The following is a 114,481-nucleotide window of genomic DNA, read 5'->3' on the forward strand; positions in this document are numbered from 1 at the left end:
CTGACCGGCCACACGCTGGGCGCGGCCGGCGCCCTGGAAGCCGCGCTGGCCTGGATCACGCTGTCCGCCGCCAACACGCAGGGCGCGCTGATGCCCCATGTGTGGGATGGCCAACCGGATCCGGCGCTGCCCGCGCTGGACTTCAGCACGTCCGCGCACCGCTACCCGGCGGGCCGGCGGCGGCTCGCCATGAGCAACTCGTTCGCCTTCGGCGGCAACAATGCCAGCCTGGTGCTGGGAGGCCAGCCATGACGACGTGGCCCATTGCCAGCCTGCTGCCGCACGCGGGCGACATGATCCTGCTCGACGCGGTCACCCACCATGACGCGGACAGCCTTACCGCCCAGGCCGTCGTGCGGCCGGGCCCCTACTCGCTGCCCGACGGCTCCCTGCCGCCCTGGCTCGGCATGGAACTGATGGCGCAGGCCGTCGGCGCCTGGGCAGGTTGCCAGGCCCGCCAGGCCAACGAAGCCGTCAAGCTCGGCTTCCTGCTTGGCACGCGGCGCTATGAATGCCACGACGCATCGTTGCCCGCCGGCGCCACCCTCACCATCCACGTCGAACGCGGCCTGATCGACGCCAGCGGCATGAGCGTCTTCGAATGCGAACTGCGCGAGGGCACGCGCGTGCTGGCCCAAGCCCGGCTCAACGTCTATCAGCCCAGCGACCCCAACACCCTTATGCAGGAACAAGCCCCCCAATGAGCGCCGCCCCCATTCTCGTCACCGGCTCGAGCCGCGGCATCGGCCGCGCCATCGCGCTGGCCCTGGCCGACGCGGGCCACGATCTGGTGCTGCATTGCCGCCAACAGCGCGCGCAGGCCGAAGCCGTCCAGGCCGAGGTGCAGGCCCGTGGCCGCCAGGCCCGCATCCTTCAATTCGACGTGGCCGACCGCGCGCAGTGCGCCGCGGTGCTGCAGGCAGACGTCGACGCGCACGGCGCGTATTACGGCGTGGTGCTCAATGCCGGCCTGACGCGCGATGGCGCGTTCCCCGCCCTGACGGGCGACGACTGGGACCAGGTGCTGCGGACCAACCTGGACGGTTTCTACAACGTGATGAGCCCGCTGGCGATGCCCATGATCCGCCGCCGCGCGGCGGGCCGCGTGGTGTGCATGACCTCGGTCTCCGGATTGGTCGGCAACCGCGGACAGGTCAACTACAGCGCCTCGAAGGCCGGGCTCATCGGCGCCGCCAAGGCGCTGGCCGTGGAACTGGCCAAACGCCACATCACCGTCAACTGCGTGGCGCCCGGTCTGATCGATACGGACATGATCGACGAGCAGGTGCCGGTCGAGGAAATCCTGAAGGCCATCCCGGCGCAGCGCATGGGCCGGCCCGAAGAGGTGGCCGCGACCGTGGCATTCCTGATGTCGCCCGGCGCCGCGTACATCACGCGCCAGGTCATCGCTGTAAACGGAGGACTTTGCTGATGAAACGCGTCGTTGTCACCGGCATGGCCGGCATCAGCGCCCTGGGATCGGAATGGCAGGCCATCCAGCAGGCTTTCCAGGAGGGCCGCAGCGCCATTCGCGTCATGCCCGACTGGTCGCGCTACACGGAACTGAACACCCGTCTGGGGGGCCCGGTCGAAAACTTCCAGCCGCCCTCGCACTGGACGCGCAAGCAGTTGCGCAGCATGGGCCGGGTGTCGCAGCTGGCGGTGCGCGCCGCCGAAAACGCCCTGGCCGACGCCGGCCTGCTGGGCGAGCGCAGCATCACCGACGGGCGCATGGGCGTGGCCTGCGGATCGTCGGTCGGCAGCACCGCCGAAATCCGCGCCTTCGGCAACATGCTGCTCAACGGCGTGACGGATGACCTGAACGCCAATTCCTACGTGCGCATGATGCCGCACACCACCGCGGCCAACATCGGCATCTTCTTCGAACTGAAGGGCCGGATCATCCCGACCTCCAGCGCCTGCACGTCCGGCAGCCAGGGCATCGGCTACGCCTACGAGGCCATCCGCTACGGCCGCCAGGACCTGATGCTGGCGGGCGGCGCCGAAGAACTGTGCCCCAGCGAGGCGCTGGTGTTCGACGCGCTGTACGCAACCAGCCAGAAGAACGACACGCCGGAACTGACGCCCCGCCCCTACGACCGCGACCGCGACGGACTGGTCATTGGCGAAGGCAGCGGCATGCTGGTCCTCGAATCGCTGGAACACGCCCAGGCCCGCGGCGCGCGCATCCACGCCGAGATCGTGGGCTTTGGCAGCAATTCGGACGGCACGCACATCACCCGGCCCGAAGCGGCCACCATGCGCATCGCGATGGAAATGGCGCTGGCCGACGCCGGCCTGCCGCCCGAGGCAATCGGCTACGTGAACGGGCACGGCACCGCGACCGAACAGGGCGACGTGGCCGAAACGCAGGCGACTTCCGGCCTCTTTGGCAGCCGCATGCCGATCAGCTCGCAGAAAAGCTACCTGGGCCACACGCTGGGCGCCTGCGGCGCGCTGGAATCGTGGTTCAGCATCGAGATGCTCAGGCACGACTGGTACGCGCCCACGCTGAATCTGCAGAATGTCGATCCGTTATGCGGCGAGCTCGATTATCTGGACGGAGACGGCCGGCGCATGAGCAACGAATACGTGATGAACAACAACTTCGCGTTCGGTGGCATCAACACGTCCCTGATCTTCAGGCGCTGGCCCTGACGCGGGCCAGCGCCGCTGGTACCGCTTTCCCGCTTTTCCAACGTCTCATCAAGGAATGCAAGTCATGACCCTCCATTGCAAGCTCGCTGGCGCGCTGGCCGTGTCCTTTGCCCTGACCGCCCCGGTCCTGGCCGCGGATCGCACCGTCCACCTGCCCCTCGCGGCCGCCGTCAAGGCCGCGCAGGACGCCGGCAAGATCGACGGCAGCGTAAAGTTCTACCTGGCGGGCACGGGGCCCAAGGGCAAGGTGCTGGAGGCCGGCGTGGTCACCAACCGCAAGACGAACGCCTTTGCCAAGAAGGACGAAGAGGCTTGCGTGTGGGTGGCCCAGTCCGCCGTGATCGCGCTGCATGAAGCCGCGAAGAAGGCCGGCGCCAATGCCGTCACCAATATCGTCAGCTACTACCGCAAGAACGAATACCGCAGCACCACCGATTACGAGTGCCACGCCGGCGCCATGGTGGCAGGCGTCGCGCTGCGCGGCGACCTCGCCACGGTGAAGTAAGCGCAACGGGCCGGGGCCGCCCGGTGCGCCCCGGCCCGGTTTACACTTCCCGATTACCGCAACACCACAAAGGTTTACCGATGAGCACTGCTACGCTCAAGACCCGCCTGTCTGACGCCGTCAAGGGCGCGATGCGCGCCAAGGCCACCGAGCGCCTGACCACGCTGCGATTCCTGCTGGCTGCCGTCAAGCAGAAGGAAGTGGACGAACGCCGCGATCTGTCCGACGCCGAAATCACCGCCATCATCGAAAAGCAGGTCAAGCAGCGCCGCGAGTCCATCGCCGCCTTCGAGCAGGCTGGCCGCACGGAAACCGCCGAGCAGGAAAAGGGCGAACTCGCCGTGCTGCAGGAATTCCTGCCCCAGGCCGCGACGCCCGAGGAAGTGGCTGCCGCCATCGACGCCGCGCTGGCGGAAGTAGCCGCGCAAGGCGTGACGGGCGCGCCCGCGATGGGCAAGGTAATGGCGATCCTCAAGCAGAACCTGGCCGGCCGCGCCGACATGACGGCGCTGTCGCAGCAAGTGAAAGCCCGCCTCGCAAGCTAAAACGCCCCCCCAAACAGATCCGGCTGGCGCGACTGCTCCGCCGGGTCTGCGAAGTTGCTCATCCCCACCCCCGCCAGCCGGTACAGCGTGTCCGGCGGCAGGTCGACCCGTTCGCATAGCAGCCGAGCCAACGCGGCCAGTTCCAGGGCGGATGCGGGCGGCTGCGCGCAGGTCTGGCTGCGCGTCAGGATCCGGAAGCGGTCGGTCTTCAGCTTGAGCACCACCGTGCGTCCCAAGGCGCCCTTCTTCAGCGCCTGATCCCACACTTTTTCCGCCATGCGGTCCAGCGCGTCTCCCACGGCGTCCAGCCGGACATCGTTGGAAAACGTGGTTTCCGCGGACACCTGTTGCAGCGGCTGGTCCGTCTGCACCTCGCGTTCGTCGATGCCGCGCGCCAGTTCATACAGGCGCCGGCCGTAGCGGCCGAAATAGTGCTCAAGTTCCTGCGCGCTGTGCGTCGCCAGGTCGCCCACCGTCTGGATTCCAAGCTGCTCCAGCCGCGCCTGCGTGACCTTGCCCACGCCCGGCACCTTGCGCACCGGCAAGGCCTCCAGAAACGCCAGCACCTTGTTGGGCCGCACCACGAACAGCCCATCGGGCTTGTTCCAGTCAGACGCGATCTTGGCCAGGAACTTGTTTGGCGCCACGCCCGCCGACGCGGTCAGGCCGGTTTCCTCGCGGATCTGCTGGCGGATCACCTGCGCCACCTCGGTGGCCGATGGCAGCCCGCATTTGTTGACCGTGACGTCCAGGTAGGCTTCGTCCAGCGACAAGGGTTCGATCAGGTCGGTATGGCGGGCGAAGATCTGCCGCACCTGGCGCGACACGTCGCGGTAGCGGTTGAAATCGGGCGGCACGTAGATCGCGTGCGGGCAAAGGCGTTCGGCCTTGATGGCCGACATCGCGGAATGGATGCCGTAGCGCCGCGCCTCGTACGAGGCCGCGCACACGACCGAGCGCGGGCCCGTCCAGGCCACGACCACCGGCTTGCCACGCAGGTCGGGGTTGTCGCGCTGCTCCACGGATGCATAGAAAGCATCCATATCCACATGCACGATCTTGCGCGCGGACTGCGCGGGCGCCTGCCCCGTCATGGCCTCAATCCCGTGGCAAAAACATATATTATGACCGGCGACAATTCGCTATCCCTTCTTGCCCCCGACGGATCCATGACTGCACCCGCCCGCGCCAACACCGACTACTTCGGCCTGACCATTCCTTTCATGAGTTTCATCGGCCTGGTGCCGGAAAGCATCGCGCCCGCTTACGCCCGCACGACGCTGCCGTGGCGCGAAGACTTGACCAACAGCCGCGGCGATGTGCACGGCGGCACGCTGATGAGCGTGCTGGACTTCACCCTGAGCGCCGCCGCCCGCGGCTCCGCCGACGCCACCGAAGGCATGGCCACCATCGACATGAACACCACGTTCCTGTCGCCCGCCACCGGCGATCTGGTCATCGAGGCGCGGTGCCTGCGCCGCGGCGCTTCCATCGCCTTCTGCGAGGGCGATATCCGCCGCACTGACGGCGAACTGGTGGCGCGCGCCACCGCCACCTTCAAGATCATCCGCCGCCGTCCGGGCGGCGACTGACCTAGCCGGGCAGCCTGTCCTACCTGGGCAGGTCGCGCGACGGCTTGACGGGCGGACGCGGATCCAGCGGCATGTACGTGCTGCACGACACCAGCCCGTAGTACACCGCGTCCTGCATGGCGCGCATCGCGGCGGCATCCCACGTGCCCTTGCCCCACATCACGACGCGCACGTCCGTGGACTTCGGGCCCAGCGACTTCAGGTCCACGCGCGACATTTCGCGATCAGAGTACGGCGCCAGCACGCGCACCACACCGGTTTGCGCGCTTTCGTTCAGGTCGGACACGACACGGTAGGCGTTGTCGGTGCTGCGCAGGCAGGCGTTGGACTGGCGGATGACCGCATCGTAGGCGTCCTTGAACGCCACCGGCGCCTTGAATTCGCTGTGCGGCGACGCGCTGTCCGGCGAAATGCCGAGCGAGCAGCCGGCCAGCCCCAGGGCCAGCGCCGAGGCCGCGACCAGATTCCTGTACATGTAAATCTCCAGAAGAATTGCCGCGATTATCCCGCAAACCGCCTGGCGGCATAAGTGGGGCCGGTTCGACACCCCTTGCGCGGCTATGGCATTATCGACCGGCCATTGCAACGCGGATCGACATCACGGAGGTTTCCCTTGTTCTCATTCCTGCGCACCGTCCTGGCGGCCGGCATTGTCGGCGCCTCATTGGGTGCCTGCGCCACGCAGCCGCCTCCTCGCGCCTATCCCCTGAAAGATTTCTTCCGCAACCCGGATCGCGGCTTTTTCCGGCTCTCGGACGACGGCCAGACGCTCTCGTTCATGCAGCCGACCAGCGTGGACGGCAATCCGGCCCGCATGAACATCTATGTGCAGCCCCTGCAAGGCAGCGAGCTCGTCGGCGAGCCGCGCCAACTGACGCGCGAGACCGCGCGCGACATCAGCGCCTACTTCTGGAAAGGCGCGGACGTGGTGCTGTACCAGAAGGATTTTGGCGGTGACGAGAACTTCCACGTCCTGGCCGTCAATGCCAAGACCGGCACGATCACCGACCTGACGCCCTACGAGGGCGTGCGCGCCGGCATCGAAGACGACCTGGAAGACGATCCCGACCACGTGCTGATCAGTCACAACCAGCGCGACCCCGAAGTCTTCGACGTCTACCGCATCAACGTCCACACCGGCGCGGCCGTGCTGGTGGCGCAGAACCCGGGCAACATTGTCGGCTGGCAGACCGACCACGCCGGCAAGGTGCGCGCCGCCGTCGCCAGCGACGGGCTGAACACCACCCTGCTCTACCGCGACGACGAAGCCTCCGACTTCCGCCCCCTCATCACCACCGATTACCGCACCAGCGTCAGCCCCGCGTTCTTCACGTTCGACGACAAGAAGTTCTACGCGCTCAGCAACCGCGGCCGCGACAAGCTTTCGCTCGTCGTCATTGACCCGGCCACGCCGGACGTTGAAGACGTCATCTTCACGCCCGATGCGGTCGACCTGGACGGCGCGGCATTCTCGCGCAAGCGCCGCGTGCTGACCGTCGCGTCCTACCAGACCGACAAGCCGCAATACAAATTCTTCGACGCCGAAACCGAAGCGCTGTACAAGACCCTCGCCGAGCGCCTGCCCGGCTACGACGTCGTCCTGCAGGGCGGCAACCGCGACGAAAACAAGTTCATCGTCGCCGCCTACAACGACCGCACGCCCGGTTCGCGCTACATCTATGACGCGGTGGCCGGCACGCTGACCAAGCTGGCGGACCTGAATCCGGCGATCCCCGAGGCCGACATGTCGCGGGTGCAGCCCATCAGCTACCAAAGCCGCGACGGCCGCACCATCCACGGCTACCTGACGCTGCCTGCGGGCCGCACGCCCAAGAACCTGGCTTGCGTGGTCAACCCGCACGGCGGCCCCTGGGCCCGCGACGGCTGGGGCTACAACCCCGAAGTGCAATTCCTGGCCAACCGCGGATTCTGCGTCCTGCAGATGAACTTCCGCGGCTCCACCGGCTACGGCCGCGACTTCTGGGAAGCGGGCTTCGGACAATGGGGCCTGGCGATGCAGGACGACATCACCGATGGCGTCGAATGGCTGGTCAAGCAAGGCATCGCCGATCCCAAGCGCATCGGCATCTATGGCGCCAGCTACGGCGGCTACGCCACGCTGGCCGGCGTGGCCTTCACGCCGGACCTGTACGCCGCGGCGGTCGACTACGTGGGCGTGTCCAACCTCTTTACGTTCATGAAGTCGATTCCGCCCTACTGGAAGCCGATGCTGGACAAGATGCAGGACATGGTGGGCGACCCGGTGCGGGACCGCGACCGCCTGACCGCCACGTCGCCGGCGCTGCATGCGGACAAGATCCGCACGCCGCTATTCGTGGCGCAAGGCGCCAAGGATCCGCGCGTGAACAAGGACGAGAGCGATCAGATGGTGTCGGCGCTCAAGGCTCGCGGCGTCGATGTGGAATACATGGTCAAGGACAACGAAGGCCACGGCTTTCACAACGACGAGAACAAGTTCGAGTTCTACGAGGCCATGGAGAAGTTCTTGACGGAACACCTCAAGCCGTAGTGCCCGCGGCTTCGGCCTCCAGGGCATTCGTGGCGGCGGCCGGCTGGCCGCCGCCTGCCCGAACCATCCCCCGGCCGCTCCAGGCCATTTCCACCCGGTCGCGCCCCTGTTCCTTGGCCCGATACAACGCCACGTCGGCCCGCGCCAGGATCACGTCGGCGCTATCGCCGGGCTGATAGGACGCCAGCCCCCCGCTCGTGGTCATCTGCACTTCCAACCCCTGCAGGTAAAGCGGCATGTCGCGCAAGGCGTCGCAAACGCGCTGCGCTTGCACCAGCGCGCTCGCCGGATCACAGTCGTACATCAGCAGCACGAATTCCTCGCCGCCCATGCGTCCGAAGCGGTCGCTCGACCGGACCGCGTTCTGCACCACGCGCGCGAAGTGCCGCAGCGCAGTGTCGCCGCCCGCGTGCCCATAGCGGTCGTTGATGGATTTGAAATGGTCGATGTCCAGCACCAGCACCGCCAGCTTCCCGCCGCTGCGCTCGCAACGTTGAAGCTCGCGTTCCAGCTCGTCCAGGATGCTGCGCCGCGAGTAGGCCTGCGTCAGGCTGTCGAACGTCAGCGCGGCCTGCATCTTTTCCGCCTGGCTGGACTGAATCATGAAAAGCAGCGCCAGAAACAGCCCCGGCACCGTGACGGAGCCGCACACGATAAAGAACAGGCCCCACGCCGACGGCTGCAACAACGACACCGGCGCTTCCACGCCCGCGCCGTAGACATACACGCGCAGCGCGTGCAATCCCACCAGCCCGAAGAAGGCCAGCAGCAGGTAGAGCACGACGCCTTTGGTCTGGATGCGCCGCCGCTGCCGGAAGATGACCCAGCCCGTTGCCGCCATCAGCACGCAGGTGTAGCCGGAATACAGCATCATTCGCGACAGCAGGCTGTCGTTGCGATACAGCAGCAGTGCAAAGCCAAACGTGCACAGCGAGCACAACACGGTCGTGCGCAGGATGTGCGGATGCAAGCCGAAGAACTGTCGCACGCCGATGTACACCAGCGCGGCGGACACAGCCCAGGCCGCGTTGGACACCATCACATAGGCCGCGGGCGGCATCATCTCGGCGCACGCGTAGGCCAGCATCGACAGCACGGCCAGCGCATTGGCCGCCATGAACGCGGGCACGCCTTCGACGCCGCGGCCATGAAATGGCAGCAGCAGCGGCAACGCCAGCGCCGTGGCGAGTCCCCACATCAGGAAAAACAAGCTAGTCGTCATGGTTGTTCCGGCTCAGGCCTTCTGGGCCTGCCCCGCCGTTGGGAATTGCAGTTGCACTGGGTTCGCAATAGATAACGCGTTACACGTCAGCATTTTTGATGCTTTTTGTTACCAGAACGACAAAATGACCCACTGCGCGTTTGCCCATCGGGCAACGCGCGCCTGTTCGTTCAGAACCTTTACCGCCCGCGCCAAGACGATCGCACGGCCTGCGACGAAAGAATACGCCAAGGCGCCCGCGCCGTGACGTTCCCTTTGCAGTAATTGACAGTTAACTTACGCAAATATCCGTAAAGTTCCGTGCGTCGACGGCCCAGCCATAAGCGCCGCGACCACGCCCCGCGGGCGTGGCGCGCACATTTGGCGCCGGCATCCTTGCGATCCTCGCGGGCGCCCCTACACGCGCCGCATCTTTGGCAACAGGATGGCCACGACGCCCAGCAGCGGCAGATAGGCGCATAGCTGATAGACATGGCCAATGCTGGTGGCGTCAGCCAGCCGGCCCAGCACCGCCGCGCCCAGGCCGCCCATGCCGAACGCAAAGCCGAAGAACAGCCCCGCGATCATCCCCACCTTGCCCGGCACCAGTTCCTGGGCATAGACCACGATCGCCGAGAACGCCGAGGCCAGCACCACGCCGATGATGACCACCAGCACGCCCGTCCAGAACAGGTTCGCGTGCGGCAGCATCAGCGTGAACGGCGCCACGCCCAGGATCGACACCCAGATCACGATCTTGCGGCCGATGCGGTCGCCGACCGGTCCGCCCACCACGGTGCCCACCGCCACGGCGGCCAGGAACAGAAAGAGATACAGCTGCGCTTCGCGCACCGACAGCGCGAACTTGTCGATCAGGTAGAAGGTGAAGTAGCTGTTCAGGCTGGCCAGATAGAAGTACTTCGAGAACACCAGCACGCCCAGCACGGCCAACGCGCCCATCACCTGATGGCGCGTGAGCCCATTGTCCGCGCCCTCGCGCCGCGCGCGCGGCTTGAGCAGCACGCGGTTCGCGCTGTACCAGCGGCCGATCCAGATCAGCACCCCGATGCCGAACAGTGCCGCCACCGAGAACCACGCCACGCTGCCCTGTCCGTGCGGAATGATGACCAGCGCCGCCAGAAGCGGTCCCAGCGCCGATCCCACATTGCCGCCCACCTGGAACAGCGACTGCGCCAGCCCGTGCCGCCCCCCCGACGCCATGCGCGCCACCCGCGACGACTCGGGGTGAAACACCGACGAGCCGGTGCCCACCAGCACCGCCGCCACCAGCAGCCAGCCGAAGGACGGCGCCATCGACAACAGCAACAGGCCCACCAGCGTGAACCCCATGCCCACCGGCAGCGAGTACGGTTTGGGATGCCGGTCGGTGTACAAGCCGATGAAGGGCTGCAGCAACGACGCGGCAAGCTGGTAGACCAGCGTGATCAGGCCGATCTGCGTGAACGTCAGGCTGAACGAATCCTTGAGCATCGGATAGATGGCGAGCAGGATCGACTGGATCATGTCGTTCATCAGATGCGCCACGCTGATGGTGCCCAACACCTTGAAGGCGGTGGAGGGATCGGACGAGGCGGCCGGTGCCGCGGGCGGAGTGGCAGCCAGGCCGGCGGCGGGATTCTGGGCGGAGTTCATGGGGCGCGCAAGAAGTGGAGGGAAAGCCAGAGGAAAGGACAGCCGGCCAGACGCCGGAACCAGGCCTCAAGTGTAGAAATCCGGCGTCCGCGCGATCTGCCAATTTTCGTCGCCAAAGTGACAAAATAGGCGCACTGCGCTTTTGGGCGTGCCCTCATCCTCTTGCCGGAAGTGACACCATGGTCGTGCGCCCCGCCCCCGATCCCGCGCGCAGCATCAATGCCCAGGACTACCAGCATCGCCCGCGCGTCGTGACGGCAATGGCCAAGGAATTTCCCGCGGGCGCGCAGACCGGCTCGCATTCGCACCCCCGCGCGCAGCTCATCTACGCCATCGAAGGCGTGATGCGCGTCACCACGCCCAGCGGCTTCTGGGCCCTGCCGCCGCTGCGCGCGCTCTGGGTGCCGGCCGGCGTGCCGCACGGCGTGGACATGGTGGGCGCGGTCTCCATGCGTTCGCTCTACATCCAGGCCGAAGCGGCCGCGGGCTACTGGCCCCAGTGCCAGGTGATCGAGGTAAGCGGCCTGTTGCGCGAATTGATCCTGGCGCTGACAGCCGAGCCCATCGACTACCCGCTCGGGGGACGGATCGAACAGATCGCCGGATTGATCCTGGCCGAACTGGCCGCGGCCCGTGTCGTGCCGATTCAGATCCCCTGGCCGCGCGACCGGCGCCTGCAAGCCATTTGCGCGGCCATCCTGGACCAGCCCGGGCTGCAGCGCGGCATCGACGGCTGGGGCAGCGAGATCGGCGCCAGCGGCCGCACATTGATCCGATTGTTTCAAAGCGAACTGGGGCTGAACTACCGCCAATGGGTGCAGCAGGTGCGCCTGGCCGACGCCGTGTGCCGCCTGTCGCTGGGCGAGCCCGTCGCGCGGATCGCCGCGGACCTTGGCTACCGTAGCGCCAGCGCGTTCTCGGCCATGTTCCGCCGCGCGCTGGGCGCGCCGCCGCAGCGCTACCTGCAATCCGTCCCCGGCGCCGGAAACCCCTGACATAAAGCTGAATTCCTCCTGGGCGGGCAGATTTCGTTACCGAAACCTTATTGCGCCCTGGGCGGTCTATAGCGTTCTGACCTAGAATCGCCTGCAATGAGCACCCCCCAGCAATCCTCCGCCAACCCGGGCGGCAAATCGGGCCTCCCCTGGAAACCTCTCCTGGTCAAAGCGGGCATCGCAGCCGCCGGCGCAGCCGTGTGCGGCGCCATCCTGCTCGGCCTCGCGCTGGCCCTGGCGTGGCCCAGCCTGCCCGACCTGCACGCAATGACCGACTACCGGCCGCGCGTGCCGCTGCGCGTCTATACCGCGGACAAGGTCTTGATCGGCGAATACGGCGAAGAGCACCGCAACGTGCTGCGTTTCGACGAGATCCCCCCGGTAATGCGCCAAGCCGTGCTGGCGGCCGAGGACGACCGTTTCTACAGCCACGGCGGCGTCGACTGGATGGGCGTTGCGCGCGCCGTGCTGACCAACATCGTCAAGGGCTCCAAGTCCCAGGGCGGCAGCACGATCACGATGCAGGTTGCGCGCAACTTTTATCTGTCGTCGGAGAAGACCTACTCGCGCAAGTTCTATGAATTGCTGCTGACGTTCAAGATCGAATCCGAGCTCACCAAGGACCAGATCCTCGAGCTCTACATGAACCAGATCTACCTGGGCCATCGCGCCTATGGTTTCGCGGCCGCCTCGCGCACGTACTTCGGCAAGCCGCTGTCGGAGGTCACCCCGGCCGAAGCCGCGATGCTGGCCGGCATTCCCAAGGCGCCCTCGCGCTTTAACCCCATCACCAACTTCCCGCGCGCGGAAATCCGCCAGCATTACGTGCTGGGCCGCATGAAGACGCTGGGCTACCTGACGCCGGAGCAGACCGAAGAGGCCCTGAACCAGCGCCTCACGATCCGCGGCTCGGACGGCAGCAGCGCGCGCGGCTTCGCGGTGCATGGCGACTATCCGGCCGAGCTGGCCCGGCAACTGATGTACGGCGTCTTCCAGGAAAACACGTACTCGCAGGGCATCGACGTCTACACCACGATCGATTCCAAGGCCCAGGAAGCCGCCTACCGCGCCGTGCGCGACGGCATCATCGATTACACGCGGCGTGCCGTCTATCCGGGTCCTGAAGACCAGGTCGACCTGCCCGACGGCGTGGAAAAGGATCCGCAGGCGCTCGACGAGGTCCTGGATGGCGTGCAGGAAAAGTCGCCCGACAGCGAAGACCTGCTCGCCGCCGTCGTGCTGGCCGCCAGCCCCACCGAAGTCACCGTGGCGCGCAGCGGACGCGACATCATCACGATCTCGGACAAGAAGGCCCTGGCGGTTGTCGCCCGCGCGCTCAACCCCAAGGCCAGCGACACCCAGCGCATCCGCCGCGGTTCCGTCGTCTACATCCACAAGAACGGCGACAACTGGGAAATCATCAACATGCCGGCGCTGCAGGCCGCGCTGGTGTCGATGGTGCCGCAGGATGGCGCCATCCGCGCCATGATCGGCGGCTTTGACTTCAATCGCGGCCACTTCAACCGCGTGACGCAGGCCTGGCGCCAGCCCGGTTCGAACATCAAGCCGTTCGTCTACGCGGCCGCGCTGGAACGGGGCCTGACGCCCGCCACGCAGATTTCCGACCAGCCCTTCATGCTGACGGCCGAGCAGACGGGCTCGAAGGCCTGGCAGCCCAAGAACGACGGCAACAAGTACGAACCCATGCTAACCCTGCGCCAGGGCCTCATGCGGTCCAAGAACATGGTGTCGATCCGCATCCTGCAGGCGATCTCCCCGCAATATGCCCAGGACTACCTGACGCGCTTCGGCTTCGACAAGTCGCGCTGGCCGGCCGTGCTGCCGCTTGCCCTGGGCGCGGGCGGCGCCACGCCGCTGCAGGTCGTCAATGGCTACAGCGTGTTCGCCAATGGCGGCTATCGCGTGACGCCCTACCTCATCGACCACGTCACGGACCGCTCCGGCAACGTGCTGATGAAGGCCCAACCCGTCGTGGCCGGCGATGCGCAGGCGCGCGCCATCGACCCGCGCACCGCCTGGGTCATGGACGACATCCTGCGCGACGTCACCGTCAACGGCACCGCCGCCCGCGCGCACCAGGTGCTCAAGCGCAACGACATCGGCGGCAAGACCGGCACCACCAACGACGCCGTCGACGTCTGGTTCTCGGGCTTCACGCAGACCCTGGCCACCACCGTGTGGATGGGCTTTGACCAGCCCAAGTCGCTGGGCACCAACGAGTTCGGCAGCGGCCTGGCGCTGTCCACCTGGCTGGACTACATGCAGCCCGTGCTCAAGGACGTTCCGCAGGCCAAGCCGGCGCCCCGTCCCGATGGCCTGCTGGTGGACAACGGCGAGTACTACTTCTCCGAATTCCCGCCCGGCCAGGCCGTGGCCTCGCTGGACCTGTCTTCCGGCGACGCGCTCACCGATTTCCTGAACAACAATCGCTCGACGGATGGCGTCGACACCTCGGTCAAGCCGCTGCCTCCGGGCGGCGCCGCGGCCCCGCAAGACAGTCCGATCCAACCGCCGCTGATGCCGATCCCGGTACCGCGCGCGGACGCCGCGCCCGGCCCGCAGGCGCAGGCCATGCCCGCCGCGGGCGGCGTGCAGCCGCCGGCCCTGCCTGCCGCGGTTGCGCCGACCGACTCGGCCGGCGTAAGCGCCAGCGCCGTCACCAGCCCCGGCACGGTGACCGCCCGGCCGCTGTAAGCGCCGCGCATCACGCAAAACGGGCGCCTCGGCGCCCGTTTTTCTTTTGGGACCCGCCCCCGCTACTCGGCGGCCGCGGCCTCGGTCACGACTTCGCGCGGCCACGCCTGCAGGGATTCCAGATTCAGAAAGGTGAAGTAGCCGCCATTCCAGCCTTCGGTGTCGATGTGATACACATTGCCCAGCGCAAGCGGCGATGCCACCGGGGTATGCCCCGCCACCACCGCCCTGACGCCCAGGATGCCGGTGCGGTCCATCTGGCGCAGGCGGTCGCGCGACCACTGGCACGCCGCGCTGGTGCGTTTGTAGCGGTCCTGCAACGCGGACTCCAGCCTGGGCCAGAACAGCACCGGGCAATCGGCATGCAGAAGTCCGACCGCGCCCGACGACGTTTCGACCTCGATGGCAATGGGCAGCCGGGTGAAGGCCTCGGCAAACACCGCTTGCCGCTCGGCAGGCAAATCCAGAAACCAGCCACCCCCGTAACCGCGCCAGTTCTGCACGTCCACTTGCCCGGTGCGCACGTGGCGAATCGCGTAGTCCTCGTGATTGCCTTGCACCGCGTAAAACCACGGCTTTGCCAGCCAGTCCAGCGCGGCTTCGTTCTCGGGCCCGCGGTCGACCAGGTCGCCCACGGAAAAAAGCCGATCGAAGGCGGGGTCGAACCCCAGTTCATCCAGCGCCTGTTGCAGACGCGAAAAATGGCCGTGCACGTCGCCCACCGCAAAATCGCGGCCGGCTTCATTGCGCGGGACCTTGAGAAAACGCTGCTCCATGATGATTCGGGTATGCCGCAAGGAAAAATCTGACCCTTCTTTTTAACCCGCTTTGCTCTGTCCCCACGGCCAGCCCGGACGCCGAAAGGGTCAAATAGCGTTACGAGAATCGCTCTTGTTCGTGATAATGTTTCCTCCTTTCCCGTTCCGTTCTTGAGGGGGTAGCGCCTGGCCGCTCCCCCGCCGTCGCCATGACCGCCGCGTCCACCATCAAAACCTGGTATCTGGTCCATAAATGGACCAGCCTGGTCTGCACGATCTTCTTGCTGATCATCTGTCTCACCGGCCTGCCGCTCGTGTTCCATCACGAGATCGAGCACTGGCTGGACGATGCCAAGCCGCTATCGGAGGTGCCTGCCGGCACGCCGCCCGCCAACCTCGACAAGCTTGTGGCGAGCGCCCGCGAGATGTACCCGAACGAGGTCGTCGACTACCTGTTCTTCGACCCCGACGAACCGCAGGTCTTCGTCGGCATGGCCAAGACGCCGGGCGACGGGCAGGCTTCGGGCCATGCCATCCGCATGGACGCGCGCACGGGCGACGTGCTGCTCGACGGCCCGCTCTACACCGAAGACAAGTTTTCGTTCATGGGCGTCATGCTGGCGCTGCATGTGGACCTTTTCGCGGGGCTGGCGGGCGAGCTGTTCCTGGGCTTCATGGGCCTCTTGTTCTGCGTGGCCATCGTGTCGGGCGTCGTGCTGTACGGCCCCTTCATGAAGAAACTGGAATTCGGCACCGTGCGCGCTACGCGCTCGACACGCCTGAAGTGGCTGGACCTGCACAACCTGCTGGGCATCGTCACACTGGTCTGGGCGTTCGTGGTGGGTGTCACCGGCGTCGTCAACGAACTGTCCACGCCGCTCTTCCGGCTATGGCAGTCCACCGAACTGCCGCGCGTCCTGGAACCCTACAAGGGCCAGCCCATCCCGACGCAGCTGGCATCGGCGCAACTGGCGGCAGACACCGCGCGCAAGGCCATGCCCGGCAACGAGGTTTCGTTCATTTCATTCCCCGGCAACGCCTTCGGCAGCCCGCAACACTTCATCGCCTGGATGCGCGGCGACACGCCGCTGACGTCCAAGCTGAATACGCCCGTTCTGATCGACGGCCGGACCGGCGAACTGACGATGGTCGCGCGGATGCCGTGGTACCTGACCGCGCTTGAAGTCTCGCGGCCGCTGCATTTCGGCGATTACGGCGGCCTGCCGCTCAAGATCATCTGGGCGCTGCTCGACCTGGTCACCATCGTGGTGCTGGTCAGCGGCCTGTACCTGTGGCTGGCCCGCCGCCGCGCCACCGAGGCGCGCATCAACGACCTCATCAAGAAACACCAGGCAGCCGCCGCCCCGCAAAGGACGCCCGCATGAGCCAGTTCAAAGGCAAAGGCGGCCGCGGCTTCCTGTTCGTGTGGGGCATGCCGATCCTGCTGGGCGCCCTCAGCATCTTCGGCCTGCTGGCCGCCCTACTGGGCACCGGCGCGTGGCACTGGGCGTCATGGACTGCCCTCACCATTCTGCTCGTGGTGATCCTGCGCTACTGGGTTTTCCCGCTCGATCACTAGCCGGCCGCTTGCCGGCGCAATCGGGCGGTCCAGGACGGCCGCGCGGCCCCGCTCGCCGCGCCCGCCGTGCCCGCGCCGCTCGTTACGCGAACTTCTCTGGGTCCGGCCCCAGCCGCGGGCCTTCCTTGATGCCGTCGATGGCCGCCATGTCCTCCGGCGACAGTTCGAAGTCGAACACGTCGATATTTTCGCGGATACGCGCCGGCGTGATGGACTTCGGAATCACGACCAGGTCGTGCTGCAGATGCCAGCGCAGCGTCACCTGGGCCGGCGACTTGCCGTGCTTTTGCGCCAGATCCAGGATCACCTTTTCCTTCGTGATGTTGCCCTGCGCAAGCGGGCTCCAGGATTCGGTCACGATGCCATGCCGGGCATGGAAGGCCCGCAGCGCGGCCTGCGTGAATCCGGGATGCAGCTCGATCTGGTTGACGGCGGGCGTGACGCCCGACGCGTCGATCAGGCGTTCCAGATTCGCTTGCGTGAAGTTCGACACGCCGATCGATCGCGCGCGGCCATCTTCCTTCATCTCGATCATAGCCCGCCAGGCGTCCAGGAACTTCTCGCTGCCGGCCACCGGCCAGTGAATCAGGTACAGGTCCACGTACGCCAGGCCCAGCTTCTCCAGACTTTCGTCCATCGCCTTGTGCGCGTCGTCGTAGCCATGCCTGTCGTTCCACAGCTTGGTCGTGATGAACAGGTCCTTGCGCGCCACGCCGGCCGACCGCAAGCCCGCACCCACGCCCGCCTCGTTGCCATAGATGGCTGCCGTATCCACCGACCGGTAACCTGCCGCCAGCGCTTCCTTCACGCTGGAGGCGGCCTGATCGTCAGGCACCTGCCACACGCCCAGGCCCAACTGCGGAATCTTGCCTCCGTCGTTCAATTTCACTGCGGGTACCTTCGCCATAAGACCCTCCATAGCATGCAACGCCACCGCGGCGCGGCGAAAACGCGCCCGGTCGCGTAACCAGGGGAGCAGCCGGCCGGCCCCCCGGTTGGAAGAGAAAGAAACGGGCCCGACGCGCTGCGCCCGTGTCGCGATACCGCCTTGACGCCCCTGGTCAAGGTGCACCCGTGCCCAGGGGTTAAGCCTCAAATAGTACCGCTGGTGCTCCATAATGCCCTGCAAACGGCTTAACTCCCCTGGTGGAGCCCGCCTCAACCACGGCATCCCGACCCATGAATCCTCCTGAAACGCGGCCCGGCAAGGGCGGCGGTCTTGCCACGCTTCGCACCCTCTTTCCCTACCTGTGGCCGCCCGGCAAGACCGGCCTGAAGCTGCGCGTGGTGGCGGCACTGCTGTGCCTGTTCGCCGCCAAGGCCGCGACCGTCTACGTGCCCCTGCTGTACAAGCAGGCGGTGGACGAGCTGGGCAAGGGCGCGCCCGGCACGGTGACCGTGCCGCTTGGGCTCATCCTGGCCTACGGCACCGCGCGCGTCCTGTCGCTGCTGTTCTCCGAACTGCGCGACGCGATCTTCGCGCGGGTCGGCCAGCATGCGATCCGTTCCGTCGGCCTGCAGATCTTCCGTCACCTGCACAGCCTGGCGCTGCGCTTTCACCTGGCGCGCCAGACCGGCGGGCTGAACCGCGCCATCGAACGCGGCACCAAGGGCATCCAGACGCTGCTGTCGTTCCTGCTGTTCAACATCCTGCCCACGTTCTTCGAAATCAGCCTCGTCTGCGTCGTGCTGTGGAAGATGTTCGATGGCTGGCTGGCGCTGGCCACCGGCGCCACGGTCGTCCTCTACATGGCCTACACCCTGGCTGTGACCGAATGGCGCACCAAGTTCCGGCGCCAGATGAACGAAACCGACTCCGAGGCCAACACCAAGGCCATCGAAAGCCTGCTGAACTACGAAACGGTCAAGTATTTCGGCAACGAAGAACACGAGGCCCGGCGCTACGACGCTTCGCTCACCCGCTACGAACGCGCCGCCGTTCGCAGCCAGGTCAGCCTGTCGATCCTGAACGTGGGCCAGGCCGCCATCATTTCCGTGGGGCTGACTCTGGTGATGTGGATGGCGGCCAACGGCATCGCCGAGGGCCGCTATACGCTGGGGGACTTCGTGCTGGTCAACACCTATCTGTTGCAGCTCTACACGCCGCTCAGCTTCTTCGGGTTCATCTACCGCGAAATCAAGCAGGCGCTGATCGACATGGAGCGCATGTTCGAGCTGCTGGGCCAGGACCGCGAAGTGGCCGACCGCCCGGGCGCCACGCCGCTGCAGGTCTCGGGCGGCGCCGTCGAATTCCGCGACGTGCATTTCGGCTATGACCCGCGCCGCGCCATCCTGAAGGGCGTCAGCTTTTCCATTCCCGCTGGCAAAACGGTGGCCGTGGTCGGCACCTCGGGCGCCGGCAAGTCCACGATCGCGCGCCTGCTGTTCCGCTTCTATGACGCGGACAGCGGCGCCATCCTGATCGACGGCCAGGACGTGCGCGACGTCACGCAGGCCAGCGTGCGCGCGGCGATCGGCGTCGTGCCGCAGGACACCGTGCTGTTCAACGACACCATCCGCTACAACATCGGCTACGGGCGGCCCGGCGCCACGGACGCGGAAATCGAGGCCGCCGCGCGCCTGGCGCACATCCACGACCTCATCCTGACCATGCCGGACGGCTACGATACCCTGGTGGGCGAGCGCGGCCTGAAGCTGTCGGGCGGCGAAAAGCAACGCGTCGCGATTGCCCGCACCATCCTCAAGAATCCGGCCATATTCCTGTTCGACGAGGCCACCAGCGCCCTGGACACCCATACCGAACGCGAGATCCAGGCCAACCTGCGCGAGGTCAGCCAGGGCCGCAGTACGCTGATCATCGCGCACCGCCTGTCCACGGTGGCCGACGCGGACGAGATCATCGTGCTGGCAGACGGCCGCATCGTCGAGCGCGGCCGTCATCCGCAACTGCTCGCCCAGGGCAGCATCTACGCCGGCATGTGGACCCGCCAGCAGGAAAGCGCACGGTCCGCGCCCGCGGATTGACAAGCCGCGCCCCCTGTCCGAACATCGCACCCTTTGATAGCCAGGCCTCCCATGCAGGATTCCCCCACCCTTCCCGAAGTGCTCGTCTGCGCCGCCGGCGACCTGGTCAACGGCGGCCTGGGCGTGAAGGTGCCCGTGACCGATGGCGCGGGCCGCACCACCGCCTTCTTCGTGCGCTACCAGGATCAGGTGCACGGCTACCTGAACCGCTGCGCCCACATCGGCGTGGAGCTCGATTGGGAAGGCAGCTTCTTCACCCGCGCGGGCGACCTCATCATGTGCGCCCGCCACGGCGCCACCTACCAGCCCGACACGGGCGTTTGCGTGGGCGGGCCCTGCAAGAACGGACGCCTGACCACGCTGGCCGTCACCGAGCGCGACGGCAGCGTCTTCTGGCAGCCCGCCGGCAAGATCCAGCCGCTGGACGCAGCCGACTGATCCCATCGCCAGGCGGCCCGCCGCGCGGGGGCCGGGGGCCTTACGCCCGGGCCGGCACCGCCGCCGCCGGTTCCTCGCGCTCGGCATAGCGCCGCGCCAATACCGCGCAAACCATCAGCTGCATCTGATGAAAGATCATCAGAGGCAACACCACCACGCCCATCTGCGACGTGCCAAACAGCACCGTCGCAAGCGGAATGCCCGACGCCAGCGACTTCTTCGATCCGCAAAAGACCAGCGTAATCTCGTTCTCCTTGGTCATCCCCAGCTTGCGGCTGCCCCACGTCGTGATCACCAGCACCGATCCCAGCAGCAAGGCGTTCACCAGCACCATCGTGGCCAGGTCGATGGCCGGAAACGCGTGCCAGATGCCTTGCGCGACGGCTTCGCTGAACGCGGTGTAGACGGCCAGCAGGATCGAGCTGCGGTCGACCTTGGACAGCGTGCGGCTGTTGCGCAGCGCCCACGCCCCGATCCACGGCCGCAGCAGGCTGCCCACCGCGAACGGCAGCAACAGCTGCAACAGGATGCGGCCGGCGTCGGCCAGACCATGCCCGCCGCCCTGGCGATGCAGCAAAACGGCCACCAGCAGCGGCGTCAGCACGGTGCCCAACAGGTTGGAGGCCGTCGCCGCGCAGATTGCACCCGGCACGTTGCCCCGCGCCATCGAGGTAAAGGCAATCGAGGACTGCACGGTGGAAGACAGCGTGCAGACGAACAGCACGCCCAGCCACAGCGACGGCGTCAGCAGTCCGGGAAACAGGGCGCGCAGGCCCAGCCCCAAGGCGGGAAACAGCAGGAAGGTGCAGGCCAGGATCAGCCCGTGCAAGCGCACGTCCTTCACGCCGGACACGATGGCGTCCGTGGACAACCGCGCCCCATGCAGGAAGAACAGCAGCGAAATCGCCACGTTGCTGGCCACCATCATGAACGTCGCGCCCTTGCCCACCGCCGGGAAAAAGCTGGCGAACGCCACGGTGGCGATCAGGATGAGCGTGAATTGGTCGGGCAGAAAGCGGCGCATGGCAGGGACGTGTCGAAGAAAATGCGCCCACTATAGGCGCGCCCCTTGCCATCGTGAAGGCCACTGGGTACTTTAACTGTCATCGGCATTTCCTATGACCAGACCGCGCCCATGCTCAATCCCCTGTGGCTCAAGACCTTCGCAGCCGCCGCCGGCGCGCCAAGCTTCACCGAGGCCGCGCGCCGGCTGGGCCTGACCCAGCCCACCGTCAGCGAACACATCCGGCAACTCGAATCGGCCGTGAATCGCCGGCTGTTCCAGCGCGACACGCATTCGCTCGCCCTGACCAGCGATGGCCGCAGCCTGCTCGTGCATGCCGAAATCATCCTGGCCGCCCACGAAAAAGCCGAACGCCTGTTCGATGCGCCGCGGCTGCGCGGCCGGATACGGCTCGGCACCTCGGACGATCTGGCGATGGGTCCCCTGCCCGACGTCCTGGCGGCGTTCCGGCTTGCGCATCCCGAAGTGGAGCTGGACCTGACCATCGGCGTCACCAGCGAGCTCTACAAGCTGCTGGACGACAACCGCCTGGATGTGATGATCGGCAAGCGCCGGCGTGGCGACCGCCGCGGCCAGACGCTGCACAAAGAGGCGCTGCTGTGGCGCGCCAAGGAAGGCTTGCGGATCGTGCCCGACGAACCGCTTCCGCTGATCCTGCTGCGCGAACCCAGCGTCACACGCACGCTGACGCTGGACGCGCTGGCGCGCGCCGGACGCAGCTGGCAGATCGTCTGCACCAGCACCAGCTACGCAGGCTGCCAGGCGGCCGCGCGCGCGGGATTGGGCATCACCGTCCAACCCTCGCACCTGTCCACCGCCGGCCTGTCGGCGCCCGCGGGCGCGGCCAACCTGCCCGCGCTGCCGCCGGTGGAATTCATCGTGATCTCGGCCCCGGCGCCGGGCAAACCCACCCGCGCGCTGATCGACATCCTCATGCGCAGCACCCTGACCTGACCCGCCTGACGGCAGCCTACTCGGGCAACGGATCCGGCACGCCGTCCGCATCCACGGACTTCACGCGGTCCAGCGCATTGCGCGCCGCCGACATGGCTTCGATCGTGCTGCGAAAGCGCCGCGAAAGGAATATCTCGAAGGCCTGGCTTTCCGGCTCGGGCGCAGCAGCTTCGGCGACGGGCTCGGCGCCATCGGCAGGCGCAGGCGCTCCGGCGGCCTTCACGGGCAGGCGCCGCGTCTCCAGAAACGCGCGTGCGGGGATGCGCCCCTCGGGCTGGGTCGCATAGGCGACCACTGAAAATCCATCGATGATCTTCTCGGACATTGCGGTTTCCTTGGGCGCGATCGAGCGGGCGCGCCGACACGTTCACAACGGCTTGCCCCAAGAAAACTTAAGCCGGGACCGGCGCGGGGTTCCGCCCTGCGCGCCGGTTATTCAAACGACTCTATTTTGTCGACGTGACCGCTTGCGCGCGCACGCGCACATAGGCCGCCACCTGTTCCAGCACATGCGACAGATCCGCGCGCAACGCATCAAAACCCGCGTTGCGTTCACGCGTGGCTTCGTCCATGTAGAGCGGACGGCGGATCTCAACCTGCAGGCTGTGGCGGTTCAGCGCGGGCTGGCCAATCTGCGCGATCAGCTGCACGCCCTTGTACGGGTCGTTGCGCGCCACCGTGTAGCCCTTGTCGCGCAGCGCCGTCTCGATCAGCGCAATGAACTCCGGCTCGCACGTCGTGCCGTCGCGGTCGCCCAGCACGAAGTCGGCAAGCGGATGTTCGCTCTGGCGTCCCAGCCGCTCATAGGCGTCGTTCGGCATCGAATGCAGATTCAGGTGCCATACCGCGCCGAAGCGCTCGTGGACGTGCCGGATCGCCGTGGCCAAGGCCGCGTGATAAGGCTCGTAGTACGCCTGGATGCGATGCCGCACCTGCGCCAGCGTCAGCTTGCGGTCGTAGATCGGCGTGGCCTTGTCCATGCGGCGCCAGATCAGACCCTTGCCCAGGCGCGTCTTTTCGCCGGGGTCCAGCGGCTCGGGCCAGGGCTCGGCCAGCAGCTCCGGATCCAGATCCTGCAAGGTGCGGTTCGGGTCGATGTAGACGCGCGGAAAATTGGCCGCGACCAGCGTCGCGCCCAGCGCGGGCGCCGCCGACCACAACGCGTCCACGTGCGTGTCCTCGCCCTGGCGCAATTGCGCCAGCGTGGCCGAGGCGCCGAAGTCATCGGGATAGCGCTCGCCGCTATGCGGCGAATCACAGACCAGCGGCAACGCGGGCCCGGTGGGTTCATGCACGGAAACAGCGGGGAAGTCGGCGGTCGTCATCGTTCAATCAGCCTGGATGTTGGCGGTCTTGGCCACTTTTGCATAGCGGGCCAGGGCCTGGTCGATCTGCACCTGGAATTCTTGCGGCGTCGTGGGCATCAGCGTACCACCCACGTCTTCGGCCTTCTTGCGGAATTCCGGATCTTCCATCGCGGCGCGGACGGCCTTGTTCAGACGCTCCACCACGGCCTGCGGCGTGCCGGCCGGCGCGACCAGGCCGAACCAGCCGCCGGTGCCCATGTCGGGATAGCCCAGCTCGATGTAGGTGGGCACGTCGGGCAGCAGCGGCGAGCGCTCGGCGCCCAGCACTGCCAGCGGACGCAGCTTGCCGCCCAGCACCTGCGGCAGCGTCGACGACAGGTTGTCCGTGATCGCGTCCACCTGCCCGCCCATCACATCGTTCAACGCCGGCCCCGCACCCCGGTACGGCACGTGCAGCAGCTTGATGCCGGACAGCATCATGAAATTCTCGATGTTCACGTGCCCCAGCGAACCCACGCCCGGCGACGCGAAGCTGTAGCGCTCGGGCGCGCCCTTGGCCAGCGCGACGAATTCGGCCATGTTCTTGGCCGGGACATTGGGGTTGATCGCGAAGATGCTGGGCACGGCCAGCACGTTGGCCACCGGCACGAAATCCTTGACCGGGTCGTAGTTCATCTTGCGGAACACCGCCGGATTCGACCCGTGCGTGCTCATGGTCGCCATGCCGATCGTGTAGCCGTCCGGCGTGGACCGGGCCACCTGTTCCATGCCCAGCGATCCGCCGGCGCCCGCCTTGTTCTCAACGACGATGGTCTGCTTCAGGTCGTGGCCCGCGTACTCGGCCACAAGCCGCGCCACGATGTCGGTCGACCCGCCCGCGGCAAACGGCACCACCAGCTTGATCGGACGCGCGGGATAGTCGGCGGCATGCGACATGCCGGCAAAGGACAACGTGGCAAACATGCCGGCGAGCGCAAAGCGCGCGGACCGGCCAAAAAGACGGCGGGACATGAGGCGACTCCTGGGTTGTCGTGCTGAAGGCCGCCAGTGTCCAAACTTTACGATCCCCTTTCAAACGACTATATTGCACTCCTTCATTACCAAAGGTCATGCTAGATGCGCCTGCATTCGCCCTCGATGTCCGAGCTGCATGCCTTCGTGACCGCGGCCCGGCTGGGCAGCTTCACCCAGGCTGCAGAGGTGCTGTGCGTGACCCAGGGCGCCATCAGCCGCGCCATCTCGCGCCTGGAGGCGCACTTCGGCCAGCCGCTCATGCACCGCAACGCTCACGGCCTGACGCTGACCGAGACCGGCCGCAAGCTGTACGACGGCGCACAGGCGCCCCTGCATGCGATCGAAGCGCTCAGCACGGAATTGCGCGCTGACGACCGCCGGCTTCGCCTGACCCTATCCTCGGTGCCCACGCTGGCCAGCGCGTGGCTCGTGCCGCGTCTGCCGGACTTCCACCAGCGCCACCCGGACATCCAGCTCGGTTTCTCGGCCTACCGCCGCAACGAAGACTTCTCCGGCGCCACGCCGGATGCGAGCATCCTGTCGGGCACGCCCGACCAGTGGCCGGGCTGGCACGCGGACTACGTCATCGGCCGCGAAATGGTCGTGATCTGCCACCCCGGGCGTCTGGCGGCACGCCAGGCCAAGGGCCTGTGGAGCACGCCGCAGGGCTTGTTGGGCGAGCCCCTGCTGTATCACACCAATGGCCGGGAAAACTGGGCCCAATGGTTCGCCGCGGCCGGCGTGCCTCGCGCCAGCGTCACGTTGTCGAACGGGTTCGATCAGGTATCGATCCTGATCCGTGCGGTCATGGCCGACATGGGCATCGCTGTGTTGCAACGCTGCCTGGTCCGAGACGAACTGCAGGCTGGCCGCGTCGCCGCCCCCTTCCCGGAACTGGCCATCCGTATCGACCGCGGCTACCACCTCTGCGCGCCCGCACAGCGGCGCGACCACTACGCCCTGGGGTGTTTCCGCCAATGGCTGCTGGAAACCGCCAGCCTGGATCCTGATGTCATGGCGGCCGACGCTCCCGCCTGAGACTCAAGCGCCATCGTGCGGGGAATGCCGCGTATGCAACCAAAAGCAACGGGCCCCATAAAGGGGCCCGTGTCGTACGAGTTGCCGGCGGATCCGGTCAGGGCGCGAGCTTGAAGCCCAGGTCCACGCCCCACTTGTCGGTCTCGCGCAGCCATTTCGCGCCGCAATTCAGGCAGCGGAAGTGGTCTTCGCGGCTTTCCTCCCGGCCCTTCTGCGTTGGGTTGGTAAATCCTTGATGTCCCAAGTGCGAATGCGGCGCAACACCGGCAAGGCCTGGATTAATGCGTTGGCAAGCCAAACACATAACGCTCATTGATGCTTCCCCACAAACAGTGTTAGCAAATTGTAAGGGATTTCACCAATGTCTTTCTATTAATTCGCCCTCAACTTGGGAATAAAAATTGTTAACGTGATTAGGATACAACGTTTTGTAACGCGGTCAGGCAGGTCGCCAAGTGATAAGGCGAGGTCGACGGCATGTCGGCCCGCGTCACGTTGCCCTTCGCATCCAGGCATTCATGCCAGCCGCCCGGATGCAGAAACCGCTCGCGAAAGCTTGCCAGGGCCGTTTGCAGTGCCGGCAGATCGCCCATCACGGCCAAGACCCTCAGGTATTCCGTCTGCGCCCAGATCCGGCGCGTATCGTCCGCCACGGCTCCCGATTCATCCAGCGACGCGATCACGCCGGCGGCATCCACGCCATGGGCGCGCGACCATTGCACGGCGCGCGGCAATGTTTCGGCGAGATCCAGGCCTTCGAACACCTGCGCCGATTCGTGCACGAGGGACAGCCATTCGAACTGATGACCCGGCTCCAGCCGGTTGCCTGCGCTACCCTGCAACGCCTCGGATACGCATTGCGTGGGCGCGTGGACGAAGAACTGGCTGACGCCTTGCGCAAGCTCGCGCAGGTGCTGCGCAAACCCAGCCGGTTCGGCAACCTGCGCCGCCGCCAGATAGGCTTCGGTCAGGTGCATCATGGGGTTTTGCGCCGGCGGCTTCAAAGGTTGGGAAAAGTCCGCGCTCAGCGCCGCGTGGTACAGCGAATCCGAGGTCTTGAAACGCGCCTCGATTGTGCGCGCCGTGGCCAGCATCAGCTTGCGCGCCTGCGCATTGCGGCTGCGCTGGAAATACGCCGACGCGGCCAACACGATGAACGCGTGCGTATACAGGTCCTGGGTATCGTCCAGCGGCCGAGCCTGCGCGTCGACGCTATAGCGCCAACCGCCATGCTCGTCCTGAAAAACACGACGCAGGGATTCGAAGAGGCGATCAGCGTGCTGCGCGGCCGCCTGGCCAGGCGCCTGGGCAAAAACATAAAGCTGGCGCGCGCACGCCATGGCGCGATAACGCGTCGCGGGCAGCGGTTCACCGCTGGCAGCGTCCAAGGATTCGTAAGGCAGTCCGAGCGCGTCGTTGAAGCCGCGGTCCAACCACATGGGCAACACGACAGAATCAAAATGCGCCCGCAGCGCGCGGATATCATCCGCAAGAAAGGAATTGGTCTGTGCGGCAGTCATCTTGGAATGGCGCAAACCCGACGAGGGCCCCAGGTTTTGGAGCAGCAACGATAACCGAAATCGTCGCCGCCATCTCGCAGGAATCCGCCACGTGCTCATGCACACACAGACCGGTCGTGCCGATCAGCTCCGTCCAGGGTGCAAGCCCTATCGGAAGATATTTTCCTCTACCCAGTTTTGCGCGAAGATTTCCGCGCGATCACGAGCTTCGTCCAACGAAGCGCAGTTGCCCAAGTGGGAAAACGCGGCATCCACTTCGGTGCCGCCCTCAGCCGTAACCGTCAGCAATACGCCATATCCGCCGGTGTCCATGGCCGCTGTGGAAACGTCGATCAGTACTTCCTGGTCACGATGCTGCATGTGCTACCTCCCAGTCGGTTACCTAAACGCGCGAACCACGCGTGACGTGCAACAGGACAAAATTTCCCGCGCAAGACAATAGACCTTCAAACGTCACGCAAAGTTCATCTTACTGGCGAGACGCCGGGCCCGATACGACGGAAAGATGTCAATTCGCACATTCCGTCTCAGGATATGCCGGACGGCACAGGGGCGGCGGCGAGGCGCACGAAATACTGCGAAAACATTCGCAACCATGCGGTAATTTCGTTGCCGCCTTGGGCACGCGAACGCTGGCATGGTGCGTAGCCGGCGATTGCCGCAAATGTGCGACGACCGCAAATGGCCTAACGCAAATGGATGGCGCCCGGCTCTTCCATGCGTAGCGAGAGCCTGCCCTTGTCGGTGATGACCCAGCGGCCGTCTGCGCCGGCCTGAATGCAGCGCAATGTCTCAAGCGCTTGCGCGACGTTTGCGGGCACGTCGGTCTGGACTGCGCCGGGCTCGTTGTTGTCGGCCACGACGCGCAGCCAATGTCCCAGTTCGCCCTTTTCGAAACGATGCAATGCCATGCGTGGTTCTCTCGTGAATTTGTCTACGATAGCATGGCCGTCAAGCCCGTTCGGCACGTGTCAGCCAATGGTCAGCCAAGCAGACGCGGCACCGACGACGCCAGCAACGCAACGCCCGAAACCGTCAACAGGCCCAGTACGACGCGGCGGAACGCCACGTCGCTGATGCCGACATACACGCGCGTGCCCAAGAGTGTCGGCACCAGCATTGCCGGCACGATCATCGCAAAGAGGGGCAGCATGTCGCGTGTGACCACGCCAGTCAGCACATAACTGGCCATCGTCACCATCAGCATCGACAAGTTGAAGTTCTGGATCACCGCGCGCTGCACGTCGCGGTCAAAGCCGCGCAAGGTGCACCACAACGTCGGAATCACCCCGGTGAACCCGCCCAGCCCGCCCATGACCCCGCCAATCGCGCCCGCGACGCCATCGGCAACTTTGCCGCCTACCGTGATGCGCGGGATGCGCGCGGCAAACAGCATGATCGGGCACCAGATCGCGAGCAGCCCGCCGATGAAGGCCTTGAACACCGTCGGATCCAGATGCGGCAGCACTTTCACGCCTAGCGGAATGCCCAGCAATCCGCCGGCGATGAATGGCAGCAGATGCGCGGCGGCAAAGCCCCGGCGCACGGTGAAAGCCGCCAGCAACTGTCCGGTCAACGCGCCAAACACCGCCATCGCCGCAGCCAGCCGCGGGTCCACGGTCCAGGCCCAGAACGACATGGCAACCATGCCGAAACCAAACCCGGACAAGCCTTGCACGAAGCCCGCGGCCATGGCGCCCACCACGACCACTACATATAACGAGTCCATATCCGCTGCGCGTTCCGCATGACGTGCCGGCACCATTTCCGGCGCACGCCATTCTAGAGCCTTCTATGAAGGTCGCAGCGCCAACGGCCGCAGGCGCGCGGCCAGCGCCGAGGCCGCCACGCTGGCCGCGATCAGCGCAAGCCCAAGCGCCAGGTCCGCCGAGATGCGTTCGTGGAACACGACGGACGACACGATCAGCCCGATCACCGGCACGCACAGCATCGCAATGGACGTCGCGGCCGGCAGCAGCTTCTGCGTCATGCTCAGCACGACAATGAACGTCAGCGCAGTGGCAAGCGGTCCGGTGTAGAGGATCAGCGGCCAGGCTTGCGCATCGGCCAGAAAGGTCGGCGCGCCGTCACGCAGCCAGGCCAGCGCAGCAAGCGGTATCGTGGCCAATGCGGTCTGCCAGGGAATCATGTCGGCGCCCAGCCGAACGTGGCGATTGGCGCGCAGCTGGATGATGTTGCAGGCCCATGCGAACGATGCGCCAAGCAGCATCACCAGACCGATGACGGTGTGCGCCTGCCACGGGCTGAACGCGGGCGCCACGATGATGCCGATGCCCGCGTAGCTCAGCGCCGTCGCCAGCCATTGGCCCATCGACAGGCGCTCTTTCAGGATCAGCGACGACAGCGGAATCACCCAGATGGACGTCGCGTAGGCAATGACCGACGCGCGTCCAGGCGCCACATACTGCAACGCCCACAGCGCGAGGGCCGTGAAGGCGCCCATCTGCAGCAAGGCCACACCCGCGACCAGCGGCCATTCCTGGCGTGTCGGCAAACGCAGGCGACCCAGCAGGGCCAGCACCAGCACGCTGATGAGCGCGGCGGATCCGAACCGGCTGGCAGCCAGCCACAACGGGCTCATATGGGCCAGCCCCATTTTCATCACGGGCCAATTCCCTCCCCAGATGGCGACCGCACCCGCAAGCGGGAGAAACCTGCGAAGACTGCCTTGCTGACTCATCACTACCCTGCTCTGCCGCTGAATATTCTGCATTCCGGCCCTATGGCCGAAGAACGGAACAGTCTATAGGGTAAACCCCAGCATTTTTGACCGCTTTGTGCGTCGTTTACCGGCATACTCGGCACACATGCACCGTAAAACCGCCGTCTTGAGGTGACTTATGCCGGAAATCAACCTGGATGCCACCGACATCCGCATCCTGAACGAACTGCAGCGCGACGCAAGGCTCACCAATGTGGAACTTGCCGCCCGCGTGAATCTGTCCGCCTCGCCCTGCCTGGCGAGAGTGCGGCGACTGGAAACCGAAGGACTCATCGACCGCCGCGTCACGCTCTTGAACGCGCGCAAGCTTGGCCTGAAGGTGAACGTCTTCATTCAGATCTCGCTCGACAAGCAACGCAAGGCCGCGCTGGATGTGTTCGAACGCGAGATCGCGGTGCTGCCCGAAATCATGGAGTGCTACCTGATGTCGGGCGACGCCGACTACCTGATCCGCGCGCTCGTGCCCGACGTCGATGCGCTGGAACGGCTGATCGTCGAACACATCACGCGCATTCCCGGGGTGGCAAGCATCCGATCCAGCTTTGCGTTGAAGCAGGTGCTCTACACCACCGCCGTGCCGCTGGCCTGACGCCGCATCTGGTATCCATCGAGCGCTTGCGGGATTGCGGCTGCAAGCCCACAATCAAATTGCATGGCGCCGTTTCGTTCATTCCGGCGCCAGCATCCCTCCCATCGCTTAGCAAGGAGCACACCATGCCCGAAACCGACTGGTTCCCCGGCAACACGCTACCCGATCGTCAGGGTTACTTCGAAGTGGAGTTCGCCTCCGGCGAAACTGAAATCACGCGCTACGGCATGCTGGGCTGGGAGCCCGAAGAAGAGCGCGGCCACATCCTTCGCTGGCGCGGTCTGGACCCCGCCATCGAGCAAGCCGAGATCGATCGCGAAACCGCCGTCCTCAAAAACAGCGATGACGTGATCGGCTGACCGGCCGGCAAAGGCCGCGGAGCAGGTCCGCCTTGCTCCGCAACAAAACAAAACGCCGCGGCTTGATGCCGCGGCGTTTTGACTGGGCGCTAGCGCGATCAGCGATCCAGCTTCGAGATCTTGGTGCCCGCGAGCGACACGCCAGCCATCAAGCCGCCATTGTTCATGACGAAGCCCACGACCGGCTGCTGGGCCGTGTTGGTGTCGATGCGGCCATTGGCGCCGATATTGACCACCGCCACCGTGGCGTCCGCGCCAACGGTCCAGCCGCTGCTGTTGCGGAACTTGTTCAAGGCGTCATCCGTCATGAAGAGCAGGATCATCGCCTTCGATTGCGCGCCGGCCTGGAAGCCGATCGAGCCCGCCGTCGTGCTGTAGTAGCCGGCATTCGCGCCGTTCACCCGCAGCACGCCCTTGCCATGCTCGGCGCCGACGATGAAGCTGCCGCTCAACACGTCGGGAAACACCAGCACGCCCTTGGCGCGCGCAACCAGGTCCTTGGACTCGGGAGCGGCTTCATACAGCTTGGCGAGCGTGGCATTGGCCGCGCTGTTCATCGATTGCCGCTGCTCTGCCGTCGAAGCGGCCGGAGACTTGGAAGGCGTGGTCGTGGTACAGCCTGCAAACAGAACGCCGGCGGCGCCGATTGCAATCGCCATGCCGGTGCGGCGCAGAACGGGATAAGCGTCAAACATGGAACTCTCCTTTTGTTGTCATGCATGAACAACTGTACCGGGCATTCCACGTCCAACAAGACACATGAATGTGATAAACGAAACAAAACACTAGCAAGCGCTAGAGAATTCCGTATCGGGGTTCGCCGGTGAACTCGTCAACGGTCCGGATGCCCGAGAGCACCAGCTCGGCATGGCGACGCGCGGCGGCAGGATCGTTGAAGGTGACGAAACGGGGCAGCGACCACCGCTGCGTGGCGGCCTCGTTGCCCTGACGGCGGACCATGATTTCGATGGCCAAAACCCCGGTTTCCAAGTCCACCACTTCACACTGCACTTGAAAACCGTTGATATGACGCTCTGGCCACCCGCTCATGCTGCACCTCTGAATTCCGACTAACGGGCCGCAATATGCACCAAACAAAAAGGCTTGGAAAGCAGAGTTTTTAAGGGGTAAAACAGTACTAATTCGCCTAGTGCGAAGGCATCTTGAAGTTGAAAAAACAGCGCTAAAAACCCGCTTTTTTGCCCTCATCGCCGAATTGGCGAACCGGCGCATAATGTCAGGCCACTGCGCTGCGCGTAATTGATTGCCCCCACCGGCTCACATTCAAACCTGCCATCGACCCCATGAACAAACCCGTCTTCGAACCTGATACCGCTCCGCTGGAAGTCTTGCCGCGAGACCTGTCCGCCTATCGCGAAGGCAACACCGGCATCCCCTACGTTCATCGCTTCGACTCCGGCAAGCCCGGACCGCACGTGCTCATCAACGCCATCACGCACGGCAACGAGATCTGTGGCATGGTGGCCGCCACCCATCTGCTGGACACCGGCGTGCGCCCGAAGATCGGCACCTTGACGGTCAGCTTTGCGCACGTCGAGGCCTACGAGGCTTTCGACATCGACAGACCTTACGACAACCGCCAGCTCGTGCACAACCTGAACCGCATCTGGTCGGCCGCCATGCTGGACGGTGCGGAAGACAGTCCGGAATTGCGCCGCGCCCGCGAGATGCGCCCTGTCCTGGACGCCGCCGACTTCGTGCTGGACATCCATTCCACGCGCGCCCCCGTGCAACCCTTCTGGGTCTACAACGAGATGGACCGCAACACCGCGCTGGCCGCTGCAGTCGGCTCGCCGCAGGTGCACCTGGTCATGCCGCAAGACAAGTTTCCGGGCACTGGGGTCATGGGCTACGGCCATCATGGCGATCCGCTGTCCGACAGCGGCGGTGCGCTCGTTGTCGAATGCGGACAGCATTTTTCGCGTTCCGCGGCCGAACTCGCCACCGACGTGACCTTGCGCTTTCTCGCGCATCTGGGCCTCATCGACACGCCGGCCGGCACCCCGGCCCCACCCACCCCGCAGCGCTATCGCCTGCTGGAGGTCCACATGGTGAAGTCCGAGGACTTCACCTTCACGCGTCCGGTGATTGGCTTTGAGACCTTCGACAAGGGCGAACTGATTGCCATGAATGGCACGGAAGAAATCCGCTCCCCGTGCGATGCCTGCACGATCTTCATGCCCACGCGCATGCCCATCGTAGGCCGCGAAGCCGTGTATCTGACGCAGGCGATCTGACGCCTGACATCGCGTGACCAAGCAACGCGGGCGCTGCACGCAGGCGCCCGGCTCGCCGCGCATACCGGGCATCAAGCGCCTTGCGCCTGATGCCCGCCAAATCCTCAAAGATCCGGAATCAGGCGCTTGCCCATGCTGATCACCGCGTCCTCCTGAAAGCCCAGGCTGTCGTAGAAGCGCTTCACCGCGACGTTCTCGGAACGGATCAGCAGATTGATCTTCGGGCAACCCATCTCAAGCAGCTTGCGCTCGACCGCCCGCATCAGCGCCGTGGCGAAGTGGCGCCGCCTATGCAGGGGTGAAACGGCCAGATAATTGATCCAGCCACGATGGCCGTCGTAGCCGCCCATCACCGTCGCGACAATGGCGCCATCCAACTCACCCACCAGAAAAAGATCGGACTGCACCGTCAACTTGCGCGCGATGTCCTTGCGCGGATCGTTCCACGGCCGAGTCAGCCCGCAGGCTTGCCACAACGCGATCAGCGCGGTTTCGTCGGATGCCTGAAACGGCCGGATGGCGAGGTCTTGCTGAGACATGCTTCATTCCTTGTGATGAAAGAACGAAGGCCTTGCGATACGCCCCGGATGCAAAACGCAATCAAACAAAAAAGGCCACGAGGGGTATCGTGGCCTTCTGGGATAAGCGCCGCATAACCGGCGCCCGAACACGGCTAGCCACTCAACGGAGACGTCGAGTGATTCGTCGGAAATCTGCGCGCAATGCGGCAGCGATGTGCGGTGCGTTCATGCGCTGCAGCTTACACGAGGCGCCCTGCCGCCCGCAAATCCCGCACCGCCTTGTCAATCGCTCGCGGGCGCGGGCAGTGTGCCTTCCATCACCACCACCGCCTGTCCGGCCACGTTGGCCCACACGCCGTCGTCCCGCGGCTCCGCATGCGCCAGCAACAGGCTTGCACGTCCCATGTCCACGCCCTGCCCCACGCGCAGCCGCAGGGCGCCCTTGCCCGCAAGCGAGGCGCGCAGCGCCGTGACGGCCGCCGTCGCACTGCCCGTGGCGGGGTCTTCCGTCATGCGGCTTGTAAGCATCCGCGCCTGGATATCGGTGGGCGCATCCATCGCTTCGCTTGCCGTGTCGGTGGTGTAGACATAGATGGACTTCGCGCCCAGTTGCGGCATCAAGGCCGCGTAGCCCGCCGCATCGGGCGACGCGCGGCGCAGCGCGTCGCGGCTGGCAACCTGCACCACCAAAAACGGCAATCCCACCGACGCCACCATCGGCGCGTGCGTTGACACCATGATGTCCGCGCAATCCAGACGCAGCGCCCTGGCCACCGCGTCCAATGGTGCCTCGCTGCCGCGCGACAGCGGCTGCGGCGCGCGCAGCTGCGCACCCTGCAGGCCGTGCTCCCCGTACGTCAACGCAATGCGCACCAGGCCGGCTTCTTCCTCGAACACGAACGCCTGTGGCGCCGGCAACCCGGCCGCGATCTGCTCGCGCGCCAGCACGACCGCGGTGCCCACATTCGGATGGCCGGCAAACGGCACTTCGCGATCCGGCGTGAAGATGCGCACGTGCGCGGTATGGGCGCGGTCTTGCGGGGGCATCACGAAGCTGGTTTCCGAATAGTTGAATTCGCGTGCGATCCGCTGCATCTGGCGCGCGTCCAGACCCTGCGCGTCCAGCACGACAGCCAGCGGATTGCCGAGATAAGCATGGCCGGTGAACACATCGGCCGTCACGTAGCGGTAGCGCATCCAAACATCCTCAAGATCCCCCCGACACGGGCGGCAAGCCCAGATTGTGCGTGCCGCGGCGCGAACGTGAAAAGGCACAGAGCCGCGAAATTGCACGCATAACAGACGCCTTTCAACCTCAAGGAAGACGTCGCCGGCATGACGGCCGCACCGCCCCGCTTGGTGCGCCATCACTATTGAAAATCACAGGTCGCTGCGGAATACTTTGCGTCCCGAACAACTACTTTTGGAGGAGGTTGCAATGCAACGCGAAGACATCCAAAAGCTGGGCGCACAAGCTGCGCGAGACGGTTTGACCTTGTGGGATTGCCCGTTCTATCGGGCCGCCGCCATGCCGGGCCATACCGGCGAATCGATCTCCGAGTGGAGCGGCAAGGTCGAAGCCTGGGAAGCAGGATGGATGGAGGCCACGGGCGGCGGCCAAGCGCCCCCTGGCGGCCGTTTCCGCTACGTGCCGCGCGCGATGGCGCGGCTTTGCAATTGACTCGTTGACATGCGCCCCGCCTCCGGGGCGCTTTGCATTTGGCATGGCAAGCAAATGTCGCGGTGCAGATACGAAACCGGGATAAGTGAATCGGCCCCGTTTTTATCGACATATACTGTACATTCATACAGTATTTTTAGTTTCATCATGCGATGCACCGTCATCCGAACCCACATCCTGGGCCGGAAGCGCCACGACAACGATCCCGCCCCTGCAGTGACCGGGACGGTCCGCATGTATTCCATCATGCGCGAGGACATGCGCCGCTACATCAGCGTCATGACGCTGGACACCCTGGCCAAGTTCGGCGCGTCGCAAAAAGGCCCTATCCCCGATCTGCTCGAGCCCGAACTGCTCACCTTCGGATCCGATCGCGGCATGATGGTCTGCGGCTTCGAGGAAATCGACGGCAGGCGCTATTACCAGGGGTGGTGGATGCAGTGGGTGCACCTGTAGCCGCGCGGCAAAGCCGTGCGGACGATGATCCATCCCGCTATTTCTGCGCGTAACTTTTCTGGACAAGGATGGCGATCGCGCTCATCTTTTGGCTCAGGACCTTTCCCACGAGGAGGCGCGAATGGATGACCCCGTTCACAGAGCCGGCCAGGAAGCCGCCAGATATGGTGTGCCGCTATCTGCCTGCCCCCTCATGAAAGAAACCAACATGCCCAGCCATACGGGCGAATCGCTACCTGGTTGGCGCGCCAGATTGGCCTCGTGGCAGGCCGGCTGGCATCAGGAAAACGAAGCCCGCCTTGCCGAGCTTCGCCGCCGCCGGTTATTGCAACAATCGCTGGACTGATCACGTCTGGCCCGCTGGCGGGAACGGGGTTTGCTGGAACCCGATTGCCGCAGCGGCGTGATTGTCATTCGATCAAGCAGAGGGCGGCTCCGCACACTCCCTCCCTCTAGCCGCTGCGGCCCTCTCCGCCGCTTCAATTTCTCCGCGCTGTCCCCGCCAAGCGCGCTTGCTGCGCGAGCGCATTACAGTTCCCGGATGATCTTGTACCCGCAGCGCACGCATACATGGCCGTTGTAAAAGCGATCGCCCATCGATGACGTTGCGCCCACGACGTTATTCGAGTCACGAGACGACCCTGCGACCAGTGCTTTCGCCTTCGGCGGCGCGGTGCCGACCGCCGCGGTGTCGACCGCCGCGGTGTCAAACACCGGCCGGAAGTCGTGACTGAACAACCGCCCGGCAAGCCCTTTGCAGCGCATCGCTAACTCCTGAACTGACGCCGAACAGCCAGCGCCTTCGCAAGAGCGCCGACTGCTTCAGCCTCAAGAACAATGCCTGCGATTGACCGTTGGACCATTCGATCGCCCCGTCGATTGATAACCTGGCCAATATCCGCAAATACAAAAGGTATGTCGATAGGAACAATCTGAATCCTCGTCCCGCCTCTTGAAATACATCAATCGTCGCAATCGTGTCCCGCAGCGGCCACCGCGATGGGGTAGGCCGAAATCCGCGATCGAGATACACTACCGGGCTGGGTGTCAGGCGTATTCCTTCGCGCTGGCAGGTCAACGCGCTGGTCGGGCCGCCACGCAGGAGCCCGCGCGTCCATGCAGCCCAGCATCCCCCATGCCCTCGACATCGCAGCCGCCATCATCTTTGCATTGGCGCTGATCCACACCTTCACGGTCAAACAGTTCGAGCGGCTCTCCCACCGCTATCCCCGCCACGCCGGCCTGTTTCACCTGCTCGGCGAAGTCGAGATCGTCTTCGGCTTTTGGGCCTTTGTGCTTCTGATCGTCATGGCGATAGCCGCCGGTGGAGATCAAGCGCTCGCCTACGCCGAGTCTCGCAACTACACCGAACCGCTCTTCGTATTTGTGGTCATGGTCGTGGCGGCATCCCGCCCGGTCCTCCAAACGGTCATGGTCGCCGTCAACCTGATCGCAAAGAACCTGCCCTTCCATACCTCCGTCGCTACCGCGTGGCTGGGTCTTGCCGCGGTTCCGCTGATGGGATCCCTGATCACAGAGCCGGCCGCCATGACCATTGCGGCCCTCATGCTTGCCCCGCAATTGTTTCGGCCGTCGGTTCCCGCCGTTCCCAAGTACTTCGCGCTTGGCGTGCTGTTCGTCAACATTTCGATCGGGGGAACACTGACCGCCTACGCCGCGCCCCCCGTTCTGATGGTCGCGGCCACCTGGAATTGGGACTCGGCGTTCATGCTGGCCACCTTCGGCTGGAAAGCCGCCATTGCCGTGGTCGTGAACGCCACCGTGGCCACGTTCATGATGCGCAAGTATCTGCTTCAACTGCCGGCCGAAAGCATGACCCGGTCCGAGCGCCCTCCCGTGCCGATCACCGTGGTCATCGTTCACCTTGTCGTGCTGGCCGCGGTCGTTGCCCTGGCGCACCATCCCGTCGCGTTTCTCGGCCTGTTCCTGATGTTCCTGGGATTCACGCAAGCCTATGAGCGGCATCAGAATCCGCTGATCCTCAAAGAGGCGCTGCTCGTTGGCTTCTTCCTGGCCGGCCTCGTCATCCTGGGAGGCATGCAAGCGTGGTGGCTGCAGCCCATCGTCTCCAGCCTGGAACCCATCGCACTATTCTTCGGATCCCTGGCGCTCACCGCGATCACCGACAACGCCGCACTGACCTATCTGGGCTCGCTGATCGACGGCATCTCCGACGAATCGAAATACATGCTGGTGGCGGGCGCCGTCGCCGGCGGCGGCTTGACGGTCATCGCAAACGCCCCCAACCCTGCGGGCGTGGCGCTGCTAAAGCGCGGCTTTTCAGACGAAACCATCAGCATCGGCGGACTGCTGCTCGGCGCGTTGGGCCCCACGGCAGTTGCGGCGGGTGCGTTGCTTTTGCTGTAGCGGGGATTTGGGTCGGTTATCGGGCCCAATATTCGGGCTCGGTATTCGGGCCCGATAATTTGAGCTCTGCATTTGCAGCTCAAGAATAAAGCCGAAGAAATGAGAAAGGCCGTTAGTGATTTCTCACTAACGGCCTTGGAACTACTGGTCGGGACGGCGGGATTCGAACTCGCGACCCCTTGCACCCCATGCAAGTGCGCTACCAGGCTGCGCTACGCCCCGAAAGAAAAAGAGTATAGCAGAACTAAAAAATGTTTGCACGCATTGGTGCAAAAAAAGTGCTGAATACCGGAAAAAATTTTGCGCTTTGCGTTTGCCGTTCACATCAGTGCAAGTGATGAAGCGGCACGCGCGAAGCGCAAGGCACTACGGTTTGCGACGCGCGTTGCCATGAAGGCGGTCGCGCGTCGCGGGTACTGAAATCAAACGCTGGATTGCAACCGATGGGTCGCGAAGAAAACGGCTCAGGCAGTGGGCGCGGTCTGCGTCGACGCAGCAGCGGCGGGCGCAGTGCCCGTCGTCGTTCCCAAAGCTTCGGCAAGCATCGCGGACACGTTGCCGAGCTCCGCGCGCAGCGACTGCATCTCGGTGCCCGACAGGCGCACGGCGGCGTCCTGGTCGTGCGGCACGTCGCGCGCATCGCCCAGGCGATTGCGCGCGCCGCTGATCGTGAAGCCTTGTTCGTAAAGCAGCGAACGGATGCGGCGGATGAGCAGCACTTCGTGGTGCTGATAATAGCGGCGGTTGCCGCGGCGCTTCACGGGCTTGAGCTGAGTGAATTCCTGTTCCCAGTACCGCAACACATGAGGCTTGACGCCACACAGGTCGCTGACTTCGCCGATGGTGAAGTAACGCTTGGCGGGAATGGGCGGTAAGGTAACGGTGGATTCAGTACGTGTCATAAGCGGATTTTATGCGCGCGATGCGTGGTGCGCCGATAACAATTACCGACAAAGCGTATCACTCCGCGGCGTCGGGCGTTGTAGGAACGGCCTGCTCGACCACGCTCTTGAGTTTCTGGCTGGCGTGGAAGGTGACGACACGCCGCGCCGCGATGGGAATGGTTTCTCCGGTCTTCGGGTTGCGGCCAGGGCGCGGCGGTTTGTCGCGCACCTGGAAGTTGCCGAAACCCGAGAGCTTGACGGAATCACCGCGCGCCAGGGCGTCGCGGATTTCCTCGAAGAACGTATCGACAATGTCCTTGGCTTCGCGCTTGTTCAGGCCGACCCGCTCGAAAAGCAGCTCGGCCAGCTCGGCCTTGGTGAGGGTGCGTTGCTCGGCAAGCATACTGGTCCCCATGTTCAGCCACGTTGGCGCGCGCCGTGCGCGGCAACCAGGGCTTCCTTGATGCGCGCGAGGCAGTCGGCCACGCGGGCTTCGTCCAAAGTGACCTCAGTGTCCTGTAGCCAGAAACGGAACGCAAGGCTTTTCTCGGCGACCGGTTCGCTGCCCTGCGCCTTGTCGCGCCACACGTCGAACACGCGCGCATCCTGCACAACGGCCAGTTGCGCATCGGCCTTGACGGCCTTGGCGACGGTATCGAGCATGGATTGGACCGTCACGTCCTCGTCGACCCACAGCGCCAAGTCGCGCACCACGACGGGCTGGCGCGAGAGCTCGCGCACCTGCGGCAATTCGCCTTCCGACAGCGCGTCCACGTCCAGCTCGAAGACCACCGGCGCATGCGCCAGGTCGGCCTGTTGCGCCCAGCGCGGATGCAATTCGCCGATCCAGCCCACATGCTTGCCGTCCAGCATGACGCGCGCGCCACGGCCGGGATGCAGCGCGGGATGCGCCGCAGCCTCGAAGCGCAGGCGGCGGCCGCGTGCGCCGAACAGCGACTCGACGTCCATCTTGACGTCAAAGAAGTCCACCTGGCGCGTGGGCACGCCCCACTGTTCTTCGGCCGCCGGGCCCCAGGCTGCGCCCGCGAGCTTCATGGGCTGGCGCACGCCCGCCACTTGCAGCGGACCGTCCTCGGCCGACGCATCGCGGAAAAACACGCGTCCCAGTTCGAACAGGCGAACGCGCGACTGCTTGCGGTTGGCGTTGTGACGGATGTTGGCAACCAGGCCGCCGATCAGGCTGGAACGCATGACCGACAGATGGCTGGCGATCGGGTTCACAAGCCGCACGGGGTTGTCGTTGCCCGCGAAATCGCGTTCCCAGTCGGCTTCGACGAAGCTGTAGTTGACGACTTCCTGGTAGTCCTGCGCGGCCGCAAGACGGCGAAGCGCATGCGCGCCGCGTCGCACTTCGGGCTGCGAGAACATCTTGGCGCGCGCCATCGGCGGCACGTCGGGGATGCTTTCAAAACCGTAGATGCGAGCCACTTCCTCGATCAGGTCTTCTTCGATTTCCAGATCGAAACGGTACGACGGCGGATTGACGATGAAGTCGTCGCCCTCGACCGCGTAGTCCAGGCCCAGGCTGCCGAAGATGGTTGCAACCTGCTCACGCGTGACCGGCACGCCCAGCACGCGATGGCAGCGCGCCAGGCGCATGCGCACCGGCGGACGCTGCGGCAGATTGACGATCTGGTCGTCGATGGGGCCCACCTGGCCGCCGCAGATGTCGACGATGAGGCGGGTGATGAATTCAATGTGCTCGGGAATGCTGGCGTAGTCCACGCCACGTTCGAAGCGGTGGCTGGCTTCGGAGCTGAACTTGAAGCGGCGCGCACGGCCGGCAATGGCTTGCGGCCACCAGAATGCGGCTTCGAGATAGATGTTCTGCGTGTCCAGCGTAACCGAGGTGGCTTCACCGCCCATGATGCCGGCCAGGCTTTCGACCTGATCGCCCGCGACGACGACGCCGACCTTCGGGTCGAGCGTGACGGTCTGGCCGTTCAAGAGTTCAAGCGTTTCGCCTTCACGCGCCCAGCGCACGCTGATGTCGCCGCCGATCTTGTCCAGATCGAACACATGCGACGGGCGGCCGAGTTCAAGCATGACGTAGTTGGAGATGTCGACCAGCGCGGACAGCGAGCGCTGGCCGGCGCGCTCAAGGCGCGTCTTCATCCACTCGGGCGTCGCTGCGCGCGCGTTCACGCCGCGAATGACGCGGCCGCCGAAACGGCCGCACAGGTCGGGCGCTTCGATCTTGACGGGCAGGCGCTCATCGAGCGTGACGGGCACGGCAGCGGCGGTCGGCACCGACAGCGGCGCGCCGGTCAGCGCGGCCACTTCGCGCGCCACGCCCAGAATCGACAGGCAGTCGGCGCGGTTGGGCGTCAGCTTGAGCGTGAACAGCGTGTCGTCCAGGTCCAGCGCCTCGCGGATGGATTGGCCGGGGACCATGTCCGCGGGCAGTTCCAGGAGGCCCGCGTGGTCTTGCGACAGACCCAGTTCGCGCGCCGAGCACAGCATGCCGGAGGACTGCACGCCGCGCATCTTGGCCACGCCGATCTTCATGCCGCCGGGCAGTTCCGCGCCCACGCGGGCGAGCGGCACCTTCAGGCCGGCGGCAGCGTTGGGCGCGCCACACACAATCTGCAGGCGTTCGCCCGAGCCGTCGTCGACCTGGCAGACGCGCAGCTTGTCGGCGTCCGGGTGCGGGGCGATTTCGACGATGTGCGCGACGACCACGCCGGAAAAGGCGGGCGCGGCGGGTTCGGTTTCTTCGACTTCCAGGCCGGCCATCGTGAGCCGGTGCGCGAGTTCATCGGTTGCGATCGGAGGATTGACCAGCGTACGCAGCCAGGATTCGGGAAATTGCATGATCAGCCGTCTGTTATTCGTTGAACTGGCGCAGGAAGCGCAAATCGCCTTCGTAGAACTGGCGCAGATCGTTGACGCCGTAGCGCAACATCGTCAGGCGCTCGAGTCCGGAGCCGAAAGCAAAGCCGATGTAGCGCTCGGGATCCAGCCCGAAATTGCGCACCACCTGCGGATGCACCTGGCCGGATCCGGAGATCTCCAGCCAGCGGCCGCGGTTGGGACCCGAGGTGAACATCATGTCGATCTCGGCGGACGGTTCCGTGAACGGGAAGAACGACGGGCGGAATCGCACGACCAGATCGTCGCTTTCAAAGAAGCAACGCAGGAAATCGGTATACACGCCCTTCAGGTCGGCAAACGAGATGTCCTCGGCGATCCAGAGCCCTTCCACCTGGTGGAACATGGGCGAGTGCGTGGCGTCGCTGTCGACGCGATAGGTGCGCCCGGGCGCGATGACCTTGATGGGCGGCTTGTGCATGCGGGCATAACGCACCTGCATGGGGCTGGTGTGCGTGCGCAGCAGCAGCGGCAGACCGTCCGCGTCGTTCATGTCGACGTAGAACGTGTCCTGCATGGAACGCGCCGGATGGTCCAGCGGGTTGTTCAATGCGGTGAAATTGGTCCAGTCGTTTTCCACTTCGGGGCCGTCGGCCACGTCAAAGCCAATGGAACGGAAGATTTCTTCCACGCGTTCCCAGGTCCGGATCACCGGATGGATACCGCCCGGCGCGCGACCGCGGCCCGGGAGGGTGACGTCAATGGTTTCGGATGCCAGACGGGCATCCAGCTCCGCCTGCGCCAGTTCGGCACGGCGCGAGGTCAGAAGCTCTTCGATCTTCTGCTTGGCCTGGTTGATTCGTGCGCCGGCCTCTCGCTTCTGCTCGGGATCGAGCTTGCCCAGGCCTTTGAGCAGCACCGTCAAGGCGCCTTCCTTGCCCAGGAAGCGAGCTTTTGCGTTCTCAAGCGCGGCGGCATCCGTAGCCGCGGCGAACCGTTCTTGCGCCTGGGCTACCAGGTCGTCAACCAATCGAGTCATGAAATCCAGCCTTCAAAACGCAAACGGGGCCATTACAGCCCCGTTTGCAGCGATGCGCGATGAGTTAAAGCGCGCGATCAGGCAGCCAAGGCAGCCTTGGCTTGCTGCACGATGGCGGCAAAGCCGGCCTTGTCGCGCACGGCCAGATCGGCCAGGACCTTGCGGTCGAGTTCGATCGAAGCCTTCTTCAGGCCAGCGATGAACACGCTGTAGCTGACGCCATGCTCACGGACGGCCGCGTTGATACGCGTGATCCACAGAGCGCGGAACGTACGCTTCTTGTTGCGGCGGTCGCGGTAGGCGTATTGGCCAGCGCGCATGACTGCTTGCTTGGCAATACGGAACACATTACCGCGGCGGCCACGGTAACCCTTGGCGGCGGCAATGACTTTCTTGTGACGTGCGCGGGCAGTTACGCCGCGTTTGACGCGAGGCATAGTAGATCTCCCTTAGATCAAGCGAAAGGCATCATGGCCTTGACGGAGGCCACGTTGGAGTCATGAACCGCCGCAGAGCCGCGCAATTGACGCTTGGCCTTGGTGGTCTTCTTGGTCAGGATGTGACGCTTGAACGCCTGACCACGCTTGATGGAGCCGCTGCCGCGCACCTTAAAGCGCTTGGAGGCGCTTTTCTTGGTTTTCATCTTGGGCATGATGATTCCCTAAACTAAAACACGCATTGTTGATTTACATGACGCCAGGTGCTTGGCGCCAAAGACGCCAAAACTTGTAGACCTGTTGCCACTTCTGGGGGGTTCGCGAAATCTGAAAAGCCGGCTCCGAACGAAATGCATCCATTCGATAAAGCAGCCGGCCAGGCGGTTTCGCGATTGTTTCCCGAAGGCGGACAAAACTGACCCACATCCGGAAAAGCCTTTGATTATATGGTGATTTCCCGGACTTTGTCGAGTCAGCGCGTACGCCCGGAACAACGGGATCGCAGGGCCGACGCCGCCCGGGGATCATACCCCCGTACGCCGGTACTGCACCGCCTGGGCGACATGACTGGCCGCCAGCACCGCCTGGCCGTCCAGATCCGCGATCGTGCGGGCCACGCGCAGCGCCCGGTGCATCGCCCGCGCCGAGCCTGTCAGGCGGCGCATGGCCTGCTGCAGCAGCGTCTGGGCATCGGCATCCATCACGCAGAATTCGTCCAGCTCGGCCCCGGCCAGCCCGGCGTTGATCTTGCCCTGGCGGGCCATCTGGCGTTCACGGCAGCGGACCACGCGCTCGCGGACGGCTTGCGACGATTCGCCGGGCGGCGCGGTCATCCAGGCGGGGTCGGACGGCGGCAGGGCCACATGCAGATCGATCCGGTCCAGTAGCGGTCCCGATATCTTGCCCGCATAACGCGTCACCTGATCCGGCGTGCAGGCGCACGTGCGCGCCGGATGGCCGCGCCAGCCGCAAGGACAGGGATTCATGGCGGCCACGAGCTGAAAACGGGCCGGAAACTGCGCGGCGTGCAATGCCCGCGAGATGACCACCCTGCCCGCCTCCAGCGGCTCTCGCAGCGCCTCGAGCGAGCGGCGGCTGAATTCCGGAAGCTCATCGAGGAACAGCACGCCGTGATGCGCCAGACTGATTTCACCGGGCCGCGGGCGCCCGCCGCCGCCGACCAGCGCGGCTACCGACGCCGAATGGTGCGGCGCCCTGAACGGCGGCTGCCCGGTGAGCGTGTCGGGCATTCCGGCCATCGTTGCCACGGCCGCCGCCTCGAGCGCCTGATTGCGCTCCAGCGGCGGCAACAGGCCCGGCAGGCGTGCAGCCAGCATGCTCTTGCCTGCACCGGGCGGCCCCAGCATCAACAGGCTGTGGCCGCCCGCCGCCGCGACTTCAAGCGCCCGCCGCGCGCCGGCCTGGCCTCGCACATCCGATAGACAGGGGACGGGCGCGGCGGGCGGCCACGGCGCGGGCACGGCATTGGGAAGCAGGCAGGCGCCCGCCGCGTGGGCTGCCACGTCCGCCAGGCAACGGGCCGACAGCACACGCAAGCCGGGAACCCAGGCGGCCTGCTCGGCGCTGCCGGCTGGCAGGATAAGCGTGGCGTCGGGCGCGTCCCGGGCGACGCTCAGGGCGATCACCAACGGCGCGGCGACGGGCACAAGCGCCCCGGTGAGGGAAAGTTCGCCTGCAAGCACTAGCCCGGCCAGCGCGGGATCCGGTGCGCCGGCCGGCGCGCCGTCTTGCGCGGGGGCAGCCAACTGCCCGGACGCCAGCAGCACCCCCAACGCAATCGGCAGATCGAAGCGACCGGACTCCTTGGGCATGTCCGCCGGCGACAGGTTGACGGTGATGCGCCCCGCCGGAAATTCGAAGCCGCTATTGATGATGGCCGCGCGGACCCGCTCGCGGCTTTCCCGGACTTCGGTGTCGACCAGCCCGACGACGTTGAAACCGGGCAGCCCGGGTCCCAGGTGCGTTTCCACGCGGACCGCATGGGCATGCATGCCGCAAAGGGCCCGGCTGGCAAGTACGGCAAGCGTCACGACGGTCTCCGGATGGTTCGGGCCGCCAGTATCCGCAAAAAACAAACGGCCGCGGGAAGCGGCCGTGACAAAACGATCTCGCGCAGGGCCCGCGCAAAGCGGGCGCGCGGGGCTTGCTTACTTGTCCAGCCCGGTGGCCGGCCCCTTGTCCAGCCCGGTCAGGCGCTGTTCCATCTGCTGCACCTGGGCAGCCAGTTGATCGACGCGGGCGCGCGTGCGGGCAAGCAGATCCGCCTGCACGTCGAACTCTTCGCGGGTGACCAGATCCAGCTTGGAAAACGCCTGCGTCATCATGGCGCGCACATTGCGCTCGACGTCAGCCGCCGGGCTGCGCGCGATCAGGTCGGAAATGTTCTTCTGAAGGTCTTCCATCCACTGGGTGCGATTGTTCATAGTTGCCTCTCGATGTTCCGGATGCCTCAAGTGTAGTGCGTTGGTCGCCGGGTTCAGGCCGCGCCGCTTGCGCCGCCGCAAAAAAAAGGGCGGGCCGCATGCGGTGACCGCCCTTCAAAGCACAGGAGAAAACCGGGCTGCCTAACGGCAACCCCCTACCAACACCACTAGCCTTGCCGCCGGTCGCTGAGACCGCGCTGTGCATCGGTCATTTGCCCGATACACGTCCTGGTTTCGATTCTTCTCGACCCCACCCCTGCCAACAAGCCGATCGGTGTAAACCCTCGTATCAGGCTCGCACCCCAATTTGAGGCGCTTTGGGGCAAACTCGGCCGCCCCCGAAACCCGCGCTGCATGCGCGGAGCCGCAGCCGGTAACGCTGAGCGGCCTGCGGAGCCGGCACAACGCACCGGCGGATGCGGCGGCACGCACGCGCACGTGCCCGACACGTCCGCATTAAATGGCTACAAATCCTTCGTGCGGCATACATCTGGTTGCATGGCGGGGCTACCCATTGTTGCGCACCAAAAAGAGGCCGCTCCACGGTGCATTGCGCACCATGATGGTGCCTTCCCGCACAACATTTGCGCCTTTCCCGGCCATCCCCGGCGCTGTCCAACATGGCACGGATATTGCTTTAACCAGGGTGCGTGCAACCATGAGAGGAAATGCCATGAAACTCATCATCGCCATCATCAAGCCCTTCAAGCTCGACGAAGTGCGGGTGGCTCTGTCCGGGATCGGGGTCCAGGGCCTGACCGTTACCGAAGTCAAAGGCTTTGGCCGCCAGAAGGGCCACACCGAACTCTATCGCGGCGCGGAATACGCCGTGGACTTCCTGCCCAAGCTGCGGGTCGAGGCCGCCGTGCCCGATCACCTTGTCGATCAGGTCATCGAAGCGATCGAACAAGCCGCCCGCACCGGCAAGATCGGCGACGGCAAGATCTTCGCCGCCCCCCTTGAACAAGTCATCCGTATCAGAACTGGCGAAGCCGGCGAAGCTGCGCTGTAAATAAATAAAGCCTCAATGGAGCCTGAAAATGGATAAAGCAGATATCTCCTGGTTGCTCGTCTCTACCCTGCTTGTATTGATGATGGCCGTACCCGGCCTGGCCATGTTCTACGCCGGCCTGGTGCGCAGCAAAAACGTGCTGTCCGTCTTGCTGCAAGTGTTGTGCACGTTCGTGCTGGGCCTGGTTCTCTGGTTCATCTATGGATACTCCCTCGCGTTCACCGAGGGCAACGCCTTCTTCGGCGGCCTCTCGCGCGCCTTCTTCTCTGGCATGTTCAACCCGGCAGACGGCACGTACGCCATGTCGAACACCCTGACCGAGCTGCTGTTCGCCTCGTTCCAGGCCACGTTCGCCGGCATCACCTGCGCCCTGGTGGTCGGCAGCTTTGCCGAACGCGCCCGCTTTTCGGCCGTGCTGGTGTTCACGGTGATCTGGTTCACGTTCGCCTACATCCCCATTGCGCACATGGTGTGGTTTGCCTCTGAAACGGCGCCCGGCCTGTTGAATGCCCAAGGCGCGCTGGACTTCGCCGGCGGCACCGTGGTGCACATCAACGCCGGCGTGGCTGGCCTGGTCGGCGCGTACGTGGTCGGCAAGCGTGTGGGCTACGGCCGCGAAGCCATGCAGCCGCACAACCTGCCGATGACGTTCGTGGGCGCCGCCCTGCTGTGGGTGGGCTGGTTCGGCTTCAACGCGGGTTCGGCGCTGGCCGCCAACGAGAACGCCACCCTGGCCTTCTTCAACACCATGATCGCCACGGCGGGCGCCGTCCTGGCCTGGCTGTTCACGGAATGGGCCATCAAGGGCAAACCCTCGATGCTGGGCGCCGCGTCGGGCGCCATCGCCGGCCTGGTCGGCATCACTCCCGCCGCCGGCCTTGTCGGTCCGGTGGGCGCCCTGATCATCGGCGTGGTTGCCGGCGTGGTCTGCGTCTGGGGCGTGAATGGCCTGAAGCGCCTGCTGCGTGCTGACGATGCGCTGGACGTGTTCGGCATCCACGGCGTGGGCGGCATTGTCGGCGCCCTGCTCACCGGCGTGTTCAACGCGCAGGTCTTCGGCGGCCCCGGCCTGGCCGAGCCCGGCATGATCGCCCACCAACTGTGGGTGCAGCTCGAAGGTGTCCTGCTGACGGTCGTGTGGTCTGGCGTGGTGGCATGGATTGCCTACAAGATCGCCAACGCCCTGTGCGGTCTGCGTGTACCGGAAGACCAGGAGCGCGAAGGCCTGGACGTCACCAGCCACGGCGAATCCGCCTATCACAGCTAAGCTGCTGCGACTCTCCCGCCGCGCCCTGCGGCGGGGGGGGGATGGAAAATGAAAGAGCCCTTCATCATGAAGGGCTCTTTTTTTGTCAGCTTGCTTGGGAGCGTGTCAGTCACCCGGCGGAAAGGGTCGTCTGCTTGCGGTCGACTCCACGGGTGTCTGACACCCGGTTCAGTCACTGCCGCGAAGGACGAATCAAGCCGGGCCGAGGGCGTCCAGGTCGACGGGCAAGGCGCGGTTCAGCGCCGAGGCCACCTTGATGCGGAGCGCGTTGGAATGCGCGCGGCGCACCTCGCGTTTCACGTCCAGGAGCTGCTGCGGGTGCATGGAGAACTCGGTCAGGCCCAGGCCAAGCAGCAGGCGCGTCATGCGCGAATCGCCCGCCATTTCGCCGCAGACGGCAACCGGCTTGCCCGCGCGTTCGCCCGCATTGATGGTGTTGGCGACCAGGCGCAGCACCGCCGGATGCAGCGGATCGTACAGCGACGCCACGTCGTGGTCGCCCCGGTCGATGGCAAGCGTGTACTGGATCAGGTCGTTGGTGCCGATGGACAGGAAATCCAGCGCCTGGGCAAAGGGTTCGATCGCGATGGCGATCGCGGGCACCTCGACCATCGCCCCCACTTCCATGTGTGGCGCATAGGCCTGGCCACGGGCATCGAGTTCGCGGCGGGCGGATTCGATGGCGGCCTTGGCAGCCACGACTTCGTGCATGTGCGCGATCATCGGAATCAAGAGGCGCACCGGGCCGTGGGCGGACGCCCTGAGGATGGCGCGCAGCTGCGTCGCGAACATCTCGGGACGCGCCAGGCAATAGCGGATGGCGCGCTGTCCCAGAGCGGGGTTGGTGGCCACGGTGGCCTCGCCGTCCAGCGTCTTGTCCGAGCCGATGTCCAGCGTTCGGATCGTGACCGGACGGCCGGCCATCACCTTGACGACTGACGCATAGGCCTCGTACTGCTCTTCTTCGCCGGGCAGGTCTGGCCGGCCCATGAAGAGGAATTCGCTGCGAAAGAGCCCGATGCCGTGCGCGCCGGACGCCAGCGCCAGCGCGGCTTCGTCCGGCAGCTCGATGTTGGCGTGCAGCACGATGTCGATGCCGTCCAGCGTGACGGAGGGCTCGTCGCGCAGGAGGCTGAGCTCGGCGCGCTCGTCTGCGTACGCGGCCTGGCGGCGGCGGTATTCCTGGAGGATGCGGTCGGACGGGTTGACCACCACCGCCCCGACCGAGCCGTCGATGATCAGCATGTCGCCGTCGCGAACGAGCTCGCGCACGTTGCCCATGGCGACCACGGCGGGCACGCCCATGCTGCGCGCCACGATCGCGGTGTGAGACGTCGGGCCGCCCAGGTCGGTGACGAAGGCGGCGAACCGGCCGCCGCGCAGGCGCAGCATGTCGGCGGGAGAGATATCGTGCGCCACCACCACCAGGGCATCGTCGCCGCCCATGTGGGACATGTCGGGCAGGATCGCCGACGTGCCGGCCAGGACGTGCAGCACGCGCTCGATCACCTGTCGCACATCCGCCCCGCGCTCGCGCAGGTACTCGTCTTCCATGGCGTCGAACTGCTGCCCCAGGATCTGGCCCTGCGTGGTCAGCGCCCATTCGGCGTTGTAGTGACGGTCGGCGATCAGGGCAAGCGTCTGTTCGGCCAGAAGCGGATCGCCCAGGAGCAGGCTGTGCACATTGAGCATCGCGCCCAGTTCGCGCGGCGCGTCGGCCGGAAGCGTGTCGGCCAGTTGCAGCAGTTCCTGCTGCGCCGACGCCAGCGCTTCGGTCAGGCGTGCGCTCTCGGCGGGCACGTCTTCAGGCGAGATCCGGTAGTGCGCCACTTCGAGGGCGGCAGCGCCCATGACCACGGCGCGGCCGATGGCGTACCCCTTGGCGACGCCTTTGCCGTACAGACACACAACGGGGCTGGCAGAGCCAGCCCCGTGAGGCGCGCCAGCAGCGGGCGCGCCGGTCGCGGGTGCAGGCGAACCGGCCCGAGCCGGGCCGGCAGCTTCAGAAGACGTTTTATTCCTGCTCACCGAATTTGCTGTCGAACAGAGTTTCGATTTCGGACAAGGCCTGCTCGGCATCGCTGCCGGAGGCCTCGAGCTTGACCGTGACGCCCAGACCGGCCGCCAGCATCATGACGCCCATGATGCTCTTGGCGTTCACGCGCTGCGCACCGCGCGAAATGAAGATTTCGCTGGAAAACTTGCTGGCAAGCTGCGTCAGCTTGGCCGCGGCCCGAGCGTGCAATCCCAGTTTGTTGCTGATGACAATGTCAGTATTAGGCATAGGAAAGATGGTGACCGCGGACCATGCCGCAGTGTTGATCGCAGCCAATCGTCGAACCGATCGTCGGCTTGAAATAATAGCCGACATAATAGGGCAATTTTCTGCCCGTCAGTCTACCCGCAAGACACCTTGCACGCCGCCGGCAAGCGCCTTTTCGCGGGTTTCAGCCAACGGCAGGTTGCGGTAGGTCAACGCGCGCAACAGCATCGGGGTGTTGAGACCCGCGAGTACACAGCACTGGATGCCCTGGGCCTGCGCGTCGGCGACCGCGCGCTTGGAAATATTGGCGGGGGTGGCGCCGATCAGGTCGGTCAGCACCAGCACGCCCGCGCCGTGGTCCTGTTCGAGGATGTCTTTCAGGACATCCGGCGCCAGGTCGTCCGGCTGATCTTCCGGCTGGATGTCGTGAATAGCCAGCATGCCGTCCAGATCGCCCATGACGTGGCTCGCGCATTCGCGCATTGCGGCGCCCAGAGGCGCATGCACGACGATCACAATACCCGTGGTCATGTCGGTTCCGGAAAATCAGGCTGCAACGGCGGCAGCGCCTGCAGCCTTGGCCGCCACCGCTTTCTCGAGCGCCTGCACGAACATGCCGGCCACATCGAACCCGGTCTGCTCGGCAATTTCGACGAAACAGGTGGGGCTGGTGACGTTGACTTCGGTGACGAAGTCGCCGATGACATCCAGGCCAACCAGAAGCAGGCCGCGGGCGGCCAGCTTGGGCGCCACGGCTTCGGCGATCTGGCGGTCCCGGGGGGAGAGTTCCTGGGCCACACCACGGCCGCCGGCAGCCAGGTTGCCGCGCGTTTCGCCGGCCAGCGGGATGCGCGCGAGCGAATACGGCACAGGTTCGCCGCCGATCAGCAGGATGCGCTTGTCGCCCTTGACGATGTCCGGGATGAAGCGCTGCGCCATGATCGTGCGCGCGCCGTTGTCGGTCAGCGTTTCCAGGATGGCGTTCAGGTTGGGATCCTTGGGCTGCAGGCGGAACACGCCCGTGCCGCCCATGCCGTCCAGCGGCTTGACGATGACATCCTGGTGCTTGTCATGAAACGCCTTGAGGCGAGCCATGTTGCGGGTCACCAGCGTCGGGGCGGTGAACTCGCTGATCTCGGTGATGGCCAGTTTTTCGGGGTGGTTGCGGATGGCCGCGCCGCCGTTGAACACGCAGGCGCCCTGCGCCTCGGCATATTCGAGCAGATGCGTGGAATACACGTATTCCATGTCGAACGGGGGGTCTTTGCGCATCACGACCGCGCCAAAATCCGCCAGCGGCAGATCCTGAGGGGCGGATTCGCGCCACCAGTCGTGGCCGTGCAGGTCGACATCGGCGACGAGCTCGATCGGGGTGGTCTGCGCCTTGACGACGCCCGCCTCGATGTAGAGGTCGCCCTGCATGGCCACGCTGAGCGTATGGCCGCGCGCCACGAGGGCACGCATCATGGCGACCGAACTATCCTTGTACGCCTTGAGCAGCGGCAAGGGATCCAAAACGAACAAAACGTGCATCGCGACACCCTGAACGGACGCCGCCTCCCCTGCTGGGAAGGCGGCTAGGCTTTGTGACATCGTAGCGTAGAGCCAGCCAATAAGCGAACCCGCCGGTCACGAGACGGACACGGCGGGTTGCAGGAATGGGCGGCTGGGCCCTGCCTGTCGGTACGGCTGGGACTCAGGCTGCCGATTCAGGCTTGCCTGCAGGCACAGCCTTCTTTTTCGGCGACAGCACCATGACCATCTGACGGCCTTCGAGCTTGGGCATGGCTTCGACCTGGGCAAGCTCCAGGAGATCGTCGCGCACGCGTTCAAGGACGCGCATGCCGAGTTCCTGGTGAGCCATTTCGCGGCCGCGGAAGCGCAGCGTGACCTTGGCCTTGTCGCCTTCCTCGAGGAAGCGGCGCAGGTTGCGCAGCTTGACCTGATAGTCGCCCTCGTCGGTCGCCGGGCGGAACTTGACTTCCTTGACCTGGATGACCTTTTGCTTGGAGCGGGCTTCGGCCTGGCGCTTTTGCTCTTGGTACTTGAACTTGCCGTAGTCCATCAAACGGCAGACCGGGGGCTCGGCGTTCGGCGCGATTTCCACCAGATCCACGTCGTTTTGCTCGGAAAGACGGAAGGCGTCGGCAATCTTGACGATGCCCAGCTGTTCTCCGTCCAGACCTATCAGGCGCACCTCGGGGACGCGGATTTCACCGTTGATGCGATTGGCTTTTTCAGTGGCGATGTTGAAAGCTCCTAGAAATGTTAAGCAGCGCTGCTATCAAGTCGGTTGGACGTCGCGGCGGGCGGCCACGTCGTCGGACAACCGGGAAACGAAGTCGTCGAAGGGGATGGCGCCAAGGTCCAGGCCGCCCAGTCCACGTACGGCAACAGTGCCGTTTTGCTTTTCCTTGTCGCCGACGACAAGAATGTACGGCACCTTTTGCAGGCTGTGTTCCCGGATTTTACGAGTGATTTTTTCACCGCGCAAATCGGACTCGACTCTAAAGCCTTGTTTTTTCAGGCTTTGCGTGATTTGCGCCGCATAATCGGCCGAAGGTTCGGAAATGCAGCACACAACTGCTTGCACGGGCGCCAGCCACGGCGGCATGGCGCCAGCGTGGTTTTCGATCAACATCCCGATGAAGCGCTCGAGCGAACCGAGGATCGCGCGGTGCAGCATGACGGGCGGGCGGCGCTGGTCGTTCTGGTCCACGTACTCGGCGCCCAGGCGCACGGGCATGGAGAAGTCGACTTGGATCGTGCCGCACTGCCAGTGCCGGCCGATGGCGTCCTTGAGGGTGTATTCGACCTTCGGGCCATAGAAGGCGCCCTCGCCCGGCGAGATTTCGAATTCGCAGCCCGTGCGGCGCAGGCTTTCCATCAGGGCGGCTTCGGCCGTGTCCCAGACCTCGTCCGTGCCGATCCGCTTTTCGGGGCGCGTGGCAACCTTGTACAGGACTTCGGTAAAGCCGAAATCGCGGTAGACCTTTTGCAGCAGCGCCGTGAAATCGGCGCATTCGTCTTGCAGTTGCTCTTCGGTACAGAAGATGTGACCGTCGTCCTGCGTAAAGCCGCGCACGCGCATCATGCCGTGCAGCGAGCCGGAGGGCTCGTTGCGATGGCATTGGCCGAATTCGCCGTAGCGCAGGGGCAGTTCGCGGTAGGAATGCAGGCCCGCATTGAAGATCTGCACGTGGCCCGGGCAGTTCATCGGCTTCAGGCCATAGACGCGGTTTTCGGACTCGGTCGTGAACATGTTTTCACGGTAGTTGTCCCAGTGGCCCGTCTTCTTCCAGAGCGAAATATCCAGGATCTGCGGCGCCTTGACTTCCTGGTAGCCGTTGTCGCGGTACACGCTGCGCATGTACTGCTCGACCTGCTGCCACAGGGTCCAGCCCTTGGGGTGCCAGAAGATCAGGCCCGGGGCTTCGTCCTGGAAGTGGAACAGGTCGAGTTCGCGGCCGATCTTGCGGTGGTCGCGGCGCTCGGCCTCTTCGAGCATGTGCAGGTAGGCTTCCTGTTCTTCCTTGGTCGCCCAGGCGGTGCCGTAGATGCGCTGGAGCATCTCGTTCTTGCTGTCGCCGCGCCAGTAGGCGCCGGCCACCTTCATCAGCTTGAAGACCTTGAGCTTGCCGGTGGACGGCACGTGCGGGCCGCGGCACAGGTCGATGAAGTCGCCTTCGCGGTACAGGCTGAGCGTCTCGTTGGAGGGAATCGAGGCGATGATTTCCGCCTTGTACTTTTCGCCGATGCCCTTGAAGAATTCGACGGCGTCGTCGCGCGACCATTCTTCGCGTGTGACGATTTCGTCCTTCTTGGCCAGTTCGGCCATCTTCTTTTCGATGGCGGTCAGGTCTTCGGGCGTGAAGGGGCGCTTGTACGAGAAGTCGTAGTAGAAGCCGTTGTCGATCACGGGGCCGATGGTGACCTGGGCGTCCGGGAAGAGCTCTTTGACGGCGTAGGCCAGCAGGTGAGCCGTCGAGTGGCGGATCAGATCCAGGCCGTCCGCGTCCTTGGCCGTCACGATGGCCAGGCGGGCGTCTTGCGCGATGCGGAAACTGGTGTCGACGAGCTTGGATTCCGCGCCGTCGAACGTCACGCGGCCGCCCAGGGCAGCCTTCGCCAGGCCCGTACCGATCGATTGCGCCACGTCGGCGACCGTGACCGGTCCCGGAAATTGGCGCTGCGAACCATCGGGCAATGTGATCTGTACCATCGGGAGTGCTTCCTGGGGTTCTTGGAACTGAAAAACGAAAACAGAAACGAAAAACGCGGCTTCAAAGCCGCGTTCATTTGATTGTCTTGATGAGTCCTACCGCTGACCTGACACGGTGAAACCCGACGCACGAAAAAACTAACGCGACATGGGGCGAAAGTTCCGGGTCGTAGTTCGTGCGGACGGGAAAAGCATGTTTTGAGCCTGTGGGGGCGCGCGCGAAGCGCAGCGCGAATCAAGGTGCAGCAAGACAAATGCAGCCGAAATAGCTGCATGGATCGTTGCCGATTGTAGCACCGTTTGCGCCCCGCCCGTGGCGAAAACGCCACGCAGGATTGCAGGGCGACGCGGGGGACCGCAACGGATCAATTGCGCCGAGTGCATCGGTCTGATTTTGCCTCGATTGGCGACCCAAACGCGCGCCGACCACGTAATCTGCCCACCAATTTCAGGGCTGCTCAAGGAAACGCGCCACGCGACCGCCCCCTCGTGGCCGCCCGGATCGCCCTGAACCCCCATCCGATCGTGGAGCAACGATGAATTGCGTTTCAGAGACTGCAAGCCAGATGACCGGCGGCTCGCTTCACGGCCCGTTTATCGCGCCGGAGGACGGCTTTGAAACCCGAAAGCACCTGCTGCTGTCGCGGCCGCCGCCCGTCATCCGGGTCGCGGTCCTGGACGACCATCCCGTGGTGGCGTTGGGCATCGGCGCGTTCCTCGAAAGCCGGCCTGGCTTTCATGTCGTTCATCGCGAAACCTCCGCGCGCGCGTTGCTGGAAAAACTGGCGAAGCAGCCGTGCGACGTCGCGCTCATTGATTTCTATCTGCCGCTGGAACCCTGCGACGGCGTCAACTATCTGCGGCGGGTGCGCCGCTACCACCCCAACATGGCGGTCATCACGTTTTCGGCCGGCAACCGGCAAGAGACCGAGTACGCGGCATACCGCGCCGGCGCCGCCGGCTATCTGGCAAAGCAATGGGGGCTGGTCTTGCTGCCGGACATGATCCGCGGCGTCATCGAAGCCAAGGCGCCCTTTCTGACGGTAGAGGACGGAAAGATCCGCTGCATGGAGCCGACGGCGCCGCACGCGCTGTTGACGACTTCGGAAGTGGAAATCCTGCGCCACATCAGGCAGGGGATGTCGGTGACGCAGATCGCCGAAAGGCTGGTGCGCAGCAAGAAGACAGTCAGCACGCACAAGCGCCGCGCCATGCGCAAGTTGGGACTGTCCGATGATTTGTCGCTGGCGCTGTACCTGCGCGACAAGTTTGCCGAATGAGCGCGCGGCGCCGCGGCCGCGCGCAGGTCAGATGATGCGGGAGTACCTGGCGGTCGGCATGGCCGAGCGCAGGTATTTGTCGAAGGTCATGGCCACCGCCCGCACGAAATACCAACCCAGGCCGGTGACGCGCAGTTCTCTCAGGTGCAGGTTCACCAGGCCCAGTTCGGCCAGGCTGGCCATCTGCGAGAGCTCTCGGCTGAAGTAGTCGCCGAACTGCAGGCCGTGCTTGGCTTCGATCCGCGAGAAGTCCACCCGGCCCTGGCACATGATGTCCATGATGACCTCGCGGCGGACCAGGTCGTCGGCGCTGAGCGTCAGGCCGCGCTCGACTGCGAACTTTCCGGATTCGATGGCCGCGTAGTATTCGTCGAGGATCTTCGCGTTCTGGCTGTAGGTGTCGCCAATGCGTCCGATGGCCGACACGCCCAGCGCGATCAGGTCGCGATCCGGCTGCGTGCTGTATCCCTGGAAATTGCGGTGCAGTTCACCGCGTTGCTTGGCAATGGCCAGCGCGTCGGTGTTCAGCGCGAAATGGTCCATGCCGATGTAGGTGTAGCCCTGGTTCAGGAAGCCCTGAATGGCCGAACTGAGCAGGCCAACGCGCGTCTCGCGATCGGGCAGGTCTGCTTCGTTGATGCGGCGCTGCGGCTTGAAGCGTTCGGGCAGGTGCGCGTAGGCGTAGAGCGCAATGCGGTCGGGCCGCAGCGCGATGACCTGTTCGATCGTGCGGGCAAACGACGCCGCGGTTTGCAGCGGCAGGCCATAGATGAGATCGACGTTGACCGACGCATAGCCCAATGCCCTGGCGCTGTGCATCAGCGCGGCGACGTTATCGAAAGACTGAACCCGATGCACCGCCACTTGCACCCGTTCGTCGAAATCCTGCACGCCGAAGCTCAGGCGGTTAAAGCCCAGCTGCTGCAGGAACGCAAGGCGCTCGGGCGTTGCAGTGCGCGGATCGACTTCGACGGAGATTTCGGCGTCGGGCTGGAAATGGAAGGCGCCGCGCAGATCGCCCATCAGGCGCGCCAGTTCCTCGTTGGACAGGAAAGTGGGCGTGCCGCCCCCGAAATGCAGTTGCGACACCGGCACGCCGGGGCCGAGTTCTTGCACGTGCAAGGCGATTTCGCGGGACAGGGCATCCAGGTAGCGGGCGGCTCGGTCATGGTGGCGGGTCACCACCTTGTTACAGGCGCAGTAATAACAGACCGATTCGCAGAACGGGATGTGTACGTAGAGCGACAGCGGCTCGGCCGGCGTGGCGGCGCGCCGCTGTTGCAAGGCAAGCCGGTAGTCTTGCTCGGCGAAGCCCCCGTGGTAACGGTCCGCCGTGGGATACGAGGTGTATCGCGGCCCGTTCTTGTCCAACCGGGCCAGCAGTTGGGGAGGAAAAAACGGCTCGGCGGTGGCGGGCGCCGGCGATTCCGAAGATTGAGGGCGTAGAGCGGCTTGCATAACCCGGATTATTCGCCTGACCCGCGCCCTTCACATTGATCTTGCGCAAACCGAGCGCAAGGCATCTGCCGTTGGGCAAGCTTTGCCGGGCCGTTACCGGCCCGCGCCCTGCCCCGTAAAATGCCGCGATTCCCGCAGCAAACAAGGACCCCCAATGGAAACCGAACTGGAAGGCCGCCTGCTGGCCATGCGCCAGGCGCTGGCGATTGCGATCGCCCTATCCACCCGCAGCAGCCCCCAGGCCACCGACATGGCGCTGGAACTGCTGGGCGACCTGAAAGCCAATCTGGACAACACGCCGGCGGACAGCCCGTTCGACAAACCGGAATGGGTGATGGGCGCGCACGACGAACTGGACGGCATCGCCCGGCTGGTTCGCGCCTTCACGCAGACGCCCGAACCGGACGACGAAGCGTAGCGAACCCGGCATCCCGCCGCCCTGCGACGGCGGCGGACCTAAAAGGGCCGGTCCACTGGCCTGACCACCAGACGAACAGCGGTGGAATCCCTCACATCGTTTTCCCTGAAAGCGCCAGTTTTCCCTTTTGTTTCAATGGAGAGGTGCCTATATTGGTGGCCTGACCACCAGGCCAACCCCCCGCCCGATGAGCACCTTCCAAGCCGTCGCCGTCACCCGTCTGTATCGCATGATCGCCGACCAGATCGCCGGACGGATCCGGGCCGGCGACTTCCCGCGCGGGCGGCGTTTGCCGTCGGAGCGGGACCTGGCCGAACAACTGCAGGTCAGCCGCGCGTCGATCCGTGAAGCGCTGATCGCGCTTGAAATCGAGGGCTACGTCGAGGTCCGCGTGGGCACCGGCGTGTTCGTGGCGGACAAGGAAGGCGCCGGCTTGGCGGCCGCCGCCGGAACACCGCCCAGCGCGGCGCAGGGCGTCGACGACATCGGGCCGTTCGACCTGCTGGAAGCGCGCCTCATCATCGAACCCGAATGCGCGGGCATGGCGGCGCAGCATGCCACGGCCGCCCAGCTGGCGGCCATCCTCGACGCCCACGACGGCATGTCCCTGACGGATTCGCCAGGCCGGCATGACCGGGAGTTTCACGGCGCGATCGCCGCCGCCTGCGGCAACGCCGCGCTGGCCGCTGCCGTCGCCCATCTGTGGAACCTGACCCAATCCAGCTCGGTGTACCGGCGGATGCAGGACTATTTCGTCGATGCCAAGGTGTGGGCCGTGGCCCACGCCGAACACCAGCGCATCCTGACCGCGATCGTGGCGCGCGACCCCATTCGTGCGCGGCACGCCATGCACGCACACCTGCTTGGCATCCTGGCGCGCCTGCGCGAGGACTTTGGCGACGTTTCCCACCCCCGAGGCGACCTATGACGACACCCCCTCTGTCCATCAACGGCAACCGGCTGTGGCAGTCCCTGATGGATCTTGCGCAGATCGGCGCGACGCCCAAGGGCGGCAACTGCCGCCTAGCGCTCACCGCGCTCGATGGCCAGGGCCGCGATCTGGTGACCGGCTGGATGCGCGACGCCGGCATGACGGTGCGGGTGGATCAGGTGGGCAACATCTTCGCCCGGCGCGCGGGCCGCAATGACAGCCTGCCGCCCGTGATGACGGGCAGCCATATCGACACCCAGCCCACCGGCGGCAAGTTCGACGGCTGTTACGGGGTGCTGGCCGGTCTTGAAGTGATCCGCACGCTCAATGACGCGGGCGTGACGACCGAGGCTCCGCTGGAAGTGGCCATCTGGACCAACGAGGAAGGCTCGCGCTTCGTGCCCGTGATGATGGGATCGGGCGTCTTTGCCGGCAAATTTCCGCTGGAAACCGCGTTGTCGGCGCGCGACGCGCAGGGCATCAGCGTGCGCGACGAACTTCAGGCCATTGGTTACGCCGGCGACGACCCCGTCGGCGGGCGCCCGGTGGACGCCTACTTCGAGGCGCATATCGAACAGGGTCCGATCCTGGAGCACGAGGAAAAGACGGTCGGCGTCGTGACCGGGTCGCTGGGCCTGCGCTGGTACGACGTCACCGTGACCGGCATGGAAATGCATGCCGGCCCGACGCCCATGCCGATCCGCCGCGACGCGCTCTTCGCCACCAGCTTCCTGCTGCAGGCCGTGGTGAACATTGCCAACACCCATCAGCCTCATGGGCGCGGAACCGTGGGCGAGATCCACGCGTATCCGGGATCGCGCAACGTCATTCCGGGGCAGGTCCGTTTCACCACCGACCTGCGCCACGAAGATGAAGCGACGCTGGACCGCATGGACCGGGACTGGCGGCGCATCTGCGACGACATTGCGGTCGCGCACGGCGTTCGCGTCGACGTGAAGGACGTGCAGTATTTTCCGCCCACGCCGTTCGATCCCGATCTGGTCGACAAGGTGCGCAAGGGCGCCGCGGACCGCGGCCTGCCTGCCATGAACATCGTCACGGGCGCCGGACACGATGCCGTCTACATGGCTGCCGTGGCGCCCACCGCGATGATCTTCGTGCCGTGCAAGGACGGCATCAGCCACAACGAAATCGAAGACGCCCGGCCCGAGCATCTGGAAGCCGGCTGCAACGTGTTGCTCGACGCCATGGTGGCGCGAGCCAATGCGCCCCAAGCCGCCACCGCAGACATGGCCAAGCACCACTGAATTCTCCGCATTGGTGCGCGGCGCCTTAACCAGCACCTGAACGAAGCATTGTTGCAGCAGCTCCACCCGCAGTACCCGAGAAACGCAGGTGGCATGAGGTTTGCTTGATCCGGCACGGCGATCGCCGCGTCCGAGCGGCCGCCTGTCCGACCCTTTCCAGCCCGGAGGCTCGCAGTGAAATCGAAAAACTGGTTTTCCCTAAGCATCGGCGCATTGGTCCTTGCGGCCGCGCTGCCCGCCACGCAGGCCTTGGCTCAGACCAAGGGCGGCACGCTGAACATGATCGTCCAGCCCGAACCGCCGGTGATCGTCACGGCCATCAATCAGCAGGGGCCGACGCAATTCGTCGCGGGCAAGATCTACGAGAGCCTGCTGACCTACTCCACCGACCTCAAGCCGCAGCCCGGACTGGCCAAGTCGTGGGAGGCCGCCGCCGATGGACTGACCTACACCTTCCACCTGCAGGACAACGTGAAGTGGCATGACGGCAAGCCGTTCACGTCCGAGGACGTGGTGTTCTCGCTGGCGGACATGCTGCCCAAGACCCACGCGCGCGCCCGGGTCATCCTGAACAAGTTCGTCGAGTCCGTGCAGGCGCCCGACGCCAAGACCGTGGTCATCAAGCTGAAAACGCCGTTTCCGGCCTTCATGCTGATGTTCGAACCCGGTTTCGCGCCGATGATGCCCAAGCATCTGTACGCCGGCACGGACTACATGACCAACCCGGCCAACCAGAAGCCCGTGGGCACCGGCCCGTTCGTCTTCAAGGAATGGAAGCGCGGCGAGTACATCAAGCTGGCGCGCAATCCCGACTACTGGAAGCCGGGCAAACCGTATCTGGACGAGCTGGTGTTCAACGTGATTCCGGATGCGGCGTCGCGCGCGGTGGCCTTCGAGCGCGGCAGCGTGGACGTGCTGCGCGGCGGCGACGTGGACAACGTCGACATCAAGCGCCTGCGCGGCCTGCCCAACGTGGAATACACGACCGCGGGCTGGGAAATGTTCTCGCCGCAGGCCTACCTGATCTTCAACATGCGCAAGCCGCCCTTCGACAACCTGAAGGTGCGCCAGGCGGTCATGGCGGCCATGAACCGCAACATGGTGGTCAACAACATCTTCTTCGGTCTGGGCAAGGTGTCGACCAGCCCCTTCGTGACCACCGAGATGTTCTACGACAAGAACATGCCGCCGATGCCGTTCGACATGAAGAAGGCGCGCGCGCTGATCAAGGAATCGGGCATCAAGCCCGGCGACTACACGATCCGCCAACTGAGCTTCCCGTACGGCTCGACCTGGGACCGGCTGGGTGAATACACCAAGCAGGCGCTGGAACAGCTGGGCTTCAAGGTGAACGTGGAATCCACCGACGCGGGCGGCTGGGCAAGCCGCACCGGCAACTGGGACTTCGACCTGACCACCACCTTCACGTACCAGTACGGCGACCCCGCGCTGGGCGTGCAGCGCTTGTATATCTCGTCGAACATCGTCAAGGGATCGCCCTTTGCCAATGTACAGGGCTACAGCAACCCCGAGACGGACAAGCTGTGGGAGGCCGCCGCCTCCGAAGTCGATCCGGCCAAGCGCCAGGCCCTCTACACCCAGATCCAGACGACGCTCGTCAACGAGGTCGCCAATGGCTTCCTGGTCGACATGGAGTTTCCGACCCTGTATCGCGCCAACGTGAAGAACCTGGTCAAGACCGCCATCGGCTTGAACGAGTCGTTCGACGACGTCTACATCGAGAAGAAGTAAGCGCCCCCGGGGCGCCGCCGCGGATCCCGTGTCCGCGGCGGCGCCCGGCTGCGCGGCGGGCAGGGTTGCCGCGAGGCACGTCCGTCCTGAAAGGACCCGAGCATGAGATTCCTGTCTTTCCTGCTGTCCCGCATCGGCAAGGCCCTGGTGGTGGTGCTGGGCGTGGTGATCATCAATTTCTTCCTGATACGGCTTGCGCCCGGCGATCCCGCCGCCGTGCTGGCCGGCCAGGCCGGCGCGGGCGATGCCGCCTACGTGGACCAGCTGCGGGTTGCCTTTGGCCTGGACAAGCCCGTCCTGACGCAGCTTTTTCTCTACCTGAAGGGCGTGGTGCAGCTGGATCTGGGCTTTTCCTACCGCAACCACGTGCCGGTGCTGGACCTGATCGTCGAGCGCCTGCCCGCCACGTTCCTCCTGATGTCGTGCGCCTTCGTGTTTTCCATCGTGCTGGGCGTGCTGCTGGGCGTGGTGGCCGCCAAGGCGCGCTACCGCAACAAGCGCCGCTGGATCGACAGCTCGGTGATGACCGGCGCCCTGCTGCTGTACGCCACGCCGCTCTTCTGGCTGTCGCTGATGGGCATCCTGCTGTTTTCGGTGGTGCTGGGCTGGCTGCCGGCCTTCGGCATGGAGACCGTGGGCGCAAACCTGACCGGTTGGGCGCGCGCGGGCGACATCGCCCTGCATCTCATCCTGCCGACCGTGACGCTGGGGTGCTTCTTCATGGCCGTCTACGTGCGGCTGACTCGCGCGTCGATGCTGGAAGTGATCGGCATGGATTTCGTGAAGACGGCGCGCGCCAAGGGCGTGAGCCCCAGCCGCGTGATCCGCGCGCACGTGCTGCGCAACGCGCTGCTGCCGGTCATCACGTTTGCCGGCATCCAACTGGGGCAGATGGCGGGCGGCGCGGTGCTGACCGAGACCGTCTTCGCGTGGCCCGGCATCGGACGCCTGATGTTCGACGCCCTGCTGCAACGCGACTACCAGCTTCTGCTGGGCATCTTCCTGGTCACCTCCATCATGGTCGTGGTCTTCAACCTGCTGACCGACGTGCTGTACCGCCTGATCGATCCGCGCATCGGCGCGGGTGCGCAGCAAGGAGCCTCCGCATGAAGTCATTCGCCCGACGTTACCTGCGCAACTACGGGGCGGTGGCCGGCCTGGTCATCATGCTGATCGTGGTGGCCGTGGCCCTGGCGGCGCCGCTGCTGTACGAAGAGTCGCCCTGGATGATGGTGGCCGACCCGCTGATCCCGCCGTTCACCAATGCGGACTATCCGTTCGGCACGGACATGCTGGGCCGCGACATCACGGCGGGCCTGGTGTGGGGCGCGCGCGTGTCGCTGATGGTGGGCCTGCTGTCCACCGCCGTGGCGCTGCTCTTTGGCATCGTGGTCGGTTCGATAGCCGGCTACTGCGGCGGCCGCGTGGACGACGCGCTGATGCGGTTCACCGAGTTTTTCCAGACCATTCCGCAACTGGCGATGGCCGTGGTGCTGGTCGCCATCCTGAGCCCGTCGGTGTATTCGATCATGGGCGCCATCGCGGTGGTGTCCTGGCCGCCGGCCGCGCGGCTGGTCCGCTCGGAATTCATGACGCTCAAGCAGCGCGAATTCGTGCAGGCCGCGATCGTCATCGGCCAGACGCCGGCCCGCATCGTCGGCACGCAGATCCTGCCCAATGCCATGTCGCCCATCATCGTGTCAGCCTCGTTCATGGTGGCGACCGCGATCCTGACGGAGTCATCGCTGTCGTTTCTGGGCCTGGGCGACCGCAACCTGATGAGCTGGGGGTTCATGATCGGCGCGGCGCGCACCATGATCCGCGAGGCCTGGTGGATGAGCGTGTGGCCCGGGGTCGCCATCTTGCTGACCGTGCTGGCCATCAACCTGATCGGCGAAGGCCTGAACGACGCCCTCAACCCGCAACTGCGCAAGCGCGGCGAATAGGAGGCCGGCATGAATGAAAACCTGACAACCCCGCCGCTCCTGTCGATCCAGAATCTGACCATCGCATTGCCCAAGGGCGGCGACCGTCCTTATGCTGTGCAAGACGTCTCGTACGACATTCGCGCCGGTGAAATCCTGTGCATCGTGGGCGAATCGGGCTCGGGCAAGTCGATGAGCGCCAACGCCATCATGGGACTGCTGCCCGATTACCTGACGCCGCAGGCCGGGCGCATCCTGTTCCGCGGCCAGGACCTGCTGCAACTGGACGAACCCGCCCTGCAGGCCATGCGCGGCAAGGACATGGCGATGATCTTCCAGGAGCCGCTGTCGGCCCTGAACCCGCTGATGACGGTGGGCGAACAGATCAGCGAGGTGATGCGCGTGCACAACGCCTACCCCGGCGCAGAACGCTTGAAGCGCACGCTCGAACTGCTGGAATTCGTCGGCCTGCCGGATCCGGCCACGCTGTATCACGTGTATCCGTTCCGCTTGTCCGGCGGGCAGCGCCAGCGCGTGATGATTGCGATGGCGCTGGCGCTGGAGCCCGCCCTGTTGATCGCCGACGAGCCCACGACCGCGCTGGACGTGACCACTCAGGCGCAGATCCTGGCGCTGATCGCGCGCATCCAGAAGGAAAAAGGCATGGGCGTCATGTTCGTCACGCACGACTTCGGCGTGGTGGCCGAGATCGCCCACCGCGTCGCCGTCATGGAGAAAGGCATTCTGGTGGAGCAAGGCCCAGCCAGCGAGGTGCTCAACCGCCCGCGCCATCCCTACACCCAGCGCCTGATCGCGGCCGTGCCGCACCGGCGCGGCGAGGAGCGCGCCGGACTTGCCGACGACACGCCAGTGCTGGAGGTCAAGGATCTGAAAAAGACCTACGTGATCGGCCACGGCTGGCTGGGCAACAAACGCCAGGTGCACGCGGTGGACGGCGTGAGCTTTGCCGTGCGGCGCGGCGAGACGCTGGGCATCGTGGGGGAATCCGGTTCGGGCAAGTCCACGATCGGCAAATGCCTGCTCAAGCTTGTCGGCATCAATGCCGGCCAGCTGCTCTTTAACGGCCAGGACATCGCCACGCTGCCCGAATCGCGCTTTCGGCCGATGCGGCACGAGATCCAGATGATCTTCCAGGACCCGTTCGCCTCGCTCAATCCCCGGCACACGGTGGGCCGCATCATCAGCGACGGCCCGGTCGCCAATGGCGTCCCGCGCGCGCAGGCCGAGGCCCGGGCGCGCGAACTGCTGTCGCTGGTGGGCATGGACCCGTCCGCCTTTGACCGCTATCCCAACCAGTTTTCGGGCGGCCAGCGCCAGCGCATCGGCATCGCGCGCGCGTTGGCGCTGGAGCCCAAGGTGCTGGTGGCCGACGAATCGGTGTCGGCGCTGGACGTGTCGGTTCAGGCGCAGGTGCTGCAACTGCTGCACGACCTGCAGCAGCGGCTGAAGATTGCGCTGGTGTTCATCACCCATGACCTGCGCGTGGCGGCGCAGATCTGCAATTCGGTGCTGGTCATGCATCGCGGCAAGGTGGTGGAGTACGGGTCGCCGTCCCAGATCTTCGACAACCCGCAGCACGCCTACACCCGCCAGCTGATCGCCGCCGTGCCGGGCCAGCATTGGGACCCGACCAAGGCGCAGGCCGCCTGACCGGACATCGCCTCACCATTGAATTCCAGGAGAACCGCTATGCAACGCCCCGCCGCCATCCCCACCGTGCAGATCGACAACGAACTGGTCACCGTCACCGAATGGCGCTTTCCGCCGGGCGGCGAGACGGGCTGGCACCGTCATGGCATGAACTACGTGGTGGTCCCGCAGACCACCGGCCCCTTGCTGCTGGACACGCCCAACGGCCAGGTCACCAGCCAGCTCACCACGGGGGTGGCGTATTACCGGCCGGTGGGCGTGGAACACAACGTCATCAACCCCAGCGACACGGAATTCGTGTTCGTCGAGATCGAACTCAAGCAGGCATGAGCCCCACGCATCTGGCAGCGACCGTGACGGTCTGAGCGAGGATATCCATGAAGGCGTTTTTTTCCGAAGAACAGTTGCTGCATTCGCCCCGGCAATTCATGCGGCTGGGCCGCATCAGCGCCCCCACCGACCTGCCGTCGCGCGCTGAGAGCCTGCAGCAGGCGCTGGCCGCCCGCGGCGTGAAGGTCGAAGCGCCATCCGACTATGGCCGCAAGCCGCTTGAACACGTGCACAGCACGGATTATCTGGACTACCTGGAAACCGCCTTTGCGCGCTGGCAGGCCCTGAAGGCGCCGGGCGTCGATCCCGGTCCGGAAGTGCTGCCCAATCTTTCGCCCTACTACAACGGCCGCATCGATGCCGCCGGACGGGGCCCCTGCCCGTCCCCGTCCATCGTGGCGCAAACCGGGTATTACCTGAGCGACCTCGCCTGCCCCATCGGGCCGCAGACCTGGCGCTCGGCGCTGCGGTCCACGCATAGCGCGCTGGCGGCGGCGGACCATGTGGCGAGCGCCGGTGGCGTGGCCTACGCGCTTTCGCGGCCCTCCGGCCACCATGCCCATCGCGACCGCGCCGGCGGCTTCTGCTACCTGAACAACAGCGCCGCCGCGGCAAGCCGCCTGTTGCAGACGTGGTCGAAGGTAGCAGTGCTGGACGTGGATGCGCACCATGGCGACGGCACGCAGAACATCTTCTATCACCGGGCGGACGTGATGACCGTCTCGCTGCACGCCGATCCGGCCGGGTATTACCCCTTCTATACCGGCTACGCGCACGAGCGCGGGCACGGCGCGGGCGAAGGCTACAACCTGAACCTGCCGCTGGCGCACGGCTGCGGCAACGCAGAATTCCTGCAGGCGCTGGACACCGCGCTGGATGCCCTGGCGGGCTATGCGCCGCAGGCGCTGATCCTGCCGCTGGGATTCGATACCTACAAGGACGATCCGATCAGCGTGCTCAGGCTGGACATCGACGCGTACCGCGACATCGGCGCGCGCGTCGCCGGTTTGCGCGTGCCCACCGTCGTGGTGCAGGAAGGCGGCTACATGGTCGAGGCGATCGGGCCCGCGCTGGATGCGTTTCTTGAAGGCTTTGGCCGTGGCGGCAAATGAAGGCACGCGCCAGACTGGCGTCCTGCTGTTCTTCGCGGCGCTGGTGGCGTTCGCCACCTTCGATGCGGGCGCCAAGCAGCTTCTGGAACGCTATCCGGCGCCCTTTCTGAACGTGATGCGCTACCTGGCGGTGGTGACGCTGGCGATGGGCATGCTGTGGCGCCACGGCCGCGGCCTGCGGCTGCGCGACGCGCCGGAAAAGCCCCTGCTGGTGCTGCGCGGTGTCATGCTGGCCACGGTGGGCACGTGCTTCATGACCGCGCTGATCTGGATGCCGCTGTCCGAGGCCACCGCCATTTACTTCACCGCCCCGCTCATCATGGTGGCGCTGTCGCCGTGGCTGCTGGGCGAACGCGTCCGGGCGGCGCAATGGGGCGCCGTTGCCGCCGGCTTTGCGGGCATGCTGCTGATCGTGCGGCCCGGCGGCGACCTGCCCCTGCTGGGCACGTTGCTGATGGCGGTGTCGGCCGTCAGCTACGCGATCTTCCAGGTGCTGACCCGCAAACTGTCGAACAAGGTGCCGGGGCCGGTGCAGTATGCGTACACGGCCTTCATCTGCCTGATCGTGACCGCGCTGCCCGCGCCGTTCTTCCTGCCCGACCCCTGGCCGGGAACGGCCGATACCGTCATCATCCTTGCCCTGGGCGCCTGCAGCGGCCTGGCGCAGATCCTGCTGATCGCGGCCTTCCAGCGGGTTCCGGCGGCAACGCTGGCGCCCCTGAACTACTTCCAGCTGCTGCTGGCGCTGGGCTTCAGCACGTTCTGGTTCCAGCGCCCGCCAGACGCGCTGGCGCTGGCGGGCATGGGGCTGATCATCGCGGCCGGGGTCTTTCTGGCGCTGCGACCTGTCAGAACGCCATCGGCGCCGGCCGCTTGAACAGGCGCGGCGCCTCTTGCGGCCGCGTCCTCAACTGGTTTCGCGCTGGACCAGTTCGAAACCCAAGTCCACATGCCGCGCGGGCACGGGTTCGCCCGCCAGGTGCTGCATGAGCAGTTGCGCGGCTGACAGGCCGATCTGGTAGCGGGGCGTGGCAATGGTGGACAGCGGCGGCGTGGTCCAGGCCGTGCCCGGAAAGTCATGAAAGCCGACGATAGCCATCTGTTCCGGCACACGCACGCCATCCCGGCCGCACTGAAACACAGCGCCTTGCGCCAGATCATCGTTGCAAAAGAACACGGCGTCGCAGTCGGGATGACGCGCGTGCAGATCCTGGATCAACGACGCCCCCAGGCTGATCGACGATTTCTCGGGCGTCATGATTTCCAGGGCCGCGTCGTACAGCCCCGCATCGCGCAGCGCCTGCCGGCACCCTTCGCAGCGGCGCAGCGACCGGGGATCCAGCTGCGCGCCGATGATGCCGATACGGCGGTAGCCCCGTTCGACCAGATGGCGGCCTGCTGCGTAGCCCGAGTCGAACTGCGAGAACCCGACGCTCATGTCCTCGCCGCCGTCCAGCGTTTCGATCGTGTGCACCGTGGGAATCGCCTGCGCGCGCAGCAGTTCCCAGACGCCCGGATTGTGGTCGATGCCGGTCAGGACCACGCCGTCGGGCGAATGCTGCAGATACTTGCGCAGCAGTGCTTCTTCTTCGTCCGGCGAATAGCCCGTCACGCCGATCAGCATGTGGTAGCCGTGCTGATCCAGCACTTCCTTGATGCCCGTGATGATGTCCACGAACACCACGTTGCTGAGCGACGGAATGAGCACCACGATGGTCTGCGACCGCGCCGACGCCAGCGCGCTGGCGGCGTGGTTGGGCACGTAGCCCAGTTCCTGGCACACCCGCGCGATTTGCTGGCGCAGATCCTGGCCCACCTTATCGGGTGTGCGCAACGCCCGCGATACCGTGATCGCGCTGACGCCCACGCGCCGCGCGACGTCCTGCATGGTGACGCGGCCGGCGCGCGAGCTTCGAGGTTTGCGGATGGACATGGACCCTCGCGGTGAATGCAAGCGCGTAGTCTGACCGAAAAAAAGGGGCTTGCCAAAGCAAAAATGTTAGCGCTAACATGATCCACATCAAACGGCTAAAAAAACTCCGGCAAACGGAGAGGAGACAAACATGCAAGCTTCCCCCTTGGGGCGGCCGGGGCCATCGCGTCCGGGCCGCTCGCCGCTGGCCCGCGCCGCGGATTGGTGTTTTGCGCTACAGACCTGGCTGATGGTCGCCTGTCTGGTCATCATGGTCGTGCTGCTGTTCGGCAACGTGGCGCTGCGCTATCTCTTCAATTCCGGCATCAACGTCTCGGACGAGGTCTCGCGCCTGGCGTTCGTCTGGATGATTTTCCTGGGTTCGGTGATTGCGCTGCGCGAGCACCAGCACATCGGCGTGACCATGCTGGTGGAACGCTTCGGTCCGGGCGCGCGCCGGGTGTCGCATATTGCCTGCCAGCTGATGATCCTGTGGGTGCTGTGGCTGATGGCCGAAGGCAGCTGGGTCCAGACAGTTATCGGCCTTGACACCGTATTGCCTGTCACCGGCATGCCCCAGGCCGTGTTCAACGCCGCGGGGCTATATGCCGCGGTGGCAATGGGCATCCTGACGGTCGTCGACCTGGTCCGCGTGATTGCGGGCGGTCCGCTACCGGCGGAATCCAGTCCGGAAGACCCGCTGGTCTGATCCGGACGTCATCCGCCCCAACAAGCGCCTCAACACGCGCCCCACCCCCGCCCCACACCCATCCGCCCGGATACCCGCAATGATCCTGACCGTCTTCCTAGTCGTGCTGCTGGGGCTGATTGCCCTGGGCATGCCGATCGCCTTCGCGCTTGTCATCAGCGCGATCGTCATGATGTTCCAGCTGGATTTCTACGACACCCAGCTTCTTGCCCAAAACATGCTGTCCGGCGCCAACAGCTTTACGCTGATGGCAGTGCCGCTCTTCATGCTGGCCGGCGAATTGATGAATGCCGGCGGCATCTCGCGCCGTATCGTTCACCTGGCCAATACGTTTGTGGGCCACATCCAGGGCGGCCTGGGTTACGTGGCCATCTTCGCCAGCGTGCTGCTGGCATCGCTGTCAGGCTCGGCCGTGGCCGACGCCGCGGCGCTGGGGTCGCTGCTGATCCCCATGCTGCGCGAAAAAGGCTATGACGCGGGGCAGGCCTCGGGCCTGATCGCCTCGGGCGGCATCATCGCGCCCATCATTCCGCCATCGATCTCGTTCATCATCTTCGGCGTCGCCACCAATGTGTCGATCACCAAGCTGTTCTTCGCCGGCATCGCGCCGGGCCTCATGATGGGGCTGACGCTGGTGGCGGTATGGACGTGGGTGGCGCGCAAGCACGGCAGCATCACGCCCTCGCCGCGCGAGCCGTGGTCCAACCGTCTGAAAGCGCTGCGCGGATCGCTGTGGGCGCTGTTCCTTCCAGTCATCATCATCGGCGGGCTGCGCGGCGGCATCTTCACGCCCACGGAGGCCGCGGTCGTCGCCGCCGTGTATGCGCTGCTGGTCAGCATCTTCGTGTACCGCGAGATCGGCTGGCGCGACCTGGGTCCGCTCTTCATCAACGCCGCCCGCACCACGGCTGTGGTCATGTTCCTGGTGGCGGCCGCCATGGTGTCGTCCTACATGATCACGCTGGCGGACCTGCCGCAGGATCTCATCGCTCTCCTGGAACCGGTCATGGACCAGCCCAAGCTGCTGATGTTCGCGCTGCTGATCCTGCTGACGCTCGTGGGCACGGTGATGGACCTGACGCCGACCATCCTGATTCTCGGCCCCGTGCTGATGCCCGTCGTCACCAAGGCCGGCATCGACCCTGTCTACTTCGGCGTCATGTTCGTCATGGTCGGCAGCGTGGGCCTGTTGACCCCGCCGGTCGGCACGGTGCTCAACGTCGTGTGCGGCGTGGCCCGCATCAATATGGAAACCATCTGCAGAGGGGTGTGGCGCTATGTCGTGGCCTACACGCTGCTGCTGGTTCTTTTGGTGATCTTCCCCGAACTGATCACCGTACCCGCACGCTGGATGCACTAGCGGCAATTACAAACCCCCGAGGAGAAACACCATGATCAAGCAATTGAAGACCCGCGTTCTTGTCCTGGCGGCGGTGCTGTCCTGCACCGTCGCCGGGGTGGCCGCGGCGGCGGACGTCAAGCCGCGCCTCATCCGCTTTGGCTACGGGCTGAACGAGGAAAGCGTGCAGGGCCGCGCGGCCCGCCATCTGGCGCAGGAACTGGAGAAAGTCAGCGGCGGCAAGCTCAAGATGAAGACGTTTGGCTCGGCCAACCTTGGTTCGGACGAGCAGATGCAGAGCGCGCTGGTGGGCGGCGCGCAGGAAATGATGGTGGGGTCGACCGCGCCGCTGGCCGGCATGGTCAAGGAGTTCGGCGTGTTCGACCTGCCCTTCCTCTTCAACAGTGAAAAGGAAGCCGACGCGGTGCTGGACGGCCAGCTCGGACAGGATCTGCTCAAGAAGCTGGAAGCCAAGGGACTGGTCGGCCTGGTCTACTGGGAAAACGGCTTTCGCAACATGACGAACTCCAAGCGTCCGATCACGCGCGCCGAGGACCTGCAGGGCATCAAGCTGCGCGTCATGCAGAACCAGATTGCGCTGGGCGTCTTCAATACGCTGGGCGCCAATGCCGTGCCGATGCCGTTCTCGGAATTGTTCACCGCGCTGGAAACCCGCACCGTAGACGGCCAGGAGAACCCCATCACCACGATCCAGAGCAGCAAGTTCTACGAGGTGCAGCCCTTCCTGACCATCACGCGCCACGTCTACACGCCGTGGGTGGTGATGGCCTCCAAGAAGTGGTGGGACACGCTCTCGCCCGAGGAACAGAAGCTGATCCGCCAGGCAGCCGCGTCATCGCGCGACTTTGAGCGGCAGGATAGCCGCGCCGACTCCACCAAGGCCATGGGCACGCTCGAGAAGAACGGCATGAAGATCAACACCGTCTCGCCGGAGGAAGTGGCCCGCATGCGCCAGAAGGTGCAGCCCGTGGTCGACAAGTACACCCAGGAACTCGGGCCGGAACTGATCAAGCAGTTGAACGACGAAATCCAGAAGGCGCGGAACTAACCGTGCCGGCCCGGATCCCGTGGGGGTCCGGGCCTGTATGCAACCGAAGCAAAGCGAGACAGCCATGTCCCAGACACCCCGCCGACTGCGCAGCCAGAAATGGTTCGACGATCCCTCGCACGCCGACATGACGGCGATCTACGTCGAGCGCTATCTCAACTATGGCCTGACGCGCCAGGAACTGCAGTCCGGGCGGCCGATCATCGGCATCGCGCAGACCGGCAGCGACCTGGCGCCCTGCAATCGCCACCATCTGGCGCTGGCCGAACGCATCAAGGCGGGTATCCGCGACGCCGGCGGCATTCCCATGGAATTCCCGGTGCATCCGCTGGCCGAACAGGGACGGCGGCCCACTGCAGCGCTGGACCGCAACCTGGCGTATCTGGGCCTGGTGGAGATCCTGCACGGCTATCCGCTGGATGGCGTGGTGCTGACCACGGGATGCGACAAGACCACGCCCGCGTGCCTGATGGCGGCGGCGACGGTGGACATTCCCGCCATCGTGCTGTCCGGCGGTCCCATGCTGGACGGCTGGCATGAAGGCCAGCGCGTGGGCTCGGGCACGGTCATCTGGCACGCACGCAACCTGATGGCGGCCGGCAAGCTGGATTACGAAGGCTTCATGACGCTTGCCACGGCATCGTCGCCGTCCATCGGCCACTGCAACACCATGGGCACCGCGCTGTCCATGAACTCGCTGGCCGAAGCGCTGGGCATGTCGCTGCCCACCTGCGCCAGCATTCCGGCGCCCTATCGCGAGCGCGGGCAGATGGCCTATGCCACCGGCATGCGCATCTGCGACATGGTGCGCGAAGACCTGCGGCCATCTCAAATCCTGACCCGCGAGGCGTTCGAGAACGCCATCGTCGTGGCCTCGGCGCTGGGCGCGTCCAGCAACTGCCCGCCACACCTGATTGCCATCGCGCGCCACATGGGCGTCGACCTCAGCCTGGACGACTGGCAACGGCTGGGCGAAGACGTGCCGCTGCTGGTCAACTGCGTGCCGGCGGGCGAGCATCTGGGCGAAGGCTTTCACCGCGCGGGAGGCGTACCCGCCGTGCTGCACGAGCTGCTGGCAGCCGGCCGCCTGCATCCGGACTGCCGAACCGTATCCGGCAAGACCATCGGCGATATTGCGACGGCGTCCAAGACCCACAATACCGACGTCATCCGGACCTGCGACGCGCCGCTCAAGCACCGCGCCGGCTTCATCGTGCTGTCGGGCAACTTCTTTGACAGCGCCATCATCAAGATGTCGGTCGTGGGCGAAGCCTTTCGCCGGGCGTACCTGTCCGAACCGGGGTCGGAAAACGCCTTCGAGGCGCGCGCGATCGTGTTCGAGGGCCCGGAGGACTATCACGCCCGCATCGAAGACCCGGCGCTCAACATCGACGAACACTGCATTCTGGTGATCCGGGGCGCCGGCACCGTGGGCTACCCCGGCAGCGCGGAAGTCGTGAACATGGCGCCTCCATCGCACCTTATCAAGCGCGGCATCGAGTCCCTGCCCTGTCTGGGCGACGGCCGCCAGAGCGGCACCTCGGCCAGCCCGTCCATCCTGAACATGTCGCCCGAAGCCGCGGTGGGCGGCGGACTGGCGCTGCTGCGCACGGGCGACCGGATCCGCGTGGACCTGAACCAGCGGTCGGTCATGTTGCAGGTGGACGAAGCGGAACTGGAACGGCGCCGCCAGGAACCGCCGTATGAAGCGCCGCCATCGCAGACGCCGTGGCAGGAACTGTACCGGCAGACCGTGGGGCAGCTTTCCACGGGCGGATGCCTGGAGGCGGCGACGCTGTATTTGAAAGTGGTGGAGACGCGGGGCGATCCGCGGCATTCGCACTGAGGCCAAGAAGGGTGCGGCTTGGAGCGTGGCTTATTCGCGCGGCGGCTTGCTGGCCGGGCCGCCCGCGCGGGGGCTGGGCCGGCTGAGGACATACGCCGCGCTGGCCAGAAAGAAGATGCCTACGCCGATGGCCAGGGGCAGCGAGGGATGGGCGCTCCAGTAAAAGATCCCGTAACCAGCCGCCATGCCCAGGCTGGCATACGTCTTGCCTTTGCGCGACACCGCGCCCTCGTCGCGCCACGCGCGCAGCGACGGACCATAGGTCGGGCTATCCAGCAGCCATTTTTCAAGCCGGGGCGACGAGCGGGAGAAGCAGGCCACCGCCAGGATCAGGAAGATCGTCGTCGGCATCACCGGCAAGAAGGCGCCGATGACGCCCAGCGCCAGCATCAAGCAGCCCAGGCATAACCAAAGTGCTCTCATCATGATGGTGAGCAGGATATCGCAAATGGGCAGCCGGCAGTCCGCCAGGCATCGTGCGCCGCTTGATTCACGACGCGGCGGGCTCCGGCATCCTTGCGCGCAGCATCCTGACGAATTTCGCATCCGGACTGCCGCCCGCGGCGCGTGACTTGTGAACCATCGCCCAGGCCTCCGCGTACTGGCCGCGCCAGTAATAGGCCGTGGCCCACGAGGCATACAGATAGCCCTTGTCGGGCTCCACGGTCTCGCCCTTGCGGTACCACTCATCGGACCGCGTCGTCGCCGCGATACGCGCTTCGGGGGGCAGCGTCTTGTCCTCGGCGGCGCAACGCGCCGCGATCCGGCCGGCATCCGCATGAATGCCGCGAAACGCCGGCGGATTCATGCTGATCGCGCGGTCCATCATGCTCATCGCCTGGCAGACCTTGCGCTGGCTTTCCAGCACGACCGCGAATCCCGCGTACACCTCGGGGTTGTCGGGATTGAGCAGCCACGCCTGATTGAATTGCCGCATGGCCTGGCCCGGCAGGTCTTCGCGAAAAAGCCGGTAGCCCAGCTCGACCCGCGCCTGCGCTGCCGCGGCAGGCGATCCAAACACCTTCACGGCCTCGGCGGCCTGTTGTTCATCGCCCGCGCGCAAGGCAGCGGCCGCGCGGCGATCAACCCCGGCATACATCGGCGCCTCGTCGCTTTGAACCGGAGCGGGCGCAGGAAGCTTGATCACGCAGCCGGACAACCACAGCAATTGGGCCAGTAGCGAAGCCAGCGCCAGTCGGTTGACCGTGCGCCAGCACGAAGTGCCGCCCGGGGCCGCCTCCAGATCCGACATTTCGGCTATTGGACCTGGGTCAAGACAAGCTGCCCATCCTTGCGAGCAACGCTGAATACGCCCGTCGTCAGTCCTCGGGCATCCGGTGCAAAGAGATCGGCATTGGATCCCCAAAATTGCTCGTCAGCGTTGTACAGGACGACAAACGAATAGCCATCGAGAAGCTTTCGCAGATCTTCCTTGCAGGTCCAGACATCGTCCTTATTGTATTTTTCGCCCACGGACCAGCACCACCATTGGGTCTCAAGCGGACTCACGCTGTAGCTGAACATGAACTTCTCGAAGCCCGTGGAATTCTGGTCAATGAAATAGACCTTATCCCCCTTCGCAGCATGCTTCTTGACGAGCTCGGCCAATGCATCGATGCGCTCACGCTGCTCCAGAACCTTCTCGATCTGGGGTGATGAGACCGGCGGAGCGAACAAACCAAGGGGCAAACACAGCAACCCCGCCAGTATGGGGATGGCGAGAACGGGGCGCAGCCATTTGATCTTGAATGTGTCTACCGCGCCTGAATAGGCTCCAAACACGACCAGGGCCCAAGCCAGGAAATAGGTTCCCGCATATCTTTCGAAAGAAGCCAGCCGTATTCCTTCGTACTCCGAAAAGAACAGCAGATACGAGAGCAGAAGAAACAGCAGGTAGGCGATCGCACCGGCGGAAAGCAGCGAGAACGCTGCGATCCGAGGCAAGATCTCGTAGCGCCGGCTGATCAGGATGCAAATCGCACTGAGCGCCATCAGCCAAAGCATCACGCTCAACGGAGACATGAGCAGCACGATCTTCCAGCCGCCGGGATAAAGCCCGAAGTTCTCCGCTTGGAACCGCTGAATGAATTCGAGCCCCGTCTTTCCGATCCGGCCCAGCAAAGGATCCTGAAACAGCGAGCTCAGCTTGGGCATGGACACGGTAAGACCCGCGCCTATCGATTTCGAGTACCACTGCCACGAGGCAAAGGTCAGAAGTGTTGCGAGACAGCCCGGGATTACTTGGGCGATGGCGCGCTTGAATCTGGCAGCAACACCGATATCGGCCGTTTGCAAAACAGACGAGAAAAAATGGATCGCGATGACAAGCATCGCCAATATCAGGCCGATCTGCTTCATGAGGACCAGCACCGCGAGGCTGACCGCTACCAGGAGCGACCCTCTGAGGCCCTTGGCCGTCGCCGCCAGCGCAACGCTTGCCGCAAACACAAGGGCCAGCAACGGATCCACGAATATGTGCTTATAGTCGAACCCAAAGAAATAGGGTATTGCGCAAGCCGAGAAGAACGTCAGCACCTCGAGAACCGAAGCACGCGCGTGAAAAGCGCCTATCGCACATGCAAGCGCCGCAAGCATGAAGATGATTTGAGCCGACAGCAACCCGCTTTCAGACCACGGACCTAAAAACAGAAAGTAATACTGAAATAGCTGCTGAGCGGGCGGATACGCCTTGAAAATATCAACGATCGGCGAATCTTTCAGATACAACGAATGGGTGGCGTGTATGACTTTCGCGCCGAGCCCCCAGAAGGAAAACTCATCCCAACCCGTGAGCTTGAAATCGAACGGCACGAGGGAGACGAAAAACACGAACGGTACAAGGTAAAGCAACTGGCTGAGCTTGCCGGCACTCCACTTCAGCGGCAGAAACTCCGCACGCCGCCGGAAAAGCCAGATAAGCGTGTACGCCAGCAGCCCCATTCCCGCCAAAACGGAAATGATTGCACCTGGGCGAAGCAGTCCGGCAAGGCCGGCGGCATACAGCCATAGCACCGTCAACGCCACATGCAAATACATGGCGATGGACAGCTTGATGCGCAGGCGCCCTGCAAAAAAGGTCAGGAACCCCAACGAAGAAAGCAAGATCAACATATCGTCTTATTCGGGTCGCGTTCGTGCCGCCTTACGCCTTGGCTATGACAATAATGCCGAGCAGGATCAGAAATAAGCCGACGAAATATTGGGGCTGGAATCTTTCGCCAAACAGGAAATAGCTGCCGATGGGAACAAGCACAAACGCCAGCGCCATCAGGGGATAGACTTTTCCGAGTTCCAGCCGTTGCAGGACGTAAATCCACAAAATGGTCACGAGCCCGTAAAGACCGATGGAAAAAGAAAGCACCATGAAAGTCTTGGGATCGAAGATCGAACCGCTGTTCTTCAGAGTCGCGGCCCCAAATTTGAACAGCAGCTGACCGATGGCGATACCGACCACACATGCGATTGCGAGTAAATATGTCATTTCAATTTTGTTCTATGGAACGGCCTGGTCGGCACCGATGAGATATCGTAGCCAATGAATGAAAGAATGAACTGCACGCCAAGTATTATTGGCATCGCGGATATCATGACGGTACCCGCCGCAGTCGAAACCCCCGTCCGAGCCGACTCGATCCAATGGCCGGCGCCAAAGAAAACACCGCACAATACCAGCAGGACGCCCAGAGGCAATTCAAGGGACGCCAGGGAAACTCCGCGCAGATAATAGTTATAGAAAAGGCGCTTGAAGAAATTCCGGACATGCTTTACCAGAAATTCCCCCACGATCTTGCTGATCTTAAGATTGCTGACTTCATCGGCATACTTGGCCACCATCGGCACATCCACCACCACAGCGCCAAGGGTGTTGAGCCGAAACAACATGTCGGTCTCGAAAAAATATCGATTGCTGATTTTTTCGAAAGGAAGATATTTGGCTACGCTAGCGTGGATCGCAGTATATCCATTGGTGGGATCGAAAATATTCCAGTATCCGGACGAGAGCTTCGTCATGAACGAGAGCACGGCATTGCCGAACAAGCGCCGCTTGGGCATCGCGCGGACGCTTTCAAGATCGAAAAAGCGATTGCCCTTGCAGTAGTCTGCTTCTCCAAAAATAATCGGGGAGACGAACTCCTGCAGCAGGGACGGGTCCATTTGTCCGTCGCCGTCAATCTTGACGATGATGTCCATGCCATCTGCGATTGCCGCCTTGTAGCCCGCCATCACGGCACCACCGACGCCCTGATTGGTTTCGTTGCGCAAGACAACGACGCGGGGGTCGGAACAATGCGCTTCCACGAATTTGCCCGATTGATCGGGGCAGCAGTCGTCGACGATGTAGATTCGGCAGACCTCATCACCGATAGCCGCAATGACATGCAGGATGTGCTTCGTTACCTTATAAGACGGTATAACGACGGCGATCTTGAAACTGCTCGATGCAGTATTACCCTTGTTTTCCATGACACCATGCAACCAACCGCGATTGAGAAACAGACCTTAAGGAAGGTCTGCACAAGCCCGCATTCCGGCAGAATCCCTGCCACGACCCATTAATTTTCTTATGTGGAGTTTCTCTAGAGTGGTCTGCTCTGCCACCCGTGAAACTCATTATTGGCATTCCCGCCGTTTGCCATATTGGCCGTCTGCCGCCGGCTATGACACCGCCGCTCACGGCAAAAAGCGGAATACTGAATCGTGACCAATATATCGCCGCGGCACTCCCGGGCGGTGAATAATTCCGGTGGCGCATTGTAACCTGGGGGTCGTGGCTCGCACGCAACACCGCCTATTGCTGTGGAAAATGCCTGTCGCGACGTCTGGCAGTACTGACAGACGGCAGGAGCTGGGCGCACCCTCTGGCTGAGCAAGTGTGCAGGCAAATCAACGGCGCCGCTGAATGCAAAAAAGCCGCGAAGTCATCAGACTTACGCGGCTTTTCAGGTCTGTGTTCGACTAGCTCTGTCAAACACACCTTTGCAGGAATTTGGTAGGCGGTATTGGAATCGAACCAACGACCTCCACGATGTCAACGTGGCGCTCTAACCAGCTGAGCTAACCGCCTGCAAAGAAGAAGAATTATATAGTGCTTTTTTAAACTATGCAAATCGTCTTGGAAGATTTTTTGCATTTTTTGTTGCGTCTGAAGTTTTGCGGCCATTACCGATTGCCAGCTTCACTTCTTGCGCAACGCGGTTGAAAGCGCGTTTAAATCAATTTGGCCAAACCCAAACTGCCATTCAACGCCCTACACCACCCGCCTAAGCACTACTTCTTGCCCTTCAATTTCGTGTCTGCGTCATGTGCCGCAGCAACGAAGAACGAGATTCTATCAGAACTTTTTATTCCTTGCTCGACTTCGACGCCGCTACTCACATCGATCGCCCAAGGCCGCACCAATTCGATGGCGGCGCCCACGTTTTCGGCGTTCAGTCCGCCGGACAGGATCAAGGGACGGGACACCGGGTCGGCCCGCACCTCATCGAGCAACGCATAGTCGAATCCATGCCCGCTGCCGCCGTAGCCGGCGCTATAGCTGTCGAACAACCAGCCCGCCGCCTCTCCGTAGGCGCGGCACGTGGCCGCAAGGCTCTCCGCCGTCTCAAGCCCCGGCGCACCGGCCCGGAAGGCCCGCAGATGGCGATGCCCGTAGCGCGCACATTCCAGCGGCGTTTCGTCACCATGAAACTGCAGCAACTCGGGCCCCACTTCACCCAGCACGGTGCGGATCTCTTCTTCCTGCGCGTTCACGAAGAGCGCGACGACGTCGACAAACGCCGGCACCATCCGGCGCAGCTGCGCGGCGCGCGTGGGCGTGAGGCAACGCTTGCTCTTGGGATAGAAGACAAATCCGATCGCGTCGGCGCCGGCGGCAACGGCGGCTTCGACGTCTTGTTCGCGGGTCAGCCCGCAGATCTTTATGCGTGTACGCATGACATTTTCTGGAAGTGTCGCCCCGCGGCGACTGGCTGGATCAGTATATCCGGACCGAAAAACCGGTCTCACGCGCCAGTCGAACCCAGCGTGGCCATCATGTTGTCGAAGCTGCCCTCGGCCATGCGGAACCAGGGGATCTGGTTGCCGCGCAATGCCAGCATGCTGTCGTAGAGCTTCTTGAACATCGCATCCTTGGCGCTCAATTCATTGCAGGCCGCCACGGTGGCTTCGTGAGCGGCTTGCAGCAGCGGCCTGGAATACGCCTTCAGTTGCGCGCCTTGCGACATCAGCCGGCGCAGCGCTTGCGGATTGTTGGCATCAAAGGTTGCGATCATGTTTTCGCTTGCCGCCGCGCAAGCCAGCGACAACGCGGTCTGGTATGACTTGGGCAGTTCCGCAAAGGCGTCCTGGTTCACGTACAGCGACAACTGTTGCGTACCGGCCCACCAGCCCGGAAAGTAATAGTTTCGCGCGACGTCAAAGAGCGCCAGGCGTTCGTCCTCGAACGGTCCGATCGTGACGGCCCCGTCCGCAAGGCCTTCTGCCAGCGCGGCATGCAGTTCGCCAGCGGGAATTGCCAGCGGCGAGGCGCCCAGACGCGACAGGATGTGCCCCGTAAAGCCGTCAGCCGCCACCTTGAGTCCGCGCAGGTCATCGAGGGTCTTGATCTCGCCCCGAAACCATCCGCCCATCTGCGCGCCGGTATAGCCGCACGGAAAGTTCAGGATGCCGTACTTGCCAAAGGCTTCGCGGGTCAGCGCCAGCCCCTCGCCCTGCCGCATCCACGCGTTCATCTGGCGGGTATTCAGGCCGAATGGCACGCCACCGTCAAAGCAAATCGCGGGATCGGTGCCGAAGTAGCGGGCCGATGCCGCGTGGCCGCATTCGACGATGCGGTGCTGCACGGCCTCCAGCGCCTGACCCGACTGGAACAGCTGGCCGGCGGCGGATATCTCGATGGTGAAGCGCCCCGCAGTGACCTCGGCCACACAACGCGCGACGTCGGTCGCGCCCGCGAACAGCGTGGCCGCGTCGGCCGGAAAATCCGAAGCCAGCCGCCAGGTGAGGTTGGGAGCTTCCTGCGCAATCGCGGGGGCCGCCAGCACGGCACTGCCTGCGGCGGCGCCCAAGGCGGTTTGCTTCAGAAACGCGCGGCGTTGCATGGCGCATGCCTCCAGAAAGGCGCGGGATCCCGCCGCCTGCGCGGCGGCTTCCCTAAAAGGATTGAGTAAAGGGCGACAGCAGCGACGATCCGCCGTCGAGCTCGCGCAGTCCGAAGGATTCGGGATAGTCGATCGCGGCCAGGTACAGGCCGTCAGGCGCAAACGTGGGCGCGCCGCGCTTGCGGTCGCGCCACGCCAAGAGCTGCGTCATCCAGTCAATCGTTTCCCTGCCCTGCCCCACTTGCAGCAACGCGCCCATGATGTTGCGCACCATGTGATGCAGAAAGGCGTTTGCCTTCAAGGTAAAGACGAGAAACGGTCCCCGCTCCTCGATCTCCAGGCTGTGCATGTGCCGCACTGGATGCTTGGCCTGGCATTGCGACGAACGGAAGCTGGAAAAATCATGTTCGCCGACAAGCGCCTTTGCGGCCGCGCGCATGGCCTGCACATCCAACGGCTGGAAGCACCAGCCGGCGCGCCCCGCCCACAGCGCCGGACGCACCCGGCCCCGCCAGAGCAGATAGACGTACGTGCGGGCGCGCGCCGAAAAGCGCGCATGGAATTCTTCGGACACTTCTTCGGCCCACTGCACCGAGATGCTGGGCGGCAGAAACGCATTCACGCCTCGGACCCAGGACTCCGTCTTGCGGGTGAGCGTCGTGTCCAGATGGACCACCTGCATCGCGCCGTGCACGCCCGTGTCGGTGCGGCCGGCGCAAATCGTGGGCACCGGCTCGGTGACGCCACAGAAACTGGCCAGGGCGGACTCCAGGCAGTCCTGCACCGTCTGCCGGTGCGGCTGCGTCTGCCAACCCTGCCAGGCGGAGCCGTCATACGCCAGCCCCAATGCAACTCTAGACATGCTTCAAACCCGAGGACCGCCGATACGGCGCGGTTCGTCCGTGGGCGGTACGTCCAGGTCGAGATTGATGGTGTCGAGCTTGCGGTTCAGCGCTGCCGTATCCAGCGCCGGCTCGTTGTACGTGTAGCTTTCTTCGTCATCGTCGTCACGCCGCGCGCCGGCCCGGCGCAACAGCCACGCGATGGCGAAGGCGACGAGCGCCAGCACCGCGGTAACGATCACGAGAAGATTGTCGGCCAGCCAGCCCGGCATACCCGTTTGCACGGTCTTGTCCGGCAGCGTGCCGATGGGCTTGTCGGCATCGGCGGGCGCCGAGCCTGCGGCGCCTGGGGAGGTGGTGGTGTTTGACGCGCCGGTGGCGTTCGACGTGGTCGTCGCGGCGCCCGGCGTAGTTGCCGCGCCCGGAGTGCTTGCGGTGCCGGGCGTGCCCATTGCACCGGGAGAACCCGCTGCGCCGGGAGTGGCTGCTGTGCCGGGAGTGCCTGCTGTGCCGGGAGTGCTTGCTGTGCCGGGAGTGCCTGCTGCACCAAAAGTGCCTGCTGCACCGGGAGCGCCAGCAGCGCCGGGAGCGCCTGCTGTACCGGGAGTGCCTGCAGCACCAGAGGTGCCTGCTGCGCCGGAAGTGCCTGCTGCACCCGAAGTGCCTGCCACACCAGAAGTGCCTGCCACACCGGGAGTGCCTGCCGCACCGGGAGTGCCTGCCGCACCGGGAGTGCCTGCCGCACCGGGAGCGCCTGCCGTACCAGGCGTGCCTGCTGCACCGGGAGCGCCTGCTGCACCGGGAGTGCCTGCTGCACCGGGAGCGCCTGCCGTACCAGGCGTGCCTGCTGCACCGGGAGCGCCTGCTGCACCGGGAGCGCCTGCTGCACCGGGAGCGCCTGCTGCACCGGGAGCGCCTGCTGCACCGGAAGCGCCTGCCGCACCGGGCGTACCTGCTGCGCCCGACGTGCCAGCTGCGCCCGCCGTACCTGCCGCGCCAGTGCCAGCCGCACCAGCGCCGGCCGTGCCCGTACCCGCCGCGCCTGTGCCGGCCGCGCCCGATTGCTGCGCGACGGCCTTGGTCAGCTCGTCCACATTGCTTTGCAGCTGGGCGACTCGCCCTTGCGCGTCGGCCATGGCCCGGTCGGCAGACGTCTTGGCGTCTGCCTGGGCTTCGGCCTGCGCGGCTGCGCTGTCCTGGGCCTGACCGGTCGACAGGCGCACGCGGTCCTGTGTCGGCGCGGCGGTTGCCACACCGGTGTCGGCCGGCGGGGCGACCGTGCCCGATGCTGCGTCCTGGCCCTTGACCACCGACGGGTTCGACCCCGCCGCCGCGCCCACGCGGCCGCGGTATTTGGCATAGGCCTCGGCGTGCTCATTGAAGATGCGGCGGGCTTCGGCCGGATCGATGGCGCGCACCGTGGCGGCATCCGGGATCTTGAGTGTCTGGCCAGCCCGCACCAGATTCATGTTGTTCTGAATGAAGGCCTGCGGATTGGCGCGCCACAGCGCCACCAGCATCTGGTAGACCGAGGCGTTCGGCACCGCGTTGCGCTGGGCGATGGCAAAAAGATAGTCGCCCGACTTCACCGTGACCGAGCCCGAGGTGCCGCCCGCGCGGGCGGCCCCGCCCACGGCGGCGGGTGTGACGTCGGCGCCCGTGCCGCGCAGCGGCACCAGGATGCTGACCTGCACTTGGCGCTGGCCCGAACTGGAGTTGATGTCCAGCAGCAGATCCACCGCGCCGCCCGCAGGCGCCTGCGTGGACCGCACCCGCAAATTCTTGCGCGTCGGATCCACTCCGTCTTCGACGCGGACCACCATGCTGGCAAGCGGCACCGGCGGCTTGACGCCCGCGCGCTGCCACGCGGCTTCATCGGCGATGGAAACCTTGAGCGAACTGATCTCTTCGGGCGTCAATTCCTGCAGACCCACGGTGGCTTGCAGCGGCGCGCCCGGCACGGAAACGACGCGCGAATGCCCGACGCGCATGGCCAGCGCCGAACCGCACACGCTTGAACCGATCGCCAGCGCAATGGCCCACTGAAGGGCTTTCAAACGGCGGGCATGCTTCACTTGGCGCGAACGCTGGGTCATAAGCTGGAATTCCGTTCTTGTAATCGAATTACGGGCCTGGACCCATTCGCGCCATTTGCCGCGCAAAAAAGGGCCTCAATTCACCCGAAAAGTGTAATGGATCAAGCGCATTTCACAAACCTGAAAGGGGCGCGCACGTTGGCTGGCGGGCACGGGCGGCGCTTATGGGCGTACGTGTCGCCCGCCGGGCTCGGCCGGGCTGCGCCACGATGGTGCACCCTCGCGGGCTGGACAATCCAGCCGCGCAACAAAAAACAAGGGCACCCGAAGGTGCCCTGACTGCATCTTGCGCGTGGCGGGCTGCCAGAAGAGCCGCCCGGCACGACATCAGGCTTCGTTCAGTGCGATGCGCAGCATGCGGCGCAGCGGCTCGGCCGCGCCCCACAGCAGTTGGTCGCCAACCGTGAAGGCGCCCAGGTACTGCGAGCCCATCGAGAGCTTGCGCAGGCGGCCCACCGGAATGTCCAGCGTGCCGGTGACGGCCACGGGGGTCAGCGCCGAAACGGTGGCTTCCTTGGTGTTGGGAACGACCTTGGCCCACTGCGTGCCCTGGGCGATGAGCGCTTCGATCTCGTCCAGCGGCACATCGCGCTTGAGCTTGATGGTCAGTGCCTGGCTGTGGCAGCGCATGGCGCCGATGCGCACGCACAGGCCGTCGATCGGGGTGACGGGCGTGCCGAAGGCGGCGCCGCGGCCCAGGATCTTGTTGGTTTCGACTTCGCCCTTCCACTCTTCCTTGGACATCCCGTTGCCCAGGTCCTTGTCGATCCAGGGAATCAGGTTGCCGCCCAGCGGCACGCCAAAGTGTTCGTGGGGCAGCGCGTCGTCCTTCTGCTTGGCCAGCACGCCGCGGTCGATTTCCAGGATGGCCGAGGCCGGGTCGTCCAGCAGGGACTTGACCGACTGGTTGATCTCGCCGAACTGGGTCAGCAGTTCACGCATGTGCTGCGCGCCGCCGCCCGACGCGGCCTGGTACGTCATGGAGGTCATCCATTCGACCAGGTCGTTGTTGAACAGGCCCGCCAGGCCCATCAGCATGCAGCTGACCGTGCAGTTGCCGCCGATGAAGTTGCGCACGCCGCGCTTCAGGGCCGCGTCGATCACCGGGCGGTTGACCGGGTCCAGCACGATGATGGCGTCGTCGGCCATGCGCAGGGTGCTGGCCGCGTCGATCCAGATGCCGTTCCAGCCCGCGCCGCGCAGCTTGGGATAGACCTCGGAGGTGTAGTCGCCGCCTTGCGCCGTCACGATGATCGGCAGTTTTTTCAGAGCGTCGATGTTGTAGGCGTCTTGCAGCGGGCCCGCGCCAGTCGCCCAAGTGGGGGCGGCGCCGCCAGCGTTGCTGGTGGAGAAAAACACCGGTTCGATCAGTGCGAAGTCGTTCTCGTCGCGCATGCGTTGCATGAGCACCGAGCCGACCATACCGCGCCAGCCGACAAGGCCTACTGCTTGATTCATTTCAATCGCTCTTTAAAGGGGGTGACAAGGTAAGGAGGGAAAAATCGTGCAATTCAACAATTTATCAGAATGCACGCAGGGATGTTGCAATGCAGCTAGAAAAAAACGGGGCCGCAAGCGCAAGGAGAGACTTTCGGCGCGCGCCGGCAACACGGCGTCTTGCATTGGCAAAACAAGCGAGGCCGCCCGCGGGGCGGCCTCGCTATATACGTAAAGAGACCGCGATCAGGACGCGGCCCCTTGCGTCATCAGGCCAGCGCCTTCAAGACCGCGTCGCCCATGCCGGCGGTCGTGACCTTCGTCGTGCCCGGCTCGAAGATGTCCGCGGTGCGCAGGCCGCTGGCCAGCACGCTGCGCACGGCCGCCTCGATGCGGCCCGCCTGCGGCGCGAGGTTCAACGAGTAACGCAGCAGCATGGCGGCCGACAGGATCGTCGCCAGCGGATTGGCGATGCCCTGCCCCGCGATGTCGGGCGCCGAACCGTGGCTGGGCTCGTACAGGCCTTGGCCGCTGGCGTTCAGGGACGCCGAGGGCAGCATGCCGATGGAGCCGGTCAGCATCGCCGCTTCGTCGGACAGGATGTCGCCAAACAGGTTGCCGGTGACGATGACGTCAAATTGGCGGGGGTTGCGCACCAGTTGCATGGCCGCATTGTCGACATACATGTGCGACAGCTCGACGTCCGGATACTCGCGCGCCACTTCGATGACGATGTCGCGCCAGAACTGCGAGGTCTCGAGCACGTTGGCCTTATCCACGCTGCACAGCTTCTTGTTGCGCTTTTGCGCCGATTCGAAGCCGATGCGCGCGATGCGGCGCACTTCGGATTCCGCGTAGCGCATCGTGTCGTAGCCTTCGCGTTCGCCGGTGAAGGCGCCGTCCGGCGACGAGCGCACGCCGCGCGGCGTGCCGAAATAAATGTCGCCGGTCAGTTCGCGGATGATCAGGATGTCCAGGCCCGACACGATCTCCGGCTTGAGCGACGATGCGCTGGCCAGTTCGGGGTACAGGATGGCCGGACGCAGATTCGCGAACAGGCCCAGCGCCTTGCGCAGGCCCAGGATCGCCTGTTCCGGACGGAACTCGCGCGGCAGGCTGTCGTACTTCCAGTCGCCGACAGCGCCGAACAGCACGGCGTGCGATTCCTTGGCCAGGTTCAGCGTGGCGGGCGGCAGCGGATGCTCGAACTGGTCAAAAGCAGCGCCGCCGACGGGCGCCTGTTTGATGTCGAAGGGCACATCCAGCGCCTTCAGGACGCGCACGGCCTGTTCGACGATTTCCGGGCCGATGCCGTCACCCGGCAGGACTGCGATGTTGTGGGTCATTGAATAACGATCCTGTGTGCGATGGTTTGATCAGGCGATGGGGCGGCTTTCGAGCCACGGATGGCGGGCCAGGCGCTCGGCTTCGAAGGCGCGGATCTTGTCGGCGTGGCGCAGCGTGAGACCGATGTCGTCCAGGCCGTTCAGCAGGCAGTACTTGCGGAAGGGTTCGATGTCAAAGCCCATCGCGCGGCCGTCCGCGGCGATCACGACCTGGCGGTCCAGATCGATGTTCAGCTTGTAGCCCGGGAACGCCTTCACTTCGTCGAAAAGGCGCGCCACTTCCAGTTCGGACAGCACGATCGGCAAGAGGCCGTTCTTGAAGCTGTTGTTGAAGAAGATGTCGGCGTAGGACGGCGCGATGATGGCGCGGAAACCGAACTGCGTCAGCGCCCAGGGCGCGTGCTCGCGGCTGGAGCCGCAGCCGAAGTTCTTGCGGGCCAGCAGGACCGAGGCGCCCTGATAGCGCGGCTGGTTCAGCACGAAGTCCGGATTGAGCGGGCGCTTGCTGTTGTCCATGCCCGGTTCGCCGTGGTCCAGGTAACGGAGCTCGTCGAACAGGTTGGGCCCGAAGCCCGTGCGCTGGATGGACTTGAGGAACTGCTTGGGGATGATGAGGTCCGTGTCGACGTTTTCGCGGTCGAGCGGCGCCACCAGGCCTTCATGAGTGGTAAATGCTTGCATGTTGTCTACTCGGTGCTTGACGCTTATCGGAACGTGCGAACGTCGACGAAATGGCCGGCGACGGCCGCGGCGGCGGCCATGGCCGGGCTGACCAGGTGCGTGCGGCCGCCCTGCCCTTGCCGGCCCTCGAAATTGCGGTTCGAGGTCGAGGCGCAACGTTCGCCGGGTTCGAGGCGGTCGGCGTTCATGGCCAGGCACATGGAACAGCCCGGTTCGCGCCATTCAAAGCCGGCTTCAATGAAGATCTTGTCCAGGCCTTCGCGTTCGGCCTGCTGCTTGACCAGGCCGGAGCCCGGCACGACCATCGCCTGGCGCACGTTGGAAGCCACGCGCTTGCCGCGCGCCACCACAGCTGCGGCGCGCAGGTCTTCGATGCGCGAGTTCGTGCACGAACCGATGAACACGCGATCCACGCGGATATCGGTGAGCGGGGTGTTGGGCTTCAGGCCCATGTATTCCAGCGCGCGCTCCATGCCGCTGCGGCGCACGTCGTCTTTTTCGCGGTCGGGGTCCGGCACGCGCGAATCCACCGGCAACACCATTTCGGGCGACGTGCCCCAGGTGACCTGCGGCTTGATGTCGCGCGCATTGACTTCGACCACGGTGTCGAACTTGGCGCCTTCATCGGTGTGCAGGGTACGCCAGTACTTGACGGCTTGATCCCAGACGACGCCGGTGGGCGCAAACGGACGGCCACGGAAGTATTCGATGGTCTTGTCGTCGACCGCAACCATGCCGGACCGGGCGCCGGCTTCGATCGCCATGTTGCAGACGGTCATGCGGCCTTCGACTGACAGCGAGCGAATCGTGCTGCCGGCAAATTCAATGGCGTGGCCCGTGCCGCCGGCCGTGCCGATGATGCCGATGATGTGCAGCACCACGTCCTTGGCCGTACAGCCGAAGGGCAGTTCGCCATCGACCTTGATGAGCATGCTCTTGGCTTTCTTCATGAGCAGCGTCTGCGTGGCCAGCACGTGCTCGACTTCGGACGTGCCGATGCCGAAGGCCAGCGCGCCCAGCGCGCCATGCGTGCTGGTGTGCGAGTCGCCACAGACCACGGTCATGCCCGGCAGGGTGGCGCCCTGCTCCGGTCCGATCACGTGGACGATGCCCTGGCGCAGATCGTTCATGCGGAATTCGGTAATGCCGTACTTGCCGCAGTTGGCATCCAGCGTGTCCACCTGCAGGCGCGAGATGGGATCGTCGATGCCCTGCGCGCGATTCATCGTGGGCACGTTGTGATCGGCCACCGCCAGGTTGGCGCCGGTGCGCCACGGCTTGCGGCCCGCCAGCGTCAGCCCCTCGAACGCCTGCGGGCTGGTGACCTCGTGCAGCAGGTGGCGGTCGATATAGAGCAGACAGGTGCCGTCTGATTCCTGGTGGACGATGTGGGCGTCCCAGAGTTTGTCGTAAAGAGTTTGGGCCATGGATGCGCTCTGCAAATAGACAATCCGGCTCGAGCCTGGCGCGAGGGGTAAAACGCTACCCTGCCGCGCCGGCTGCTGCGGCATGAAGGGAATTATGCCCAGCCACCAAACCTAGTACAAGCACACCTGATATACCAGTACTACCACTACCATGCTGACCGACTCGCCGGAGGCCGATCCCGCAGTTGTGTTGACTTGTTGCATAGCCAATTAATGCCCGGGAAAAATCGCTAACGATACAAATTGGTAAACAAAATAGATACAGAACTCTCAAATAGATATAATCGTCCCACGCCCTGAAAGCGTTCACTTCGAAATAATGCGTAATAAACCGTATTAATAGAAATAAACGATTTTAGATTGAGCGATGTTCGTGCAAATTCGAAGAAGTAGTTAGATGTTGCGCGAAATTCACCTAATGGACCGCCGGCAACAAACCTCAAGAATTAACAAATCTTGACTCGCCAAAGCTGACATTTACATACAACATGGCGGCCATTCAATCTCAACTTGACTCGCGAATAATCACTATGGCTTCGTTTTTGCTCAAAAGCACGACCTCGGTCCTTGCCCTTGCATTTGCTCCTGCCGTTTTTGCACAGTCCGCGACGCCCGCTGCCACCGCACCGGCCGGGCAGCCGCAAGTGACGTTGAATCAGATCGTTGAGCAGACCCTGCTCAGCAATCCCGAAATCCAGGCCAAGTACCACGACTTCCAGGCGTCCCTGGAAGGCCAGGCCGTCGCCCGCGCCGCCTACTTTCCGCAGATCAATGCGCAAGGTTATCTGGGCCGCGAATGGCGCAACAACGTGCCCGGCGTCGGCTCGCAGAGCTGGAACCGCCCCGGCTGGAGCGTCGAGCTGCGCCAGCTGATTTTTGACGGCTTTCGCACCACCAACGACGTCAAGCAGGCCGGTTTCGACAAGCTGGCCCGCTTCTATGACGTGCTGGCCACCAGCGACAACACCGCGTTCACCGCCGTGCAGGCCTACATCGACCTGCAGCGCTACCGCGACATGGAGCTTTTGGCCCGCCAGAACTATTCGCTGCACGAAAACACCCTCAAGCAGATCGGCGAGCGCACGGAATCCGGCGTGGGCCGTCGCGTCGACCTGGAGCAGGCCGGTGGCCGCCTGTCGCTGGCCCAGACCAACCTGATGACCGAAACGGCCAACCTGCTGGACGTGCAGCAGCGCTTTCAGCGCGTGACCGGCGCCCTGCCGCCCGAATCGATGCTGCCGGCTCCGGATATCGCCGACAAGCTGCCCAAGGCCCCGGGCAACTTCAATGAATCCCTGCGCCGCAATCCCAGCTTCCTGTCCAAGCAGGCCAGCCTGCAGGCCGCGCAGGCGGGCGTGCAGTCGTCCAAGGGCGCGTTCTCGCCCAAGTTCGAGTTCGTGGCAAACACCGGCCGCGACCAGAATGATCCGACCCCGCAAAGCCGCGACATCCAGAGCTCGAGCGTCCAGGTCGTGATGAGCTACAACCTGTACCGCGGCGGCGCCGACTCCGCCCGCGTGCGCCAGACCGCCAACCAGTCGTATGCCGCCCGCGACATCCGCGACTACACTTGCCGCAACGTGCAGCAGGACCTGGCCGTGGCCTGGAACAACATCACCAGCCTGAGCCAGAAGCTGCCCTTCCTGCGTGACCATGAAGTGGCCACGACCAAGGTGCGTGATGCGTACGCGCAACAGTTCCAGATTGGCCAGCGCTCTCTGCTGGACCTGCTGGACACGGAAAACGAACTGTTCGAATCGCGCCGTGCGCTGACCAATGCCATTTATGATCTGCGTCTTGCGCAGTATCGCTGGCTGGCGCTGTCCCACACCCTGCTGCCGGCGCTGGCGCTGCAACCCGCGCGCAACGAAATGCCCGAGGAAAACGGCAAGCTGGAAGTGTCGGACGAAGTGATCAAGCTGTGCAATTCGACCGTTCCGGACACCGCCCGCCTGGCTCCCGTTCGCGTGCACTACAACGAAGGCACCCTTCCCCCGACGCTGGTGCCGGTGAACTCGCCTGCCGCCCGACCCTGATCGGAGCAGGCCGCAAGGAGGCCCAATGGCCAACAAGGGCAGTGATTTCTCGCAGTTGGACGCGGACTTTGTCCGCGTCCTGGAAGACTTGATCGACGCGTTGATCGCCAACGGCACCTTGCGTATGACGGACCTGCCTATCCAGGCCCAGCAAAAGCTCACCCAGCGCAAGCAGCAGCGTGCGCGCCTCTCGGAACACCTTGACCTGTTGGATGACGAAGATGGACAAGTTATCTGATCTGGCTGCCCGGGAATGGCGCGCGGACGCCCGCTCCGCGCACGACGACCCGCTGCTCGATTGCCTGGTGGAAATCACCCGCCTGCACGGCGTCGCGGCCACCGCGCAAGCCCTGTCGGCGGGCCTGCCCCTGGAAGAACACCGCCTCACGCCCGCCCTGCTGCCTCGGGCGGCCGCGCGGGCGCAGCTTTCCGCGCGCGTGGTCAAGCGCTCGCTGGATCACATCTCGCCGGACCTGCTGCCCGCCATCCTGCTGCTCAAGGGCGAACGCGCCTGCCTGCTGCTGAAAAAGGACGGCGGCAAGTTCGTGGTCAGCCACCCCGAACTGGGCGGCAGCTCCATCGACATGGATCCGGCCGAACTCGCTGAGCAGTACAGCGGGCTGGTCTGCTTTGTCCGTCCGCAATTCCGGTTTGACGCCCGGTCCCCGGAAGTGGCCAAGGTGCGCGAGCGCCACTGGTTCTGGGCCGCCATCATGGAGAACCGCCGGCTGTACCGCGACGCCCTGGTCGCGGCGCTGCTGATCAACGTGTTCGCCATGGCGATGCCGCTGTTCACCATGAACGTGTACGACCGCGTGGTGCCGAACAACGCCGTCGAAACGCTTTGGGTGCTGGCCATCGGCATCACGCTGGTGGTGATCTTCAACATGATCCTGAGCACCGCGCGCTCGCATGTCGTGGACAGCGCCAGCAAGCGGGTCGACGTGCGCCTGTCCTCGCAGATCATGGAGCGCGTGCTGGACCTGCGCCTGGAAGGCCGCCCGGTGTCCGTCGGTTCGTTCGCGGCCAACCTGCGCTCGTTCGAATCCATCCGCGACTTCATCGCCTCGGCCACCATCACCACGCTGGTCGACCTGCCCTTCATCCTGCTGTTCCTGGGCGCCCTGGCCTGGATTTCGCCGTGGATGATCCTGCCGCCGCTGGTCGCGATCGTGCTGATCCTGCTGGTGTCGCTGGCGGCGCAGGCGCGCATGGAAGCGCTGACGATGGCCTCGTTCCAGGCCTCGTCGCAGCGCAACGCCACGCTTGTCGAAGCGCTGACCGGCCTGGAAGCCGTCAAGACGCTGAATGCCCAGGGCTCGATCCAGCGCAACTGGGAACGCGCCACGGAGTTCATCGCCCAGACGGGCGGCAAGCTCAAGCTGATTTCCTCGTCGACGGTCGGCTTCGTGCAAGCCGTCCAGCAGCTCGTCTCGATCGCCGTCGTGATCATCGGCGTGTACCTGGCGCAGGAATCCGCGCTGTCGATGGGCGGCATCATTGCCGCGTCCATGATCGCCGGCCGCTGCCTGGCGCCGCTGGGCCAGGTCGCCGGCCTGCTGATGCAATACCAGAATGCCCGCACCTCGCTGGGCTCCATCGACAACTACATGAAGATGGCGATCGAGCGTCCGGCCGAGGCCGAGTTCCTGCATCGCCCCGTGTTCCACGGCGGCCTGGAATTCCGCGACGTGACCTTCACGTATCCCGGCAGCACGCAGCCGGTGCTCAAGAAGGTGTCGTTCAAGCTCAAGCCCGGCGAGAAGGTCGGCATCATCGGCCGCATCGGCTCGGGCAAGACGACGCTGGAGAAACTGGCGCTGGCCCTGTACCAGCCCACCGAAGGCGCCGTGCTGCTCGATGGCGTGGACGTCCGCCAGATCGACCCGGCCGACGTGCGCCGTGCCATCGGCCACGTCCCGCAGGATCCCCTGCTCTTTTACGGCAGCCTGAAGCACAACCTGGCGATGGGCGCGCCCTACGCCGACGACGCCAGCATCCTGGCGGCCGCCAACACGGCCGGCGTGACCGAATTCGCCAACCTGCATCCCAACGGTTTTGACATGATCATCGGCGAGCGCGGCGAATCGCTTTCCGGCGGCCAGCGCCAATCGGTGGCCGTGGCGCGCGCGCTGATCAACGATCCGCCCATCCTGCTGCTGGACGAACCCAGCAGCAACATGGACCACCAGAGCGAGGCCCAGCTGCGCAAGCGCCTGGGCGAAGCCAGCGCAACCAAGACGGTCCTGCTGGTGACGCACCGCACCGCGCTCCTGGAGCTGGTCGACCGGCTCATCGTGATCGACAACGGCCATATCGTGGCCGACGGCCCGAAGGAACAGGTTGTCGAAGCCCTGCGTCAAGGACGCGTTGGACGCGGAAGCTGAGAAGACCATGCTGAACAATCCTGGAGCCCCCAAGCACGGTTTCTTTGGCAACCTGCTGCGCGCGCCGCGCAACGTCTTCGTGTTCTTCTTCGACCGCCTGCTGGACGGCGCCGAGAAAGGCAAGCCCGCCCAGCGGTCCGACTACATCGGCAATGCCGAATGGGTCATCCACGAGTCGCAGGCCCGCGGCTCGCGCATCCTGCTGTGGACGTCGCTGCTGGCCACCATGGGCCTGCTGGTCTGGGCAGGCTTTGGCAGCATCGATGAGGTGGTCCGCGGCGAAGGCAAGGTCGTGCCGTCCCGCCAGGTGCAGATCATCCAGAGCCTGGACGGCGGCATCGTCGAAGAGATCCTGGTGCGCCCCGGCCAGGAAGTCGAGGCCGGCGAGGTCCTGCTCAAGATCGACTCCACCCGTTTCAACTCGTCGCTGGGCGAAAACAACGCCGAGTACCTGTCGTTGCTGGCCAAGGCGGCCCGCCTGAAGGCGCTGGCCACGGGCGAACCCTTCGTCACGCCCGAGGAAGTGTTGAAACAGGCGCCCGGCCTGGGCGAAATGGAACGCAACGCCTGGCAGGCGCGCAACACCGAACTGAACGCCACGGTCAACGTGGCCCGCGAACAGCTCAAGCAGCGCCAGGAAGACCTGCGCGAAACCATTGCCAAGCGCGACCAGGCCTCGGCCAGCTGCGGCCTGACCTCGCGCGAGCTGCAGGTGACCCGGCCGCTGCTCAAGAGCGGCGCCGTGTCCGAGGTCGATCTGCTGCGCCTGCAGCGCGACGTTGCCCGCTATTGCGGCGAACAGAAAGGCGCCGAGGCGCAGATCGACCGCTTCCAGGCGTCCATCAAGGAAGCCGAAAGCAAGATCCAGGAAGCCGAGCTGAACATCCGCAACCAGGCCCGCAGCGAGCTCTCGGAAACCAACACCAAGCTGGCGACCCTGCGCGAAGGCAAGGCGGCGCTGGTCGACCGGGTCAAGCTGGCCGAAGTGCGCGCCCCGGTGCGCGGCACCGTCAAGACCCTGTTCAACAACACGGTCGGCGGCGTGGTGCAGCCGGGCAAGGACATCATCGAAATCGTCCCCAAGGACGACACGCTGCTGCTCGAAGTGCGCATCCAGCCGCGCGACATCGGTTTCCTGCACGCGGACCAGAAGGCCGAGGTCAAGTTCACGGCCTACGACTTCGCGATCTACGGGGGCCTGGAAGGCCGCGTGGAACAGATCGGCGCGGACACCGTGACCGACGAGAAAGGCAACTCCTACTACGTCGTGCGCGTGCGCACGGACCGCAGCACGGTAGGCGACAAGCTGTTGCCCATCATCCCCGGGATGGTGGCGGAGGTTCATATCCTGACAGGCAAGCGCACGGTGCTCCAGTACCTGCTCAAGCCCATTCTGCGGGCGAAGGCCAACGCCTTCACCGAACGTTAATGGAGAGCTTCAAGGCCTTATGAAACCCATTCCCGTCCTGTTGATTACGCACGACGACCTGCTTTGGCAGCACTGGCGCGCGCTTGACCCGGCGCGCTGGATGGCTGCCCGCGGGCGAGGCCTGGCGGATCTGCAACGCTGGCGAGAACAAGGCCGCACGCTGGCGGTGCTGGACGCCGACGTGCCCAAGCTGCCCGCCTGGCACGATCCGTTCTGGACCCCGACGCTGGCCGGCCTGCACGTCGTGGTCGCCAGCGCCAGCCCCAACGATGAACAAGGCACGCAGGCGCTGGGCGCCGGCGCGCACGGCTACTGCCACAGCTATGCGCCGCCCGCCGCGATGGCCCAGGCCCTCGAAGTCGTCGCCTCCGGCGGCATCTGGATGGGGCGCTCGCTGGTGTCGCGCCTGCTCAAGCTCGTCACCGAGCGTGCGCAGGACGCGCACGCCTGGGACGGCGGCCGGCTCACCGAGCGCGAAATCACCGTCGCGCGCTACGCCGCCAGCGGCCAGTCCAACGCCCAGATCGCCGAAGCGCTGGGCATCACCGAACGCACGGTCAAGGCGCACCTGTCGGCCGTTTTCGACAAGCTGGGCGTCACCGATCGCCTCCAGCTCGCCCTGCTGGTCCACGGCATTTCCGCACCCGCCGACGCGCGCAGCAAAATCACCGCGTAAACCTGTCCTCAAGGACAATACCCGCCGCCAGCGGCGACCCGTAGTATCTGGCCATCTTGGATAACTCCCTGAAACGGAACCAACATGGCCAACTCTTCTCCCGCAGTCGTCAACGAAATCTCCGGTCGCGCGTGGATACGCAATAGCGACGGTTCCTTGACCGAACTGCATCAAGGCAGCAAAGTCCCCGCCGGCAGCGACATCGTCACTGCCTCGGGCGCCACGGTTTCGCTTCAGGTTGAAAACGGCATGCCGATCGTGATCGGCGAAGGCCGCGAAGTCGCGGTCAACGGCGACATGACCGGCCCGCTGGCCGATCCGACCGAAGCCGCGGTTGCGCCTCCGTCGGGCACCGATTCGGACCGCCTGCTGGCCGCCCTGCAAGCCGGCCGCGACCCGTTCGACGAACTCGATCCGACCGCCGCCGTCGTGGCTGGCGGCGGTGAGGCCGGCGGCAGCAGCTTCGTCCGTCTGGCCCGCATCCTCGAAACCACCAGCCCGCTTGATTTGGCCTACCCGAATCCGGCGCGCGGCGACGACACGCTGCCGCGGGTTTCCGGCGCGGCGCTGACCGCCGACGACGGCGACGCTGCTGCAGCTGTCCCGGGCAACACGCCCCCGGTCGCGCAGAACGACGGCGTCACCACCCGTCAGGACAATTCGATCAGCGGAAATCTGCTCGCCAACGACGCCGACGCCGATGGCGACGCATTGACGCTGGTTTCCGTCAACGGCCGCCCCATGACCAGCGCCGGCCTGACCGTGCCCGGCTCGAACGGCGGATCGTTCACGGTGTTCCCTGACGGTTCGTACGTCTTCAACCCCAATGGCGATTACCAGGCGCTGGGAGAAGGCGAGACCGCGAGCTCCACCATTTCCTACACGATCACCGATCCGTCGGGCGCCACCTCGACCGCAACGGTCGCCGTCACGATCGTTGGCGTGCTCGACGTGCCCACGATCGCCGTTTCGGACGCCGGCACCATCAACGAAGGCGGCAGCGCCACGTTCAACATCAGTCTGGGCAACACGATCGATCTGGACCGTGAAACGACCATCACGCTCAAGGTTGGTGGTCAGGTCGAACCCCAGGACGTCGGCGTGCCGGTCGTCACCATCGGCGGCGTGGCCGTGGCCGTAACTGCCAATGCAGACGGCACGTACAGCTTCCAGCTGCCCGCCGGCGTCACGAACGGCATCGTGGTGACGTTGCCCACGACGGACGACAACACTTTCGAGGGCAGCGAGACCCTGACGCTGGAGGCCACGCTCAGCGGCCAGGCCGCCAACGGCGCCCAGCTGCCCGCCGGCATCTCCGACACCGGCAACGCGACGATCGTCGATACCGACAGCACCGACCCGACCAACCCGAACCCGGGCGCCGACGTGCCGGCCCTGTCCGTCTCGGACGCGGGCGATGTCAACGAAGGCAGCGATGCCGTCTTCAACGTTGCCCTGACCAAGGCTGTCGACGCCGACACCACCCTGACGTTCACGCTGGGCGGCCAAATTGAAGCGGGCGATGTGGGCACCCCCACCGTCATGATCGGCGGCAGGCCCGCCACCGTCACGGCCAACGCCGATGGCTCCTACAGCGTCACGGTGCCTGCCGGCACGACCGGCGGCATCGTCGTCACGGTCCCCACCACCGACGACGCCGTGTTCGAAGGCCGTGAACAGCTGACGCTGGACGCCACGCTGACCGGCAGCTCCGCCAGCGGCATCGCCCTGCCTGGCAACATCACCGACTCCGGCAGCGCCGTCATCGTGGACGACCGCGGCACCGGCGCCGATGTGCCGGCCATCAACGTGTCCGACGCAGGCGACGTCAACGAAGGCAGCGATGCCGTCTTCAATATCGCGCTGACCAAGGCCGTCGATGCCGACACCACGTTGACGTTCACGCTGGGCGGTCAAATCGAAGCCGTGGACATCGGCACCCCCACGGTGATGATTGGCGGCCAGCCCGCCACCGTCACGGCCAATGCCGACGGCTCCTACAGCATCACCGTGCCTGCCGGCACGACCGGCGGCATCGTTGTCACCGTGCCCACCGCCGACGACTCGGTGTTTGAAGGCCGTGAACAACTGACGCTGGACGCCACGCTCTCGGGCAATACCGCCAGCGGCGTCGCCTTGCCTGGCAACATTACCGATTCCGGTAGCGCCACGATTGTCGATACGGAAAGCACCGACCCGTCGAACCCGAACCCGGGCGCCGACGTGCCGGCCCTGACCGTTTCGGACGCGGGCGATGTCAATGAAGGCAGCGATGCCGTCTTCAATGTCGCGCTGACCAAGCCGGTTGATGCCGACACCACCCTCACCTTCACGCTCGGCGGCCAGATCGAAGCCGGCGACGTGGGTGCCCCCACGGTCATGATCGGCGGCAAGCCTGCCACCGTCACCGCCAATCCGGACGGCACGTACAGCGTCACGGTTCCTGCCGGCACGACTGGCGGCATCGTCGTCACGGTCCCGACCACCGACGATTCCGTCTTTGAAGGCCGTGAACAGCTGACGCTGGACGCCACGCTCTCGGGCAATACCGCCAGCGGCGTCGCCTTGCCGGGCAACATCACCGATTCCGGTAGCGCCACGATTGTCGATACCGAAAGCACCGATCCGTCCAACCCGAATCCGGGCGCTGACGTGCCGGCCCTGACCGTCTCCGACGCAGGCGACGTCAATGAAGGCAGCGACGCCGTCTTCAATGTCGCGCTGACCAAGGCGGTCGATGCCGACACGACCCTGACGTTCACGCTGGGCGGCCAGATCGAAGCCGGCGACGTGGGTACCCCCACCGTGATGATTGGCGGCAAGCCCGCCACCGTCACCGCCAATCCTGACGGCACGTATAGCGTTACGGTGCCTGCTGGCACGACCGGCGGCATCGTTGTCACCGTCCCGACCACCGATGATTCGGTGTTCGAAGGCCGTGAGCAGTTGACGCTGGACGCCACGCTGACTGGCAACTCGGCCAGCGGCATCGCCCTGCCGGGCAATATCACCGATTCCGGTAGCGCCACGATTGTCGATACGGAAAGCACCGATCCGTCGAACCCGAACCCGGGCGCTGACGTACCTGCCCTGACCGTCTCCGACGCGGGCGATGTCAATGAAGGCAGCGACGCCGTCTTCAATGTCGCGCTGACCAAGGCTGTCGATGCCGACACGACCTTGACGTTCACGCTGGGCGGCCAGATCGAAGCCGGCGACGTGGGTACCCCCACCGTGATGATCGGCGGCAAGCCTGCCACCGTCACGGCCAATCCTGACGGCACGTATAGCGTTACCGTGCCTGCCGGCACGACCGGCGGCATCGTCGTCACCGTCCCGACCACCGATGACGCCGTCTTCGAAGGCCGTGAGCAGTTGACGCTGGACGCCACGCTGACCGGCAACTCGGCCAGCGGCATCGCCCTGCCGGGCAATATCACGGATTCCGGCAGCGCCACGATTGTCGATACGGAAAGCACCGACCCGTCCAACCCGAACCCGGGCGCCGACGTGCCGGCCCTCACCGTCGCCGACGCGGGCGATATCAATGAAGGCAGCGATGCCGTCTTCAACGTTGCGCTGACCAAGGCTGTTGACGCCGACACCACGCTGACGTTCACGCTGGGCGGCCAGATCGAAGCCGGCGACGTGGGCACGCCCACGGTCATGATCGGCGGCAAGCCTGCCACCGTCACGGCCAACGCCGATGGCTCCTACAGCATCACCGTGCCGGCTGGCACGACCGGCGGCATCGTCGTTACCGTCCCGACCACCGATGACGCCGTCTTCGAAGGCCGCGAACAACTGACGCTGGACGCCACGCTGTCCGGCAGCACGGCCAGCGGCGTCACCCTGCCTGGCAATATCACTGATTCCGGCAGCGCCACGATTGTCGATACGGAAAGCACCGACCCGTCGAACCCGAACCCGGGCGCCGACGTTCCGGCCATTTCCGTCTCGGACGCGGGCGATGTCAACGAAGGCAACGACGCCGTCTTCAATGTCGCGCTGACCAAGGCCGTCGACGCCGACACGACCCTGACGTTCACGCTGGGTGGCCAGATTGAAAATGGTGACGTGGGCACCCCCACCGTCATGATTGGCGGCAAGCCCGCCACCGTCACGGCCAATCCGGACGGTACGTACAGCGTCACGGTCCCTGCGGGTACGACGGGCGGCATCGTCGTTACCGTCCCCACCACTGACGATTCGGTGTTCGAAGGCCGCGAGCAACTGACGCTCGAAGCCACGCTTTCGGGCAATACCGCCAGCGGCGTCGCGCTGCCTGGCAACATCAGCGACTCCGGCAGCGCCACGATTGTCGATACGGAAAGCACCGACCCGTCGAACCCGAACCCGGGCGCTGACGTGCCGGCCCTGACCGTCTCCGACGCAGGCGACGTCAATGAAGGCAGCGACGCCGTCTTCAATGTCGCGCTGACCAAGGCGGTCGATGCCGACACGACCCTGACGTTCACGCTGGGCGGCCAGATCGAAGCCGGCGACGTGGGTACGCCCACCGTCATGATCGGCGGCAAGCCTGCCGTCGTGACTGCGAATGCCGATGGCTCTTACAGCATCACCGTGCCGGCTGGCACGACCGGCGGCATCGTTGTCACCGTCCCGACCACCGACGATTCCGTCTTTGAAGGCCGCGAACAGCTGACCCTGGACGCCACGCTGACTGGCAGCTCGGCCAGCGGCATCGCCTTGCCTGGCACCATCACTGACTCGGGCAGCGCCGTCATTGTTGACGACCATGGTTCGGGCGCGGACGTGCCGACCCTGTCCGTCTCGGACGCCGGTGATGTGAATGAAGGCAACGACGCTGTCTTCAACGTCGCCCTGTCCAAGCCGGTTGATGCCGACACGACCCTGACGTTCACCCTGAGTGGCCAGATCGAAGCTGGCGACGTGGGTACGCCCACGGTCATGATTGGCGGCAAGCCTGCCGTCGTGACTGCTAATGCCGATGGCTCCTACAGCATCACCGTGCCGGCTGGCACCACGGGCGGCATTGTCGTCACGGTCCCGACCACCGACGATTCCGTCTTCGAAGGCCGCGAACAGCTGACGCTCGACGCCACGCTGACTGGCAGCTCGGCCAGTGGCATCGCCCTGCCTGGCACCATCACCGACTCGGGCAGCGCCGTCATTGTTGACGACCATGGTTCGGGTGCGGATGTGCCGACCCTGTCCGTCTCGGACGCCGGTGACGTCAACGAAGGCAACGACGCTGTCTTTAACGTCGCCCTGTCCAAGCCGGTCGACGCCGACACCACCCTGACGTTCACGCTCGACGGCCAGATCGAAGCCGGCGACGTGGGCACGCCCACGGTCATGATTGGCGGCAAGCCTGCCACCGTCACGACCAACGCCGATGGCTCCTACAGCATCACCGTCCCGGCTGGCACGACCGGTGGCATCGTTGTCACGGTCCCGACCACCGACGACTCGGTGTTTGAAGGCCGCGAACAGCTGACGCTCGACGCCACGCTGACTGGCAGCTCGGCCAGCGGCATCGCGCTGCCTGGCACCATCACTGACTCGGGCACCGCCGTCATCGTTGACGACCATGGTTCGGGTGCGGATGTCCCGACCCTGTCCGTCTCGGACGCCGGTGACGTCAACGAAGGCAACGACGCTGTCTTTAACGTCGCCCTGTCCAAGCCGGTCGACGCCGACACCACCCTGACGTTCACGCTCGGCGGCCAGATCGAAGCCGGCGACGTGGGCACGCCCACGGTCATGATCGGCGGCAAGCCCGCCATCGTCACGGCCAACGCCGATGGCTCGTACAGCATCACCGTGCCGGCTGGCACGACCGGCGGCATCGTGGTCACGGTCCCGACCACCGATGACTCCGTCTTCGAAGGCCGCGAGCAGCTGACGCTGGACGCCACGCTGACTGGCAGCTCGGCCAGCGGCATCGCCCTGCCGGGCACCATCACCGACTCGGGCACCGCCGTCATCGTTGACGACCATGGTTCGGGTGCGGATGTGCCGACCCTGTCCGTCTCGGATGCAGGCGATGTGAATGAAGGCAACGACGCTGTCTTTAACGTCGCGCTGTCCAAGCCGGTCGACGCCGACACCATCCTGACGTTCACGCTCGGTGGCCAGATCGAAGCTGGCGACGTGGGTACGCCCACGGTCATGATTGGCGGCAAGCCTGCCACCGTCACGACCAACGCCGATGGCTCCTACAGCATCACCGTGCCTGCCGGCACGACCGGCGGCATCGTTGTCACGGTCCCGACCACCGATGACTCCGTCTTCGAAGGCCGCGAACAGCTGACGCTGGACGCCACGCTGACTGGCAGCTCGGCGAGCGGCATCGCGCTGCCGGGCACCATCACCGATTCCGGTAGCGCCACGATTGTCGATACGGAAAGCACCGACCCGTCCAACCCGAATCCGGGCGCCGACGTGCCGGCCCTGACCGTCTCCGACGCGGGCGACGTCAACGAAGGCAGCAACGCCGTCTTCAACGTCGCGCTGACCAAGGCTGTCGACGCCGACACGACGCTGACGTTCACGCTGGGCGGCCAGATTGAAGCTGGCGACGTGGGCACGCCCACGGTCATGATCGGCGGCAAGCCTGCCACCGTCACGGCCAACGCCGATGGCTCGTACAGCATCACCGTGCCGGCTGGCACGACCGGCGGCATCGTTGTCACGGTCCCGACCACCGACGACGCCGTCTTCGAAGGCCGCGAACAGCTGACCCTTGACGCCACCCTCTCGGGCAATACCGCCAGCGGCGTCGCGCTGCCTGGCAACATTACCGATTCCGGCAGCGCCACGATTGTCGATACGGAAAGCACCGACCCGTCGAACCCGAACCCGGGCGCTGACGTGCCGGCCCTCACCGTCTCCGACGCGGGCGACGTCAACGAAGGCAGCAACGCCGTCTTCAATGTTGCGCTGACCAAGGCTGTCGATGCCGACACCACGCTGACGTTCACGCTCGGCGGCCAGATCGAAGCCGGCGACGTGGGTGCCCCCACCGTCATGATCGGCGGCAAGCCTGCCACCGTCACGGCCAACGCCGATGGCTCCTACAGCATCATCGTGCCGGCCGGTACGACTGGCGGCATCGTCGTTACCGTCCCGACCACCGATGACGCCGTCTTCGAAGGCCGCGAACAGCTGACGCTGGACGCCACCCTCTCGGGCAATACCGCCAGCGGCGTCGCCCTGCCTGGCAACATCACCGATTCCGGCAGCGCCACGATTGTCGATACGGAAAGCACCGATCCGTCCAACCCGAACCCGGGTGCCGACGTGCCGGCGCTGACCGTCTCGGATGCCGGCGACGTCAACGAGGGCAGCAACGCCGTCTTCAACGTCGCGCTGACCAAGGCTGTCGATGCCGACACCACGCTGACGTTCACGCTCGGCGGTCAGATTGAAGCTGGCGACGTGGGCACGCCCACGGTCATGATCGGCGGCAAGCCTGCCACCGTCACGGCCAACGGCGATGGCTCCTACAGCATCACCGTGCCGGCTGGCACGACTGGCGGCATCGTCGTTACCGTCCCGACCACCGATGACGCGGTCTTCGAAGGCCGCGAGCAGCTGACGCTGGACGCCACGCTCTCGGGCAATACCGCCAGCGGCGTCGCGCTGCCTGGCAACATCACCGATTCCGGTAGCGCCACGATTGTCGATACGGAAAGCACCGATCCGTCCAACCCGAACCCGGGCGCCGACGTGCCGGCCCTGACCGTCTCGGATGCGGGCGACGTCAACGAAGGTAGCAACGCCGTCTTCAATGTCGCGCTGACCAAGGCTGTTGATGCCGACACCACGCTGACGTTCACCCTGGGTGGCCAGATTGAAGCCGGCGACGTGGGCACGCCCACGGTCATGATCGGCGGCAAGCCCGCCACCGTCACCGCCAATCCGGACGGCACGTACAGCGTCACGGTTCCGGCTGGCACGACTGGCGGCATCGTCGTTACCGTCCCGACCACCGATGACGCCGTCTTCGAAGGCCGCGAACAGCTGACCCTGGACGCCACCCTCTCGGGCAATACCGCCAGCGGCGTCGCGCTGCCTGGCAACATCACGGATTCCGGCAGCGCCACGATTGTCGATACCGAAAGCACCGACCCGTCCAACCCCAACCCGGGCGCCGACGTGCCGGCCCTGACCGTCTCGGATGCCGGCGACGTCAACGAAGGCAGCAACGCTGTCTTTAACGTCGCGCTCACCAAGGCTGTTGATGCCGACACCACCCTGACGTTCACGCTCGGCGGCCAGATTGAAGCCGGCGACGTGGGCACGCCCACGGTCATGATCGGCGGCAAGCCTGCCACCGTCACGGCCAACGCCGATGGCTCGTACAGCATCACCGTGCCGGCTGGCACCACGGGCGGCATCGTTGTCACGGTCCCGACCACTGACGACTCGGTGTTTGAAGGCCGCGAACAGCTGACGCTCGACGCCACGCTCTCGGGCAACACCGCCAGCGGCGTGGCGCTGCCTGGCAACATCACCGATTCCGGCAGCGCCACGATTGTCGATACGGAAAGCACTGACCCGTCGAACCCGAACCCGGGTGCCGACGTGCCGGCCCTGACCGTCTCCGACGCGGGCGACGTCAACGAAGGCAGCAACGCCGTCTTCAACGTTGCGCTGACCAAGGCTGTTGACGCCAACACCACCCTGACGTTCAAGCTCGGCGGCCAGATTGAAGCCGGCGACGTGGGCACGCCCACGGTCATGATCGGCGGCAAGCCTGCCACCGTCACGGCCAACGCCGATGGCTCCTACAGCATCACCGTGCCGGCTGGCACGACTGGCGGCATCGTTGTCACCGTCCCGACCACCGATGACGCCGTCTTCGAAGGCCGCGAACAGCTGACGCTCGACGCCACGCTGACCGGCAGCTCCGCCAGCGGCGTCGCCCTGCCGGGCAACATCACCGATTCCGGCAACGCCGCCATCGTGGACGATCGTGGTCCGGGCGCCGACGTGCCGACCCTGACCGTCTCCGACGCGGGCGACGTCAACGAAGGCAGCAACGCCGTCTTCAACGTTGCGCTGACCAAGGCTGTTGACGCCAACACCACCCTGACGTTCAAGCTCGGCGGCCAGATTGAAGCCGGCGACGTGGGCACGCCCACGGTCATGATCGGCGGCAAGCCCGCCACCGTCACGGCCAACGCCGATGGCTCCTACAGCATCACCGTGCCGGCCGGCACGACTGGCGGCATCGTCGTCACCGTACCGACCACCGATGATTCGGTGTTCGAAGGCCGTGAACAGCTGACCCTGGAAGCCACGCTCTCGGGCAACACCGCCAGCGGCCTCGCCCTGCCTGGCAACATCACCGATACCGGCAACGCCGCCATCGTGGACAGCCGTGGTCCGGGCGCCGATGTGCCGTCGCTCAATGTCTCCGACGCGGGCAACGTGACCGAAGGGAACACGGCGAGCTTCAACGTGACCCTGAGCAAGCCGGTCGATGCCGAAACGACGCTGACCTTCACGCTGGGCGGCCAGGTTACCGGCGCCGACTACGGCAAGCCCGTTGTGACGATCGGCGGAACGTCCGTGGCGGTGACGACCAACGCAGACGGCTCGTACAGCATCAAGGTTCCGTCCGGCACCACCGGCGGCATCGTCGTCCAAGTGCCCACGACTGCCGACGGCATCTACGAAGGCACCGAAAGCATGGTGCTCAACGCCACGCTCTCCGGTCAGACCGCTAGCGGTACCGCCCTTCCGGCAGGCATCTCGGACAGCGGCAATGCGGCCATCGTTGACATCAACAAGCCGCCTGTCGTGGGCAACGCGTCCGTCGCGGTGTCCGAGGAAGGCCTGAGCGGTGGCATCAAGGACGGCAATGGCACGTCCGACACCACCGATTCGGCGAAGGCCAATGGCCAGTTGAACATCACCGACGACAACAGCGGAGCTGCCTACACGATCACGCTGGTGGCGCCGGCCAATGGCAGCCTCAGCTCCGACGGCGTGCCAATCAACTGGACGCTGTCCGACAATGGCCATACGCTGACCGGCCGCGCCGGCACCACCGACGCCATCATCATCAAGATCGACAATGCTGGCGCCTACACGGTGCAGATGCTGGCGCCGGTGGATCATCCGGACACGACGCGTGAAGACACGGTCGGCCTGTCCGTGACCGTCAAGGTCGCGGACGGCGTCAATGCGCCCGTCACCACCACGCTGAACGTCACGATCGAAGACGATTCGCCTGTCGTGCAGCAGAACGCGCCCGTCAACGTCGAGTCCGCCGGCATTCCCGATGTCTATACCGGCAAGGTCTCCTTTGCCGGCTCTTCCAGCAGCGATAGCCAGTGGAAGTTCACGTTCGGCAACGGCGCCGTGGAAGTCTCGGCCAAGGGATTCACGTCGAATAACGACCTGACGCTGATCGACGCCAAGGTCAACCAGAGCACCGCAGGGCTGGGTGTGGCGAGCTCGGGCTCCCCGTATCACAACATCGCGAACGAGGTGGACTACCGCGAATTGAACGGCCAGGGCGCGTCGGAAGAACTGACGATCCGTCTGACCGGCGGAAAGATCGCCTACGGCGCAACCATCGACTTCGCCGCCATGTATGGGGGCGAAGTGGAAAGCGGCATCGCACGTTTCTACCGCGATGGCGTGTTGATCGCCGAACGCACCTTCACCTCCGACAAGAGCGGCGGCGACTACGCGGCGAACTTCCGGGTCGAGGAAGGCGGTTTCGACACGATCGTCGTGTCTGCCACGGACAACCACAAGAATTCGTCGAGCGACAACAGCGACTTCACGGTGACTGGCGTGACGTTCCTGGGCAGCCAGGATGTCCATGCCATCGCCTACGCCGACGGCAACCTGCAATTTGCCTACGGCGCTGACGGCCCCGGCACGCTGAAGCTGACGGGCGTGGAAAGCGGCCTGACGACGCGTGATGGCGGCGCAATCAAGACCAATGTGGCTGCCAACGGCAACCTGATCCAGGGTCTGGATGCGTCGGGCAATCTGGTGTTCGAGATCCGCCTGACGCCGGCCACCGGAAAGTGGGAGTTCTATCAGTACCAGCCCATGAACGGCACGGCCAACAAGCTGATCGACTTCACGTACCAAGTGACTGACGCGGATGGCGATTTCGCAAACGGCCAGTTCCAGGTTGGCGGTGTCGAGCCCACGGGCCCGACCCTGACGATCGAAGACAACAATGCCGGCGCCCCTGGCGTCCTGAGCGTGTCCGAAGCACAGGCCACCGGCAGCGGTTCCTTCGTGATCACCGCGGCAGCCGGACTGAAGTCGATCTCGATCGACGGCACCGGCAACGCCGACGCGACGCTTACTCTGGACCGCCTGGCGGGCCTGTCGAGCAACCCGCTCACGCTGACCACCAGCAAGGGCACGCTGACGCTCACCGGCTACGACGCGGCAACCGGCAAGGTGACCTACACCTACCAGACCAGCGGCGCGCAGCAACACACCGGCGACGACACCAACGTCCAGGACCACTTCGCGATCACGGTCGAAGACAAGTTCGGCGGCAAGGCGACGGGCGACCTGGGCGTGCTGGTGACCGATACGGCGCCCAACCTGGTCCCGATTGCCGACAGCTCCGCGCTGTCGTCACGCGGCACCAACATCATGCTCACGCTGGATACGTCCGGCAGCATGAACTACGGTAGCGGTGTCTACAGCAACAAGCGTGAGCTGACGCGCCTGGATGTACTGAAATCCTCGGTCGCCAAGCTGCTCGACCAGTATGGCGAGTCCGGCGACGTGCGCGTCATGATTGTCGAATTCAACTCGTCCGCGAGTCAGAAGGGCGGCGGCTGGATGTCGCTGGCCGCAGCCAAGACGCTGGTCGATGGCTTGAGCTACGGTGGCGGCACCAACTACGAAGCTGCGCTGAACACCGCCATGACGGCGTGGAACAACTCTGGCACGGGCAAGCTGGAAGGCGCCAATGTCCAGAACATTTCCTACTTCTTCACCGACGGAAATCCTGAGAACGGTCCCGTCTACGCCCCTCAGCAGGCGACGTGGGAAAAGTTCCTTACGGACAACCAGATCAATTCCTACGGCATCGGTCTTGGCACCAGCGCCACCGGCACGTACATCGATCCGGTGTCCTACAACCCCAGCAAGCCGCAAGACAGCAACACGATCATCGTGAAGGACTTGAACGGTCTGGATACGGCGATTTCGGACACCATCGCACCGCCGATCGTCGGCGACATCTCGGCGGGCGGCACGTTGGGCGCCGACCTGGCCGGTGCGCGCATCACGCAACTGGTGATCGACGGCAAGACGTTCAACTACGACGTTTCGACCAACAAGGTCACGGCCAGCTCCGGCGCGACCTTCACCTTCGATTCGGCCAAGTCTGAACTGACGGTGACGACGTCGCACGGCAAGTTCACGATCGATCTGGCGGGTGAAAACCTGGGCGATTATCGCTACCAGCCGCAAGCCGCCGGCACCGACACCGTCCAGTACACGGTCAGGGATGGCGACGGCGATACGGCAAGCTCCAGCCTCACGCTGACGGTGACGGCGCCGGTTTATCAAAACCCGGATGCCGTGAACGACACGGTGATCACCAACATCCTGAGCCCGCAATTGACGGTTCAGGCCGGATCGCTGCTCGCCAACGACGTGCGCGGCACGGGCGCGTTGACGATTGGGCCGCTGACGGTGAATACGGGCTGGAAGGATAAGGGAGGCGACTTCATAGCTTCGTCGGTCAAGGAGCTTGGGTTCGCGGGAACGAACGGCAACGTCAATGCGAACAAGTTCCTGACGGTAGATCGCGCTGATCTGGCCCAGATCGGCCAGAATCGGGCTCAGATCAAGGTAGATGGATACCTCGCCAGCGTGGGCGCTAGCCGCAGCAACGATGAGGACACCATCACCTTTGCCATGAAGGCTGGCGAAGTCCTGACGCTGAGTCATGACATGCAGGAGAACTGGGTTCGGATGGAGTATCGCCTCGCCGGAACGTCGGGTCCCTACAAAGCGCTGCAGAGCGGAGACAGCATCAGCCCCACGGCCGATGGCCAATACGAAATCCACCTTGTCAATCTTGACGACAACGGCTCGGGTTGGTTTGGTGACGGCCCGGAGAATTACATTCTCACGATGACCGTCGACTATTCCCGCGCATCTGCCGTTGCCGACACCGTGGCCAATTCCTCGTACACGATCAGTACGGCGGACGGCCATAGCGATAGCGCCAACGTGTCGGTGGCCTATCAAGCGGGCAGCAGCCTGCTGGGCACCGACAAGAGCGAGATCCTGCTTGCGGGAGATGGCAACGACACCCTGAATGGCGGCAAGGGCAACGACGTGCTGATCGGCGGCAAGGGCCACGACACCCTGATCGGTGGCGACGGTTCCGATACGTTCCGCTGGGAGTTCAACGATCAGGGAACCACGTCCAACCCGGCCGTGGACCGGATCAAGGACTTCTCGCTGGCCAAACCCGCAGACGGCGGCGATGTGCTGGACCTGAAGGACCTGCTCGTGGGCGAGAAGGATGGCAATCTGTCCAACTACCTCAACTTCAAGCAGGATCCGGCCAACGCCAACAATACGATTCTCGAGATCAACACCAAGGGCCAGATCGGCCAGGGTGCCGATCAGAAGATCGTGCTGGAGGGCGTCGATCTCACCCACGACGTCCACGGTCAGGCCGTCAGCAACCAGGCCATCATCAACGACCTGCTGCAGAAGGGGAAGCTGAACGTCGATCATCATTGATCATCGACGTGACGGGAGGGCCGGCCCAGGCCTTACCCTCCCGCCCGACGCATTTTTTCAAGGGCACGTCCAAGATGCCCGAAAAAATGTGAAAATCCGTTTCATGCCCCCAACCCGCCGTTTTCGTAGCGCGCTGACTCTGTGCCGTGTGGCGCTGCTATGCCTGGCTTGCGGGTGGAGCGGCAGCTCGGCGCTGGAGATCAACACGGACAGGCTGCAAAGCCTGTCCGCCAGCCGCTACGGCGCCAAGGGCGCAAAGTCCGTATCGAACTGGCTGCAATTGCTGCGCAGCCCCGCTCCGGCATCGGATCGCGACCGCCTCACCGTCGCCAACGACTTCTGGAACCGCGCCTTGCTCTCCGGCGAGGACTCCATCATCTGGAAGCAGGCCGATTACTGGGCCACGCCGCTGGAGTCGCTGGGCCGGGGCGCCGGCGATTGCGAAGACTATGTCATCGGCAAGTATTTCACCCTGCTCTCCATGGGGGTGCCGGCCAACAAGCTGCGCTTCATCTATGTGCGCGCCCGCATCGGCGGCGCGGCCAGCAGCAGCCAGGTGGCCCACATGGTGCTGGGCTATTACGAAACCCCGAATGCCGTCCCGCTTGTACTGGACAGCCTGATTTCAACCATCCTGCCGGCCACGCAGCGGCGCGACCTGACGCCGGTGTTCAGTTTCAACGCCGACGGCGTCTACGTGGACGGCAAGGCGGCCGCGCCTGTCGACCGCCTCAGCCGCTGGCGCGACCTCCTTCAACGCATGGAACGGGAAGGCATCCGCCCCTGACGTCCGGAAACAAGACTATGTCCATACTTCGACAGCTACTGCTCAGCGTGACCCTCGCCATCAGCGTCATCTTGCTGGGAACGCTGGCGCTCAGCGTCAACTCGGCGCGCGAGTACCTGTCGGGCCAGCTTCAGGTGCAAAGCACCGACGCGGCCGTATCGCTGGCCCTGTCCTTGTCGCAGCCGGCGAACAACGACCCGGTCGTGCAGGAACTGCTGGTGTCCGCGCTTTACGATGGCGGGCACTTTTCGCTGGTGCGCCTGACCGATCCCGACGGCAAGGTGCTGATCGAACGCAGATCGACCGCCACCGCCGCGTCCGTGCCGGCGTGGTTCCAGGCGCTGGCGCCGCTGGATAGCCAAGCGGCCAGCCATGCCGTCAGCGACGGCTGGCGGCAGATCGGCGAAGTCACCCTGATCGCCAACGACGCCTACGCCTGGGAAGCCCTGTGGCGCAGCAGCCTGAAGATGATTGCGCTGGTGGTCGGCGCGGGCATCCTTTGGGCCATCTTCGCCTTCGTTTTGGTCGGGTGGATCAAGAACCGTCTGCTGCGCGAAATCAGCGACCACGTCCGCGGCATCGGCCGGGATGCGCCGGGCGAGCAGGTCGAGGCGCGGGTGCCGGAACTGTCCGGCGTGGTGCAGGCGTTGAACCAGACGCGCGAGCGCATCCACGCCAGCGTCGAAGAACAGAACGCCAAGATCGAGTCGCTGGAACTGGAGCTGAACCAGGACCCCGTGACCGGCTTGCCCAACCGAAAGTACTTCGTCAACGAGTTCCGCCGCGCGCTGGAAACCCGGGCGGCGGGAACGTCGCGGGTCGATGGCGGGCATGTGCTGGTGTTCCGCCAGCGCGACCTGGCCGACCTGAACCGCCACATGCCGCGCGAATTCATCGATCAGTGGCTGCGCACCGCCTGCGAACGCATTCAAGGCACGCTCAAACGCATGCACGTCGCCGCGCCCATGCTGGCGCGGCTGAATGGATCGGACTTTGCGCTGCTGCTGCCGGGCTGCGCGGCGCCCCAAGCCATGATGGTGGCCGAGCAGGTCCGGGCCGACCTGCATGCCTCGCGAATTCCAGTCGGCGAAGGTCATCTTTGCCGCTGGGCGCAGGCCATGACCGACTACGGACACGGCAGCCAGGCTGGCGCCGTGCTTGCCCGCCTGGATTTCGGCCTGATGCGCGCGGAAAGCGCTGGCAACGACCAGGTCGTCATCGCGGGCGCCACGGACACGCATTCGCCGTCGGAAGCCGGCGAGCGCGCCTGGAAGGACGCCATCCAGACGGCGTTGGAAGGCCGTCACTTCGAACTGTCGACCGAACCCTTGCTGGCGCTGAATGGTCGCGTCGTGCGCACCGAAGCCATGCTGATGCTGCGCACTGCCCCGGATCAGGAGCCGATCCCCGCCACGCTTTTCATTCCGCCGGCGGTGCGGCTGGACCTGGTGGCCGAGTGCGATCTGGAAGCGGTGCGGCTGGGCCTGGAATGGCTGGCCAGCCACGCGGGCGAGCTCGCCGTACGTGTGTCGCTGCCGTCGCTGCGCGGCCAGAAGTTCTTGCGCCAGCTTGCGTTGCTGCTGACCGAAAACCGGCCGCTTGCGCGCCGCCTGTACGTGGAAATCGACGCGCACGGCCTGGTGGAATGCCACGAGCAGATCACCGCGTTTGCCCGCGTCGCCGCGGAGTTCGGCGCCCGCATCGGCGTGCGCCGGCTGGCGCAGCAGTTCGGCGCGGTGGCGCAACTGCACACGCTGCCACTGTCCTACGTGAAACTGGGCGGGGGCTTCGTGGGCGGCATGTCGCAAAGCCCGGGCAGCCAGCAGCTCACGGCCTCGGTGCTGGAAACGGCCCGGTCGCTGGGGATTGCCGTCTATGCGGAAGACGTGCCGGATGCGGAAACGCAACGCATCCTGCAAGGGCTGGGCATCGACATCATGCGAGGCCAGGGCGTCAAGACGGCAAGCGTGGAGTAAGCGGGACGGTCCGGGCTGGGCCCGGCAAGCCGGCGGGCGCCCCAACCGGAGCGCCGCGCCCCCGCGCGATCAGCGCGCGGCTTGTCCCTTGGACTGCTCGTAAAGCGGCATCACCTTCTGCGCCGCCGTTTGCAGGTCGCTGATGCGCGAAGCTGCCGAGGGGTGGGTGGACAGGATCTCGGGCGGTGCGCTGCCCTGGCTGGCAGCGCCCATCTTCTGCCACAGCGTCACGGCCGCACGCGGGTCGTAACCTGCCCTGGCGGCCAGTTCAACACCCATGCGGTCCGCTTCGGTCTCGTGCGTGCGGCTGTTGGGCAACGTGAACATCACATTGGTCAATTCGCCGCCCAGGTCCGACGCGGCCGACGATCCGGTGGCAATGGACAACACCTGCAGGCCCAGGCTGGTAGCCATCTGCTGTGACACGCGCTCGCGGGCGTGTTCACGCAACGCATGGGCGATCTCGTGGCCCAGTACCGCAGCCAGCTCATCGTCGGTTGGGTTGATCTTGGAGATCAGGCCGGTATAGACCGCGATCTTGCCGCCGGGCATGCACCAGGCGTTGACCTCGTCGCTGGACAGCACGTGGACTTCCCATTTCCAGCTTGTGGCATCCGGACGGAACACGCCCGCCTGCGCGATCAAACGCTGCGAGATGCCGCGCACCCGCGCCACCTGCTTGGCATCCTTGTCCAGCAAGCCCTTGGACTTGGCCTGCTGCAGGATCTCGGCGTATTGCTGGGTTGCTTCCTGTTCCAGCGCCTGCGAAGGCACCATGCTGGACATGTACTGGGTGCGGTTGACGCCCACGGTGCCCGACTGCGTGGTGTTCATGCCGGTGCAGCCCGCCAGCACGGCCAGCGACAGCACGGCTCCGGCATTGCGCAGAAAATGACGCTTCTGTTTCATGTCGGCCTCCAAGCCATTTTCAACAACGGAAAAACGTATCAGACCGAGGCGGCGCCGCACTGCCCGCGATGGCGCAGCGCGTGGTCGATCAGCACCAGCGCCAGCATCGCCTCGGCGATCGGCGTGGCGCGGATGCCCACGCAGGGGTCGTGACGGCCCAGCGTCTGCACCATCACCGGCTCGTTGGCGCGGTTGACCGAGCGGCGCTCGACGCGGATGCTGGAAGTGGGCTTGATCGCGAGCGACACGGTGATGGGCTGCCCGGTGGAGATGCCGCCCAGCACGCCGCCGGCGTGGTTGCTCAGAAAGCCTTCGGGCGTGATTTCGTCGCCGTGTTCCGAGCCGCGCTGCGTGATGCAGTCAAAGCCTGCGCCGACGGAGACGCCCTTGACCGCGTTCAGGCCCATCATGACGTGGGCGATGTCGGCATCGAGGCGGTCGTAGATGGGTTCGCCCCAGCCGGCCGGCAGGTTCTCGGCAACGACCTCGATCCGCGCGCCGATGGAATCGCCGTCCCGGCGCAACTGGTCCATGTAGGCTTCCAGTTCGGGCACGACCTCGGCGTTGGGCGCATAGAAGGGATTGTTGGGCACTTCGTCCCACGAAACGAACGGGATGGCGACGGGGCCGAGCTGGCTCATGTAGCCGCGCACCTTGACGCCGTACTGCTCGGCCAGCCACTTCTTGGCGATGGCGCCGGCCGCCACGGTGGGCGCGGTCAGGCGGGCCGACGATCGTCCGCCGCCGCGCGGGTCGCGCACGCCGAACTTGTTCCAGTAAGCGAAGTCGGCGTGGCCGGGCCGGAAGGTGTCCTCGATATTCGAGTAATCCTTGCTGCGCGCGTCGGTATTGCGGATCAGCAGGCCGATGGGCGTGCCGGTGGTGACCCCTTCATACACGCCGGACAGAATCTCGACCTGATCGGCTTCCTGGCGCTGCGTCACATGGCGCGAGGTGCCCGGACGGCGGCGGTCCAGTTCGAACTGGATGTCGGCCGCGGTGAGGGCCAGCCCCGGGGGACAGCCATCCACGACGCAACCGATGGCCGGCCCGTGGGATTCGCCGAAATTCGTGACGGTAAAGAGAGTTCCTAGGGTATTGCCGGGCATAAGGAGTCAACAGGTCGGGTTTGCAAGCAACCCCGATTATGACACCGCCGCAGCCAAAGCCTGGATTTCGGCGGCCGGCGCAGGCCGCCCCAGCAGAAAACCCTGCATCACCCGGCATCCCAGCGACTTGAGGATTTCGCGCTGGCCTTCCGTCTCGACACCTTCGGCCACGACCGGCAGGTGCATCGCCTGACACAAGCCGAACAGGGCGGAAACCACCTCGCGGCTGCCGGCGTCCGACTCCAGGGCGGAAATAAAGCTGCGGTCGATCTTGACCCAGTCGATGGGCAGATGGCGCAGATGGTTCAGGCTGGAATAGCCGCAGCCGAAGTCGTCCAGCGCCACCCCGATACCCATGTCGCGCAGTGTGTTCAGGATCTTCACATGCCGCTCGTAGTGCAGGATGAAGATGGATTCGGTGATCTCCAGCACCAGCTTGCACGGCGCTAGGCGCGTGGCGGCCAGCACGTCCGACACCAGTTGAACCAGCCCGTCCTCGTTCATCTGCTTGACCGACAGATTCACGTGCACGCGCCACGCAGCCGGCCACAGCGCCGCCTGCGAGCAGGCGCGCTCCAGGATCCAGGCGCCCAGCGGCACGATGAGGCCGCTGCGTTCGGCCAGTTCGATCGTCACGGCGGGCGACACGCTGCCCAGTACGGGGTGATGCCAGCGCAGCAGCGCTTCGCACCCCTGCACCACGCCGCTCGCGCTGTCGCAGACCGGCTGGTAGTAGAGCTCGAACTGCTCCATGGCCGGCGTTGTCAGGGCCAGCCGAAGGTCGTTTTCCAGGCCCTGCTGGTCCCGCTGGCGTGCCAGCAGCCGGAAGTCGAAGAGATTCCAGCCCTGGCCGCCCTGATCCTTGAGCGGCACCATCGCGACCTGCACGCAGCGCTGCAATTCCTCGACGCTGCGGCCGTGGGCCGGGTACAGGGCGGCGCCGATGCGAAAGACGGCAATAAGGGGACGGGCGCCCAGTTCATAAGGCACGCTCAGGTCGGCCAGCAGTTTGGCAGACACCTGGGCAGCGCCCTCCTCGTCAACGCCGGGCACACAGACGGTGAACGAGTC

General features: G+C 65.0%; 101 protein-coding genes and 2 tRNA genes (2 of these 103 cut by a window edge). 48 read left to right on the top strand and 55 right to left on the bottom strand.

All coding sequences use genetic code 11. The features are described from left to right. The 6 genes from FBY20_RS01300 to FBY20_RS01325 all read left to right on the top strand — a co-directional run. Positions 1-252, top strand: partial view of a beta-ketoacyl-[acyl-carrier-protein] synthase family protein gene (locus FBY20_RS01300; RefSeq protein ID WP_142049535.1) — the end only. The gene continues 948 nt to the left of window position 1, outside the view; 252 of the gene's 1,200 nt are visible here — the last part of the coding sequence; the start codon falls outside the window, past its left edge; its stop codon occupies positions 250-252. Continuing rightward, positions 249-704 (top strand): hotdog family protein, encoded by a 456-nt coding sequence (locus FBY20_RS01305; protein ID WP_142049538.1) that lies wholly within the window; start codon positions 249-251, stop codon positions 702-704. The genes FBY20_RS01300 and FBY20_RS01305 overlap by 4 nt, the downstream gene beginning before the upstream one ends. Further along, positions 701-1,432: a 3-oxoacyl-ACP reductase FabG gene (gene fabG, locus FBY20_RS01310; RefSeq protein ID WP_142049541.1), complete on the top strand. Its 732-nt coding sequence runs from the start codon at positions 701-703 to the stop codon at positions 1,430-1,432. The genes FBY20_RS01305 and fabG overlap by 4 nt, the downstream gene beginning before the upstream one ends. Beyond that, complete coding sequence (locus FBY20_RS01315) at positions 1,432-2,658, top strand: beta-ketoacyl-ACP synthase (RefSeq protein WP_142049544.1); 1,227 nt, start codon at positions 1,432-1,434, stop codon at positions 2,656-2,658. The genes fabG and FBY20_RS01315 overlap by 1 nt, the downstream gene beginning before the upstream one ends. 64 nt (positions 2,659-2,722) lie before the next feature. Next, on the top strand, positions 2,723-3,163 hold the full coding sequence (locus FBY20_RS01320; protein WP_082586165.1) for an excinuclease: 441 nt from the start codon (positions 2,723-2,725) through the stop codon (positions 3,161-3,163). Between the two features lie 80 nt (positions 3,164-3,243). Beyond that, a complete protein-coding gene (locus tag FBY20_RS01325; protein WP_142049546.1) occupies positions 3,244-3,708 on the top strand; it encodes a GatB/YqeY domain-containing protein in 465 nt (154 codons plus the stop codon). Here the strand turns inward: FBY20_RS01325 and dinB are convergent. Beyond that, entirely contained in the window at positions 3,705-4,802 is a 1,098-nt protein-coding gene (dinB, locus tag FBY20_RS01330; RefSeq protein WP_056315984.1) for a DNA polymerase IV, read from the bottom strand. The two genes, FBY20_RS01325 and dinB, sit on opposite strands and share 4 nt — an antisense overlap. 75 nt (positions 4,803-4,877) lie before the next feature. On the opposite strand from dinB, the gene FBY20_RS01335 reads away from it, so the two are divergent. Next, complete coding sequence (locus FBY20_RS01335) at positions 4,878-5,300, top strand: PaaI family thioesterase (RefSeq protein WP_056318610.1); 423 nt, start codon at positions 4,878-4,880, stop codon at positions 5,298-5,300. Positions 5,301-5,319: 19 nt separating this feature from the next. Here FBY20_RS01335 and FBY20_RS01340 read toward each other — a convergent pair whose 3' ends face one another. Further along, on the bottom strand, positions 5,320-5,775 hold the full coding sequence (locus FBY20_RS01340) for a BPTD_2524 family lipoprotein (protein ID WP_056315981.1): 456 nt from the start codon (positions 5,773-5,775) through the stop codon (positions 5,320-5,322). Between the two features lie 138 nt (positions 5,776-5,913). Between FBY20_RS01340 and FBY20_RS01345 the strand changes: the two genes are divergently transcribed. Next, entirely contained in the window at positions 5,914-7,830 is a 1,917-nt protein-coding gene (locus FBY20_RS01345) for a S9 family peptidase (RefSeq protein WP_142049549.1), read from the top strand. Here FBY20_RS01345 and FBY20_RS01350 read toward each other — a convergent pair. Together FBY20_RS01350 and FBY20_RS01355 are read right to left on the bottom strand one after the other, a co-directional pair. Then, positions 7,820-9,052 (bottom strand): GGDEF domain-containing protein, encoded by a 1,233-nt coding sequence (locus FBY20_RS01350; protein ID WP_142049552.1) that lies wholly within the window; start codon positions 9,050-9,052, stop codon positions 7,820-7,822. The genes FBY20_RS01345 and FBY20_RS01350 overlap by 11 nt on opposite strands. Positions 9,053-9,448: 396 nt before the next feature. Continuing rightward, the gene (locus tag FBY20_RS01355) at positions 9,449-10,684 is read right to left on the bottom strand and encodes an MFS transporter (RefSeq protein WP_142049555.1); all 1,236 of its coding nucleotides are present in this window, start codon (positions 10,682-10,684) and stop codon (positions 9,449-9,451) included. Positions 10,685-10,863: 179 nt separating this feature from the next. Between FBY20_RS01355 and FBY20_RS01360 the strand changes: the two genes are divergently transcribed. Both FBY20_RS01360 and FBY20_RS01365 read left to right on the top strand, forming a co-directional pair. Further along, positions 10,864-11,679, top strand: coding sequence for a helix-turn-helix domain-containing protein (locus tag FBY20_RS01360; RefSeq protein ID WP_056315971.1), 816 nt, complete (start codon positions 10,864-10,866; stop codon positions 11,677-11,679). Between the two features lie 96 nt (positions 11,680-11,775). After that, complete coding sequence (locus FBY20_RS01365; protein ID WP_056315968.1) at positions 11,776-14,394, top strand: penicillin-binding protein 1A; 2,619 nt, start codon at positions 11,776-11,778, stop codon at positions 14,392-14,394. A gap of 62 nt (positions 14,395-14,456) precedes the next feature. On the opposite strand, the gene FBY20_RS01370 is transcribed toward FBY20_RS01365, so the two are convergent. Beyond that, positions 14,457-15,170: a metallophosphoesterase gene (locus tag FBY20_RS01370; RefSeq protein WP_142049558.1), complete on the bottom strand. Its 714-nt coding sequence runs from the start codon at positions 15,168-15,170 to the stop codon at positions 14,457-14,459. A 191-nt stretch (positions 15,171-15,361) separates the two neighbouring features. Here FBY20_RS01370 and FBY20_RS01375 point away from each other — a divergent pair, with 191 nt between their 5' ends. Both FBY20_RS01375 and FBY20_RS01380 read left to right on the top strand, forming a co-directional pair. After that, positions 15,362-16,537: a PepSY domain-containing protein gene (locus FBY20_RS01375; RefSeq protein ID WP_142049561.1), complete on the top strand. Its 1,176-nt coding sequence runs from the start codon at positions 15,362-15,364 to the stop codon at positions 16,535-16,537. Continuing rightward, positions 16,534-16,731, top strand: coding sequence for a hypothetical protein (locus FBY20_RS01380; RefSeq protein ID WP_056315961.1), 198 nt, complete (start codon positions 16,534-16,536; stop codon positions 16,729-16,731). Before FBY20_RS01375 ends, FBY20_RS01380 begins: the two co-directional genes overlap by 4 nt. 82 nt (positions 16,732-16,813) lie before the next feature. Here FBY20_RS01380 and FBY20_RS01385 read toward each other — a convergent pair whose 3' ends face one another. Continuing rightward, on the bottom strand, positions 16,814-17,638 hold the full coding sequence (locus FBY20_RS01385; protein ID WP_142049564.1) for an aldo/keto reductase: 825 nt from the start codon (positions 17,636-17,638) through the stop codon (positions 16,814-16,816). Between the two features lie 272 nt (positions 17,639-17,910). On the opposite strand from FBY20_RS01385, the gene FBY20_RS01390 reads away from it, so the two are divergent. Continuing rightward, positions 17,911-19,716 carry an ABC transporter ATP-binding protein/permease gene (locus tag FBY20_RS01390; protein WP_056315956.1) on the top strand — a complete coding sequence of 602 codons (1,806 nt, stop codon included), beginning with the start codon at positions 17,911-17,913 and terminating at the stop codon, positions 19,714-19,716. 51 nt (positions 19,717-19,767) lie between these two features. Continuing rightward, complete coding sequence (locus tag FBY20_RS01395) at positions 19,768-20,154, top strand: Rieske 2Fe-2S domain-containing protein (RefSeq protein ID WP_056315953.1); 387 nt, start codon at positions 19,768-19,770, stop codon at positions 20,152-20,154. 40 nt (positions 20,155-20,194) lie between these two features. Here the strand turns inward: FBY20_RS01395 and FBY20_RS01400 are convergent, their stop codons facing one another. Then, positions 20,195-21,178, bottom strand: coding sequence for a bile acid:sodium symporter family protein (locus FBY20_RS01400; protein ID WP_056315950.1), 984 nt, complete (start codon positions 21,176-21,178; stop codon positions 20,195-20,197). Between the two features lie 111 nt (positions 21,179-21,289). On the opposite strand from FBY20_RS01400, the gene FBY20_RS01405 reads away from it, so the two are divergent. Further along, positions 21,290-22,132 carry a LysR family transcriptional regulator gene (locus FBY20_RS01405; RefSeq protein WP_056315948.1) on the top strand — a complete coding sequence of 281 codons (843 nt, stop codon included), beginning with the start codon at positions 21,290-21,292 and terminating at the stop codon, positions 22,130-22,132. A 16-nt stretch (positions 22,133-22,148) separates the two neighbouring features. Here FBY20_RS01405 and FBY20_RS01410 read toward each other — a convergent pair whose 3' ends face one another. The 3 genes from FBY20_RS01410 to FBY20_RS01420 form a co-directional block, all read right to left on the bottom strand. Then, positions 22,149-22,457, bottom strand: coding sequence for a hypothetical protein (locus FBY20_RS01410; protein WP_142049567.1), 309 nt, complete (start codon positions 22,455-22,457; stop codon positions 22,149-22,151). Between the two features lie 121 nt (positions 22,458-22,578). Then, positions 22,579-23,457, bottom strand: a complete 879-nt coding sequence (locus FBY20_RS01415; protein ID WP_128827991.1) for an N-formylglutamate amidohydrolase — start codon at positions 23,455-23,457, stop codon at positions 22,579-22,581. 3 nt (positions 23,458-23,460) lie between these two features. Next, a complete protein-coding gene (locus FBY20_RS01420; protein ID WP_142049570.1) occupies positions 23,461-24,450 on the bottom strand; it encodes a tripartite tricarboxylate transporter substrate binding protein in 990 nt (329 codons plus the stop codon). 105 nt (positions 24,451-24,555) lie between these two features. On the opposite strand from FBY20_RS01420, the gene FBY20_RS01425 reads away from it, so the two are divergent. Next, positions 24,556-25,491 carry a LysR substrate-binding domain-containing protein gene (locus FBY20_RS01425; RefSeq protein ID WP_142049573.1) on the top strand — a complete coding sequence of 312 codons (936 nt, stop codon included), beginning with the start codon at positions 24,556-24,558 and terminating at the stop codon, positions 25,489-25,491. 97 nt (positions 25,492-25,588) lie between these two features. Here the strand turns inward: FBY20_RS01425 and FBY20_RS01430 are convergent, their stop codons facing one another. The 6 genes from FBY20_RS01430 to FBY20_RS01455 all read right to left on the bottom strand — a co-directional run bounded on the left by FBY20_RS01430 (position 25,589) and on the right by FBY20_RS01455 (position 29,712). After that, complete coding sequence (locus FBY20_RS01430) at positions 25,589-25,804, bottom strand: hypothetical protein (RefSeq protein WP_006388022.1); 216 nt, start codon at positions 25,802-25,804, stop codon at positions 25,589-25,591. A 100-nt stretch (positions 25,805-25,904) separates the two neighbouring features. Continuing rightward, positions 25,905-27,011 (bottom strand): AGE family epimerase/isomerase, encoded by a 1,107-nt coding sequence (locus FBY20_RS01435; RefSeq protein ID WP_142049575.1) that lies wholly within the window; start codon positions 27,009-27,011, stop codon positions 25,905-25,907. Between the two features lie 147 nt (positions 27,012-27,158). Then, positions 27,159-27,371, bottom strand: coding sequence for a hypothetical protein (locus tag FBY20_RS01440; RefSeq protein ID WP_006218759.1), 213 nt, complete (start codon positions 27,369-27,371; stop codon positions 27,159-27,161). 326 nt (positions 27,372-27,697) lie between these two features. Continuing rightward, complete coding sequence (locus tag FBY20_RS01445; RefSeq protein ID WP_056315937.1) at positions 27,698-27,922, bottom strand: hypothetical protein; 225 nt, start codon at positions 27,920-27,922, stop codon at positions 27,698-27,700. A gap of 71 nt (positions 27,923-27,993) precedes the next feature. Further along, entirely contained in the window at positions 27,994-28,740 is a 747-nt protein-coding gene (locus FBY20_RS01450) for a sulfite exporter TauE/SafE family protein (RefSeq protein WP_142049578.1), read from the bottom strand. Between the two features lie 63 nt (positions 28,741-28,803). Further along, positions 28,804-29,712 carry a DMT family transporter gene (locus FBY20_RS01455; RefSeq protein ID WP_142049581.1) on the bottom strand — a complete coding sequence of 303 codons (909 nt, stop codon included), beginning with the start codon at positions 29,710-29,712 and terminating at the stop codon, positions 28,804-28,806. A gap of 160 nt (positions 29,713-29,872) precedes the next feature. Between FBY20_RS01455 and FBY20_RS01460 the strand changes: the two genes are divergently transcribed. Together FBY20_RS01460 and FBY20_RS01465 are read left to right on the top strand one after the other, a co-directional pair. Next, positions 29,873-30,343 (top strand): Lrp/AsnC family transcriptional regulator, encoded by a 471-nt coding sequence (locus tag FBY20_RS01460; RefSeq protein WP_006226939.1) that lies wholly within the window; start codon positions 29,873-29,875, stop codon positions 30,341-30,343. A 125-nt stretch (positions 30,344-30,468) separates the two neighbouring features. After that, the gene (locus FBY20_RS01465; protein ID WP_056315928.1) at positions 30,469-30,702 is read left to right on the top strand and encodes a hypothetical protein; all 234 of its coding nucleotides are present in this window, start codon (positions 30,469-30,471) and stop codon (positions 30,700-30,702) included. Positions 30,703-30,800: 98 nt separating this feature from the next. On the opposite strand, the gene FBY20_RS01470 is transcribed toward FBY20_RS01465, so the two are convergent. Both FBY20_RS01470 and FBY20_RS01475 read right to left on the bottom strand, forming a co-directional pair. Beyond that, the gene (locus FBY20_RS01470; protein ID WP_056315925.1) at positions 30,801-31,397 is read right to left on the bottom strand and encodes a YSC84-related protein; all 597 of its coding nucleotides are present in this window, start codon (positions 31,395-31,397) and stop codon (positions 30,801-30,803) included. 100 nt (positions 31,398-31,497) lie between these two features. Further along, complete coding sequence (locus FBY20_RS01475; RefSeq protein ID WP_230965016.1) at positions 31,498-31,677, bottom strand: hypothetical protein; 180 nt, start codon at positions 31,675-31,677, stop codon at positions 31,498-31,500. A gap of 329 nt (positions 31,678-32,006) precedes the next feature. On the opposite strand from FBY20_RS01475, the gene FBY20_RS01480 reads away from it, so the two are divergent. Beyond that, positions 32,007-32,960: a succinylglutamate desuccinylase/aspartoacylase family protein gene (locus tag FBY20_RS01480; RefSeq protein ID WP_056315919.1), complete on the top strand. Its 954-nt coding sequence runs from the start codon at positions 32,007-32,009 to the stop codon at positions 32,958-32,960. Between the two features lie 104 nt (positions 32,961-33,064). On the opposite strand, the gene FBY20_RS01485 is transcribed toward FBY20_RS01480, so the two are convergent. Both FBY20_RS01485 and FBY20_RS01490 read right to left on the bottom strand, forming a co-directional pair. Next, entirely contained in the window at positions 33,065-33,499 is a 435-nt protein-coding gene (locus FBY20_RS01485; protein ID WP_142049583.1) for a GNAT family acetyltransferase, read from the bottom strand. Between the two features lie 264 nt (positions 33,500-33,763). Next, complete coding sequence (locus FBY20_RS01490) at positions 33,764-34,678, bottom strand: PhzF family phenazine biosynthesis protein (protein WP_056315915.1); 915 nt, start codon at positions 34,676-34,678, stop codon at positions 33,764-33,766. A 241-nt stretch (positions 34,679-34,919) separates the two neighbouring features. Here FBY20_RS01490 and FBY20_RS01495 point away from each other — a divergent pair, with 241 nt between their 5' ends. From FBY20_RS01495 to FBY20_RS01505, 3 genes are all read left to right on the top strand, one after another. Next, positions 34,920-35,162, top strand: a complete 243-nt coding sequence (locus FBY20_RS01495; RefSeq protein ID WP_056315913.1) for a CrpP-related protein — start codon at positions 34,920-34,922, stop codon at positions 35,160-35,162. Positions 35,163-35,309: 147 nt separating this feature from the next. Beyond that, positions 35,310-35,618, top strand: coding sequence for a hypothetical protein (locus tag FBY20_RS01500; protein WP_227741206.1), 309 nt, complete (start codon positions 35,310-35,312; stop codon positions 35,616-35,618). A gap of 121 nt (positions 35,619-35,739) precedes the next feature. Then, on the top strand, positions 35,740-35,964 hold the full coding sequence (locus tag FBY20_RS01505; protein WP_142049585.1) for a CrpP-related protein: 225 nt from the start codon (positions 35,740-35,742) through the stop codon (positions 35,962-35,964). A 182-nt stretch (positions 35,965-36,146) separates the two neighbouring features. Here FBY20_RS01505 and FBY20_RS01510 read toward each other — a convergent pair whose 3' ends face one another. Beyond that, complete coding sequence (locus FBY20_RS01510; protein ID WP_056315908.1) at positions 36,147-36,383, bottom strand: hypothetical protein; 237 nt, start codon at positions 36,381-36,383, stop codon at positions 36,147-36,149. 351 nt (positions 36,384-36,734) lie between these two features. On the opposite strand from FBY20_RS01510, the gene FBY20_RS01515 reads away from it, so the two are divergent. Next, positions 36,735-38,006, top strand: a complete 1,272-nt coding sequence (locus FBY20_RS01515) for a putative Na+/H+ antiporter (protein ID WP_056315905.1) — start codon at positions 36,735-36,737, stop codon at positions 38,004-38,006. 145 nt (positions 38,007-38,151) lie between these two features. On the opposite strand, the gene FBY20_RS01520 is transcribed toward FBY20_RS01515, so the two are convergent. The 9 genes from FBY20_RS01520 to FBY20_RS01560 form a co-directional block, all read right to left on the bottom strand. Next, positions 38,152-38,228 (bottom strand) — tRNA-Pro (locus FBY20_RS01520). Positions 38,229-38,470: 242 nt separating this feature from the next. After that, entirely contained in the window at positions 38,471-38,908 is a 438-nt protein-coding gene (locus FBY20_RS01525; protein WP_056315902.1) for a MerR family transcriptional regulator, read from the bottom strand. 58 nt (positions 38,909-38,966) lie between these two features. Beyond that, entirely contained in the window at positions 38,967-39,305 is a 339-nt protein-coding gene (locus tag FBY20_RS01530) for an integration host factor subunit alpha (protein WP_081101104.1), read from the bottom strand. A 2-nt stretch (positions 39,306-39,307) separates the two neighbouring features. Next, complete coding sequence (pheT, locus tag FBY20_RS01535; protein WP_142049587.1) at positions 39,308-41,725, bottom strand: phenylalanine--tRNA ligase subunit beta; 2,418 nt, start codon at positions 41,723-41,725, stop codon at positions 39,308-39,310. A 13-nt stretch (positions 41,726-41,738) separates the two neighbouring features. Further along, positions 41,739-42,761 (bottom strand): phenylalanine--tRNA ligase subunit alpha, encoded by a 1,023-nt coding sequence (pheS, locus tag FBY20_RS01540; protein WP_056315894.1) that lies wholly within the window; start codon positions 42,759-42,761, stop codon positions 41,739-41,741. 77 nt (positions 42,762-42,838) lie between these two features. Next, positions 42,839-43,198, bottom strand: coding sequence for a 50S ribosomal protein L20 (gene rplT, locus FBY20_RS01545; RefSeq protein WP_006218741.1), 360 nt, complete (start codon positions 43,196-43,198; stop codon positions 42,839-42,841). A 17-nt stretch (positions 43,199-43,215) separates the two neighbouring features. Then, positions 43,216-43,413, bottom strand: a complete 198-nt coding sequence (rpmI, locus tag FBY20_RS01550; protein ID WP_008159912.1) for a 50S ribosomal protein L35 — start codon at positions 43,411-43,413, stop codon at positions 43,216-43,218. 309 nt (positions 43,414-43,722) lie between these two features. Next, complete coding sequence (locus FBY20_RS01555) at positions 43,723-45,249, bottom strand: YifB family Mg chelatase-like AAA ATPase (protein WP_142049589.1); 1,527 nt, start codon at positions 45,247-45,249, stop codon at positions 43,723-43,725. Positions 45,250-45,366: 117 nt separating this feature from the next. Further along, entirely contained in the window at positions 45,367-45,642 is a 276-nt protein-coding gene (locus FBY20_RS01560; protein ID WP_056315890.1) for an accessory factor UbiK family protein, read from the bottom strand. Between the two features lie 673 nt (positions 45,643-46,315). Between FBY20_RS01560 and FBY20_RS01565 the strand changes: the two genes are divergently transcribed. Both FBY20_RS01565 and amt read left to right on the top strand, forming a co-directional pair. Continuing rightward, positions 46,316-46,654: a P-II family nitrogen regulator gene (locus tag FBY20_RS01565; RefSeq protein ID WP_006218735.1), complete on the top strand. Its 339-nt coding sequence runs from the start codon at positions 46,316-46,318 to the stop codon at positions 46,652-46,654. A gap of 28 nt (positions 46,655-46,682) precedes the next feature. Beyond that, positions 46,683-47,921 carry an ammonium transporter gene (gene amt / locus FBY20_RS01570; RefSeq protein ID WP_056315887.1) on the top strand — a complete coding sequence of 413 codons (1,239 nt, stop codon included), beginning with the start codon at positions 46,683-46,685 and terminating at the stop codon, positions 47,919-47,921. Between the two features lie 192 nt (positions 47,922-48,113). On the opposite strand, the gene ptsP is transcribed toward amt, so the two are convergent. From ptsP to thrS, 6 genes are all read right to left on the bottom strand, one after another. Continuing rightward, on the bottom strand, positions 48,114-49,823 hold the full coding sequence (ptsP, locus tag FBY20_RS01575; protein ID WP_056318605.1) for a phosphoenolpyruvate--protein phosphotransferase: 1,710 nt from the start codon (positions 49,821-49,823) through the stop codon (positions 48,114-48,116). Positions 49,824-49,935: 112 nt separating this feature from the next. Next, the gene (locus tag FBY20_RS01580) at positions 49,936-50,205 is read right to left on the bottom strand and encodes an HPr family phosphocarrier protein (protein WP_006387993.1); all 270 of its coding nucleotides are present in this window, start codon (positions 50,203-50,205) and stop codon (positions 49,936-49,938) included. 108 nt (positions 50,206-50,313) lie between these two features. Continuing rightward, a complete protein-coding gene (locus tag FBY20_RS01585; RefSeq protein ID WP_056315884.1) occupies positions 50,314-50,715 on the bottom strand; it encodes a PTS sugar transporter subunit IIA in 402 nt (133 codons plus the stop codon). 15 nt (positions 50,716-50,730) lie between these two features. Continuing rightward, positions 50,731-51,717, bottom strand: coding sequence for a glutathione synthase (gshB, locus tag FBY20_RS01590; protein WP_142049591.1), 987 nt, complete (start codon positions 51,715-51,717; stop codon positions 50,731-50,733). 163 nt (positions 51,718-51,880) lie between these two features. After that, positions 51,881-52,432: a translation initiation factor IF-3 gene (infC, locus tag FBY20_RS01595; RefSeq protein ID WP_082586164.1), complete on the bottom strand. Its 552-nt coding sequence runs from the start codon at positions 52,430-52,432 to the stop codon at positions 51,881-51,883. Positions 52,433-52,468: 36 nt separating this feature from the next. Continuing rightward, entirely contained in the window at positions 52,469-54,406 is a 1,938-nt protein-coding gene (gene thrS, locus FBY20_RS01600; protein ID WP_142049594.1) for a threonine--tRNA ligase, read from the bottom strand. Between the two features lie 566 nt (positions 54,407-54,972). On the opposite strand from thrS, the gene FBY20_RS01605 reads away from it, so the two are divergent. Then, positions 54,973-55,686: a response regulator transcription factor gene (locus FBY20_RS01605; RefSeq protein ID WP_062841884.1), complete on the top strand. Its 714-nt coding sequence runs from the start codon at positions 54,973-54,975 to the stop codon at positions 55,684-55,686. A gap of 27 nt (positions 55,687-55,713) precedes the next feature. Here FBY20_RS01605 and hemN read toward each other — a convergent pair whose 3' ends face one another. Next, positions 55,714-57,144, bottom strand: a complete 1,431-nt coding sequence (gene hemN / locus FBY20_RS01610; protein WP_142049597.1) for an oxygen-independent coproporphyrinogen III oxidase — start codon at positions 57,142-57,144, stop codon at positions 55,714-55,716. A 154-nt stretch (positions 57,145-57,298) separates the two neighbouring features. Between hemN and FBY20_RS01615 the strand changes: the two genes are divergently transcribed. The 10 genes from FBY20_RS01615 to FBY20_RS01660 all read left to right on the top strand — a co-directional run bounded on the left by FBY20_RS01615 (position 57,299) and on the right by FBY20_RS01660 (position 67,428). Next, positions 57,299-57,562, top strand: a complete 264-nt coding sequence (locus tag FBY20_RS01615) for a hypothetical protein (protein ID WP_056315870.1) — start codon at positions 57,299-57,301, stop codon at positions 57,560-57,562. A gap of 187 nt (positions 57,563-57,749) precedes the next feature. Further along, on the top strand, positions 57,750-58,490 hold the full coding sequence (locus FBY20_RS01620) for a FadR/GntR family transcriptional regulator (RefSeq protein WP_056315868.1): 741 nt from the start codon (positions 57,750-57,752) through the stop codon (positions 58,488-58,490). Then, on the top strand, positions 58,487-59,761 hold the full coding sequence (locus FBY20_RS01625) for a Zn-dependent hydrolase (protein WP_142049600.1): 1,275 nt from the start codon (positions 58,487-58,489) through the stop codon (positions 59,759-59,761). The genes FBY20_RS01620 and FBY20_RS01625 overlap by 4 nt, the downstream gene beginning before the upstream one ends. 174 nt (positions 59,762-59,935) lie before the next feature. Continuing rightward, complete coding sequence (locus tag FBY20_RS01630; protein WP_142049603.1) at positions 59,936-61,513, top strand: ABC transporter substrate-binding protein; 1,578 nt, start codon at positions 59,936-59,938, stop codon at positions 61,511-61,513. Between the two features lie 102 nt (positions 61,514-61,615). Continuing rightward, the gene (locus FBY20_RS01635; RefSeq protein WP_056315866.1) at positions 61,616-62,623 is read left to right on the top strand and encodes an ABC transporter permease; all 1,008 of its coding nucleotides are present in this window, start codon (positions 61,616-61,618) and stop codon (positions 62,621-62,623) included. Beyond that, positions 62,620-63,459 carry an ABC transporter permease gene (locus tag FBY20_RS01640; protein WP_062841887.1) on the top strand — a complete coding sequence of 280 codons (840 nt, stop codon included), beginning with the start codon at positions 62,620-62,622 and terminating at the stop codon, positions 63,457-63,459. The genes FBY20_RS01635 and FBY20_RS01640 overlap by 4 nt, the downstream gene beginning before the upstream one ends. Positions 63,460-63,468: 9 nt before the next feature. After that, positions 63,469-65,109: an ABC transporter ATP-binding protein gene (locus FBY20_RS01645; protein ID WP_142049606.1), complete on the top strand. Its 1,641-nt coding sequence runs from the start codon at positions 63,469-63,471 to the stop codon at positions 65,107-65,109. Positions 65,110-65,148: 39 nt separating this feature from the next. Further along, positions 65,149-65,439 (top strand): cupin domain-containing protein, encoded by a 291-nt coding sequence (locus FBY20_RS01650; RefSeq protein ID WP_142049609.1) that lies wholly within the window; start codon positions 65,149-65,151, stop codon positions 65,437-65,439. Positions 65,440-65,486: 47 nt separating this feature from the next. Further along, entirely contained in the window at positions 65,487-66,551 is a 1,065-nt protein-coding gene (locus FBY20_RS01655; RefSeq protein WP_056315856.1) for a histone deacetylase family protein, read from the top strand. Further along, on the top strand, positions 66,514-67,428 hold the full coding sequence (locus tag FBY20_RS01660) for a DMT family transporter (protein WP_142049612.1): 915 nt from the start codon (positions 66,514-66,516) through the stop codon (positions 67,426-67,428). Before FBY20_RS01655 ends, FBY20_RS01660 begins: the two co-directional genes overlap by 38 nt. Positions 67,429-67,458: 30 nt before the next feature. Here the strand turns inward: FBY20_RS01660 and FBY20_RS01665 are convergent, their stop codons facing one another. Next, positions 67,459-68,484 carry a LacI family DNA-binding transcriptional regulator gene (locus FBY20_RS01665; RefSeq protein WP_056315850.1) on the bottom strand — a complete coding sequence of 342 codons (1,026 nt, stop codon included), beginning with the start codon at positions 68,482-68,484 and terminating at the stop codon, positions 67,459-67,461. 130 nt (positions 68,485-68,614) lie between these two features. Between FBY20_RS01665 and FBY20_RS01670 the strand changes: the two genes are divergently transcribed. From FBY20_RS01670 to FBY20_RS01685, 4 genes are all read left to right on the top strand, one after another. Next, the gene (locus FBY20_RS01670) at positions 68,615-69,172 is read left to right on the top strand and encodes a TRAP transporter small permease (protein ID WP_056315847.1); all 558 of its coding nucleotides are present in this window, start codon (positions 68,615-68,617) and stop codon (positions 69,170-69,172) included. A 79-nt stretch (positions 69,173-69,251) separates the two neighbouring features. After that, the gene (locus tag FBY20_RS01675) at positions 69,252-70,532 is read left to right on the top strand and encodes a TRAP transporter large permease (protein ID WP_056315845.1); all 1,281 of its coding nucleotides are present in this window, start codon (positions 69,252-69,254) and stop codon (positions 70,530-70,532) included. A gap of 31 nt (positions 70,533-70,563) precedes the next feature. Further along, positions 70,564-71,580, top strand: coding sequence for a TRAP transporter substrate-binding protein (locus FBY20_RS01680; RefSeq protein ID WP_056315844.1), 1,017 nt, complete (start codon positions 70,564-70,566; stop codon positions 71,578-71,580). A 64-nt stretch (positions 71,581-71,644) separates the two neighbouring features. Continuing rightward, positions 71,645-73,426 (top strand): IlvD/Edd family dehydratase, encoded by a 1,782-nt coding sequence (locus tag FBY20_RS01685; RefSeq protein ID WP_056315842.1) that lies wholly within the window; start codon positions 71,645-71,647, stop codon positions 73,424-73,426. A gap of 30 nt (positions 73,427-73,456) precedes the next feature. Here FBY20_RS01685 and FBY20_RS01690 read toward each other — a convergent pair whose 3' ends face one another. From FBY20_RS01690 to leuC, 14 genes are all read right to left on the bottom strand, one after another. Next, entirely contained in the window at positions 73,457-73,852 is a 396-nt protein-coding gene (locus tag FBY20_RS01690; protein WP_196589544.1) for a YbaN family protein, read from the bottom strand. 64 nt (positions 73,853-73,916) lie between these two features. Further along, the gene (locus FBY20_RS01695) at positions 73,917-74,678 is read right to left on the bottom strand and encodes a hypothetical protein (protein ID WP_255452204.1); all 762 of its coding nucleotides are present in this window, start codon (positions 74,676-74,678) and stop codon (positions 73,917-73,919) included. Positions 74,679-74,683: 5 nt separating this feature from the next. After that, complete coding sequence (locus FBY20_RS01700; RefSeq protein WP_142049615.1) at positions 74,684-76,537, bottom strand: hypothetical protein; 1,854 nt, start codon at positions 76,535-76,537, stop codon at positions 74,684-74,686. A gap of 31 nt (positions 76,538-76,568) precedes the next feature. Continuing rightward, positions 76,569-76,907, bottom strand: a complete 339-nt coding sequence (locus FBY20_RS01705; protein WP_056315836.1) for an EamA family transporter — start codon at positions 76,905-76,907, stop codon at positions 76,569-76,571. Continuing rightward, positions 76,904-77,890 (bottom strand): glycosyltransferase family 2 protein, encoded by a 987-nt coding sequence (locus FBY20_RS01710; protein WP_142049617.1) that lies wholly within the window; start codon positions 77,888-77,890, stop codon positions 76,904-76,906. The genes FBY20_RS01705 and FBY20_RS01710 overlap by 4 nt, the downstream gene beginning before the upstream one ends. 524 nt (positions 77,891-78,414) lie before the next feature. Beyond that, positions 78,415-78,491: transfer RNA gene (locus FBY20_RS01715), tRNA-Val, on the bottom strand. 203 nt (positions 78,492-78,694) lie between these two features. Next, complete coding sequence (locus FBY20_RS01720) at positions 78,695-79,360, bottom strand: phosphoribosylanthranilate isomerase (protein WP_142049620.1); 666 nt, start codon at positions 79,358-79,360, stop codon at positions 78,695-78,697. Positions 79,361-79,428: 68 nt separating this feature from the next. Next, positions 79,429-80,526 (bottom strand): TRAP transporter substrate-binding protein, encoded by a 1,098-nt coding sequence (locus tag FBY20_RS01725; protein WP_128827963.1) that lies wholly within the window; start codon positions 80,524-80,526, stop codon positions 79,429-79,431. Positions 80,527-80,578: 52 nt separating this feature from the next. Then, complete coding sequence (gene truA, locus FBY20_RS01730; protein WP_142049623.1) at positions 80,579-81,388, bottom strand: tRNA pseudouridine(38-40) synthase TruA; 810 nt, start codon at positions 81,386-81,388, stop codon at positions 80,579-80,581. A gap of 3 nt (positions 81,389-81,391) precedes the next feature. Continuing rightward, positions 81,392-83,464 (bottom strand): FimV family protein, encoded by a 2,073-nt coding sequence (locus FBY20_RS01735; protein WP_255452205.1) that lies wholly within the window; start codon positions 83,462-83,464, stop codon positions 81,392-81,394. Positions 83,465-83,791: 327 nt separating this feature from the next. Continuing rightward, positions 83,792-84,922 (bottom strand): aspartate-semialdehyde dehydrogenase, encoded by a 1,131-nt coding sequence (gene asd, locus FBY20_RS01740; RefSeq protein ID WP_056315817.1) that lies wholly within the window; start codon positions 84,920-84,922, stop codon positions 83,792-83,794. A gap of 248 nt (positions 84,923-85,170) precedes the next feature. Then, complete coding sequence (gene leuB, locus FBY20_RS01745; protein ID WP_142049626.1) at positions 85,171-86,247, bottom strand: 3-isopropylmalate dehydrogenase; 1,077 nt, start codon at positions 86,245-86,247, stop codon at positions 85,171-85,173. A gap of 30 nt (positions 86,248-86,277) precedes the next feature. Next, positions 86,278-86,928, bottom strand: coding sequence for a 3-isopropylmalate dehydratase small subunit (leuD, locus tag FBY20_RS01750; RefSeq protein ID WP_056315812.1), 651 nt, complete (start codon positions 86,926-86,928; stop codon positions 86,278-86,280). Positions 86,929-86,951: 23 nt separating this feature from the next. After that, positions 86,952-88,355 (bottom strand): 3-isopropylmalate dehydratase large subunit, encoded by a 1,404-nt coding sequence (leuC, locus tag FBY20_RS01755; RefSeq protein ID WP_056315809.1) that lies wholly within the window; start codon positions 88,353-88,355, stop codon positions 86,952-86,954. A gap of 530 nt (positions 88,356-88,885) precedes the next feature. Here leuC and FBY20_RS01760 point away from each other — a divergent pair. The 8 genes from FBY20_RS01760 to FBY20_RS01795 all read left to right on the top strand — a co-directional run bounded on the left by FBY20_RS01760 (position 88,886) and on the right by FBY20_RS01795 (position 111,392). Then, positions 88,886-90,391, top strand: a complete 1,506-nt coding sequence (locus FBY20_RS01760) for a TolC family outer membrane protein (protein ID WP_056315805.1) — start codon at positions 88,886-88,888, stop codon at positions 90,389-90,391. Between the two features lie 25 nt (positions 90,392-90,416). Continuing rightward, complete coding sequence (locus FBY20_RS01765; RefSeq protein WP_056315801.1) at positions 90,417-90,629, top strand: hypothetical protein; 213 nt, start codon at positions 90,417-90,419, stop codon at positions 90,627-90,629. Further along, a complete protein-coding gene (locus FBY20_RS01770) occupies positions 90,613-92,778 on the top strand; it encodes a type I secretion system permease/ATPase (RefSeq protein ID WP_056315798.1) in 2,166 nt (721 codons plus the stop codon). The genes FBY20_RS01765 and FBY20_RS01770 overlap by 17 nt, the downstream gene beginning before the upstream one ends. 7 nt (positions 92,779-92,785) lie before the next feature. Continuing rightward, a complete protein-coding gene (locus FBY20_RS01775; RefSeq protein WP_056318595.1) occupies positions 92,786-94,207 on the top strand; it encodes an HlyD family type I secretion periplasmic adaptor subunit in 1,422 nt (473 codons plus the stop codon). Positions 94,208-94,226: 19 nt separating this feature from the next. Next, positions 94,227-94,883, top strand: a complete 657-nt coding sequence (locus tag FBY20_RS01780) for a response regulator transcription factor (RefSeq protein ID WP_056315795.1) — start codon at positions 94,227-94,229, stop codon at positions 94,881-94,883. Between the two features lie 84 nt (positions 94,884-94,967). Beyond that, entirely contained in the window at positions 94,968-108,629 is a 13,662-nt protein-coding gene (locus tag FBY20_RS01785; RefSeq protein WP_142049632.1) for a retention module-containing protein, read from the top strand. A gap of 103 nt (positions 108,630-108,732) precedes the next feature. Then, positions 108,733-109,416: a transglutaminase-like cysteine peptidase gene (locus FBY20_RS01790; RefSeq protein ID WP_056315781.1), complete on the top strand. Its 684-nt coding sequence runs from the start codon at positions 108,733-108,735 to the stop codon at positions 109,414-109,416. A 17-nt stretch (positions 109,417-109,433) separates the two neighbouring features. Further along, positions 109,434-111,392: a LapD/MoxY N-terminal periplasmic domain-containing protein gene (locus FBY20_RS01795; RefSeq protein WP_056315778.1), complete on the top strand. Its 1,959-nt coding sequence runs from the start codon at positions 109,434-109,436 to the stop codon at positions 111,390-111,392. A 69-nt stretch (positions 111,393-111,461) separates the two neighbouring features. On the opposite strand, the gene FBY20_RS01800 is transcribed toward FBY20_RS01795, so the two are convergent. The 3 genes in view from FBY20_RS01800 to FBY20_RS01810 are tightly spaced (at most 38 nt apart) and all read right to left on the bottom strand, a layout consistent with a single transcriptional unit that may run on beyond the window. Beyond that, positions 111,462-112,301 (bottom strand): M48 family metallopeptidase, encoded by an 840-nt coding sequence (locus FBY20_RS01800; protein ID WP_142049635.1) that lies wholly within the window; start codon positions 112,299-112,301, stop codon positions 111,462-111,464. A 38-nt stretch (positions 112,302-112,339) separates the two neighbouring features. After that, entirely contained in the window at positions 112,340-113,410 is a 1,071-nt protein-coding gene (gene aroC, locus FBY20_RS01805) for a chorismate synthase (RefSeq protein WP_056315774.1), read from the bottom strand. A 36-nt stretch (positions 113,411-113,446) separates the two neighbouring features. After that, positions 113,447-114,481: the 3' portion of a bifunctional diguanylate cyclase/phosphodiesterase gene (locus tag FBY20_RS01810; protein WP_056315772.1), read on the bottom strand. The gene runs 348 nt beyond the window's last position; the window shows 1,035 of its 1,383 coding nt (coding positions 349-1,383); the start codon falls outside the window, past its right edge; it ends in the stop codon at positions 113,447-113,449.

The sequence above is a fragment of the Achromobacter sp. SLBN-14 genome (assembly GCF_006715415.1).
Taxonomy (GTDB): domain Bacteria; phylum Pseudomonadota; class Gammaproteobacteria; order Burkholderiales; family Burkholderiaceae_B; genus Achromobacter; species Achromobacter mucicolens.

What these genes read in the sequence shown, in the direction of transcription:
- FBY20_RS01615 (WP_056315870.1), top strand. Translation starts at nt 57,299, where the DNA reads ATGGAAACCGAACTGGAAGGCCGCCTGCTGGCCATGCGCCAGGCGCTG.
- truA (WP_142049623.1), bottom strand. Translation starts at nt 81,388, where the DNA reads ATGTCTAGAGTTGCATTGGGGCTGGCGTATGACGGCTCCGCCTGGCAG.
- FBY20_RS01360 (WP_056315971.1), top strand. Translation starts at nt 10,864, where the DNA reads ATGGTCGTGCGCCCCGCCCCCGATCCCGCGCGCAGCATCAATGCCCAG.
- FBY20_RS01635 (WP_056315866.1), top strand. Translation starts at nt 61,616, where the DNA reads ATGAGATTCCTGTCTTTCCTGCTGTCCCGCATCGGCAAGGCCCTGGTG.
- FBY20_RS01495 (WP_056315913.1), top strand. Translation starts at nt 34,920, where the DNA reads ATGCAACGCGAAGACATCCAAAAGCTGGGCGCACAAGCTGCGCGAGAC.
- thrS (WP_142049594.1), bottom strand. Translation starts at nt 54,406, where the DNA reads ATGGTACAGATCACATTGCCCGATGGTTCGCAGCGCCAATTTCCGGGA.
- FBY20_RS01585 (WP_056315884.1), bottom strand. Translation starts at nt 50,715, where the DNA reads ATGACCACGGGTATTGTGATCGTCGTGCATGCGCCTCTGGGCGCCGCA.
- FBY20_RS01405 (WP_056315948.1), top strand. Translation starts at nt 21,290, where the DNA reads ATGCTCAATCCCCTGTGGCTCAAGACCTTCGCAGCCGCCGCCGGCGCG.
- FBY20_RS01720 (WP_142049620.1), bottom strand. Translation starts at nt 79,360, where the DNA reads ATGCGTACACGCATAAAGATCTGCGGGCTGACCCGCGAACAAGACGTC.
- FBY20_RS01425 (WP_142049573.1), top strand. Translation starts at nt 24,556, where the DNA reads ATGCGCCTGCATTCGCCCTCGATGTCCGAGCTGCATGCCTTCGTGACC.
- FBY20_RS01655 (WP_056315856.1), top strand. Translation starts at nt 65,487, where the DNA reads ATGAAGGCGTTTTTTTCCGAAGAACAGTTGCTGCATTCGCCCCGGCAA.
- FBY20_RS01465 (WP_056315928.1), top strand. Translation starts at nt 30,469, where the DNA reads ATGCCCGAAACCGACTGGTTCCCCGGCAACACGCTACCCGATCGTCAG.
- FBY20_RS01665 (WP_056315850.1), bottom strand. Translation starts at nt 68,484, where the DNA reads ATGTCCATCCGCAAACCTCGAAGCTCGCGCGCCGGCCGCGTCACCATG.
- aroC (WP_056315774.1), bottom strand. Translation starts at nt 113,410, where the DNA reads ATGCCCGGCAATACCCTAGGAACTCTCTTTACCGTCACGAATTTCGGC.
- leuC (WP_056315809.1), bottom strand. Translation starts at nt 88,355, where the DNA reads ATGGCCCAAACTCTTTACGACAAACTCTGGGACGCCCACATCGTCCAC.
- FBY20_RS01420 (WP_142049570.1), bottom strand. Translation starts at nt 24,450, where the DNA reads ATGTCCCGCCGTCTTTTTGGCCGGTCCGCGCGCTTTGCGCTCGCCGGC.
- FBY20_RS01695 (WP_255452204.1), bottom strand. Translation starts at nt 74,678, where the DNA reads ATGTCGGATCTGGAGGCGGCCCCGGGCGGCACTTCGTGCTGGCGCACG.
- FBY20_RS01435 (WP_142049575.1), bottom strand. Translation starts at nt 27,011, where the DNA reads ATGACTGCCGCACAGACCAATTCCTTTCTTGCGGATGATATCCGCGCG.
- FBY20_RS01505 (WP_142049585.1), top strand. Translation starts at nt 35,740, where the DNA reads ATGGATGACCCCGTTCACAGAGCCGGCCAGGAAGCCGCCAGATATGGT.
- FBY20_RS01675 (WP_056315845.1), top strand. Translation starts at nt 69,252, where the DNA reads ATGATCCTGACCGTCTTCCTAGTCGTGCTGCTGGGGCTGATTGCCCTG.
- rpmI (WP_008159912.1), bottom strand. Translation starts at nt 43,413, where the DNA reads ATGCCCAAGATGAAAACCAAGAAAAGCGCCTCCAAGCGCTTTAAGGTG.
- FBY20_RS01710 (WP_142049617.1), bottom strand. Translation starts at nt 77,890, where the DNA reads ATGGAAAACAAGGGTAATACTGCATCGAGCAGTTTCAAGATCGCCGTC.
- FBY20_RS01560 (WP_056315890.1), bottom strand. Translation starts at nt 45,642, where the DNA reads ATGAACAATCGCACCCAGTGGATGGAAGACCTTCAGAAGAACATTTCC.
- fabG (WP_142049541.1), top strand. Translation starts at nt 701, where the DNA reads ATGAGCGCCGCCCCCATTCTCGTCACCGGCTCGAGCCGCGGCATCGGC.
- FBY20_RS01565 (WP_006218735.1), top strand. Translation starts at nt 46,316, where the DNA reads ATGAAACTCATCATCGCCATCATCAAGCCCTTCAAGCTCGACGAAGTG.
- FBY20_RS01760 (WP_056315805.1), top strand. Translation starts at nt 88,886, where the DNA reads ATGGCTTCGTTTTTGCTCAAAAGCACGACCTCGGTCCTTGCCCTTGCA.
- FBY20_RS01735 (WP_255452205.1), bottom strand. Translation starts at nt 83,464, where the DNA reads ATGACCCAGCGTTCGCGCCAAGTGAAGCATGCCCGCCGTTTGAAAGCC.
- FBY20_RS01685 (WP_056315842.1), top strand. Translation starts at nt 71,645, where the DNA reads ATGTCCCAGACACCCCGCCGACTGCGCAGCCAGAAATGGTTCGACGAT.
- FBY20_RS01445 (WP_056315937.1), bottom strand. Translation starts at nt 27,922, where the DNA reads ATGGCATTGCATCGTTTCGAAAAGGGCGAACTGGGACATTGGCTGCGC.
- FBY20_RS01705 (WP_056315836.1), bottom strand. Translation starts at nt 76,907, where the DNA reads ATGACATATTTACTCGCAATCGCATGTGTGGTCGGTATCGCCATCGGT.
- FBY20_RS01365 (WP_056315968.1), top strand. Translation starts at nt 11,776, where the DNA reads ATGAGCACCCCCCAGCAATCCTCCGCCAACCCGGGCGGCAAATCGGGC.
- FBY20_RS01795 (WP_056315778.1), top strand. Translation starts at nt 109,434, where the DNA reads ATGTCCATACTTCGACAGCTACTGCTCAGCGTGACCCTCGCCATCAGC.
- FBY20_RS01660 (WP_142049612.1), top strand. Translation starts at nt 66,514, where the DNA reads ATGCGTTTCTTGAAGGCTTTGGCCGTGGCGGCAAATGAAGGCACGCGC.
- FBY20_RS01510 (WP_056315908.1), bottom strand. Translation starts at nt 36,383, where the DNA reads ATGCGCTGCAAAGGGCTTGCCGGGCGGTTGTTCAGTCACGACTTCCGG.
- FBY20_RS01780 (WP_056315795.1), top strand. Translation starts at nt 94,227, where the DNA reads ATGAAACCCATTCCCGTCCTGTTGATTACGCACGACGACCTGCTTTGG.
- rplT (WP_006218741.1), bottom strand. Translation starts at nt 43,198, where the DNA reads ATGCCTCGCGTCAAACGCGGCGTAACTGCCCGCGCACGTCACAAGAAA.
- FBY20_RS01375 (WP_142049561.1), top strand. Translation starts at nt 15,362, where the DNA reads ATGACCGCCGCGTCCACCATCAAAACCTGGTATCTGGTCCATAAATGG.
- FBY20_RS01470 (WP_056315925.1), bottom strand. Translation starts at nt 31,397, where the DNA reads ATGTTTGACGCTTATCCCGTTCTGCGCCGCACCGGCATGGCGATTGCA.
- FBY20_RS01430 (WP_006388022.1), bottom strand. Translation starts at nt 25,804, where the DNA reads ATGAGCGTTATGTGTTTGGCTTGCCAACGCATTAATCCAGGCCTTGCC.
- FBY20_RS01335 (WP_056318610.1), top strand. Translation starts at nt 4,878, where the DNA reads ATGACTGCACCCGCCCGCGCCAACACCGACTACTTCGGCCTGACCATT.
- amt (WP_056315887.1), top strand. Translation starts at nt 46,683, where the DNA reads ATGGATAAAGCAGATATCTCCTGGTTGCTCGTCTCTACCCTGCTTGTA.
- FBY20_RS01325 (WP_142049546.1), top strand. Translation starts at nt 3,244, where the DNA reads ATGAGCACTGCTACGCTCAAGACCCGCCTGTCTGACGCCGTCAAGGGC.
- FBY20_RS01305 (WP_142049538.1), top strand. Translation starts at nt 249, where the DNA reads ATGACGACGTGGCCCATTGCCAGCCTGCTGCCGCACGCGGGCGACATG.
- hemN (WP_142049597.1), bottom strand. Translation starts at nt 57,144, where the DNA reads ATGCAAGCCGCTCTACGCCCTCAATCTTCGGAATCGCCGGCGCCCGCC.
- FBY20_RS01645 (WP_142049606.1), top strand. Translation starts at nt 63,469, where the DNA reads ATGAATGAAAACCTGACAACCCCGCCGCTCCTGTCGATCCAGAATCTG.
- FBY20_RS01350 (WP_142049552.1), bottom strand. Translation starts at nt 9,052, where the DNA reads ATGACGACTAGCTTGTTTTTCCTGATGTGGGGACTCGCCACGGCGCTG.
- FBY20_RS01450 (WP_142049578.1), bottom strand. Translation starts at nt 28,740, where the DNA reads ATGGACTCGTTATATGTAGTGGTCGTGGTGGGCGCCATGGCCGCGGGC.
- FBY20_RS01530 (WP_081101104.1), bottom strand. Translation starts at nt 39,305, where the DNA reads ATGGGGACCAGTATGCTTGCCGAGCAACGCACCCTCACCAAGGCCGAG.
- FBY20_RS01640 (WP_062841887.1), top strand. Translation starts at nt 62,620, where the DNA reads ATGAAGTCATTCGCCCGACGTTACCTGCGCAACTACGGGGCGGTGGCC.
- FBY20_RS01500 (WP_227741206.1), top strand. Translation starts at nt 35,310, where the DNA reads ATGCGATGCACCGTCATCCGAACCCACATCCTGGGCCGGAAGCGCCAC.
- leuB (WP_142049626.1), bottom strand. Translation starts at nt 86,247, where the DNA reads ATGACCCACAACATCGCAGTCCTGCCGGGTGACGGCATCGGCCCGGAA.
- FBY20_RS01480 (WP_056315919.1), top strand. Translation starts at nt 32,007, where the DNA reads ATGAACAAACCCGTCTTCGAACCTGATACCGCTCCGCTGGAAGTCTTG.
- FBY20_RS01680 (WP_056315844.1), top strand. Translation starts at nt 70,564, where the DNA reads ATGATCAAGCAATTGAAGACCCGCGTTCTTGTCCTGGCGGCGGTGCTG.
- FBY20_RS01355 (WP_142049555.1), bottom strand. Translation starts at nt 10,684, where the DNA reads ATGAACTCCGCCCAGAATCCCGCCGCCGGCCTGGCTGCCACTCCGCCC.
- FBY20_RS01605 (WP_062841884.1), top strand. Translation starts at nt 54,973, where the DNA reads ATGACCGGCGGCTCGCTTCACGGCCCGTTTATCGCGCCGGAGGACGGC.
- gshB (WP_142049591.1), bottom strand. Translation starts at nt 51,717, where the DNA reads ATGCACGTTTTGTTCGTTTTGGATCCCTTGCCGCTGCTCAAGGCGTAC.
- FBY20_RS01340 (WP_056315981.1), bottom strand. Translation starts at nt 5,775, where the DNA reads ATGTACAGGAATCTGGTCGCGGCCTCGGCGCTGGCCCTGGGGCTGGCC.
- pheS (WP_056315894.1), bottom strand. Translation starts at nt 42,761, where the DNA reads ATGACTCGATTGGTTGACGACCTGGTAGCCCAGGCGCAAGAACGGTTC.
- dinB (WP_056315984.1), bottom strand. Translation starts at nt 4,802, where the DNA reads ATGACGGGGCAGGCGCCCGCGCAGTCCGCGCGCAAGATCGTGCATGTG.
- FBY20_RS01320 (WP_082586165.1), top strand. Translation starts at nt 2,723, where the DNA reads ATGACCCTCCATTGCAAGCTCGCTGGCGCGCTGGCCGTGTCCTTTGCC.
- FBY20_RS01790 (WP_056315781.1), top strand. Translation starts at nt 108,733, where the DNA reads ATGCCCCCAACCCGCCGTTTTCGTAGCGCGCTGACTCTGTGCCGTGTG.
- FBY20_RS01415 (WP_128827991.1), bottom strand. Translation starts at nt 23,457, where the DNA reads ATGACGACCGCCGACTTCCCCGCTGTTTCCGTGCATGAACCCACCGGG.
- FBY20_RS01650 (WP_142049609.1), top strand. Translation starts at nt 65,149, where the DNA reads ATGCAACGCCCCGCCGCCATCCCCACCGTGCAGATCGACAACGAACTG.
- FBY20_RS01485 (WP_142049583.1), bottom strand. Translation starts at nt 33,499, where the DNA reads ATGTCTCAGCAAGACCTCGCCATCCGGCCGTTTCAGGCATCCGACGAA.
- FBY20_RS01460 (WP_006226939.1), top strand. Translation starts at nt 29,873, where the DNA reads ATGCCGGAAATCAACCTGGATGCCACCGACATCCGCATCCTGAACGAA.
- FBY20_RS01620 (WP_056315868.1), top strand. Translation starts at nt 57,750, where the DNA reads ATGAGCACCTTCCAAGCCGTCGCCGTCACCCGTCTGTATCGCATGATC.
- FBY20_RS01580 (WP_006387993.1), bottom strand. Translation starts at nt 50,205, where the DNA reads ATGCCTAATACTGACATTGTCATCAGCAACAAACTGGGATTGCACGCT.
- FBY20_RS01515 (WP_056315905.1), top strand. Translation starts at nt 36,735, where the DNA reads ATGCAGCCCAGCATCCCCCATGCCCTCGACATCGCAGCCGCCATCATC.
- FBY20_RS01770 (WP_056315798.1), top strand. Translation starts at nt 90,613, where the DNA reads ATGGACAAGTTATCTGATCTGGCTGCCCGGGAATGGCGCGCGGACGCC.
- FBY20_RS01525 (WP_056315902.1), bottom strand. Translation starts at nt 38,908, where the DNA reads ATGACACGTACTGAATCCACCGTTACCTTACCGCCCATTCCCGCCAAG.
- FBY20_RS01385 (WP_142049564.1), bottom strand. Translation starts at nt 17,638, where the DNA reads ATGGCGAAGGTACCCGCAGTGAAATTGAACGACGGAGGCAAGATTCCG.
- FBY20_RS01700 (WP_142049615.1), bottom strand. Translation starts at nt 76,537, where the DNA reads ATGTTGATCTTGCTTTCTTCGTTGGGGTTCCTGACCTTTTTTGCAGGG.
- FBY20_RS01625 (WP_142049600.1), top strand. Translation starts at nt 58,487, where the DNA reads ATGACGACACCCCCTCTGTCCATCAACGGCAACCGGCTGTGGCAGTCC.
- FBY20_RS01800 (WP_142049635.1), bottom strand. Translation starts at nt 112,301, where the DNA reads ATGAAACAGAAGCGTCATTTTCTGCGCAATGCCGGAGCCGTGCTGTCG.
- FBY20_RS01690 (WP_196589544.1), bottom strand. Translation starts at nt 73,852, where the DNA reads ATGATGAGAGCACTTTGGTTATGCCTGGGCTGCTTGATGCTGGCGCTG.
- FBY20_RS01455 (WP_142049581.1), bottom strand. Translation starts at nt 29,712, where the DNA reads ATGAGTCAGCAAGGCAGTCTTCGCAGGTTTCTCCCGCTTGCGGGTGCG.
- FBY20_RS01725 (WP_128827963.1), bottom strand. Translation starts at nt 80,526, where the DNA reads ATGCAACGCCGCGCGTTTCTGAAGCAAACCGCCTTGGGCGCCGCCGCA.
- FBY20_RS01370 (WP_142049558.1), bottom strand. Translation starts at nt 15,170, where the DNA reads ATGGAGCAGCGTTTTCTCAAGGTCCCGCGCAATGAAGCCGGCCGCGAT.
- asd (WP_056315817.1), bottom strand. Translation starts at nt 84,922, where the DNA reads ATGAATCAAGCAGTAGGCCTTGTCGGCTGGCGCGGTATGGTCGGCTCG.
- FBY20_RS01390 (WP_056315956.1), top strand. Translation starts at nt 17,911, where the DNA reads ATGAATCCTCCTGAAACGCGGCCCGGCAAGGGCGGCGGTCTTGCCACG.
- FBY20_RS01395 (WP_056315953.1), top strand. Translation starts at nt 19,768, where the DNA reads ATGCAGGATTCCCCCACCCTTCCCGAAGTGCTCGTCTGCGCCGCCGGC.
- FBY20_RS01670 (WP_056315847.1), top strand. Translation starts at nt 68,615, where the DNA reads ATGCAAGCTTCCCCCTTGGGGCGGCCGGGGCCATCGCGTCCGGGCCGC.
- FBY20_RS01785 (WP_142049632.1), top strand. Translation starts at nt 94,968, where the DNA reads ATGGCCAACTCTTCTCCCGCAGTCGTCAACGAAATCTCCGGTCGCGCG.
- FBY20_RS01400 (WP_056315950.1), bottom strand. Translation starts at nt 21,178, where the DNA reads ATGCGCCGCTTTCTGCCCGACCAATTCACGCTCATCCTGATCGCCACC.
- FBY20_RS01765 (WP_056315801.1), top strand. Translation starts at nt 90,417, where the DNA reads ATGGCCAACAAGGGCAGTGATTTCTCGCAGTTGGACGCGGACTTTGTC.
- FBY20_RS01440 (WP_006218759.1), bottom strand. Translation starts at nt 27,371, where the DNA reads ATGCAGCATCGTGACCAGGAAGTACTGATCGACGTTTCCACAGCGGCC.
- FBY20_RS01410 (WP_142049567.1), bottom strand. Translation starts at nt 22,457, where the DNA reads ATGTCCGAGAAGATCATCGATGGATTTTCAGTGGTCGCCTATGCGACC.
- FBY20_RS01490 (WP_056315915.1), bottom strand. Translation starts at nt 34,678, where the DNA reads ATGCGCTACCGCTACGTGACGGCCGATGTGTTCACCGGCCATGCTTAT.
- pheT (WP_142049587.1), bottom strand. Translation starts at nt 41,725, where the DNA reads ATGCAATTTCCCGAATCCTGGCTGCGTACGCTGGTCAATCCTCCGATC.
- leuD (WP_056315812.1), bottom strand. Translation starts at nt 86,928, where the DNA reads ATGCAAGCATTTACCACTCATGAAGGCCTGGTGGCGCCGCTCGACCGC.
- FBY20_RS01775 (WP_056318595.1), top strand. Translation starts at nt 92,786, where the DNA reads ATGCTGAACAATCCTGGAGCCCCCAAGCACGGTTTCTTTGGCAACCTG.
- FBY20_RS01380 (WP_056315961.1), top strand. Translation starts at nt 16,534, where the DNA reads ATGAGCCAGTTCAAAGGCAAAGGCGGCCGCGGCTTCCTGTTCGTGTGG.
- FBY20_RS01315 (WP_142049544.1), top strand. Translation starts at nt 1,432, where the DNA reads ATGAAACGCGTCGTTGTCACCGGCATGGCCGGCATCAGCGCCCTGGGA.